General features: G+C 58.7%; 106 protein-coding genes, 2 pseudogenes and 1 riboswitch (1 of these 109 running past the window's edge). Of the genes and pseudogenes, 40 read left to right on the forward strand and 68 right to left on the reverse strand.

The window, feature by feature from the left end; all coding sequences use genetic code 11:
* Nucleotides 1-635 precede the first annotated feature (635 nt).
* Both F4X57_05650 and F4X57_05655 read left to right on the forward strand, forming a co-directional pair.
* Nucleotides 636-1,841 carry a PLP-dependent aminotransferase family protein gene (locus F4X57_05650; GenBank protein MYC06638.1) on the forward strand — a complete coding sequence of 402 codons (1,206 nt, stop codon included), beginning with the start codon at nucleotides 636-638 and terminating at the stop codon, nucleotides 1,839-1,841.
* Nucleotides 1,842-2,142: 301 nt separating this feature from the next.
* The gene (locus F4X57_05655; GenBank protein MYC06639.1) at nucleotides 2,143-3,054 is read left to right on the forward strand and encodes a cobalamin-binding protein; all 912 of its coding nucleotides are present in this window, start codon (nucleotides 2,143-2,145) and stop codon (nucleotides 3,052-3,054) included.
* Nucleotides 3,055-3,091: 37 nt separating this feature from the next.
* Here the strand turns inward: F4X57_05655 and gyrB are convergent, their stop codons facing one another.
* Complete coding sequence (gene gyrB / locus F4X57_05660; GenBank protein MYC06640.1) at nucleotides 3,092-5,038, reverse strand: DNA topoisomerase (ATP-hydrolyzing) subunit B; 1,947 nt, start codon at nucleotides 5,036-5,038, stop codon at nucleotides 3,092-3,094.
* Between the two features lie 390 nt (nucleotides 5,039-5,428).
* Nucleotides 5,429-6,418 (reverse strand): agmatinase, encoded by a 990-nt coding sequence (gene speB / locus F4X57_05665; protein ID MYC06641.1) that lies wholly within the window; start codon nucleotides 6,416-6,418, stop codon nucleotides 5,429-5,431.
* 458 nt (nucleotides 6,419-6,876) lie between these two features.
* Here speB and F4X57_05670 point away from each other — a divergent pair, with 458 nt between their 5' ends.
* The 3 genes from F4X57_05670 to F4X57_05680 all read left to right on the forward strand — a co-directional run bounded on the left by F4X57_05670 (nucleotide 6,877) and on the right by F4X57_05680 (nucleotide 9,012).
* Nucleotides 6,877-7,407, forward strand: coding sequence for a flavin reductase family protein (locus F4X57_05670; GenBank protein ID MYC06642.1), 531 nt, complete (start codon nucleotides 6,877-6,879; stop codon nucleotides 7,405-7,407).
* Between the two features lie 2 nt (nucleotides 7,408-7,409).
* Nucleotides 7,410-7,922 carry a RidA family protein gene (locus tag F4X57_05675; protein MYC06643.1) on the forward strand — a complete coding sequence of 171 codons (513 nt, stop codon included), beginning with the start codon at nucleotides 7,410-7,412 and terminating at the stop codon, nucleotides 7,920-7,922.
* A 274-nt stretch (nucleotides 7,923-8,196) separates the two neighbouring features.
* Entirely contained in the window at nucleotides 8,197-9,012 is an 816-nt protein-coding gene (locus F4X57_05680; GenBank protein ID MYC06644.1) for a sugar phosphate isomerase/epimerase, read from the forward strand.
* Nucleotides 9,013-9,066: 54 nt separating this feature from the next.
* Here F4X57_05680 and F4X57_05685 read toward each other — a convergent pair whose 3' ends face one another.
* The 10 genes from F4X57_05685 to F4X57_05730 form a co-directional block, all read right to left on the reverse strand.
* Nucleotides 9,067-10,386, reverse strand: a complete 1,320-nt coding sequence (locus tag F4X57_05685; GenBank protein MYC06645.1) for an MFS transporter — start codon at nucleotides 10,384-10,386, stop codon at nucleotides 9,067-9,069.
* Nucleotides 10,387-10,704: 318 nt separating this feature from the next.
* Entirely contained in the window at nucleotides 10,705-12,027 is a 1,323-nt protein-coding gene (locus tag F4X57_05690; GenBank protein MYC06646.1) for an MFS transporter, read from the reverse strand.
* A 134-nt stretch (nucleotides 12,028-12,161) separates the two neighbouring features.
* Nucleotides 12,162-13,802 (reverse strand): rhodanese-related sulfurtransferase, encoded by a 1,641-nt coding sequence (locus F4X57_05695; GenBank protein ID MYC06647.1) that lies wholly within the window; start codon nucleotides 13,800-13,802, stop codon nucleotides 12,162-12,164.
* An 18-nt stretch (nucleotides 13,803-13,820) separates the two neighbouring features.
* Nucleotides 13,821-14,114 (reverse strand): hypothetical protein, encoded by a 294-nt coding sequence (locus F4X57_05700; GenBank protein MYC06648.1) that lies wholly within the window; start codon nucleotides 14,112-14,114, stop codon nucleotides 13,821-13,823.
* 85 nt (nucleotides 14,115-14,199) lie between these two features.
* The gene (locus tag F4X57_05705; protein ID MYC06649.1) at nucleotides 14,200-14,421 is read right to left on the reverse strand and encodes a DUF433 domain-containing protein; all 222 of its coding nucleotides are present in this window, start codon (nucleotides 14,419-14,421) and stop codon (nucleotides 14,200-14,202) included.
* 24 nt (nucleotides 14,422-14,445) lie between these two features.
* On the reverse strand, nucleotides 14,446-15,024 hold the full coding sequence (locus F4X57_05710; GenBank protein ID MYC06650.1) for a hypothetical protein: 579 nt from the start codon (nucleotides 15,022-15,024) through the stop codon (nucleotides 14,446-14,448).
* A 108-nt stretch (nucleotides 15,025-15,132) separates the two neighbouring features.
* Complete coding sequence (locus tag F4X57_05715) at nucleotides 15,133-19,716, reverse strand: hypothetical protein (GenBank protein ID MYC06651.1); 4,584 nt, start codon at nucleotides 19,714-19,716, stop codon at nucleotides 15,133-15,135.
* Between the two features lie 435 nt (nucleotides 19,717-20,151).
* Nucleotides 20,152-20,739 carry an RDD family protein gene (locus F4X57_05720; GenBank protein ID MYC06652.1) on the reverse strand — a complete coding sequence of 196 codons (588 nt, stop codon included), beginning with the start codon at nucleotides 20,737-20,739 and terminating at the stop codon, nucleotides 20,152-20,154.
* A 57-nt stretch (nucleotides 20,740-20,796) separates the two neighbouring features.
* Nucleotides 20,797-21,396: an RDD family protein gene (locus tag F4X57_05725; GenBank protein MYC06653.1), complete on the reverse strand. Its 600-nt coding sequence runs from the start codon at nucleotides 21,394-21,396 to the stop codon at nucleotides 20,797-20,799.
* A 153-nt stretch (nucleotides 21,397-21,549) separates the two neighbouring features.
* On the reverse strand, nucleotides 21,550-22,557 hold the full coding sequence (locus tag F4X57_05730) for a DUF3500 domain-containing protein (protein ID MYC06654.1): 1,008 nt from the start codon (nucleotides 22,555-22,557) through the stop codon (nucleotides 21,550-21,552).
* A 461-nt stretch (nucleotides 22,558-23,018) separates the two neighbouring features.
* On the opposite strand from F4X57_05730, the gene pheS reads away from it, so the two are divergent.
* From pheS to F4X57_05765, 7 genes are all read left to right on the forward strand, one after another.
* Complete coding sequence (gene pheS, locus F4X57_05735) at nucleotides 23,019-24,077, forward strand: phenylalanine--tRNA ligase subunit alpha (GenBank protein MYC06655.1); 1,059 nt, start codon at nucleotides 23,019-23,021, stop codon at nucleotides 24,075-24,077.
* 60 nt (nucleotides 24,078-24,137) lie between these two features.
* Nucleotides 24,138-24,914 (forward strand): Uma2 family endonuclease, encoded by a 777-nt coding sequence (locus tag F4X57_05740; protein ID MYC06656.1) that lies wholly within the window; start codon nucleotides 24,138-24,140, stop codon nucleotides 24,912-24,914.
* Nucleotides 24,915-24,963: 49 nt separating this feature from the next.
* Complete coding sequence (locus F4X57_05745) at nucleotides 24,964-27,465, forward strand: phenylalanine--tRNA ligase subunit beta (GenBank protein MYC06657.1); 2,502 nt, start codon at nucleotides 24,964-24,966, stop codon at nucleotides 27,463-27,465.
* Nucleotides 27,466-27,481: 16 nt separating this feature from the next.
* Entirely contained in the window at nucleotides 27,482-28,036 is a 555-nt protein-coding gene (locus tag F4X57_05750) for a Uma2 family endonuclease (protein MYC06658.1), read from the forward strand.
* Between the two features lie 118 nt (nucleotides 28,037-28,154).
* Nucleotides 28,155-29,381, forward strand: coding sequence for a CoA transferase (locus tag F4X57_05755; protein MYC06659.1), 1,227 nt, complete (start codon nucleotides 28,155-28,157; stop codon nucleotides 29,379-29,381).
* Between the two features lie 37 nt (nucleotides 29,382-29,418).
* Nucleotides 29,419-30,780 carry a CoA transferase gene (locus F4X57_05760; GenBank protein MYC06660.1) on the forward strand — a complete coding sequence of 454 codons (1,362 nt, stop codon included), beginning with the start codon at nucleotides 29,419-29,421 and terminating at the stop codon, nucleotides 30,778-30,780.
* Nucleotide 30,781: 1 nt separating this feature from the next.
* Nucleotides 30,782-31,687, forward strand: a complete 906-nt coding sequence (locus tag F4X57_05765) for an EamA family transporter (protein ID MYC06661.1) — start codon at nucleotides 30,782-30,784, stop codon at nucleotides 31,685-31,687.
* A 380-nt stretch (nucleotides 31,688-32,067) separates the two neighbouring features.
* Here the strand turns inward: F4X57_05765 and F4X57_05770 are convergent, their stop codons facing one another.
* From F4X57_05770 to F4X57_05850, 17 genes and pseudogenes are all read right to left on the reverse strand, one after another.
* Complete coding sequence (locus F4X57_05770; GenBank protein ID MYC06662.1) at nucleotides 32,068-33,867, reverse strand: hypothetical protein; 1,800 nt, start codon at nucleotides 33,865-33,867, stop codon at nucleotides 32,068-32,070.
* A gap of 188 nt (nucleotides 33,868-34,055) precedes the next feature.
* On the reverse strand, nucleotides 34,056-35,522 hold the full coding sequence (locus tag F4X57_05775; protein MYC06663.1) for a hypothetical protein: 1,467 nt from the start codon (nucleotides 35,520-35,522) through the stop codon (nucleotides 34,056-34,058).
* Nucleotides 35,523-35,680: 158 nt separating this feature from the next.
* Nucleotides 35,681-37,039 carry an MFS transporter gene (locus F4X57_05780; GenBank protein ID MYC06664.1) on the reverse strand — a complete coding sequence of 453 codons (1,359 nt, stop codon included), beginning with the start codon at nucleotides 37,037-37,039 and terminating at the stop codon, nucleotides 35,681-35,683.
* A 173-nt stretch (nucleotides 37,040-37,212) separates the two neighbouring features.
* Nucleotides 37,213-37,536 carry a Rieske 2Fe-2S domain-containing protein gene (locus tag F4X57_05785; protein ID MYC06665.1) on the reverse strand — a complete coding sequence of 108 codons (324 nt, stop codon included), beginning with the start codon at nucleotides 37,534-37,536 and terminating at the stop codon, nucleotides 37,213-37,215.
* Between the two features lie 57 nt (nucleotides 37,537-37,593).
* On the reverse strand, nucleotides 37,594-40,029 hold the full coding sequence (locus tag F4X57_05790; GenBank protein ID MYC06666.1) for an NAD(P)/FAD-dependent oxidoreductase: 2,436 nt from the start codon (nucleotides 40,027-40,029) through the stop codon (nucleotides 37,594-37,596).
* A 394-nt stretch (nucleotides 40,030-40,423) separates the two neighbouring features.
* On the reverse strand, nucleotides 40,424-42,451 hold the full coding sequence (locus tag F4X57_05795) for a molybdopterin oxidoreductase family protein (GenBank protein ID MYC06667.1): 2,028 nt from the start codon (nucleotides 42,449-42,451) through the stop codon (nucleotides 40,424-40,426).
* Between the two features lie 436 nt (nucleotides 42,452-42,887).
* Nucleotides 42,888-44,021, reverse strand: coding sequence for a hypothetical protein (locus F4X57_05800; protein MYC06668.1), 1,134 nt, complete (start codon nucleotides 44,019-44,021; stop codon nucleotides 42,888-42,890).
* A 68-nt stretch (nucleotides 44,022-44,089) separates the two neighbouring features.
* Entirely contained in the window at nucleotides 44,090-44,518 is a 429-nt protein-coding gene (gene rpsR, locus F4X57_05805) for a 30S ribosomal protein S18 (GenBank protein MYC06669.1), read from the reverse strand.
* A 72-nt stretch (nucleotides 44,519-44,590) separates the two neighbouring features.
* Nucleotides 44,591-45,073 (reverse strand): single-stranded DNA-binding protein, encoded by a 483-nt coding sequence (locus tag F4X57_05810; protein ID MYC06670.1) that lies wholly within the window; start codon nucleotides 45,071-45,073, stop codon nucleotides 44,591-44,593.
* A 171-nt stretch (nucleotides 45,074-45,244) separates the two neighbouring features.
* Nucleotides 45,245-45,553 (reverse strand): 30S ribosomal protein S6, encoded by a 309-nt coding sequence (rpsF, locus tag F4X57_05815; protein ID MYC06671.1) that lies wholly within the window; start codon nucleotides 45,551-45,553, stop codon nucleotides 45,245-45,247.
* A gap of 396 nt (nucleotides 45,554-45,949) precedes the next feature.
* Nucleotides 45,950-46,777 (reverse strand): methyltransferase domain-containing protein, encoded by an 828-nt coding sequence (locus F4X57_05820; GenBank protein ID MYC06672.1) that lies wholly within the window; start codon nucleotides 46,775-46,777, stop codon nucleotides 45,950-45,952.
* A gap of 54 nt (nucleotides 46,778-46,831) precedes the next feature.
* Nucleotides 46,832-47,908 carry a hypothetical protein gene (locus F4X57_05825; protein MYC06673.1) on the reverse strand — a complete coding sequence of 359 codons (1,077 nt, stop codon included), beginning with the start codon at nucleotides 47,906-47,908 and terminating at the stop codon, nucleotides 46,832-46,834.
* 157 nt (nucleotides 47,909-48,065) lie between these two features.
* On the reverse strand, nucleotides 48,066-48,920 hold the full coding sequence (locus F4X57_05830) for an SDR family NAD(P)-dependent oxidoreductase (protein ID MYC06674.1): 855 nt from the start codon (nucleotides 48,918-48,920) through the stop codon (nucleotides 48,066-48,068).
* A 51-nt stretch (nucleotides 48,921-48,971) separates the two neighbouring features.
* Nucleotides 48,972-49,234: pseudogene (locus F4X57_05835) on the reverse strand (DUF2283 domain-containing protein).
* Nucleotides 49,209-49,982: a TdeIII family type II restriction endonuclease gene (locus F4X57_05840; protein ID MYC06675.1), complete on the reverse strand. Its 774-nt coding sequence runs from the start codon at nucleotides 49,980-49,982 to the stop codon at nucleotides 49,209-49,211. The pseudogene F4X57_05835 and the gene F4X57_05840 overlap by 26 nt, the downstream one beginning before the upstream one ends.
* Before the next feature lie 3 nt (nucleotides 49,983-49,985).
* On the reverse strand, nucleotides 49,986-51,125 hold the full coding sequence (locus tag F4X57_05845) for a class I SAM-dependent methyltransferase (protein ID MYC06676.1): 1,140 nt from the start codon (nucleotides 51,123-51,125) through the stop codon (nucleotides 49,986-49,988).
* A gap of 118 nt (nucleotides 51,126-51,243) precedes the next feature.
* Nucleotides 51,244-51,951 (reverse strand): haloacid dehalogenase type II, encoded by a 708-nt coding sequence (locus F4X57_05850; GenBank protein MYC06677.1) that lies wholly within the window; start codon nucleotides 51,949-51,951, stop codon nucleotides 51,244-51,246.
* Nucleotides 51,952-52,198: 247 nt separating this feature from the next.
* On the opposite strand from F4X57_05850, the gene F4X57_05855 reads away from it, so the two are divergent.
* Complete coding sequence (locus tag F4X57_05855; protein MYC06678.1) at nucleotides 52,199-52,432, forward strand: hypothetical protein; 234 nt, start codon at nucleotides 52,199-52,201, stop codon at nucleotides 52,430-52,432.
* A 76-nt stretch (nucleotides 52,433-52,508) separates the two neighbouring features.
* A riboswitch (TPP riboswitch) is annotated at nucleotides 52,509-52,620 on the forward strand.
* A 19-nt stretch (nucleotides 52,621-52,639) separates the two neighbouring features.
* Nucleotides 52,640-54,199 (forward strand): hypothetical protein, encoded by a 1,560-nt coding sequence (locus F4X57_05860; protein MYC06679.1) that lies wholly within the window; start codon nucleotides 52,640-52,642, stop codon nucleotides 54,197-54,199.
* Between the two features lie 325 nt (nucleotides 54,200-54,524).
* On the opposite strand, the gene F4X57_05865 is transcribed toward F4X57_05860, so the two are convergent.
* Genes F4X57_05865 through F4X57_05875 form a run of 3 tightly spaced genes read right to left on the reverse strand, consistent with a single transcriptional unit; the run spans nucleotide 54,525 to nucleotide 56,520 of the window.
* Nucleotides 54,525-55,112 (reverse strand): phosphatase PAP2 family protein, encoded by a 588-nt coding sequence (locus F4X57_05865; GenBank protein MYC06680.1) that lies wholly within the window; start codon nucleotides 55,110-55,112, stop codon nucleotides 54,525-54,527.
* Nucleotides 55,073-55,618 carry a hypothetical protein gene (locus tag F4X57_05870; protein MYC06681.1) on the reverse strand — a complete coding sequence of 182 codons (546 nt, stop codon included), beginning with the start codon at nucleotides 55,616-55,618 and terminating at the stop codon, nucleotides 55,073-55,075. The genes F4X57_05865 and F4X57_05870 overlap by 40 nt, the downstream gene beginning before the upstream one ends.
* A complete protein-coding gene (locus F4X57_05875; protein ID MYC06682.1) occupies nucleotides 55,594-56,520 on the reverse strand; it encodes a branched-chain amino acid transaminase in 927 nt (308 codons plus the stop codon). The genes F4X57_05870 and F4X57_05875 overlap by 25 nt, the downstream gene beginning before the upstream one ends.
* 349 nt (nucleotides 56,521-56,869) lie before the next feature.
* On the opposite strand from F4X57_05875, the gene F4X57_05880 reads away from it, so the two are divergent.
* A complete protein-coding gene (locus F4X57_05880) occupies nucleotides 56,870-57,247 on the forward strand; it encodes a VOC family protein (protein MYC06683.1) in 378 nt (125 codons plus the stop codon).
* Between the two features lie 274 nt (nucleotides 57,248-57,521).
* Here the strand turns inward: F4X57_05880 and F4X57_05885 are convergent, their stop codons facing one another.
* Both F4X57_05885 and F4X57_05890 read right to left on the reverse strand, forming a co-directional pair.
* Nucleotides 57,522-57,872, reverse strand: a complete 351-nt coding sequence (locus tag F4X57_05885) for a hypothetical protein (GenBank protein MYC06684.1) — start codon at nucleotides 57,870-57,872, stop codon at nucleotides 57,522-57,524.
* Nucleotides 57,873-57,877: 5 nt separating this feature from the next.
* Nucleotides 57,878-58,648, reverse strand: coding sequence for a Uma2 family endonuclease (locus F4X57_05890; protein ID MYC06685.1), 771 nt, complete (start codon nucleotides 58,646-58,648; stop codon nucleotides 57,878-57,880).
* 364 nt (nucleotides 58,649-59,012) lie between these two features.
* Here F4X57_05890 and serS point away from each other — a divergent pair, with 364 nt between their 5' ends.
* Both serS and F4X57_05900 read left to right on the forward strand, forming a co-directional pair.
* The gene (gene serS, locus F4X57_05895) at nucleotides 59,013-60,275 is read left to right on the forward strand and encodes a serine--tRNA ligase (protein MYC06686.1); all 1,263 of its coding nucleotides are present in this window, start codon (nucleotides 59,013-59,015) and stop codon (nucleotides 60,273-60,275) included.
* A gap of 288 nt (nucleotides 60,276-60,563) precedes the next feature.
* Entirely contained in the window at nucleotides 60,564-62,870 is a 2,307-nt protein-coding gene (locus F4X57_05900) for a DUF2339 domain-containing protein (protein ID MYC06687.1), read from the forward strand.
* 13 nt (nucleotides 62,871-62,883) lie between these two features.
* Here the strand turns inward: F4X57_05900 and F4X57_05905 are convergent, their stop codons facing one another.
* On the reverse strand, nucleotides 62,884-64,449 hold the full coding sequence (locus F4X57_05905) for a long-chain-fatty-acid--CoA ligase (protein MYC06688.1): 1,566 nt from the start codon (nucleotides 64,447-64,449) through the stop codon (nucleotides 62,884-62,886).
* Between the two features lie 262 nt (nucleotides 64,450-64,711).
* On the opposite strand from F4X57_05905, the gene F4X57_05910 reads away from it, so the two are divergent.
* The 8 genes from F4X57_05910 to F4X57_05945 all read left to right on the forward strand — a co-directional run bounded on the left by F4X57_05910 (nucleotide 64,712) and on the right by F4X57_05945 (nucleotide 70,235).
* On the forward strand, nucleotides 64,712-64,975 hold the full coding sequence (locus F4X57_05910; protein MYC06689.1) for a DUF4258 domain-containing protein: 264 nt from the start codon (nucleotides 64,712-64,714) through the stop codon (nucleotides 64,973-64,975).
* Entirely contained in the window at nucleotides 64,972-65,169 is a 198-nt protein-coding gene (locus F4X57_05915; protein ID MYC06690.1) for a DUF2283 domain-containing protein, read from the forward strand. Before F4X57_05910 ends, F4X57_05915 begins: the two co-directional genes overlap by 4 nt.
* A 50-nt stretch (nucleotides 65,170-65,219) precedes the next feature.
* On the forward strand, nucleotides 65,220-65,768 hold the full coding sequence (locus F4X57_05920; GenBank protein MYC06691.1) for a 2'-5' RNA ligase family protein: 549 nt from the start codon (nucleotides 65,220-65,222) through the stop codon (nucleotides 65,766-65,768).
* Nucleotides 65,769-66,014: 246 nt separating this feature from the next.
* The gene (locus F4X57_05925) at nucleotides 66,015-66,890 is read left to right on the forward strand and encodes an MBL fold metallo-hydrolase (GenBank protein ID MYC06692.1); all 876 of its coding nucleotides are present in this window, start codon (nucleotides 66,015-66,017) and stop codon (nucleotides 66,888-66,890) included.
* Between the two features lie 186 nt (nucleotides 66,891-67,076).
* On the forward strand, nucleotides 67,077-67,373 hold the full coding sequence (locus F4X57_05930) for a nucleotidyltransferase (GenBank protein ID MYC06693.1): 297 nt from the start codon (nucleotides 67,077-67,079) through the stop codon (nucleotides 67,371-67,373).
* A complete protein-coding gene (locus F4X57_05935; protein MYC06694.1) occupies nucleotides 67,354-67,671 on the forward strand; it encodes a DUF86 domain-containing protein in 318 nt (105 codons plus the stop codon). The genes F4X57_05930 and F4X57_05935 overlap by 20 nt, the downstream gene beginning before the upstream one ends.
* A 62-nt stretch (nucleotides 67,672-67,733) precedes the next feature.
* A complete protein-coding gene (locus F4X57_05940; GenBank protein MYC06695.1) occupies nucleotides 67,734-69,077 on the forward strand; it encodes an MFS transporter in 1,344 nt (447 codons plus the stop codon).
* A 54-nt stretch (nucleotides 69,078-69,131) separates the two neighbouring features.
* A complete protein-coding gene (locus F4X57_05945) occupies nucleotides 69,132-70,235 on the forward strand; it encodes an FAD-dependent oxidoreductase (protein ID MYC06696.1) in 1,104 nt (367 codons plus the stop codon).
* A gap of 200 nt (nucleotides 70,236-70,435) precedes the next feature.
* Here the strand turns inward: F4X57_05945 and F4X57_05950 are convergent.
* The 11 genes and pseudogenes from F4X57_05950 to F4X57_06000 form a co-directional block, all read right to left on the reverse strand.
* A pseudogene (locus tag F4X57_05950) lies at nucleotides 70,436-70,605 on the reverse strand (DUF2283 domain-containing protein).
* Nucleotides 70,606-70,689: 84 nt separating this feature from the next.
* Nucleotides 70,690-73,812 (reverse strand): excinuclease ABC subunit A, encoded by a 3,123-nt coding sequence (gene uvrA / locus F4X57_05955; protein MYC06697.1) that lies wholly within the window; start codon nucleotides 73,810-73,812, stop codon nucleotides 70,690-70,692.
* A gap of 377 nt (nucleotides 73,813-74,189) precedes the next feature.
* The gene (locus F4X57_05960) at nucleotides 74,190-74,690 is read right to left on the reverse strand and encodes a hypothetical protein (GenBank protein ID MYC06698.1); all 501 of its coding nucleotides are present in this window, start codon (nucleotides 74,688-74,690) and stop codon (nucleotides 74,190-74,192) included.
* Nucleotides 74,687-75,373 (reverse strand): site-specific DNA-methyltransferase, encoded by a 687-nt coding sequence (locus F4X57_05965; GenBank protein ID MYC06699.1) that lies wholly within the window; start codon nucleotides 75,371-75,373, stop codon nucleotides 74,687-74,689. The genes F4X57_05960 and F4X57_05965 overlap by 4 nt, the downstream gene beginning before the upstream one ends.
* A 130-nt stretch (nucleotides 75,374-75,503) precedes the next feature.
* Complete coding sequence (locus tag F4X57_05970) at nucleotides 75,504-76,019, reverse strand: macro domain-containing protein (GenBank protein ID MYC06700.1); 516 nt, start codon at nucleotides 76,017-76,019, stop codon at nucleotides 75,504-75,506.
* Nucleotides 76,020-76,203: 184 nt separating this feature from the next.
* Entirely contained in the window at nucleotides 76,204-77,067 is an 864-nt protein-coding gene (locus tag F4X57_05975) for an SMP-30/gluconolactonase/LRE family protein (GenBank protein ID MYC06701.1), read from the reverse strand.
* 270 nt (nucleotides 77,068-77,337) lie between these two features.
* Nucleotides 77,338-78,249, reverse strand: a complete 912-nt coding sequence (locus F4X57_05980) for a hypothetical protein (protein ID MYC06702.1) — start codon at nucleotides 78,247-78,249, stop codon at nucleotides 77,338-77,340.
* A 185-nt stretch (nucleotides 78,250-78,434) separates the two neighbouring features.
* Nucleotides 78,435-79,049, reverse strand: coding sequence for an SDR family oxidoreductase (locus F4X57_05985; protein ID MYC06703.1), 615 nt, complete (start codon nucleotides 79,047-79,049; stop codon nucleotides 78,435-78,437).
* Between the two features lie 48 nt (nucleotides 79,050-79,097).
* Entirely contained in the window at nucleotides 79,098-80,138 is a 1,041-nt protein-coding gene (locus F4X57_05990; protein MYC06704.1) for an LLM class flavin-dependent oxidoreductase, read from the reverse strand.
* A 217-nt stretch (nucleotides 80,139-80,355) separates the two neighbouring features.
* Complete coding sequence (locus tag F4X57_05995; GenBank protein MYC06705.1) at nucleotides 80,356-80,787, reverse strand: dehydratase; 432 nt, start codon at nucleotides 80,785-80,787, stop codon at nucleotides 80,356-80,358.
* Between the two features lie 132 nt (nucleotides 80,788-80,919).
* A complete protein-coding gene (locus F4X57_06000) occupies nucleotides 80,920-81,375 on the reverse strand; it encodes a MaoC family dehydratase (GenBank protein MYC06706.1) in 456 nt (151 codons plus the stop codon).
* A 350-nt stretch (nucleotides 81,376-81,725) separates the two neighbouring features.
* Here F4X57_06000 and F4X57_06005 point away from each other — a divergent pair, with 350 nt between their 5' ends.
* Nucleotides 81,726-82,130: a hypothetical protein gene (locus tag F4X57_06005; protein ID MYC06707.1), complete on the forward strand. Its 405-nt coding sequence runs from the start codon at nucleotides 81,726-81,728 to the stop codon at nucleotides 82,128-82,130.
* 34 nt (nucleotides 82,131-82,164) lie between these two features.
* Nucleotides 82,165-82,923 carry an SDR family oxidoreductase gene (locus tag F4X57_06010; protein ID MYC06708.1) on the forward strand — a complete coding sequence of 253 codons (759 nt, stop codon included), beginning with the start codon at nucleotides 82,165-82,167 and terminating at the stop codon, nucleotides 82,921-82,923.
* A gap of 415 nt (nucleotides 82,924-83,338) precedes the next feature.
* Here F4X57_06010 and F4X57_06015 read toward each other — a convergent pair whose 3' ends face one another.
* Together F4X57_06015 and F4X57_06020 are read right to left on the reverse strand one after the other, a co-directional pair.
* A complete protein-coding gene (locus F4X57_06015) occupies nucleotides 83,339-84,208 on the reverse strand; it encodes a xanthine dehydrogenase family protein subunit M (protein MYC06709.1) in 870 nt (289 codons plus the stop codon).
* Nucleotides 84,209-84,328: 120 nt separating this feature from the next.
* Nucleotides 84,329-84,802 carry a (2Fe-2S)-binding protein gene (locus F4X57_06020; GenBank protein ID MYC06710.1) on the reverse strand — a complete coding sequence of 158 codons (474 nt, stop codon included), beginning with the start codon at nucleotides 84,800-84,802 and terminating at the stop codon, nucleotides 84,329-84,331.
* Between the two features lie 433 nt (nucleotides 84,803-85,235).
* Between F4X57_06020 and F4X57_06025 the strand changes: the two genes are divergently transcribed.
* The 3 genes from F4X57_06025 to F4X57_06035 all read left to right on the forward strand — a co-directional run bounded on the left by F4X57_06025 (nucleotide 85,236) and on the right by F4X57_06035 (nucleotide 86,924).
* Entirely contained in the window at nucleotides 85,236-85,694 is a 459-nt protein-coding gene (locus F4X57_06025) for a carbon monoxide dehydrogenase subunit G (GenBank protein MYC06711.1), read from the forward strand.
* Nucleotides 85,695-85,761: 67 nt separating this feature from the next.
* Nucleotides 85,762-86,613: an enoyl-CoA hydratase gene (locus F4X57_06030; GenBank protein ID MYC06712.1), complete on the forward strand. Its 852-nt coding sequence runs from the start codon at nucleotides 85,762-85,764 to the stop codon at nucleotides 86,611-86,613.
* Nucleotides 86,614-86,684: 71 nt separating this feature from the next.
* The gene (locus F4X57_06035) at nucleotides 86,685-86,924 is read left to right on the forward strand and encodes a DUF2007 domain-containing protein (protein MYC06713.1); all 240 of its coding nucleotides are present in this window, start codon (nucleotides 86,685-86,687) and stop codon (nucleotides 86,922-86,924) included.
* Between the two features lie 36 nt (nucleotides 86,925-86,960).
* Here the strand turns inward: F4X57_06035 and F4X57_06040 are convergent, their stop codons facing one another.
* The 8 genes from F4X57_06040 to F4X57_06075 form a co-directional block, all read right to left on the reverse strand.
* Complete coding sequence (locus F4X57_06040; protein MYC06714.1) at nucleotides 86,961-88,070, reverse strand: alpha/beta hydrolase; 1,110 nt, start codon at nucleotides 88,068-88,070, stop codon at nucleotides 86,961-86,963.
* 470 nt (nucleotides 88,071-88,540) lie between these two features.
* A complete protein-coding gene (locus F4X57_06045; GenBank protein MYC06715.1) occupies nucleotides 88,541-89,758 on the reverse strand; it encodes a CoA transferase in 1,218 nt (405 codons plus the stop codon).
* Between the two features lie 295 nt (nucleotides 89,759-90,053).
* Nucleotides 90,054-90,818 carry an enoyl-CoA hydratase/isomerase family protein gene (locus F4X57_06050; GenBank protein MYC06716.1) on the reverse strand — a complete coding sequence of 255 codons (765 nt, stop codon included), beginning with the start codon at nucleotides 90,816-90,818 and terminating at the stop codon, nucleotides 90,054-90,056.
* Nucleotides 90,819-90,930: 112 nt separating this feature from the next.
* Complete coding sequence (locus F4X57_06055; protein MYC06717.1) at nucleotides 90,931-91,248, reverse strand: hypothetical protein; 318 nt, start codon at nucleotides 91,246-91,248, stop codon at nucleotides 90,931-90,933.
* Nucleotides 91,249-91,314: 66 nt separating this feature from the next.
* Nucleotides 91,315-91,794 (reverse strand): type II toxin-antitoxin system VapC family toxin, encoded by a 480-nt coding sequence (locus F4X57_06060; GenBank protein ID MYC06718.1) that lies wholly within the window; start codon nucleotides 91,792-91,794, stop codon nucleotides 91,315-91,317.
* A complete protein-coding gene (locus F4X57_06065; protein MYC06719.1) occupies nucleotides 91,722-92,024 on the reverse strand; it encodes a prevent-host-death family protein in 303 nt (100 codons plus the stop codon). Before F4X57_06065 ends, F4X57_06060 begins: the two co-directional genes overlap by 73 nt.
* Nucleotides 92,014-92,826: an Mrp/NBP35 family ATP-binding protein gene (locus F4X57_06070; protein MYC06720.1), complete on the reverse strand. Its 813-nt coding sequence runs from the start codon at nucleotides 92,824-92,826 to the stop codon at nucleotides 92,014-92,016. Before F4X57_06070 ends, F4X57_06065 begins: the two co-directional genes overlap by 11 nt.
* 273 nt (nucleotides 92,827-93,099) lie before the next feature.
* Nucleotides 93,100-93,414: a metal-sulfur cluster assembly factor gene (locus F4X57_06075; protein MYC06721.1), complete on the reverse strand. Its 315-nt coding sequence runs from the start codon at nucleotides 93,412-93,414 to the stop codon at nucleotides 93,100-93,102.
* Between the two features lie 347 nt (nucleotides 93,415-93,761).
* On the opposite strand from F4X57_06075, the gene F4X57_06080 reads away from it, so the two are divergent.
* The 6 genes from F4X57_06080 (at nucleotide 93,762) to F4X57_06105 (ending at nucleotide 98,617) form a co-directional block, all read left to right on the forward strand.
* The gene (locus F4X57_06080) at nucleotides 93,762-94,196 is read left to right on the forward strand and encodes an OsmC family protein (GenBank protein ID MYC06722.1); all 435 of its coding nucleotides are present in this window, start codon (nucleotides 93,762-93,764) and stop codon (nucleotides 94,194-94,196) included.
* A 220-nt stretch (nucleotides 94,197-94,416) separates the two neighbouring features.
* Complete coding sequence (locus F4X57_06085; GenBank protein ID MYC06723.1) at nucleotides 94,417-95,109, forward strand: RraA family protein; 693 nt, start codon at nucleotides 94,417-94,419, stop codon at nucleotides 95,107-95,109.
* 62 nt (nucleotides 95,110-95,171) lie between these two features.
* Nucleotides 95,172-96,146, forward strand: a complete 975-nt coding sequence (locus F4X57_06090; GenBank protein MYC06724.1) for a lactate dehydrogenase — start codon at nucleotides 95,172-95,174, stop codon at nucleotides 96,144-96,146.
* A gap of 109 nt (nucleotides 96,147-96,255) precedes the next feature.
* The gene (locus tag F4X57_06095; GenBank protein MYC06725.1) at nucleotides 96,256-96,462 is read left to right on the forward strand and encodes a hypothetical protein; all 207 of its coding nucleotides are present in this window, start codon (nucleotides 96,256-96,258) and stop codon (nucleotides 96,460-96,462) included.
* 119 nt (nucleotides 96,463-96,581) lie between these two features.
* Nucleotides 96,582-96,893: a cupin domain-containing protein gene (locus tag F4X57_06100; GenBank protein ID MYC06726.1), complete on the forward strand. Its 312-nt coding sequence runs from the start codon at nucleotides 96,582-96,584 to the stop codon at nucleotides 96,891-96,893.
* 104 nt (nucleotides 96,894-96,997) lie between these two features.
* Nucleotides 96,998-98,617 (forward strand): thiamine pyrophosphate-binding protein, encoded by a 1,620-nt coding sequence (locus F4X57_06105; protein MYC06727.1) that lies wholly within the window; start codon nucleotides 96,998-97,000, stop codon nucleotides 98,615-98,617.
* Between the two features lie 25 nt (nucleotides 98,618-98,642).
* Here the strand turns inward: F4X57_06105 and F4X57_06110 are convergent, their stop codons facing one another.
* The 3 genes from F4X57_06110 to F4X57_06120 all read right to left on the reverse strand — a co-directional run bounded on the left by F4X57_06110 (nucleotide 98,643) and on the right by F4X57_06120 (nucleotide 102,679).
* Nucleotides 98,643-100,352 carry a hypothetical protein gene (locus F4X57_06110; GenBank protein MYC06728.1) on the reverse strand — a complete coding sequence of 570 codons (1,710 nt, stop codon included), beginning with the start codon at nucleotides 100,350-100,352 and terminating at the stop codon, nucleotides 98,643-98,645.
* An 803-nt stretch (nucleotides 100,353-101,155) separates the two neighbouring features.
* Nucleotides 101,156-101,650, reverse strand: a complete 495-nt coding sequence (locus F4X57_06115) for a hypothetical protein (GenBank protein MYC06729.1) — start codon at nucleotides 101,648-101,650, stop codon at nucleotides 101,156-101,158.
* Between the two features lie 87 nt (nucleotides 101,651-101,737).
* Nucleotides 101,738-102,679 (reverse strand): ADP-ribosylglycohydrolase family protein, encoded by a 942-nt coding sequence (locus F4X57_06120; protein MYC06730.1) that lies wholly within the window; start codon nucleotides 102,677-102,679, stop codon nucleotides 101,738-101,740.
* Nucleotides 102,680-102,857: 178 nt separating this feature from the next.
* On the opposite strand from F4X57_06120, the gene F4X57_06125 reads away from it, so the two are divergent.
* On the forward strand, nucleotides 102,858-104,165 hold the full coding sequence (locus F4X57_06125; GenBank protein ID MYC06731.1) for an MFS transporter: 1,308 nt from the start codon (nucleotides 102,858-102,860) through the stop codon (nucleotides 104,163-104,165).
* A 196-nt stretch (nucleotides 104,166-104,361) separates the two neighbouring features.
* Here F4X57_06125 and F4X57_06130 read toward each other — a convergent pair whose 3' ends face one another.
* Nucleotides 104,362-104,850, reverse strand: a complete 489-nt coding sequence (locus F4X57_06130; GenBank protein MYC06732.1) for a CinA family protein — start codon at nucleotides 104,848-104,850, stop codon at nucleotides 104,362-104,364.
* Between the two features lie 65 nt (nucleotides 104,851-104,915).
* On the reverse strand, nucleotides 104,916-105,959 hold the full coding sequence (locus tag F4X57_06135; protein MYC06733.1) for a C-terminal binding protein: 1,044 nt from the start codon (nucleotides 105,957-105,959) through the stop codon (nucleotides 104,916-104,918).
* Between the two features lie 220 nt (nucleotides 105,960-106,179).
* Here F4X57_06135 and F4X57_06140 point away from each other — a divergent pair, with 220 nt between their 5' ends.
* Nucleotides 106,180-107,643 carry an HTTM domain-containing protein gene (locus tag F4X57_06140; GenBank protein MYC06734.1) on the forward strand — a complete coding sequence of 488 codons (1,464 nt, stop codon included), beginning with the start codon at nucleotides 106,180-106,182 and terminating at the stop codon, nucleotides 107,641-107,643.
* 15 nt (nucleotides 107,644-107,658) lie between these two features.
* On the opposite strand, the gene F4X57_06145 is transcribed toward F4X57_06140, so the two are convergent.
* From F4X57_06145 to F4X57_06160, 4 genes are all read right to left on the reverse strand, one after another.
* Entirely contained in the window at nucleotides 107,659-108,900 is a 1,242-nt protein-coding gene (locus F4X57_06145) for an imelysin family protein (GenBank protein ID MYC06735.1), read from the reverse strand.
* Nucleotides 108,897-110,267, reverse strand: a complete 1,371-nt coding sequence (locus tag F4X57_06150) for a c-type cytochrome (GenBank protein MYC06736.1) — start codon at nucleotides 110,265-110,267, stop codon at nucleotides 108,897-108,899. Before F4X57_06150 ends, F4X57_06145 begins: the two co-directional genes overlap by 4 nt.
* A gap of 269 nt (nucleotides 110,268-110,536) precedes the next feature.
* Entirely contained in the window at nucleotides 110,537-111,712 is a 1,176-nt protein-coding gene (locus F4X57_06155; GenBank protein ID MYC06737.1) for an iron-regulated protein, read from the reverse strand.
* A gap of 221 nt (nucleotides 111,713-111,933) precedes the next feature.
* Nucleotides 111,934-112,464, reverse strand: coding sequence for a hypothetical protein (locus tag F4X57_06160; GenBank protein ID MYC06738.1), 531 nt, complete (start codon nucleotides 112,462-112,464; stop codon nucleotides 111,934-111,936).
* Between the two features lie 250 nt (nucleotides 112,465-112,714).
* Between F4X57_06160 and F4X57_06165 the strand changes: the two genes are divergently transcribed.
* Together F4X57_06165 and F4X57_06170 are read left to right on the forward strand one after the other, a co-directional pair.
* Complete coding sequence (locus tag F4X57_06165) at nucleotides 112,715-113,557, forward strand: MBL fold metallo-hydrolase (GenBank protein MYC06739.1); 843 nt, start codon at nucleotides 112,715-112,717, stop codon at nucleotides 113,555-113,557.
* Nucleotides 113,287-114,027 (forward strand): cupin domain-containing protein, encoded by a 741-nt coding sequence (locus tag F4X57_06170; protein MYC06740.1) that lies wholly within the window; start codon nucleotides 113,287-113,289, stop codon nucleotides 114,025-114,027. The genes F4X57_06165 and F4X57_06170 overlap by 271 nt, the downstream gene beginning before the upstream one ends.
* 10 nt (nucleotides 114,028-114,037) lie before the next feature.
* Here F4X57_06170 and F4X57_06175 read toward each other — a convergent pair whose 3' ends face one another.
* From F4X57_06175 to F4X57_06185, 3 genes are all read right to left on the reverse strand, one after another.
* Nucleotides 114,038-114,550: an SOS response-associated peptidase gene (locus tag F4X57_06175; GenBank protein MYC06741.1), complete on the reverse strand. Its 513-nt coding sequence runs from the start codon at nucleotides 114,548-114,550 to the stop codon at nucleotides 114,038-114,040.
* Nucleotides 114,399-114,803 carry an SOS response-associated peptidase gene (locus F4X57_06180; GenBank protein MYC06742.1) on the reverse strand — a complete coding sequence of 135 codons (405 nt, stop codon included), beginning with the start codon at nucleotides 114,801-114,803 and terminating at the stop codon, nucleotides 114,399-114,401. The genes F4X57_06175 and F4X57_06180 overlap by 152 nt, the downstream gene beginning before the upstream one ends.
* Before the next feature lie 176 nt (nucleotides 114,804-114,979).
* Nucleotides 114,980-115,343, reverse strand: the final stretch of a protein-coding gene (locus F4X57_06185) for an SCO1664 family protein (protein MYC06743.1). 425 nt of this gene lie beyond the right edge of the window; only the last 364 of its 789 coding nucleotides appear in the window; its start codon lies off the right edge, out of view — the gene reads right to left on this strand; the stop codon is at nucleotides 114,980-114,982.

The raw sequence follows: 115,343 nt of genomic DNA on the forward strand, positions 1-115,343 counted from the left end.
GTTATCAGTTTTCAGTTCCCCACATTGCTTACCGGGGGCTGACAGGGCTTGAGTGCGTGAAATCATATGTTCTGATTATAGGGGTGAGTGTTTGGGTTGTCAAGGGGAGGATGTGGATTCAAAGACGATTTCACAAATGCTCTTCGACTACTAGGTTCGCCTTTCCCACGAAAGCGGAAATCCAGAAATCTAGGAATTACAGGCGTCCTGATGCTTTTCACCCCCACCCTAACCCTCCCCCGTCAAGGGGGAGGGGATTTGTGAAATCGTCTTGTGGATTCAGGGTATTTCGGTTGTCACCTTGAACGAAGTGAAGGGTCTAAAATCGCTGTGTGGAAATAAGCCTGTCCGTAGTAAACGCGTTAAGATTTCTCGCTTCGCTCGAAATGACAAGAGTAAATTGCAAATGACAGGAATAAATGGTATTGCTAATAGGCGTTGGTGTCACATTCAACATTGCTTTTCATGTAGGCTTCACCCCCATCCTAACCTTCCCCCATCGAGGGGGAAGGGACAAAATGCCTCACTTCAACACGTGTAAGCAATACCGAATAAATTGCATTTGTGAAATCGTCTCAAAGATAATACACTTGTTTGAGTAGCCATATTTGGCGGATATTAAGGAGGACATACCAATGGCTGACGCCAAACCGTTTAGCTTCAAAAATCTCTTCGCGAAGAACGCGCCCGAAGGCAGGGACGCTCCCGTCGTTAAGCGCGGCAAGTATGACTTCGCGGTGGCGTATCCGGACCCGAAGTCGATGCCGCTCGACGGGCTGGTGGATGCGCTCAGGCAAGGGCTTTCCGAAGAGGGAGACGACCTCGCCATCTACGCGAACCAGAGCGGCTATGCGCCGCTTCGCCAGTTCGTTGCGGATAAGCTGGCGCGCGACAGGGGCATTAACATCGGGATTGACGACCTCATCATCGGGGACGGCTCCGGACAGCCCATCCACATGATATGCGAAGCGCTGTTGGATCCGGGCGATGTCGTGCTGGTGGAGAACTTCGTGTACTCCGGCACGCTGGGGCAGCTACGGCGCTTCCACACGGACATCCGCGGCGTCGAGTGCGACGACGAAGGCATGCTGCCGGACGCCCTGGAAAGCGCGATTGTCAAGGCGACAAGCGAGGGCAAGCGACCTAAGTTCATCTACACGATTCCCACATTCCAGAATCCGCAGGGCTGGACGATGACGCTTGAGCGGCGCAAAGAGATGGTGCGCTTGTCGCAGAAGCACGGCGTGCCTATCCTCGAAGACGACTGCTATGTTGACCTGCGCTACGAAGGCGAGGATGTTACATCCATCCACTCGCTAGACGACACGGGCAGCGTGATGTACGCGGCGTCGTTCTCCAAGATTATCGCGCCGGGCATGCGGCTGGGCTATCTGACTGCGCCGCGCGAGGTGCTGGATGTGGCGCGCGTGGTGAAGAGCGGTGGCGCGGCGAACCAGTTCGCGTCTTGGGCCGTGCACCGCTATTCGGCGGAAAATCTGGACGAGCACATCGTGGAGATTAACGACATACAGCGCGCGAAGCGGGACGCAATGCTGGCGGCGCTGGGCGAAAACTTCGGCGGCGCGGCGACTTGGAGCAAGCCCGAAGGCGGGTTGTTCATCTGGCTGCGTATGCCCGAAGAGGCGGACATCACCGCCATACGCGACAAGGTGCTGGATACGGCGGATGTGGGCTATCAGGCTGGACCCTTGTTTGCGCCGGATGGCGTATCGGGGCGCAACTACGCGCGCCTGTGCTTCGGCTACAATACGCCGGATGAAATCCATGAAGGCATAGCGCGGCTCGCCGAGGCGTTTGAACGCGAGGGCGTGATGGGGTAGGTAGGTTGTCAGTTTTCAGTTTGTCAATTGACAACTCTATATTAGGTTGTGTTGACTTTGCGCCTAGCGCTCTGTTTTCGCTCGTCATTTCGAGCGGAGCGAGAAACCTAAACTCGGAAACGGGCTTGCAAGCAACGACTTTAGATTGAGAGTGTTCGGAGCAACGGATTAAGGGCGTTATTCAAGGCAGGTGCGCTTGTTTTCAAATGTCCGCAGAACCCAGATTCGATACCATCCGTATGAATTGAGTAATCTATACCACCGACTGACAAACTGACAACTGACGGACTGAAAGACTCCTATGCGTATTTGTTCTTTCTTGCCAAGCGGGACGGAGATTGTGTTTGCGCTGGGGCTGGGCGACTCGCTTGGCGCGGTTAGCCACGAGTGCGACTATCCCGCGGCGGCGCTCGACAAGCCGAAGATTGTGCGCAGCAAGTTCGACGCGAATGCGCTGAGCAGCCAAGAGATCGACCGCATCGTAACGGAGATGTACAGGCGCGGCGAACGCATCTATGAAGTGGACGAAGATGTGCTGCGCGATGCTGCGCCGGACCTCGTCATCACGCAGGAGCTTTGCGATGTGTGCGCCGTGTCATATGAGGATGTGCGGCACGCGGCGTCTCGCCTGCCCTACCCGCCGAATGTGATTTCGCTCGACCCGGCGTCGCTGCCCGACATGCTTGACGACATACGGATGGTTGGCGACCTTTGCGGCGTGCCGGATGCGGCGGCTGCGTTTGTCGCAGAACTTCGCGGGCGTATGGATGCCGTGCAATCACGCGCGTCAGCGGCTGAAGATACGCCGCGCGTGGCGTGCATCGAATGGCTGGATCCGCCAATTGTGGCGGGGCATTGGATACCGCAGATGGTCGAGCTTGCCGGTGGCGTTGACGCGCTCGCCAAACCGGGCGCGCCGTCTCGCCGCATTACAATGGAGGAACTTGCCGAATCGCAGCCCGATGTGCTGGCGCTCATGCCCTGCGGTATGGACGCGGCGCGCGCACGCGAAGAATTTGAGCGCTTGGGCAATCTCGACGAATGGCGCAAACTGCCGGCGGTCGCCAACGGGCGCGCCTACTTCGTAGATTCCGGGTCGTACTTCAGCCGCAGCGGTCCGCGCCTAGTGGACGGGCTGGAGCAGATAGCGGAGATGCTGCGTCCGGGCGAGTTCCCTAGCGCGGCGGCTGAGATTGTGCGGGCTGACTACTAATTTACATCTATGTACACGATGATGGGCAGGATGGGGATTACACATCCAGGTTCTGCACCTCTAGCGCGTGGGCTTGGATGAAGTTGCGGCGCGGCTCTACTACATTGCCCATCAGGATGGAGAACATTTCGTCCGCGCTGCCAGCGTCCTCGATAGACACCTGCAATAGCGTGCGCTTTTCCGGGTCCATCGTAGTCTCCCAGAGCTGCTCGGCGTTCATCTCGCCCAAGCCCTTGTAGCGCTGTAGGTTGATGTTGCGCCTGCCTTTGAGCTGCGCCATTACGCCCTCGCGCTCGCCCTCGCTGTACACCCAGTACGACTGCCTGCCCGAGCTTATCTTGTACAGCGGCGGCTGCGCGATGTACAGGTGGCCGTGCTCGATGAGCTGGCGCATGTGGCGGAAGAAGAAGGTCAGCATCAGCGTGCGGATGTGCGAGCCGTCCACATCGGCATCTGTCATGATGATGACGCGGTGATAGCGCAGTTTGCTGAGGTCGATGTCGTCGTCTAAGCCTGCGCCGATGGCGGTAATCATGGAGCGGATGGCGTCGTGGGCGAGCATCTTGTCGGCGCGCGCCTTTTCCACATTCAGGATTTTGCCCCACAGCGGCAGAATCGCCTGATTGCGGCGGTCGCGTCCCATCTTCGCAGTGCCGCCTGCCGAATCTCCTTCCACGAGGTAAAGTTCACAGAACTCCGGGTTCTTCTCGGAGCAGTCCGCGAGCTTGCCGGGCAGCCCGCCGCCGTCCATCGCGTTCTTGCGGATGATTAGGTCTCGGGCTTTTCGCGCAGCGTCCCGAGCGCGCTGCGCCGTCAGGCACTTTTCGATAATGCGCTTGGCATCCTGCGGGTTGTCTTCTAGGTAGTACTGCAACGCCTCCGCGACCACGCCTTCGACCTGCGTTCTCACTTCCGGGTTGCCCAGCCGCGTTTTGGTCTGTCCTTCGAACTGCGGTTCAGTCAGCTTCACACTGATGACCGCCGCCAAGCCTTCGCGCACATCCTCGCCGGCGAGATTCGGCTCGTTTTCCTTGATGAGGCTCTGCTTGCGCCCGTAGTCGTTAATGATGCGGGTTAGCGCGCTGCGGAAGCCGGTGATGTGCGAGCCGCCGTCGATGGTGTTGATGCAGTTGGCGAAGGAATGCACGAACTCGGTGAAGCTGTCGTTGTACTGCATCGCCACTTCGACGATGGTGTTTTCGACCTGTTTTTCGGTGTAGATAGGGTCGGGATGTACGACCGATCGCTTCTGGTTCAGGCTGCGAACGAAGCTGGAGATACCGCCCTCGAAGTAGTAGGTTACCTCATTGTTGGGCCAAAGATTTTCGTGTCCGCGCCAGTCGCTGCGGAAGGTAATCTCCAAGCCTTTGTTCAGGTATGCCATTTCCTTGAAGCGCTGTCGCAGCGTGTCGAAGTCGTACGCGAAGTCCTCGAAAATCTCGTCGTCGGGCATGAACGACACTGCGGTGCCGGTCTTGCGGCGGCTGCCCTTTGGCAGCGACTCCGATGTGAGCGCGGACTGTCCCCTGCCGCGCGAGAATGACTGTGTGTACACCATTCCGTCGCGGCTGACTTCGACTTCTAGGCTTTCGGAGAGCGCGTTGACGACCGATGCGCCGACGCCGTGCAGCCCACCGCTTACCGCGTACGCCTTGCCGCCGAACTTGCCGCCTGCGTGCAGCGTGGTCATAACGGTCTCAACGGCTGTCATGCCTGTCGTGGGGTGAACATCGACGGGGATGCCGCGTCCGTCGTCTTCGATGCGAACCGTGCCGTCGCGCTGAATGTGAATGGAGACGCGAGTGGAGAATCCTGCCATAAACTCGTCCACGCCGTTGTCCACAATCTCGTAGATAAGGTGGTGCAAACCGCGCTGGTCGGTGCTGCCGATGTACATGCCTGGGCGCTTTCGCACGGCTTCCATGCCTTCGAGCACCTGAATGTCATCGGCAGTGTACAGGTCTGCTTCTCTTGTAGTCGCCATATTTTCGCTCCTGACGATTAGGCTCAAATCGAGCCTGCGGCTGGGCAATCTGCGCGCAGATTGCGCATAGATTGCCCTTGGATTTCAGGCAGATTAAGCACCGGCGCATCAAGGATGCGCAAGCTTGGGCGCAGGCGTGCATGCCGGGGACTTGGCGCCAAAACACAAGCAGGTGGAAGGCGAACACGCGATAAAGATGGGATAAACGCCCAGTTCAAGTGGACAACAAAATGCGGAAATCATCAAGGTTTTCTATGACCACATTTTATCATTTTCCAAGACATAGTTCAAGCGCGAGAAACACATGTGTTCGCGCAGGATTGACATGGATATAGAGGATATTCAGGATGGAACGGGCGCGCCAAATTCTGAATATCCTCGTCATCCTTGTCAGTTAGAACGGCGGCGGTTGGCTAACGCGCTGATGATTTCCAGACCGATGCGGCTGGCGACTTCTGCGGTGATTGCAGCCGGTCCTTCGTAGTGCGGCGCGACTTCCACGATGTCCGCGCCGACAAGTTCCACAGACGACACTATGGTTCGCACCGCCTTGAGCAGCTGCGCCGATGTCATGCCGCCGGGTTCGGGCGTGCCGGTCGCAGGCGCGAACGCCGGGTCGAGCACATCAATATCCACGGACAGGTATATCACCTCAGGTCCGTCGAGCGCCTCGCTGATGGCGTCTTCCAGCACTGCCTCGAATCCCCTATCTACGATTTCCGCCATCAGGTGCCAGCGCATGCCCTGCTGCTTCATCCACTCGAACAGCGGTCGGTCGGGCCAGTATCCGCGCAGTCCAATCTGTATGAAATTGCGACCGGGAATTGCGCCGCTTTCCAGCAGGCGGCGCATCGGGCTGCCGTGCGCGATAAGCACGCCGCCATAGCCGGATTCGCCGGTATCCGCGTGCGCATCGAAGTGGATCATTCCCACGCGACCGTATCCGTGATGCTGCGCGACCGCCGTCGCAGCGGGCAGCGTGATGGAATGGTCGCCGCCCAGCACGAGCGGTATCGCGCCCGTTTGCAATGCCTGCATCGTCTTCATTCGCACCGCTTCGTGGCTGAGTTCGAGCGAGCTTGGCGGGCAGTTCGCATCGCCGAAATCCACGACTTTCACTTCCTGCGTCGGGTAAAGCTCGTACTCCATGTGGTAGAAGGTGTCGTTGGGCGCGCCGGAGTATCCCGCCTGCCTGATGGCGCGCGGACCAAAGCGCGCACCGGGACGGTTGACCACGCCCATATCCACCGGCGCGCCAATAACGGCGACATCTGCTTGCATTTCGGCAAGCTCTTCCTGTGACAACGCAAGCGGCGAGTGGATGTAAGTAGGTATGCCAAGAAACGCCGGCTGGCGGTCGGGTCCACGAAGGTCAGGCATAGGAAAACCTCGCTTTGCTGATAGGTATTCTGCGGAGTGTCGCCCGAGTGTCGAATGTAGTTCTTACACCCATTCTACCTGATTGACATCATTGACATTGGGCATCCCACCATCTCCCAGCCTTCCCACATCAAGGGGCAGACAAGGGTAGGTAAATGGTGAATTCAATGCAAAAACTTACTCTTTCTGCCATTCTGAACGCAGCGGAGTGAGGAATCTAAAATAACTGCCATAAGACAACCCCTTTCGTAGTCAAGGATGTTAGATTCCTCACTCCGTTCGGAATGACAAGGAAAAACTGCCAAAGCTCCGTTAATCAAGTACCTACCCCTGTCAGCACATCAAGGGGGAAGGGACGCATCCTACCCATCCCGCACATCCTGTTGAATGACAGTGGGAACGGCGCAATCGCCAGGTCTTTCATTATTGCGGATGTCATTTTATAATCGCTCTAGCTTATGAATAATAGTGAAAGGAGTGAGGTGAGGTTTATGGGTGAACAAGAAGCGTCTCTGGAAGCATTTCTGCAAGCTTGGGGGAACTACCCTACCGGCGTATCCGTGGTTACTTCGATCGAGCCGGACGGCAGCGTGCACGGTATGGCGGCGAACGGCATAAACTCCGTATCGCTGGACCCGCTGCTCGTGCTGGTGTCCGTTGGGCACAACCGCAATTCGTATCCGCTTATTAAGGATGCGGGCAGATTCGCAATCAATATACTGAGCGGCGAGCAGCGCGCAATTGCGAGCCACTACGCGTCTCCCGCAGAGCGGCGCAGCGCGGACTTTGATGTGTCGTTCACCTTCACCGAGAGCGGCGCAGCGTTCATAGACGGTAGCATCGCGTCTATGGATTGCCGCACCGTGCACGAACATGTCGAAGGCGACCATACTATCTTTATCGGTGCAGTGGAACGCATCGACCTTAACGACGGCGAGGCGCTCGCCTACTGCCAAGGCAAGTTCGGCCGCGTCGTGCTGGACGGATAGCCATGACATACACACTAGCCGACCTGGACGCGATGAGCATCGACGAGGCGAACGCGCTGCCGTTCGACGCGCGGGACGGATTGCTGGATATGATTATCGCCGACGGACGCAAGCAGACGACAGCGCTTGATTCGTATCGCATCGGCTTGTACGGCGACTACTTTGAGGAAGACATGCTGCGGATGCTGAAGGTGCGCGCCGTCAAGGTGTTCGTACGCGGCACGACGCCATCGGGCTTCGACGGCGAGATTGTCGGCGATACGGACGAAGAGCAGTACCGCGCCGCATTCCGCCACACGCAGATGTCTCTCGAAGCGGCAGGCACGGACTTCAGCCGCGTGGTTACGCTCGTCATATTCCTGACCGACATGAGCAAGTGGCAGCTGCTGAACGAAGTGTATCGCGAGTTCATACCAAATCCGCCGTGCAGAGCGGTCATCGGCACGACGGGACTCGCGCAGCCGCCGTTGCGCATCGAGATAGTGAACTGCATCGCCTACCGTGTGGCAGCATAGAAACTTACATCGATGAGACGATTTCACAATCCTTAATGTTGTCATTCCGAACGCAGTGAGGAATCTGAAGCATGTCCCTGCCTTCGCAGGGACCGTCGCATGCAAACCTGTTTCCGACTTTAGATTTCTCGCTTCGCTCGAAATGACAGGTATAAGTCGCAAATGACGGGAATAAGTCGCGAATGATAGGTGTAAGTCGCAAATGACGGGAATAAATTGCATTTGTGAAATCGTCTTACATCGTTGGACAGCATAGGCAGGATAGGGGCAGAAGATGAAACTCGGAGCGATAACAAACTCTTGGCGTGAGCGGCTGGAGAACGAGAGCGTAGAATCGCTGGTGGGACAGGCGGCAGAGCGCGGTGCGGCTCACATCGAGCTGCGGCAAACTTGCCTTGCCGCATGCGAGAGCGGCGAGGGCGATGCTTGGCGCCCGAACATCGGCAATTTGAAGGCGCTGGTCGCGCGGTATCCCGACATGTCCTTCAACCTCGCGGTGGCGTATCCGTGCTTGTCGCAATCCGCGCAACCGCAGTCCGCATTGTGGGAATCGATGCTGGACGCCGCGATTGCCGTGTCGCCCGACGCGCCGCACTTGCGAATGGTTGATCCCTCGCGCTTCGATGCGCTATGGGAATCGCCGGACGACATACCGCAGACCGCGATGAGCATTGCGGCACTGGTACAATCGGCGGCTGAACGCGGCGTAACGCTGTCGATGGAAAACTCCGGTCAGCCGATACGCAGCCTGGCGATGCTGGTGCAGGCGGTCAGGGACGCGCTGCCCGCAGAACAAGGGATAATGCTCGGCCTTTGCCCCGATCCCACGAACCAACTCCGCATCGACGCGGACAGCGACCCGGTTGGCGAGATAGAGGCGCTGCCGGTTGACATGATAAAGATCGCGCACTTCAAGCAGACGCGCGGCGGCGATGCAATTCCCACCGTGGACAGCGGCGATGTGGACTGCCATCGCATGCTGCAAGCGCTGCAAGACAAGGGATACACCGGCGCCGCCATAATGGAAATCCCACCGCACGACGATGTGTTCGACAACCTGACCGCGAGCTTTGGCTATTTGCGGGGCTGACAGGACAGATAGGATGGATGGGATTAGGATGAGTGCCTTATCTTGTCCGTCCCGTTAGTCAACATCTTTAACATCGGCGGCCGGTGTTTGGTCTGGCAGCAGGTCTTCCATTAGGCGGATGCGGCGGGTTAGGGCGGATACGGCAACTAGCGTGATGAGCATGAGGCCGGCGACGATGTACATCAGCGCCATGCCGCGTCCCTCTCCCACGCCGATGAATGCGCCCACGCTTCCGGCGAGCGCGCCGCTTTCCGCCATCATAGGCTCGAACACATGCTGCGCCAGTGGCCCCGCCACAAGCACGCCAAGCGACTGCGCGCCGATGCCCAACGCCACACGCAGCGAGAATATACGACCGAGCACTTCCGGCGCTGCTTTTTCTTGCCATATAACTCTGTTCAGCCCGAACATGAACATGAATGTAACGCCGAGCAGGAACACGCCTGCCGCCATCAGCGGTATGCTCTCACGCACGCCTATCAGCATGCTCGCAAGTCCGGCAAGTGTCAGGCTGACAAGCATGCCGGTCATACGGCGCTTTGGCCCGCCCCACGCAGTCAGCAGGAAGCCCGAAACCATCGCGCCTGCGCCGAACGCGGAGAGTATCAGTCCCGCCGCGGTTTCGTCCGCCACGCTCAGCGCGATGGGTGTCGATAGCGCGTAGCCGATTCCGGGCATCAGGAACATGGTGATGGTGATGAAGACCATCAAATACACGAACGACGGTCGCTGTCCGATGTATCGCAGCCCGAACACGAAGCCGTCCAGCAGGTTCGCGCCACGGTCGGCACTGACCACCGGGCGCGGTATCACAGATACAGCGAGCGCTATGACGCTCACGCCGAATGTCACGAAGTCCACGATGAAGATGATGCCAAGCCCTGCGGACGCCACCAGCACGCCGGCGAGCGCAGGCGCGAGGATTATCTCCAGCGATACGGTCATCTGCGTGAGTCCCGCCGCTCTGCCGAGGTTCTCGCGCTTAACGAGCAGCGGTACGCTCGCCTCGAAGGACGGGATGACAAATGCGTTTGCAAGCCCGTTCACGGCGAGCGCGACATACAGGTGCCATATCGCCAGCGTGTCGGTGAAGAACAGGATTGCTACGACAAGCGTACTCAGGCTTGCGACAACATTGCCCAGCAGCATCACGATACGGCGATCCCAGATGTCGATGAGCGTGCCGGTGAATATGGACGCCAGCCCCAAAGGAAGCACGGCGAAGAAGAGCATCGCAGTGTACGCGGTGGCGTCGCCAATCTCCAGCAAGACCCAGATGCCCAGCCCGAACCGCGTCATGCCAGAGCCAACAAGCGATATAAGCTGCCCAAATGTGATGGCGTAAAACGCCTTTTGTCCGGAGAATCTCGACATGAAGAGGCTAATGTAGAAGATAAATGTATAAGGTGTGTATCAGTTAGTATAGCAAAAATTGCTATTGGACGCCTGAGATTCTTTGTCTCATATTATGTGTTGTGGCTAGGTGTTGTGGCTAGGTGCTGTGGACAATTGGAGCATTCCCGTGAAGCATGTCCTCGTGAAAACGGGAATCCGGAATCCCTGAATCTTAAAATATAGCAGTTTTTGTCATATTGGCGCCGCCTGAAGGCGCTGGATTCCCCTGTTTGCACAGGGGAACAGGCTCTGCTTCCCCAGGAATGCCTGGACGCAGTTGTGAATTGTCCACAGAACCTAATTGACATTCTTAACATTGACGGACGGTGTTTGGTCTGGCAGCAGGTCTTCCATTAGGCGGATGCGGCGGGTTAGGGCGGATACGGCAACTAGCGTGATGAGCATCAGTCCTTCGATGATATATATCAGTGCCATGCCACGTCCATCGCCCACGCCGATAATTGGACCGAAGCTTCCGGCAAGCGCACCCCCTTCCGCCATCATAGGCTCGAATACATGCTGTGCCAGCGGGCCTGCGACGAGCACTCCGATAGATGAGGCGCCGCTCCCTAGCGCCATGCGAAGGGAGGATATCCGACCGAGCACTTCGGGCGCTGCCTTGACCTGCCAGATAACCCTGTTCATCCCGAACATGAACATGAAGGTTACGCCAATGCAGAACGTGCCCGCCGCCATCAGCGGTATGCTCTCACGCGCGCCAATCAGAATGCTCGCCAGCCCCGCGATCGCTAAGCTTGCCAACACGCCGTACATTCGGCGCTTGGGACCGCCCCACGCCGTTAGTAGTATTCCTGAAATCATCGCTCCGGCACCGAAGCTCGACCGTATCAGTCCAGCAGCTCTTTCATCGGCGACGCTTAGCGCCAGAGGCGTGGAGAGCGCGTATCCGATGCCTGGCATGAGGAAAAATGCCAAAGTGACTAAGGTCATTAGGTACACGAAAGGTGGCCGCTCCGCAATGTAGCGAAAGCCGAAGATGAACTCGCCCAGCAGACTGGTGCGCTCATGGTCGGGGTCGGAGGCAGGCTGCGGGATCGCGGATAGGGCAAGCGCAATTACGCACGCACCGAAGGTTACGAAGTCCACGATGAAAATGAAGCCTAATCCGGATGAGACAAGAAGTATGCCTGCCAGAGCCGGAGACACGATAAGCTCCAGGGAAGTGGTCAGCTGCGTCAGACCTACTGCCCGTCCAAGATTTTCCTTCTTGACAAGCATCGGCACGCTGGCTTCCATCGAAGGAATCACGAATGCGTTCGCAATGCCATTGACGGTTAGTACAATGTACAGGTGCCATATCTCCAGCGCGCCGCCAAAGAACAGCAGCGCTGCGACCAGCGTGCTCAGGCTGGCGACGGTATTGCCGGCGAGCATGACTACGCGGCGGTTCCACCTGTCCACCAGTGTGCCGGTGAATATCGAACCAAGTCCCACGGGAAGCACGGCGAAAAACAGCAGCGCGCTGTATGCGGTAGTGTCTCCGGTTTCGCGCAGAACCCAGATGCCCAGCCCGAACCGCGTCATCCCAGAGCCAAGAAGCGATATAAACTGTCCAAATGTGACGGCGTAAAACGCCCTTTGCCCAAAGAATCTCGACATTGAGTGGTTATTGTGTAAAGTAAATGTGGAAAGTGTATTAGTATAGCGGAAATCGCTATTGGACACTTGAGGTTCTTTGCCTCATACTAACCTTCCCGCACAAAAGGAAGGTAGCAGGGTGCATTGCCGCGCGACTAGGATTCGTACTTCCTGCCCAGCTCTTCCTCCCAGCGCAGGTAGTTCATCATGTCAGCGAAGCCGCGGTCGGTGCCTGCCGGCACCACATCGGCGGGTGTGGACATTACGCCTGATAAGCCTTGCTCTACGCCTCTGCCGGCTTGACGCCATGCGCTCATGCCGCCTTGCAGCACGGCGACTTCGGAGTAGCCTTCGTCGGCAAGCGTGGCGGCGGCGAAGGTGGACGCAATGCCGTCCGCGCAGGTTGCGACTACGGGCGCAGACTTGTCCGGCGCGAAGTCGGCTATTTGCGCCTCAAGCCAGCCGCGAGGCACCCAGCGTGCGCCGGGAATATGCCCTTCGGCGAACTGCTGGCTCGTGCCGACGAAGATGATGGTCGCGTCAGTTTTTTCTTGGATGTACGCTGCTGTTCCACCACTTGTATCCACAAGCGTTGTGGATGTGTCGGACGCTGACGGCACATCGGAGGGCGCGAGCATTCGAACCTTGTTTTGCGCATCGTCCCAGCCGAGTGGCTTTGCTTGCGAATGTCCTCGCTCTAGCGAATGTCCGGCGCGCTGCCATTCGCCCGTGCCGCCATGCACGGCGTACACATGCTCATGCCCCATCTGCCTGTACCACGACGCGGTGATTGCCGCGCGCGCCCGTCCGTCGCAGCAGAACACGATGGGACAGTTCTTCACGACGGCGACTTCATCGGAACGCTGCACAGCCTGCCCGCCTGCGAACCAGCGGAAGCCGGGGATATGCCCATCCGCATACTCGCCTTCGGTTCGCACATCCACAAGATACACGGTCTCGTCATCGTGCCGCGCCATAAGCGCCTGTAATTCACCCGCGTCGATGTACTGCACGCCGTCTTCTTCGGCTATGCGGTCTGCGTATGCCTCGGCGGCGGCGATGCCTTCTTCGGACAGGTCGGGCAGTTCAAGACGGTCTGCACCTGATTCGAGCGAGTATCCGGCGAGCGACCAGCCCGCCGTACCGTTCTTCAGCCCCACCACGTTCGGCATGCCCATGCGCTGCAAGACGCGCGTGCCGATGATGCTGCGTGTGCGCCCCGCGCAGTTGATGACGACCGTTGCGTCGTCGCTGAGGTCTTTGGTGATGTCGGTGATTCGGAGCGCAAGCTCCGCGCCCGGCACGCTTCTGCCGCCGGGGATGCAGAGGCGCTGATACTCTTCGGGCGTGCGCGTGTCGAGTATGACCAGATCGTCGCCGCGCTCGATGCGCTCGCGCAGTTCCACTGCGTCTATTTCGGGGACATGATGCACGACCTCAACCTTTTCGCCGAAGTCTTTGCTCGGCACATTCACGCCCCACTCGGTCAAGTATTCCTGTGTAACCCAGCGGTTGATGCCACCGTCCAGCACGGACACATCGGAGTAGCCGAGCCGTCTCAGCGTGTCGGCGGACAGCGCAGCGCGGCGCGAGTCGTCGTCACAAAGCACGACCGGCGTTGCGGTATGCGGCACGGCGTCGGCAATCTGCGCCTCGAGATCACGGCGCGGGATCAGGCTCGCGCCAGGGATGTGGGCGTTGTTATACTCGCCCGTCTCGCGCACATCTATCAGCGCGAACGGCGAGCCACCCTTCAGCAGCGCGTCAAGGTCTTGCGGGGAGATTGTTGCGGACACTACTTCACCTTTTCGATTTCATTCTATGTTCCAACTTGCATGAATTGGCAGCGCGCGCGTCCGAACGCGAAACTCTTCCACAATAGCTATGACACCTGACACAACGGCGTCTTCTAATGTCGGTAGTGCAAGTTCCAACATTCGGTTGACATTGTCCACTCTAGAATCAGTTAAGCGAATCTGAACAATCGACGGTTCCATCCTGCCAGACAGCGCGACTAACTCCGAGAAGTCCAGATCTTGCGTAAGCACTACCCGTTGCAACTCGATTGCCTTCGGCACAATCTCTTCATCCGCAGAAGTAGCTGCCATTACGGAGACAACCGGAATGCGTCATGCCCAATCTCGTTAAGAAACTGCACAGTGCGCGGCGAGATATGAATGTCGGTCAGTAATCTCACCCGATGCTCACTGTCTTCTGGCTAGCGAGCCACGCGCCATACGCAGTGCACTGATGAACATCCTCTAGTTCAAGGATGGGATATTCCCGCAGGATGTCGTTTGCCGTATAGCCATTGCCAATAAGCTTGAGCACGAATTCAACCGTGATCCGCATGCCTCTAACCGTGGCCTTGCCCTGACACACGCTTGGATTAATCGTTATGCGATCGAATGTCATCGTTCTGACCCTGCGCGATGCTTGTTAGCAGTTGCTGAACTTCGTCGTCGCGAAGTGCTTTATCTCGCCGGTTTCTAGGTTGAAGGCGCTGCGCTCCAAGCCGCGCAGGTCGTTGCCATAGACGTGGATCTCGACAGTCGGGCGGGCGGTGTGGTTGTCCATCTGGTGGATTTCGTCCACATTGGGTATGAGAAGCGACACATCGCCCGGCTTGACGAGCGTCTCGCGGTCGCGCTCGAGCACAGCGTAGTCGTCGCGGTCGCGGTCATCGACGCGTCGGAATCGCGTCTCTGTGATGCCGTTGCCGACGACACCAATCATGCCCCAAGTGCAGTGGTCGTGCGGTCCGATGTGGTCGCCCGGTCCCCAGACGACCGAAGTTACCAGCAAGCCGTTGTCGCCGTCGTAGTGCAGCAGATATGTGCCGTGGTTCTTGCCGGGCATCGGCATGCTGTATTCTTCGGGAATGGCGGCGGGGTTGTTTATTAGCCGCTCCAGATACACCGAGCCGCGGTCGAACAGCGTCTCTTGATCAGGCTTCTCATCGACTAGAGCGGACATTTCGTGAACGAACTCTTCCAGTGCGTAAGTAGCGATAGTCATAGTGTCCAAATACCTCCAATAGAATTAAGAGTAGCATAGCGAAGGAAAGCGGATTAGACAAGCACAGCCATAACCTAATCATCAGCCTATCCAGCCTGTATATCGATGTTAAACTCCATCCCGCACGCGATATATCGCCGTCTCGCCGTTATCGAATACTTTGTCTAACGCGCCGCCTAGGTTGTCTGCGAACTTTGCCATGCCTTCGGGGAAGTATATGCGCTCTAGGCGACCCAGATATACATACTTGACGTTGTAGGTTCGCATTAGCGCCAGGGCTTGCGCGGCGTCCTGCGTTGAGTAGATTGTGCGCACGGCTTCGGTGCGGCGGCCGACTTCGTAGGCGTAGCCGGCGCGCTGCTGCTCTTGATGCCACTGCCAGCCGATGACGCTCGGCAAGCCGGTGTACATCGACACGCGCCCAGCCCAGCGATACGACGGCGTTACCGCTTCCAAGACGATGGGCGATCCTTGCACATTTCGCTGCAACCAGCGGATGCCTTCGGAGTCTGTCGCGAGGTCTATCAACTCACCGTTGTGCTCTCGGAACGACGAGCCTTCCATGAAGGCGATGCCGTTCAGCGTCAGCGGCGTAACATAGCCCTCGAACCTGTCGCGCAGCCTGTCCTGTGTGCCCAGCGCCGGGTATATCGCCGCGCTCAGCACCAGCACGGCAAGCGCAAACTTCCACGCCTGCCTCACGGACGGCATGCGGGCAAGGAAACTGCGCTGCGCGCGGAACAGCCGCCACAGCAGATACGCGGACGCGATGCCAAGCATCACCCACACTTGCAGGTAGAACTTGAAGATGCTGTTCAGCCGGTCGATGTCGCCTTCCACGCGCAGGAAGTCCAGCCCGACCACGAGCGACAGCGACACCAGTGCCAGCATCAGCACGAACCCCAGCTGCGCCCCATCCGGCCTGTCCTTCAGCAGCACGCCCACGCCAACAGCGGCAAGCAGCACTGCCAGCGCGAAGACGAACGGCACGGTGCTGCCGACGACCCCGGTGAACGCCGCCGTCAGCGCAAGCCCAACCAGCAGCGCGCCGCTAATCACGGCGATGAGCCAGCCAACGCTGACAGGTGCGGCCTCCTCGCCGTCCAGCACGTCATAAAGGCGTCCGAACTTGCGCCGGAGCGCAGCGAATTGCCCGCGCACGCCCTCCGCAAGCTCATCCACGGCGAACGCGCCGATGATGAACACGAACAACCCAGAAATCGCGAGGAACTGCCACAGCACGGTCGTATTCGTCGTGGACTCCACGCTGTTGTAGAACGTCTCCCCCGCAAGGTGATACGGCAGGAACGCCGCGAATCCCACTACGACCACGAGTGCCGTCTTGACGCCCGCACGCAGCAACACGAGCAGCGTTAAGCCGCCGTGTGACAGGAACTCCGCGAAGGTTATTGCGGCAGCGGCGATGATGAGGTATGTGGGCAGGTCCCATGTGTTCAGCGGGGCAAGAGAGCCGACGGCGATGCCGAGAATTGCAAGGCGCAGTGTTCCGACGGATACTATTGCGCTGGCAATGCGAGACACCCCCATCCTAACCTTCCCCCATCGAGGGGGAAGGAACTTTGATGATTCGGATGCAGAGAGCACAACCGCAAGCGACAGTCCCAACACCAGCACCGTGAACGGTATCGCCATCAAGTGCGCGTGCAGGTCCGCGAACAAAAATGTGAAGAACGGGAACTCCGTAATCTCATGACCGGGCGGGTCGGGCGGCATCATGCGGCTGCTGCGCCAGAAATCGAACTCGCCGAAAGGCTGACCGGACAGCACATTGCCAGCGCCATGCCATACCTGTATTGCGCCGTCCAAATTGCCCAGCACGACCACGAACGCCACACCGACAAGCCCCATTAACACAGGGGACCACCTCGGCGCGCTGCTCAGAATACCCATGCTCTCGTCCAAGCGGCGCGACGCGGACCGCACTAAGTTGTACACGATGGTGTACACGCCGCCCACCGTCAGCGCGAAGAATGTCGGCACTGCGAGGTTGAAAGCGACCACCGGCTCGATGGCGGTCGCGCGGACGAGCAGCGCCGTCAGGAACTGCCCCCAATAGTAGTAGTTCAGGTAGCCGCCGCCGAACCACGGGTCATACGGCGGCATGATTGTCGAGCGCAGCACCGCGTTGAGATACGCGAAGTCCATCGGCTTCTCACCGCCGCGGAACGGATGCCACAGGTCCGGGTTCGCCATTCGTACCAGCACGAACACCAGGAACGCCGCGATGAACACGACCTCCGCCACCACCAGCGCGCGCCAACGCATCCGCACAAAGTCGATTATCTCGTTCCCACGCACCGCGAATACGCCAAGCGACGCCATGCCCAGTAGCAACATCGCCAGCACAATGGACTGCCGCGAGAACGCCGCCAGTTGCGTGCTTGCCAGCAGCCAGACGATTAGCCCGACCAGCAGCAGCCCCAGCGCCTTGCCGAACAGGTAGCCCCTGTCCGACAGAGGCCGAAATACGACGAATGTCAGCGGCAGCGTGACCAGCGCGATGAGTTCCAGCACGCCAAGCCATGCCAGCACGGGCAAGCGATTCGTCCAGCTGTCCGTGTGGATGATGCTCGTCCATGTGCCGCCGCTCTGCTGTATCGCCAAGTCCTCCGGCGAGTACACGAGACCCAGCGAGGACTGCCGTTCCCTTGCCGGCACGTCGTAAGCGTCGGACGGCGCGCTCTGCTCTATCAGCCGCTGTATCTCCTCCGCGCCGAGTCGCCCCGTATTGCGGAATATCAGCACCTTGGGATGGTCGTACACCGAGAAACTCTCGTCCGCCCAGCCCAGATTCAGGGCGATCGGCGCGGTTGTGTGTCTCTGCAATGCGGCAGGCGCAGGCAGGCTTGGGCGATCGAGCGTGTCGTCCACGAATGCGATGCCGAACATCTCAGGATACGATGTCTGCACATTTTCCAGCGTGTATCCGAGCCGTTCCGCGAATAGCAGATTGTAATACGCGGTCGATATGGGATAGCGCTCCGGCAAGCGCGGTATCGTACCGTACAGACGGTTGCTGAATAACACCAGATAGTCCGCGTCCGCGAGCGATTCGGCTATGAGCGCGGTCTTGGCGTATCGGTCGTTCTCGTACATCGGCAGCTCGCCGAACCGGAAATCTCGCCGCTGATTGGGCAGCGACTCCTCCCAATGTTCCTTGAGCACGGTCGCTCCTTGGGGCGCGCTGCGGTTCAGCCATTCGCTCGCTCGCACCGCCGTGTGAGTTTGCCCGTACACGCCGTTGAGATACGCCAGCGCGTAGAACGCCGTGCCGGCGAGTATCAGCGCAATCAGCGCGCCTATTAGGAAGCGTTGTAGTCTGACCTTCACCCCCATCCTAACCTTCCCCCATCGAGGGAGAAGGGACTTATCATTTGCGGCATCCCACAGTGTCCACAGCAAGCGCGCGCCGAACAGCGTCAGAAGCGGCGCGATGGGCAGCATGTAGCGCATGAACTTCACATGGAAGCCGCCGGTTACTATCAAGTACGGCACGACCCAGCAGAGCAACAGCACTTCGATCTGCGTGTGCTTGGAGCGCACGGGCAGCGTGGCGAGCAGCGCAAGCAGCGATATGCCTGCCGCCGCCGCGACCGCGACCGCGCCGTGCGACACGAATAGGATGCCCGCCGGCAGCACCCAGCCGACAAGCAGGTATGCGACGCCAATCTTTAACGGCATGCCGCGCAACGATATGTACAGAAGCCCAGCCCACGCAGCCACGCCCAGCGGCAAGCCATACCCCCACACGGCGAGCTGGCGGATGTGATACAGATACGGCAGCGTATCCGAGTATTGCCGCGTGTACGGGTAGTCGCGGATGCCGCGTATCATCTCGGACTGCTCGCTGACATGGGTGAAGAAGGTGCTCCAGTCCAACAGCGTGTACGGCTGCGCGATTAGCAATGCGACGACCGCCATCGCGCCGCCGCCTACGACGCCTCGCAATGCCGTCCGCAAGCGCGTCTCGAAATTATCCGTGTGCGTGCTGCCGTTCAGCGTGCTGCCGTTCAGCGCGAGCGCGAACATGAGATGCGCGATGACGAACGGCGCGATGATGGGCAGTTGGCTCGCTTTCGTCGCAAGCCCAAGTCCGATGAGCGCGCCCGCAAGCAGCGAGTCGCGCAGCCTGCCTTCCCGCGCAACCCTGACCATGAAGTACAGCGCGGCTATGGCGAGCATCGCCTGCAGCGTGTCCACCGCGAAGTAGTGGCTGAGCTGGATGTGTATGACGGCGAGCGCGGTCAGAGCGGCGGCGAGCAAGCCCGTCCTGCGGTCGAACACCAGCGTGGCGATACCATAGACGGCGAGTATCGTCAGGATGTCCGCAAGCCCGGATACGGCACGACCGAGCACGCGAATATCATTGGCATCATCGAGGAACGGCGCATCGGCAATCTGCACCGCCTTCAGCACATAGAGCGGGAAGCTGCCGTAGTTGAACCAGCGCGGGTTCCAAGGGCTTTGCTCCGCGTCAAACAGCAGGCGAATATCGCCAAGCGCCGGCGGCGAAACGCCGATAACTCTGTCCAGAATGGCGCGCTCGTCCGGATGCGGGGTATAAGAGAAGCCCGCATCCCATGCCAGCCCGTAAAAGCGCAATGCGAGGGCAACCGCGAGTATGGCGATGAGCAGGACGCGGTGAGTCAGCAGGCGGCGGAGACTGGACATAAAGGAGTTCGTGGGATACTTGATGTTCAACCTGATGTGTAAAGCCTGATGTGTAGAGAAAGATGTCAGGCAGTTACAACCCTTGACACTAAATTACAACATTAGGTAATCTGCGTTCAAGAAATACTGCCCGGCATTACTTCTATGCCACTATGGCAATCTATGCGTATCCCGATTGGGCGAATTTTATAGGCTGCATTATTCTTTTAGTAGGCGCATGCCAATGGCAACAATCGAAGAGCGCACAACGCGCAATGAGGCGCAAATCGAAGAGATACGGACGCATTTTGCTACTAAGGCCGACTTGTACAAGGTTGCCCTCTGGCAAGCAGGGTTCACGGCTGTCGCCATCAGCATTGCAGTAGGCATTATTTTACGATTCGGCTAGGCGCTATCGACCGCTAACGCTCGGACAATGGCATTTGCCCGCCTCCCCTACCGATTGCGGACGACAAGCGTGCCGAGCAGCTTATCATGCAGCGTCTGCATTTTCTCCGCCCTATCCCACAGGGGCCACAGGTTGTCCACCAGCCAGACGATACCGGAAGTGGCGCCGGACAGAGTTCTTACCAGCAGTCCCTTAATGACGAACTCGCGTAGGAAAGTGTAGCCCCAGCCGGAAGGTTCACCGTCGTCTTTTATGACGCGGATGCCGACAATCCGCTTGCCCGGCGTCTGCCCCCGCCTCAGCGCGAACAGCCACCACACGATATAGCCGACGAAGATTATCGCAGAGGCAATCATCACGCCGATAAATAACTTATCTATCGCGTGCAGTTCGGGTTCCTCAATGATTTCCTCTGTAACCACTGTGCCAGACGGTGTATATACAGTTGTCGTGACGCTTGTTGTACCGAGGACTCCGGAAGAAAAGACAAAAATCCCAAAAATTAGTAATATCACCGGCAAGGTGAAGCCCACAAAGTCCAGCGCCCATGCGCCCATTCTTCGCACGTAGGTCGCCAGTTCCCAATCGAGTTTTTGCTGCTGATCGCCATCAGAAGGGTTTAGGTCTTGCTGCATCAATATTCCCTAATATCACTCCCTATATCAGTCGGCTCAATCTCCTGCGGCTTCTGATTATCTTGCCCTAATCACCAGTGTGCCAAGCAACTTATCATGCAGCGTTTGCATTTTCTTCGCTCTGTCCCACAGTGGCCATAGATAGTCCACCAACCGCGCTATGCCCAGAGTGGGTTCGGACACAAGTCCCAGCAGCAGGAACTTGATGACGAACTCGCGCAGGAATGTGTAGCCCCAGCCAGAAGGTTCACCGTTGTCCTTTATGACGCGGATGCCGACAATCTGCTTGCCCGGTGTCTGCCCTCGCCCCAGCGCGAACAGCCACCACACGATATAGCCTACTAGGACTATAAGCGCCGCGAGAATTATGACAGCGCCTATGCCGCTAAAGATCGATCCGAGCAACCAGGATTCCAATATCGTTTCTTCGGTGACAATCGTTCCGAACGATGTAGTTATAGAATCCTCGGCGACTGTCGTGGAAAAGACAAGCCCGAGAATCACGAGCACAATCGCGATAATCAGAAGAAGCAGAGGCAAGGTAAATCCGACGCAGTCCAACGCCCAAGCGCCCATACGCCGTCCATAGGACGCCAGCTCCCAATCAGGTTCTTGCTGTTCGCCGTTATTTGTCGGGGTTGTATCTTGCTGCTGCATCCGACCACCTTCTTGGCAAGCCAAAACGGGGCAGTCAATTGACCGCCCCGTGCCTCCTAGGTCGTATTCACATTTCCGTCATTCCCGAGGAGGCAAGAATCCGGAAGTTATCAATGTAAATCCGCTCCAAACTGACCGAAAGATATGGAACGACTATAGTACGTGGTAGAGCAACAGGTGTTCGCGCAGCACGTCGTTGGCGAAGTCGTTTTCTTCGTCGCGCAGGACGGAGTGGATGTGGTTCGCGTCGTTCTGGCGGTTGTCGTACTCGACGACGAAGTTGCCGCCGTGGATGCGATAGTAGTGCTTGCTGAAGCGCTCTTTACCACCGCCCCAAGCGAAGTAGAAGTCGTCCAAGCCTTGCTCGCGTATCGCGGACATCTTGTCCTGCGCCACATCGTCTCGCACGGTGGACACATACTCGCTGATGATGGACATCATCATCTCGCGCTGTGAGCCGTTCATCTGCGAGCCGGGCAAGCCTTCTTGCTGCGGGAACAAGGCGCGGGACGAGTTGTATGTCAGGATGTCATACGGCGCTTCGGCGTAGATGACCGCGCGGCGTTCCTGCTCGGAGCTCAGCCCGTTGATAAGCTCCAATGCGAGGTCTTCCCTATCGCCCAGGATACGCTTGCCCTGATCGGGGCCAGCCAGCACCTCTGCCGGATTTGATCCGAAGAAGAACGGCGTGGTAGAGATGACCTTGTCGCCCCAGATGCTGTAGTGCAGCGATACATGGTGTCCTTCGACACGCCATGCCCACGGGTTCTCGGAATCGCGCGGGTCGCCGAACACGGTGAAGTAGTAGAGTTCCGGGTCGCGCCGGAAGCTGACGATGCCGGCGTCCTTCTCGACCTTGCCGAGCGTGGTTTCGAGGTCGATAATCTGCGCCGCCTGCTTATACGCGCGCTCGGTCAAGCCGCTCTCCATGATGGAGTACGCGAGCTTGCGCTGGTTGTCGTCCATGTCGCGCAGTGGCAAGCCGTGCCTGTTCAGTGGCGGGTAGTACCAGAAGACGCGCTCGCCGTCCATATACTCGTAAGTAGCCTTGTCCCGCTGCTCCGCCGAGAGGCTGTCGAGCCAGTTCGCCGCCGCGTCCGCCATCTGCCCCGTCGCGTGAGAGTGGGTATGTCCGTTGGAGTGGGTATGTTCCGTTGCCATCTGCGCTCCTTTCCGATTGTCGCATTGTCCCGTGTGTCCTTGCCATTACGGATCACTGTCTAGTGTACATCAATTCGTCAAATCGCACATTATAGGGAAAGACGATTTCATAAATCCCCAATGTTGTCATTCCGAACGCAGTTAGGAATCTGAAGCTTGTCCCTGCGAAGGCAGGGATCGTTGCATTCAAACCTGTTTCCGACTTTAGATTTCTCGCTTCGCTCGAAATGACAGGTATAAATTGCAAATGACAGGTATGTATTGCATTTGTGAAATCGTCTATCCATCCAAGTAAGCAAGCAATCGCATGAATCCTGTCCATCCTGTCTATACATGTCCCAATGTCAGCCACTCCCCACGCCTTTCTTCCTTGACCGCTTTCAGAACACATACCTATAATTGACGCCATCACATTTCGCAATCACTATCCCCCACCACACCACTCATTGAAAGGTAGCAGCATGCCCGAAAATGCCAGCGTTAGTCAGGTTGAATCATCACGAGATGCGGCTCTTGCGGAGCTTGCCGCTGCTCAGACGGACGAGCAGATTGAGGCGTGGCGCATCGCTTGGCTCGGACGGCGCGGGCAGCTGACGCAAGTGCTGCGCGGCATTCGCGATCTGTCACCGGACGAACGCCGCAGCGTTGGCGCCGCCGCCAATCGCGCCAAGTCCATGCTCGAACAGCATCTCGCGCAGCGCCAAGACGACCTCGCGCGCGCCAAGTCCGAAGCCGAAGACCGCGCAGACGCCATCGATGTTACGCTGCCCGGCTGGCATACGCCCGTCGGCGGCTTGCACCCGACCACGCAGATGATCCGCGAGATTTGCGACGCATTCGGCTCTATGGGCTTCGATGTCGTCGAAGGTCCCGAAGTCGAGTGGGACCTGTACAACTTCGAGATGCTCAACATCCCCAGAGGACACGCGGCGCGCGATATGTGGGCGACCCTGTGGGTGGACGAGCCTGACGAAGACGGCGACTACCCGATGCTTATGCGCACCCAGACCTCTCCGATGCAGATTCGCACGATGCAGCAGCGCAAGCCACCCATCCGTGTCGTTGTGCCGGGCAAGTGCTACCGCTACGAAGCCACCGATGCAACCCATGAGTGGCACTTCTACCAGGTCGAGGGCCTGGCGGTGGACAAGGGCATCACCTTCGCCGACCTCAAGGGTACGCTGTACGAATTCGCGCGCCGCATATTCGGCGAAGAACGGCAGGTGCGCTTCCGTTGCGACTACTTCCCGTTCGTCGAGCCGGGCGTGGACATGTCCATTTCCAACTTCAAAGACCCGCAGACCGGCAAGCGTCCCATCAACCGCGACGAAGACTGGATCGAAATCCTCGGCGCGGGCATGGTGCATCCCAAAGTGCTTGAAGGCGTGGGGCTGGACCCGCAGATATACACCGGCTTCGCATTCGGCATGGGGCCCGAGCGCATCTCAATGCTCAAGTACGGCATCGAAGACATCCGCCTGTTCTACTCCAACGACCTGCGCTTTCTAAGCCAGTTCTAGTGTGAATGCTATACTAACGACAGATTTACTCGGCGCTGTCCACGCGCCCGGAGGTGCCCAATGGTTGTACAGCCTTCAGGCAAAAATATCGTTAAGCTGCAGGCAGAGTACGACGATCCCACAATTGAATACCCATACGAGGACGATGAACTCTTGGCAGAAACTGAGTATCAGTATGAGCCGCTTACCTACGCCGTCGCCGCGCTGAAGGCTCATTTCAGCAGCCGGGATGATGTTTATGCCCAAGGCGACATGTTCGTGTACTACAGGATGAACGACCCGCACTCCGTCGTCGCTCCGGATGTGTTCGTGGTAATCGGTGCATTGGGCAATCACAAGCGCAATTCGTGGTTCACTTGGCGCGAGGGCGACAGACAGCCAAACTTCGTCTTGGAGATAGCGTCCGAAAGCACCTGGCGGTGGGACGCGAGCGGAAAGCGCGACATATACGCGCGCATAGGCGTGGATGAGTACTGGCGCTTCGACCCCACCGGCGAATGCTTCAATCCCGTGCTCATAGGCGAGCGTCTGGTGAACGGGGAGTACCGCCCTATCGACGTTACCGACGACGACGGGATATTGCGCGGACGCAGCGATGTGCTGAATCTCGACATCTGCGTGCGCGATGAGCTGGAGCTGAGGCTGTACGATCCTGTGCGCGGCGAGTGGTTGATGTACTATCAGGAAGCGCAAGACGCGCTGCAAGCCAAAGGCGAAGCACTGCAGGCCGAACGCCAAGCGCTACAAGCCGAAAGAGCGGCACGCGAAGCCGCAGAGAGTCGCATACGCGAACTCGAAGCCCAACTTACCCGACAGCAGAACAACGATTCATCCTGACCCTTCCCACCGCTGACCGACATACAGACTAAACTAAGGAACTACCCAAATGCGCGTACCTCTTTCATGGCTCAAGAATTATGTCCCTTGCGATATTTCGGCACACGAATTGGCGCACCGCCTTACGATGGCGGGCAATGAAGTTGGCGATGTGGAGATTGTCGGCGCGGCGCTCGACCCCGAGCGCCTCGTTATAGGCCATGTGCTCAGCGTGGACCCGCATCCCAATGCCGACCGCCTGCGCCTGCCCACCGTGGACATCGGCGGCGGCGAGACCGCCACGGTCGTCTGCGGCGCGCCGAATGTCGCCGCAGGGCAGAAAATCGCGTTCGCCAAGGAAGGCGCGATGCTCTTCAGCCCGCGGTCCGGTAAGACAGAGGCGCTGCGGGCTGCCACCATTCGCGGCGTGCGCTCGTCCGGCATGGTCTGCTCCGTGCTAGAACTAGGGCTTGGCGACGACCACGAAGGCATACTCGTGCTCGACGACGACGCTCCCGTTGGCACGCCGCTCGTCGAGTACATCGGCGATGCCGTGTTGGACATCGAAGTTACGCCTAACCGTCCTGACTGCCTTTCCATTCTCGGCATCGCGCACGAAGTCGCGGCGCTCACCGGCGCGTCCGTAACGCATCCGGACCTGTCGTATCCCGAAGACGACACGCCCATCGAATCGCTGGCGAAGGTCGAAATTGCCGATCCCGACTTGTGCTTCCGCTACACCGCGACGCTGATTCACGACATTCAGATAGCCGAATCGCCGCAGTGGATGCAGGACGCGCTGACTAAGGCGGGCTTGCGCCCGATCAACAACATCGTGGACATTACGAACTATGTGATGCTTGAGTACGGTCAGCCGCTACACGCGTTCGACTTCGGCAAGGTGCGCGACGACACCATCATCGTGCGCTCTGCCCGTCCCGACGAGACGCTGGAGACACTGGACGGCGCGACCCGCACACTGCGACCGCCAATGCTCGTAATCGCGGACACGCAGGACGCCATCGGGCTTGCAGGCGTGATGGGCGGCGCGAACACCGAGATCGACGAGTCCACAACCACCGTGCTGCTGGAATCTGCGAACTTCCACGCCATCAACACGCGCCGCACACGGCTCGCAGCGCGCATGGACAGCGAGGCGTCGTATCGCTTCGAACGCGGAATTCGCCCTGAACTTGCGCCTCTTGCGCTGCGCCGCGCAACGCAGCTGATGATTCAACTCGCAGGCGGCACCGCGTCCAAGGGCATCCTGGACATCTACCCGGACGGCGAGCCGATGCCGTCCGTGCAAATCAGCCGGCAGCGCATCCGCCAAGTGCTCGGCGTGGACTACACGATGGAGCGCATCGAACGCACGCTTGAGGCGCTAGGCTTCCGGCGCGACCGCGACCCGGAGAGCATCATGCCCACGATGGATGCATTCTCCGTCGGCGGCGCGCCGGAGAACGACAACATGGTGTTTATGAAGCCACCGTACTGGCGCTCGGACATCACCATCGAAGACGACATCGTGGAAGAATTGGCACGCATCATCGGTTACGAAAGCATCCCGACGACGATGATTTCCACGCCCATACCGCACGGACAGCCGCAAGCGCAGCGCGTCTTTCGAGAGCGCGTCAAGGACATCCTGACCGCGACGGGCATGCGCGAGACCATATCGTACTCACTCGTCAGCGAGAACATGCTTGAGCGCGTCGGAGTCGCAACCGGCGAGACGGATGCGATGCGCATCGCCAACCCGATGAGAAGCGAGTTCACTTTGCTGCGCACCAGCCTGCGCGCCAGCGTGCTGAACACGCTCGCCAACAATCGCCGCGTGTCACAAGTCGAAGGCATCCGCATCTACGAAATCGGCAGCGTCTATCTGCCCAAAGAGGAAGCCCGCGAGCGCGACCTGCCGGACGAGCGCGAGATGCTTGTCGGCGTGCTGTGCGGTCCGCGCTTCCCGTTGTCATGGAACGCGCCGTCCGGCGATATGGGCTTCTACGACGGCAAAGGCGTGCTAGAGTCGCTCTTCGCCGAACTTCGCGCGGAAGTCCGTTACGAAGCATACGACGACGACCCGATCCTGCGGCGTGGCAGGACGGCGCGCATAATCTGTCACCACCCGGGCGGGGGCGGCGACACGCCCATCGGCGTCATCGGCGAAGTGGGGCGTCCCACGCTAGAGCGCTTCGACATAGACGGCGCGACCACAGCCATGTTCGAGATAGACTTAGCGTCACTGAGAGCGGCGCTTCCTGAAGAGACACGCCAGCACATTCCGGCGAACCCGTACCCGCAGTCGTACCGCGACCTCGCGCTCATCGTCGATGCCGAAGTAACATCGGCGCGCATACAGGCGATAATGGAACGCCACCGGATGGTCGCGCGCAGCATCCCGTTCGACATATACGAAGGCGAAGGCGTCCCGGATGGCAAGCGTTCGCTCGCCTACCGCATCGTATTCCAGTCGCCGCGCGGCACGCTCACATCGGAGCAAGTGGACGGTTATCAGTCTAACATCTTGCAGCAGTTGCAGCGGGAGTTGGGCGTGGAGCTGCGGGACTAACCACAAGGAGGCACACATGACCACAGCCACGAAAATCATGACCGCGGACGAACTGCTGGCGATGCCCGACGACCGCTCACACCTCTACGAACTTGTAAAGGGAGAACTCATAACCATGCCACCTGCCGGCGGAGAACATGGCGCAATCGGAATTAGGGCGGCAGTAAGAATTGGCGTCTTCGTCGAACGGAACGACTTGGGTGTAATCTTCAATTCTGATACGGGCTTCATAGTCGAAACGGACCCTGACACCGTTCGCGCACCCGACGTCTCTTTCGTGCGAAAGGAACGCATCCTTGCAGAAGGCATCCCCAAAGGCTTTATCCCCGGCGCGCCCGACCTTGCCGTAGAGGTCATATCGCCCTCCGACTCATACACAGAAGTCGCCGAAAAAGTTGTCCAGCTTCTCGAAGCGGGAACGCTGCTGGTTGTGCTGATAGACCCGCGCACGCGAACAATCACGCTGCGCCACCGGAGCGGAGAGACGACTACGCTGACCGAAGCTGATACGCTGACACTGGGGGATGTGCTGCCGGGGTTTGAGTGCGCGGTGGGGGAGTTGTTTGTGTGACTTAAATCGACAGCATAGTAGAAGGCACTGAATTTGTGATTGTTTGGCGAAAGCCTAGAACATGGTACTGGAAGAAACTAAAAAGCTAACGCGTCTGACCGCAGACACCTAACCCACCATGCCCTACCAAACACTTACCAACATTCGAGTTATTGACGCCTCTACCGGCATCGCGGGACCGTATTGCGGCAAGATGCTGGCGGATTATGGCGCCGAGGTTATTAAGCTTGAACTGCCTGATTCGCCGGATATGTCGCGCGATGTGGGCGCGTTCCCGGACGGCGTGCGCCATCCGGAAAAGAGTGCGCTATTTTTGCACCTGAACGCGGGCAAGAAGGGTATCACGCTCGATCCGTCAACTCCGGACGGCAGGCGCATTTTCATGCAGATAGCGGCGCAGGCTGATGTCGTTATCGAGAGCTATCGCCCCGGACAAATGGCGGATTGGCGCATCGGCTACCACGACCTGCGCGGCGTGCGGGACGACATCGTTATGACCTCGGTTACCCCATACGGGCAGTCCGGCCCGCACAAGGACTATGAATATACCGAACTGACGATATTCGCGGCGGGCGGCGGCATGCACCGCGAAGGCTTACCCGAACGTGAGCCGCTGCGATACGGCGCGGAAATAGCGCAGTACTTCAGCGGCACGACGGCGGCGGCGGCAACAATGATCGCCCTGTTCGGTGTCGCGATGAACGGCGAAGGTGAATGGCTGGACATATCCATCCAAGAGTGCATGGCAGGGCATCCGCACCAGATTGGACGCCGCACGCCTTGGATATACGGCGGTGAACCGGATCCGCGCAAGCCACCGCGTCTCGCAGCCGCCGGCATGCGCGAACCCTACGCAGTCGGCACATTCCGCTGCAAGGACGGCTATGTCAGCTTCCTGCCGCTCGGTTCGCGCATGTGGCCGCAGCTCGCGCGGATGATAGACCGCGCCGACCTCATCGGTGACGCGCGTTTCGCAACGCCGGACGACCGCACGAAGAGGCGCGAGGAGCTGGAAGCGATATTTCAGGCGTGGTTCAACGAGCATACACGCATGGAGATATTCGCCGCCGGACAGAGGGAGATGCTGCCTTGCGCGCCGATTATGGAGACGCATGAGGCGTTCGATAATCCACAATTCCGTGAGCGCGACTACTTCGTGGATTTGATGCACCCGGACGCCGGCGAACTCACCTACACGGGGCTGCCGTTCCGCCTGTCCGACACGCCGGTATCCACGAACACGCCCGCGCCGCGTCTGGGACAGCACAACGCCGAAATCTACGACGACTTGCTAGACATAGACGCGCCGCTACTTGCCGAACTACGCGCAAAGGGTGTAGTTTAGTTCCCACGAAAGTTGCCGGCCCTAGTGGGAGAAAAGATTGGGTATGAAAAATCCGCCGCTGCGTGGCATACGCGCGCTTGAACTTGCAGAGATTTGGGCGGGACCCTTCTGCGGCGTGATGCTCGGAGACATGGGCGCGGAGATTATCAAGGTCGAGGCGTTGCAGCGTATCGCGCGCGGTCCATTACGACCCGAACCGAATACGCCCGGCTATCCTGACTACGACCCCGGCGAACGCCCGTGGAACCGGCAGGGCAACTTCAACGCCACCAATCGCAACAAACTCGGCTTGACGCTCGACCTCACCAGCGAACAGGGCGTTGACGCCTTCAAGGAACTTGTCGCTATCAGCGATGTGGTGTTCACCAACTACGCATTCGGCGTTATGGACAGGCTTGGCATCGGGCAGGACGTGCTGCGCGCAATCAAGCCGGACCTCATCGTGCTGTTCACGCCGGGGTACGGCAACACGGGCCCCTATCGGGGGCACCGCAGCATGGGCATGGCGATAGACGCGATGACGGGGCATTCGGCGCTGCGCGGCTACCCGGACCTCGATCTGTCGCACAACTCGCTGGTGCATCATCCGGACGCGGTGGGCGCCGCAACCGCCGCATTCGCGATATGCACTGCACTGCACTATCGCGCACGCACCGGCAAGGGGCAGTTCATCGATCTGTCGCAGGCGGAAGCGTTTATGCCGCACATGGGCGAGACATTCTTGGAAAACCAGATGAGCGGCGAGTCGCGGGAACGGCGCGGCAACAGCCATCCGCGAATGTCGCCGCACGGCTGTTATCGCTGCCTTGGCGACGACGCATGGGTTGCCATCGCCGTCCGCAACGACGACGAATGGCGGCGCTTCTGCGATGTCATCGGGCAGCCGAACCTTGCCGCAGACGCGCGTTTCACATCGCCGGACGGTCGCGTCGCCAACCGCGCGGCGCTCGACGATATTGTCAGCGAGTGGACGGCGCAGAGCACGCGCCAAGACATCGCCACGCAGTTGCAGGAGCAATCCATACCAGCCGCGCCGGTGCTGGACTGCGGCCCTGACACTTACGACGATCCGCACTTGCAAGCGCGCCAGTATTTCCAGCTAGTAACACACGCCGACGCCGGCACATTCCCTATGAGCGGTCCCGTGTGGAGCACGCTGTCGCACACATCGCCGGACTTGGCGCCCGAAGACGCGCCGCGCCTGCCCGACCGTCATAGGCCCGCGCCCGGTCTAGGCGAGCACAACGAATACCTGCTGCGCGACATGCTGGGCTACTCGGTCGATATGCTGCACGACTTGGAGCGCGCGAAAGTTATCGGCACGGTGCCGCTCGAAGGCGCGGATATGGGCGGTGTTCGCCGCTTCGCCCGCGAGCGCCGGAACACGGCAGCGTCCTAGTATGCACTGGATAGTCCTGTCACTCGGCAGCGCGTTCGGCTTCGCCATCGTATCCGCACTGGACAAGATTCTCATACAGCGATACATGCCCACGCCCTTGGTGTTCATCGTCATCGTGGGTCTGTGCCAACTGGGACTCGCCGCCGTGACCGTGCCATTTGCCACATTCAGCGGCTATGGCGTGGATACGCTGCTCATCGCTATCGGCGGTGGCTTGCTGTCGGGCATCTATCTGGCGATGATGTTCTGGGTGATGCGAACGCAAGATGTGTCGCGCGTAGTGCCGGTAACGACCACGCATACGATATTCGTCGCCATTCTCGCGATGGTCTTCCTGGCGGAGTTCATATCGCTAATCGCGTGGATTGGCATTCTCGCCACAGTGGTCGGTGCGGCGCTGATGTCGCTGGGACCAACGATGCGCGAATCCGAGCGCGATCAGAACCGCATCATACCGTTCATGCTGCTACTGGTCGCCAGTTTAGCCTTCGGAATCAACCAATTTCTGACCAAGCTCATATCGGTCGATATGGATGTGTGGACGCTGTTTATGTGGCGCGCGCTGGGTATGGGAATAGCCTGCACCGCGTTCATAGTTACGCCGAGGATAATACCCGATCTGATAAACACGCTCCGCTCGCCAATCTCAATGGGGCTGACTATCCTAGTCGAAGGTGTGCTAGTGCTGGGCACGGTGTACATCACGCTAGAGGCAATCTACGCGGGCCCGGTATCGCTGGTAACCGCAGTAATGGCAACGCGCCCAATGTTTGTATTCATGCTAGGCATAGTCCTGAGCCTAGGCATCTCCCGCGTCCTAGACGAACCTCTAGGCGGTAAAATCCTCGCAGTCAAACTAGCCGCGATTGTGCTGACAGTGGGCGGCGTGATAGCGGTGTCGGTGTGATGGACAGGCGATGCGGCGTAGCGATTGTATGGCGATGACATGGTGACTATTTCGCGCATCTCAAGTCTTCCCGCCATCCTACCAGCGCATTTCGGTTGTCACTCTGAACGAAGTGAAGGGTCTAAAATCGCTGTGTGGAAACAAGCCCGCCCGTGAGACGATTTCACAAATCCCTAGTGTTGTCATCTCACGCTGTCTTTGTCATTCGGCGCTCTTTTTTGTCATTCCGAACGCAGTGAGGAATCTGAAGCATGTCCTTGCGAAGGCAGGGATCGTTGCATGCAAACCTGTTTCCGACTTTAGATTTCTCGCTTCGCTCGAAATGACATGAGCAATCGAAAGACCCTAACCCTGTCCATCGATGTCAATTACTCGCCTCTTTACCCGTTTGGCGGCGCAACGCGCACCGTTATCAGGTCGGCGCCGCTGAACTGTTGGTGGCGGACGGATGAGGCGTAGGCGCGCAGCAGTTGCAGCGATAGTTCGTTTTCCACTACATAGTCGATGTCGTGCTGCTGCAATTGGCGAGCGCGGTCTTCGATGTTCATCTCGTCGCTGCTGCCGCCTATGAACTCCAGCTCCGCTATCTGCCCTTCGCTCGCCGCGACTACCACCAACTGCCCCGTTTCCTTGTCGCCGCCGCTGCCATCCAAGTCGTCCAAGTCTAGCGGCGCGAGCGTCAGCAGCGTCTCTTCTGCGACCGCCGTCAGCCGGTTCTTCATCGCGTCGTCCCAGCCACGACGCTCTGCGAAGCGTGCCATGAATTCGTTCAGGTCCGGCAACGCGTCTATGTGCAGCGCCGATTCGAAGCGCATTCGACGCGGATTCGTCAGCTCCAAATACAGTATCATCGCTATCGCCGCGAAGCCGCCGGTCGTTATGCCGCTCTTCATAAGCGCGTTCACCACGGGACCCAAGTCCGGCAGGTTGAACAGCCCAAATTGGAACGATGCGCCAATCCAGAAGCACACGCCCGCGACTGCGACTTTGTTTCCATTCGTCTCACTCTGGATGACCGTGCGCGCGCCATCTACGAACAGGCTGCCCGTAACCATCACGAGATAGCCTGTCATCACTGGTCCCGGTATCGTGCTGAGCAAGCCGGACACCTTAGGCACGAACGCCAGTGCGATGAATATCAGCCCGATGCAGTAACCCATGCCGCGCGCCGCAACGCCTGTTGTCTGCACGAACGACAGTGTGCCGGGGTTGATGACATTCGGCACCGCGCCGAACACGCTGGCAATCACATTCGTTACGCCGCCGCCCGCCAGTGTCGCCTGCACCTGTCGGAAGTCTATCGCCTTGTCTTCGCGCCAAGACGCGCGCTGCAGCGCGACGGACGCGCCGTTCGCCTGTATGGATATTACGATGCCTAAAAACACGAACGACGGCAAGAGCGTCCAGAACGGTATGCCTAAGTTGAAGCCCAATTCAGGCAGCTCGGCAGGCACGCCAACCCACGCCGATTGCGTAACCCTGTCGAAGTCGTATATGCCGACTGCAAATGCGACCAAACCGCCTATCACGATGCCGATGAGCGGTCCCCATAGGCGCAGTATCGCAGACCCCCGCAGGCTCAGCGCGGCGATGACGACAAGCGTTACTAACGCAGTGAGTGTCGCGGGGATAGGCTCGACGATCGATGCACTGTCGAGCAGGTCGAAAACGACCGACGCCAGCGTGATGGACAGTATCATGATGATTGTGCCGCCGACGATTGGCGTAACGAGCCGCCTCAGTAGGAACAGCCACCGCGATATGGCGAGCTGCGTAATGGCGGAAATCAACACGAGCGCGCCGAGCGTGCCGGGTCCGCCGTCCACCACTGCCGCGATGCAGAACGGTATGGAAAACGCCGCCGTGAACATCGGCAGCACCATTCCGCCGCCGACCGGTCCAAATCGCCGCACCTGAATCAGCGTGGACACGCCAACCACCAGCAGCGACGCGAACACCATCCATGTGAGATATGAGTCGTCCAGCCCGGACGCATTGGCGACCACAACCGGAGTAACCAGCAGAGTCGCAGATGCAATCAAGCTAAACTGTGCGCCATTCCCCAGCGTCGAAAGCAGTGGCGGCCGCTCGTCCACCTCAAACCGTGGGCTGTCACTGCTCTGTGAGCCTGACGTAGCCAGAATCGCCTCCCATCTAATTCCCGCCGCAAGTTGCAGCATGCAAAGTGTCGTTCCAGTACGATAAATAATAGCATATATATAAGGGATGGCAATGCGCGCATCCTATTGCCAATCTGGAACATGCACAGGATAGGGAAGAGCGGCTTAGCGTTGCGGATCCGGCGTGCGCATTCTTGCCCCCAACCTGTCTATCCACGTTAATTTCCGTGGAAGAGGGGCTTGCGTCATCAGCGAGGCGAATCCGCTATCATCCTGTTCAGCACATTGGCGGTGATCGCCCGCGTCATAGGGTTTACACCGAATGTGCCGGGGCTGCTGCCTACGCTTACGGAGTTGATTGCGAGGCGCGCCGGGATGTGGCCGGGCGGGTTGGACAAGCCTTCGGGCCACCAAATCGTGCCGGCGTTGAACACCCAGTTGCCGCGCTCGCACGGGTACACGACCGCCGCGTGCGCCGGTTCTCGCGGTTCTTTATAGCCCTGAAACAACTCGCTGCTCGCCACCACTTCCAGCCCGTCTATATCCGCCGGCGTGCCGTGGTATTCCCAGCCCACAATCGCAGGGATGGTATCGCCCGCGCTCACGCCCATGCCGTCGAATATCCAGTGCGACGGGTTCGTAATCGTCCAGTCGCCGTAGCCGGGACCGTAGCTTTTCACGCCCATCAGCGAGGCTTCCTCGCCGCCGAACAGCCGCTTGCGCGAGAACACCCGGCAAGGCGCGTCCGTAACCTCACTTTCGTGGAACTCTATCTCCCAATAGACCGAGTTGCCGGAGAAGAAGCCGATGCTCATGCCCGCGTCCCGCGCCGACATCATGTTGTCGAACATCTCGCGCGACCAGTATTCGTCGTGTCCGACGGACAGGAACGCCTTGCACTTGTCCAACACTTGCGGGTCGAGATGCAAGTCCATATTCGAGCAGTACGCGACATCGTAGCCCTGCTCTTCAAGCCAGAACGCCATCGGATGCTCCCACAGCAGAAACTCGCCCGACCCAAGCGACAGCGGCGCGTCCAAAATCTGGCAATACTTCGTGTATGGACGGTCGAAGCTCGCGCGCGTCTCGGTGCCTTGATACCACACATTCGGCGTGCCATCGGTGTATATTGAGTCGTTACCGGGCCACTTGTTGTACGCCTGCCATGTGATGTCGCTCACCTGAAATAGCAGGTCGCACTCGCGGCGCGACTTCACTACGAAGGTGATGTAGCTCTGCACGCCGTAGTCCGGAGCGTCCGGCGCAGCGCCCGGCTCCACGCGAGACAGCTTCGCCAGATACACGCCGCTCTGCCAATCGTCCGGAATCGTCAGGCGCGCGCTGGCTTCCCACACGCACTCACGCAGCCGCTGCACGGACATCATAGGCACGGGCTGCGTCCTGCCGCGGTACGGCCCCATCCTGCCCATGAGCCTGCCGCCTAGCCCGCCGTACCAGCCGAGCCGATAGATGCTGATGCTGAACTCGCCTTCCGGTTCCATGCTGACCATAAGGTCTATGGATTCGCCCGGGTACACGCTCGTCTTCGATGCGTAGCCCTGTATCGCGGACGAAGTCAGATTGCGCACCAGCGGAAACGCCGCCAGCGTAGCCGGGCTATCGAACCGCACGTTCCGCAGTTGCCACTCCGGCGTCCCCTGCTTGCGATTTTCCTCAACCGTCGGGTTGTCCTGTGCCGTGCCGCCTGTAGTCATGACGCCTCCCTTTCGCGTGCGAGCGCGGATGTGTAGTCGTAAGTCTCGCTTAATCTATCACATCCGCTATATGGCGCGCGTCAACTAACGGAATGCACAGGAAAGGCAGGATGAGGACTAATCCCCTATCCTGCCTTAGTTATAGTCTAGTTATAGTCCTAATCCGCCGCCACGACCGCACCCTGCCTAGCTGCCAGCGCGGCTTCCATTGTGCGCTTTTCCTCGGCTTCGGTTTCGGGGGAGAAGCGGACTAGGAAGACTAGCGCGGACGCCAATATCACGGCTACGCCTGCGAACAGCAGCCCTTCCTGATACGATATGCTCTCCGCGCGGAATAGGAAGCCGAACAGCACCGCGCCTGCGTTTCCGCCCGCGCCGACGATGCCCGCCACCGATCCGAGCGCCCTGCGGTTTATGAACGGCACCACCGAGTATGACGCGCCCTCGGACATCTGCACGAACAGGCTGAACACTATCATCGCGCCCACCGCGAGCACCAGCGTCGCCATCTGCGAGAAGACTATCAGCGCGATACCCTCCGCCAGCAGCACCGCGCCGAGGAACATCACGCGCCCCTTCAGCCCGAACTTGATGCCGAACTTGTCGCCGAAGATGCCGCCAAGCGTCCGCGCGAACAGGTTCATCGCGCCGAATAGTCCGGCTATCAGCCCCGCCGTCCGCAAGTCCAAGTCGAAGCGGTCGAAGTAGTACAGCGCCGCGATGTTGTTGATGGTCAGTTCCACACCGAAGCACGCACCGTATATGACGAACAACGCCCACACGCGGTAGTCTCTAGCCGCCGCCATGAAGCCGCCGCGCGCCTGCGAATCCTGCGGCATCATCCCCTTTGCACGCAAGTCCTTGTAGTTGCCAAGCGGCGCGTCCTGCGTGAAGAAATAGTACGCGATGCCCACGATGAACAGCGCAACGCCCGGCACGACCATCGCCAGCCGCCAGCCCAGCGTCTCGCCCACTCCGAACATCAGCACGCCGGCGAGCACCAGCGGCATTACCATCTGCGTTACGCCGCCGCCCAGGTTGCCCCAGCCCGCAGTAGTCGCGTTCGCCGTGCCCACGACGTTCGAGGAGAACATCACGGATGTGTGATACTGCGTGATGACGAAAGATGCGCCGATGACGCCGATTGCGAGACGGAAAAGCAGGAACGATTCGTAGGTCTGCGCGAACCCGATGCACATCACCGGGATGGAGCCGATGACCAGCAAGCCCGAGTATGCGAGGCGAGGTCCGATCTTGTCGCACAGCCAGCCGATGGCAAGCCGCGCCACGATGGTGATGGCGACGGACGCGATTATGGTGTTGCCAATCTGCGCCTTCGTCAGCAGCAGGTCTTCACGCACCAGCGCCATCAGCGGCGCAATGCCAAACCAGCCGAAGAATGCCAAGAAGAATGCGAACCATGTTAGGTGGAATGTCCGCATATGCGGCGACCGCAAGCTAAATAAGTTGATGCGGGTCGCTTTGCTGCTCTCCCAAACGCTATTTCCTGCGTTCATATCATCGTCTCCCAATGTAAGTCCCGACAGCCGCTCTTTACGACTCGAGAACAATGTTAGGGAGCAACCTTTACAGCGCAGTTACACCAGCGTTAAAGAAATATGACAATCATGTTAAGTTTATGTAACAACAGAACAGTATTACAAATGCGAATAAAAGGTATAAGGGAAGGTTAAGACGCGGGCGACATAGAAATCACCACATCGCCATTATCATCAAGCGCGGCGGCGTATGTTTGCAGCGCGGGGCAGTCGTTGCCGGTGGGCTTGCCGGTTGCCAGATCGAACTTGTAGGCGTGCAGCGGGCATACTATTTGTCCGCCGGCGATGATGCCGTCCGCGAGCGGTCCGCGCTTGTGTGGACATGCCGACTGCGTGGCGAACACATCGCCCTGCCGCGAGCGGAACACCGCTACCGGCGTGCCTTCCACATAAAACACGCGCCCTTCGCCCAGGGGTATCCGCTCCGCCGGCGCCAGCCTGTACGCTTGTCCCATCTTTGCCGTCATCGCTGTTGTTCCTGACTTGTCCATCCTGTACATCCTGTTAGCGAATTACCCCGCGACGCTGACGAACTGGTTCGGGTGAACGGGAATCTCGGCTTCTTGCCACGGGTCTTTGTAATCGTCCACCGCCGCCTGTATATCCGCGTCCAGCCGGTCGCAGATGCCTTCGCTGTCGTCCAGTAATACCGATTTTATGTGGTCGATGCCCACACGCTCTACGAAGCCGTAAGTGCGCTCGAGATATTTGGCGTTCTCGCGGTAGTACTGCATAAAGCGCCCCATAAACTTCAGCACATCGTCGTGGCTGTCCACGACGCACAGCACATCGCCCTTTCGCACCTGCGAGCCTGCCGCGCCGCCGATATATATTTCCCACTTGCCGCCTTCGATGGCGACTACACCCAAGTCTTTCGTCGTAGATTCGGCGCAGTTGCGCGGGCAGCCGGATGCCGCCAGCTTCATCTTGTGCGGCGACTCTACGCCCTGGAAGCGCTTCTCGATTTCGATGCCCAGCTTCACGCTGTCGCCCACACCGTAGCGGCAGAACTCCGTGCCGACGCATGTCTTGCAAGTGCGGAACGCCTTCGTGTAGGCGTGACCGGACGGCATCTTCAGCTCGCGCCAGACATCGGGCAGGTGCGTCTTCGGTATGCCCAGCAGGTCGATGCGCTGCCCGCCGGTAACCTTGACCATCTTCGCTTCGTACTTCTCGGCGACATCCGCGAGCCGCCGCAGTTCGTCCGGCGATGTTACGCCGCCGAATATGCGCGGCACGACGCTGAAAGTGCCGTCGCGCTGTATGTTCGCGTGCACGCGGTCGTTGATGAAGCGCGCGTCCCGTTCGTCCTCGTACTCGTCCGCCCATATCGTCTTCAGCAGCGACGCCAAGCCCATCTTGCTCGGCGCGTCCTCTTTGCCGCCCGCGAACTCGCTCAGCACGGCAGACACGCTGCGCAGCCCATGCGCTTTGATAGCCGCCACAAGCTCCGGCTTGGTCATCGGTATCGCGGGTACATAGTAGTGCTCGGAGGGGTCTTCCGCCACCAGCCCGTCCGCCGCGAGTTCTAGAATCGCCTGTACTTGCGGGATGCACGAGCCGCAGCCGGTGCCTGCCCTTGTCGCGTCGCAGACCGCCTTCATGCTGCGGCAGCCCGCGCCAACTGCGGCGACGATGTTGCCCTTGGACACGCCGTTGCAGTTGCACACTTGCGCGTCGTCCGGCATGTCCGATATGTCCAATGACTCGGCTTCGCCCGACAGCGGGAATAGCAGTTCGGCGCGATTCTGCGGCAATGCTTCGCCGCGGTCGAACGCTTGCAGCAGGCGCGGCGCGGCTGCGCCGTCTCCCAGCAATATCGCGCCGGCGACCTTGCCTTGCCGCACGATGAGCTTCTTATAGACCCCGCGGTTCGGCTCTACATAAGACACCACTTCGTCGTCATCGCCGACGGGGTCTTTGTCGCCTGCGACGGCGAGTTCCACACCCATGACCTTGAGTTTCGTGGATACTTTAGAGCCGGTGTATGTCGCGTTGGATTCTTCGCTTGTCAGCCGCTCGGCGAGTGTGCGCGCCTGATCCCACAGCGGCGCGACTAATCCGTATGTTCGCCCGCGGTGCTCGGCGCACTCGCCTATCGCGTAGATGTCGCGGTCGTTGCGGCAGGACAAGTCGTCGTTCACCAGAATGCCGCGCCGTATGTTTAGCCCAGACATCCGCGCGAGGTCGATGTTCGGGCGAATACCGGCGGATATGACAAGCATCTCGCAGTCCAGCGAATCGCCGTCGCGGAATCCTACGCCGGTGACCTTGCCGTTGCCGTGCACGGTCGTGGTGAGCTTTTCGAGGTGGAAGCGCACGCCCATGTCTTCAAGCAAGTCCTTGAGCATGTCGCCGGATGATGCGTCCAATTGCTGGTCCATAATGTACGGCGTCAGATGTACCACATCCACATCGACTCCGCGGTTCATCAGCCCGCGCGCCGCCTCAAGACCGAGCAAGCCGCCGCCTATCACGGTCGCCCTGCGCGCGTCTTCGGAATACTCGACCATCTCGTTGCAGTCGTCGAGTGTGCGGAATGGGAAGATGCCGTTGCGCAGGCTGCCGTCGTCGCTGTGAAGCCCGTCCATCGGCGGGATAAACGGCGAGCTGCCAGTAGCGACTACAAGCTTGTCATACGGCACGAGCAGCCCGCCCGCGCCGTAAGCCGTCTTCGACTTGCGGTCGATGCCGATGACGCGGACGCCCGCGTGCAGCGTGATGCCGTTCTTCTCGTACCATGACAGCGGGTTGATGAAGATGTCCTTCTCGTCGTGTGTACCCGCGAGCACGCCCGACAGCAGGATGCGGTTGTAATTGCCATAAGGCTCTTCGCCGAACACAGTGATGTCGTACTGCTCCTGGCCGCCGAGCGCCAGCACCTCTTCCACAAAGCGCGCGCCCGCCATCCCATTGCCAACCACAACAAGCTTCTTCTTCGTAGCCATCATCGCTCCCTTATTGGTATATCAGTCGGTCAGTTAGTCAGTCGGTTGGTGATTTAGCTCGTAAGCGGCGATTGCGCCACAGCATTCGAGCATTTCCTCTGTCATTCCGCGCAGCCATCCCCATCTGTCATTCCGAAACGCAGTGAGGAATCTAAATTCGTTGCATTTTCAGCCTGTTTCAGACTTTAGATTTCTCGCTTCGCTCGAAATGACAAGGATGAATTGCCGAAATGACAGGTATAAATTGCATTTGTGAAATCGTTTTTTTGATTAGGTTCTGTTGACATTCCTGCATCACATCCCATCATTCTTGCGAAAGCAGGAATCCAGTGCTTGCAAACGGTGTTAATGAGACAAGAATGGCTACGTTCATCTACTCGCGCAAATCACGCTATCAGTTCACCGGCTCTATCTTCGCGCCGCACACTTTGAACTCCGGCATTCTGCTTATCGGGTCCAGGGCGGCGCTGGTAAGCTTATTCGCGGCACGGATGCCGCCCCAGTGGAATGGGACGAACAGCGTGTCTTCGCGGATGCTTGCCGTGATGCGCACCTTGAACTCTGCGTTGCCGCGCCTGCTGCATATCATCGCCTTGCCGCCGTTCAGCAAGCCGTACTGCCGCGCCGTTGTGGGATGCACTTCGACCGCTGGCTCCGGCGCGATGCCTGCCAGCTCTTCCACGCGCCGCGTCTGATTGCCCGACTGGTATTGCGCCAATAGCCTGCCCGTCGTCAGGTACAGCGGGAATGCGGCGTCCGGCGGCTCTGCGGGCTGACGGTGCCGCACCGCGTGGAACTTTGCCTTGCCGTCGGGCGTGGCGAATCGCTGCGTGAACATGCGCGGCGTGCCGGGATGTTCCTCGCCCGGGCAGGGCCAGAACACGCCGTCGTTCGCCGCTATCTTGTCGTATGTGATGCCGGAGTAGTCTGCCGGACCGCCCGCGCTCGCACGCCGCAGCTCGCCGAACACATCCTCCGCGCCGTCGTACTCGAAGTATTGCCCTTTGCCCAGCCGCTCCGCGAGATCGCAGATGACGCGCATATCGTCGCGGACGCCGGCCGGCGGGTCGTATGCGCGATTTCGCATAATGACGCGGCCCTCGAGGTTCGTCATAGTGCCTTTTTCTTCCGCCCACTGCGCCGCGGGCAGCACGACATCCGCGAGCATCGCCGTCTCCGACAGGAAGAAGTCGGACACGACCAGAAAGTCCAGCGAGCGCAACCTATCTTCCACATGTGACGCATTCGGAGCAGAGACGACCGGGTTCGACCCCAGCACCAGCAGCGACCGCACGCCGCCGTCGCGTCCCAGGGAATCCAGCAGTTCGTATGCGGACTTGCCCGGCGCGGGCAGCGCATCCGGGTCGATGCCCCATACACCGGCGACATGCTCTCGCGCGGCAGGGTCGGCAAGCAGGCGATAGCCCGGCAGCTGGTCAGCCTTCTGCCCGTGCTCTCTTCCTCCTTGTCCATTGCCCTGCCCGGTCAGGCAGCCGTAGCCGCTGTTCGGCTTGCCCACTAGACCGAGCGCCAGCGCGATGTTGATGAACGACAGCGTGTTGTTCACACCTTGCGCCTGCTGCTCCGCGCCGCGCGCCGTCAGCACCATCGCCGTGTGCGCCTCGCCAAGCATGCGCGCCGCCTTCACGATGTCCGACTCCGACACGCCGGTGATACGCTCCACACGCTCGGGCCAGTATGTGGAAACGCTACCGCGCACCGCGCCAAAGTCGTCCGTGCGCGTGTTGATGTAGTCAGTGTCTATCAGCCCGTCGCGCACCAGAATGTGCAGGATGCCGTTGGCGAGCGCGGCGTCCGTGCCGGGAGTCAGGCGCAAATGCAGGTCTGCGCGCTGCGCCGTCGGAGTCAGGCGCGGGTCTGCGACGATGAGCCTACCGCCGCTGTTGCGCTGCGCCTCGAAGTACTGCATTATGGGCGGCATAGTCTCCGATGCGTTGCTGCCCACGAGCAATATCGTCTCCGCGTTCGCTATGTCCGCGACGGGAAACGGCAGCCCGCGGTCGATGCCGAACGACCTGATGCTCGCAGCCGCAGCGGACGACATGCAGAATCGCCCGTTGTAGTCGATGTTGGATGTGCCGAGCGCGACCCGTGCGAATTTGCCCAGCAGGTATGACTTTTCATTTGTCAGCGAGCCGCCGCCGAACACGCCCACCGCATCCGCCCCATACAAGTCCTGCGAGCTGCGGAACTCGCTGGCTATCCGCCCCATAACCGCATCCCAACTCGCCGGTGCGAGCGTGCCGTCGTCGCCGCGCATCAGCGGAGACAGCAGCCTATCCGGATGCTTCAGCGTTGATGCCGCCGTCCAGCCCTTGATGCACAGCGCGCCCTTGTTCACGGGGAATGCGTCGTCGCCGGCAATCGCCGCGTTGTCCGCGCGCGCGCCATCGATCACCATCCCGCACTGAAAGGCGCAGTACGGGCAGTGAGTCCGCGTGCCGGCGCGAGAGCCGGTACTTGGCGCATCAAGCGCGATTTCCGTAGCCAGAGCAATTCCTCCCCAAAGTGGGCCCGCTTCGTCGTGAACTTACACTAACGCCCAACCGTTGCCGTTGTGTTGCAAGCGTGTTAAAAGTCTGTGACATTGCGGGGAGGAGGAATTGACATCAATGGACAGGGCGGGGCGGACGGGCAGGATGTTGTCTTTCCCCGGTCAAGAGACTGACAGGGGTATGGTATAGTCCCTTCCCCCCTGAGGGGGAAGGTTGGGATGGGGGCGAAAATCGTTGCCCGCCAACCATTATCGCTTCCCGCAAGTGCTTGAAATCCTAGCACATACCCCTGTCAGCCCATTGATTGGGAAAAGGGGGACTTGCGCAACCGCGATGTTCTCGCTAACTGCCGCCTAGGAACTGCTGGAAGGGGCTGGCGGGTTGGGGGGATGGCGTTATGGCGGTGGAAATGCCAAGCTGCTGGATCATCCACGCGTAGATGTCGGAGTTGAACACGGCGTAAACGTCGTGCTCGCGGCGCTGCTCGTTTATCCAACGCTCTAAGGCGCGCGTCTTCAGCGCTTCGTGGTTTACCGGGTCAAGCTCGCGCAGTTCGTCGATTTCAGACACCATGAAGATGAACGCCTGCTGACGCTGGTCGCGGTTGGGAATGGGCGTGCTTAGCTCGCCTACCTCTACGGTGGCGATGACATCGTCGTAGTCTTCCAGCACGCCTAGCGGCACCCAGCCGATCTCGCCGCCGCGCCGCACAAGCTCCGGAGCCTCTCGCGAGAACTCGCGCGTTATCGCTTTGAACGCCTCATGCAATATCACAGGGTCGGCGCTGTTCTTCACATAGTCGTCGTACTTCGTAAACAGGATGTCTATCTCGTCTTCCTGCCCTACGGCGAGCCGATAGACGTGGTACTGCTTGGCGACATTCGGCACGGATTCGCCGACATACTGCCGCACCTTCGAGCGCAGCAACGTGCGGCGCACGATGTCGCGGTGTTCGTCCTCGCTTATCTGCGAAGCGTTCAGGAAGTTCGAGTAGAGTTCCTTGAATTCGCGGTCGAGCTGATCTTCCGATTTGCCCGCTAATTGCCCGCCGGCCTGGAAGATGATGGTCGCCTGAATCTGCGTATCAACCTCTTCGTCCGAAACGGTGATGCCGAGGCTCGGCGCGGACTGGGCGATGATTTCGTTCTCGACGATGAGTTGCAGCGCCTGGAATATGTCGCTGCTGGTGTCGAGTCGCTGCCCTTGGTCTTCTTGCAGGCGCTGGCGTATGCGGAGCATTTTCACCATATCGCCGCGCGTGTATGTAACCTCGTTGACGCTGACTACGCGCTCTTGCGGCGGGCGCACGAAGATGAACACATAACCGGCGAAGAGTATGCCGAGCACGAGCAGCAGCATGACGCCGATAGCGCCGAACGCGACACGACGCCTGCGCTGAATCTGCCGTATGCGGCGGCTTTCGCGGCGGCGGTCGGTCGGGCCGGCGTGGTCCTGTTCTTGAGACGGGTCGTTCACCACTTGCGTAATCTCTCGTACTACTGGAAGTTTACGGACAGCAGAAGGCTACGGTCGGGTAAGCGACGCTACGCTGCGTAGCCGCCGCCGGGCATCTTGTGGTCGGGGCTGAACGGGATGAGCGCGAGAACGCGGGCGCGCTTGACGGCACGCGACAGCGCGCGCTGGTGCTTCGCGCAGACGCCGGTCTTGCGCCGGGCTTCCATCTTGTAGCGGTCGGATAGGAAGCGCCGCAGCCTTGGCACATCCTTGTAGTCGATGTACTTCACTTTGTCCACGCAGAAGGTGCAGATTTTTCGCCGCGCGTAATAGCGAGGCCTGCCGCGCCGTCGCTGAAAGCCGCCCTGTCCGCCTCCGCCGCCTCTGAATGGTGGTCTGCCGCCTCCGCCTGGTCGCGGTGCGCCGCCGGGTCCCCCCGTTCGTGGCGCGCCGGGAGCGGCAGGGCGAGCAGCCGGTGCCGCTGCGGGTGCTGGGCTTGAGGATGTTTCCGTGGTCATGTTTCTCCCTCTTTTAGTTAATCGGTTTTTCTCCGCTTTGGTTAGTTAGTCAGAAGGCACGCGCTATCATCACTACCAAGGCAGGTCGTCCGCGTCAGACGGCTCGCCCGGAGCCCCGCCGTACTCGCCATCCGCGCCGTAGCCACCACCGCCGCCGCCATATCCGGCGCCGCCGCCGTAGCCGCCCGGCTCGCCACCGGGAGGAGGTCCGCCGTAGCCGCCGCCAGCACCGCGCGGTGTTAGGAAAGTGACTGTGCTTGCGACAATCTCGTTTCGGAAGCGTGTCTGACCGTCTTGGCCGACCCACGAACGACTTCGCAGCCTGCCTTCAACATACACCTTCATGCCTCGCGTGACATAGTTGTTGCAGGTCTCTGCCAGGCGGTTCCAAGCTGTCACATCGAACCACTCGGTTTCCTCCTGCATTTCACCACCTTGCGGCGTGTAGCGTCGATTCACGGCGAGACTGAAGGAAGTTACAGCGCTGCCGCTCGGCGTATAGCGCATCTCAGGGTCTCTGCCCACGTTGCCAATCAATAGCATTTTGTTCAGCATAGACTCTTCTCTCTCGCTTCCTCTTGGCGGTGTGCGCCATTCGTGGTGGGCATGATTTACGATTGTCACGCAACTCCAAATGTCCCGTTATTCGAGAGAATGCGGGGGACGGCTAGAATTAACGCGGGCATAACGCCTTGCCGCGCCAATTCGATGGGCGCGCCGGTGGTTCTAATCTACGACTACGGCTTTGGTGATGAGATGCCTGATGACATCCTCGGAAGTCGTCAGAGTGCGGTCTAGTTCGAGCACATCGGTGGCGTCTAGGCTGAAGTGCGCGAGCACATATATGCCTTCCATGAACTTGTTGATGGGGTATGCGAGACGCCGCAAGCCCCAGATGTCATGGTCGGTAAAGTCGCCGCCGCGCTCCGTAACGAAGTCGTTGAGTCGCTGTATCGCATCAGCGACCTCGCCTTCGTTCGCCTCGGGCGTCATTATGAATACAATCTCGTAGTCCCGTAGTCGCTGAGCTACCACTCTATGCTCCTGTGAATCGTCTGTGCCTGCGAAAAATCACGCATTTGTCATTATATCACGATTGCTTGAAACGGGCATGAATTGCAGATTGCAAGACGATTTCACAAATGCAATTTATACCTGTCATTTGCGGTCTATACCTGTCATTTCGGGTGAAGCGAGAAATCTGGAGTCGGAAACAGGTTTGCATGCGACGAATTTCAGATTCCTCACTGCGTTCGGAATGACAACAATGGGGTTTCGGAATGACAGGGAAACTGCGTTCGGAATGACATTATAAGCGTATCTGGTGAAATGTCCACAGAACCTAGGCTATGGCGGTGGTAAGCCCGCATAAGCCCTCCACGGTAGTTGCCGTGGAGGGCTTTTCCGTTTTGCGTCGCTCCGTCCGGTGGCTCACCCCTTCCGCGCCACAGCCCTGCACCCGCCGGTCGCCGCCAGCGTTCCCGGCTGCGCCGCCCACTCCCGCATCTCTACGCACATCGCGTCCAGCTCGTCACGCGTGGTCAGCCCTTCTTCGATCACCCTGTCGAACAGCGGCAGGTTTTCTATCCACTCCGCCCAGCCGCCTACCATCGCATTTCCGGGGGCAGGAGTGTACGCGCCGCTCATCGCCACCAGAACGTCGTCGCCAACGGTCAGCCCCGCTTCCTGCAGCATCCTGGGCAGGTTCTTGCCACCGAACATCGTAGCGCCCTGCGTCGAGAAACCACGCTCGAACAACTCTATGAACCGTTCCGCGGCAGGACACGGCGGCGCGAACAGGCTCGCGCTCCAGTCCGTCCGCGTTATGCCCACTACGCCGCCCTGCTTTGCCACGCGCCCCAGCTCGCTCATAGCCTTCACCGGCTCGCTCAGGTGCTCCGTAACGGCGCACGACAGCACAACGTCGAATGTGTTGTCCTCGAAGGGCAGGTCGAGGATGTTGCCTACCTGAAAACTCAGGTTGTCGAGTCCCTTGCCCTCTGCGAGTGCTGAAGCCCGCGCCACCATGCCCGGCTCCAGGTCGCAGCCGATTACCTTGCCCGGCGCCGCGATTTCCGCAAGCCCCTGCGTTATCGTCCCGGGGCCGCATCCGACGTCCAGCACGCTCATGCCCGGCTTGACATGTGGAAGCAGGAAGTCCACAACTCCCACAGCCCCACGCCCCGCGTACTGGTTCTGTATCGCAGCCACGTTATACCCGTAAAACGGGCTGTCGTTGTGCATTGGCATTTCGGTCATAAATCTCTCCTTCAGTTTAATGTTTGGCAGCTTAATGTTTGGCTAGTCTGCCCGTTAGTTGCTCAGATTCTCCAACAATCCTACTGCGGACATCGCTTCCGCGCATCCCTCATCCGTGACCCACTCCCGCAACTCCGCGATTTCGTCGTCCGTATAGACGCGTCCATAATGAAGCATATCCCAGTCCGCTACCCGCTTCTCGTAGTACATCCACGATAGGCAGTATTCGTAGTTTGGATTATCTGCCCCGCTATCGAGAAGTGCGTATATCTCCGCTATCGATTCTCGCACATTCGACAGTGCGAATATGGACTGCCACGGTCGCCCTGCATACGGACCGGTCGTAAAGTGCCACTCGTCGGAGAGAGCATCATCCTCACTGACGAAAGCGACCGACGGCATCCACGCAGCCTGATAGGGCGAACCCTGCCGCCCCTCACCTATAAATGCGTACTCGCTGCGCTGCGCTGCGCCCGTTGCCGGCACTACGGACGGATACGGTTTATCCTGCACAAGGAATATCAGCCATTCCTCTCCGTAAATGATGTTATCTCCAATTTCCCACAAATGAAGGCACCGCCCGCTCCTTCTTATACCCTCGACCGAAGGCTCATCACAATCCGGATCGTTCACGATGTCCTTGCTCATGTGGTTGGTCATCCTTTCGGCTGTGGAGAGCGCGAGATTCAGCATGGACTGCTGGCTCACGCTGGTAGGATTACCGAAAAAACTCGTCGCAACAGCTATTTCGTCGCTGCCGCTCCCCTTCAGATACTCCGAAACCTCATAAACGAACTCAACCACCGGGCGATAATGCCGCTCACCCTCTTGCTCGTGCGAATACGCCGCACCGACATACGCAGACCGCAGCCGCGCCCTGGCAATAGTGTCCGATTCGATGATTCTCTCCTCAGGTGACCAGGGCCCGTGGTATCGGGACACGAAAGCCGGCTTCGTTTCTTGGGCACGGACGCCATCTTCGGCTTTGGTAGTCTGCGCCAAGGCGGGTACGATTGCATCGCCGCCGCCCATTGACGGCGGCGGCGTGAACCCGGATACCTCACCAAAAAACAACTCCTCCGTTCCGACAGGAGTAGCCGTTTCGCGATCAGCCGTTTCGCTATCAGACATCTCGGGCGCCTGACTATCCGCGGCCTGCATCTCCGCCTGAAACAAATCGCATGCCACCAAAAGCATCGAGCAGACCACCAGCGCCGTTATGGTGACGCAAGCCCATATTAATCTGGTCTCTACCACTGACACACTGACCGACTGACATACTGATGAACTATATCAAACTATACCCGCTGCCTTCGCGGCCATTGGGCGTGCCTGTGCCGCGCGCTTCGTCAATCCAGCCGTATTCCTTGAGGATTTGCTGGCTGTAGGTAACGCGCCCGGTAACATCGTCAAGCGGCTCGGTCGCCAGCAGCAGCGACGCCTTTGCCATAAGCTCGGGATGTTCGCCGCGCGGGTCGTCGATGCCGGTTACGAGGTTATGGAACACCGTGCCGGGTGTAGGCACGACCTGCGACGGCGACACGGCGGTTACGGATATGCCGTACTGATAGACTTCCTGCGCGAGTCCTTGCGTGAAGCGTTCGAGCGCCGCCTTTTCCGCGCCGTAGCATGTGCCGCCGCTGTTTGGCGGGACATCCTGATACGGTCCACGCCCGGGACCGATAGCCGCGCCGGACGAAATGTTGACGATGCTGCCGCTGCCTCTGGGAATCATGTCTTCGAGGACATGCTGGCTGAGGATGAAGGGCGCGTGGAAATTGACCGCCCACGAGCGCATCCAGCGGTTGAGCGCGTAGTCTTTGACAGGGATGAAGTATGTGAGAGCGGCGTTGTTCACCAGCACATCGACGGGACCGTATGTGTCGCGCGCAGTCTGCACTAGCGCTTCGCAGTCTTCCGGAAGCGATATGTTCGCGGCGGCAGCGGTCGCCTCGCCGCCTGCGTCGCGGATTTCCTGCACAGTCGTGTTCAGCGAGCCTTCGAGCGGATGCGAGCCTTCTTCGACGGTGCGCGCCGCGCAGATGACCTTGCCGCCCTCCGCGGCGAACAGCACGGCGATGTCCTTGCCGATGCCCCTGCTCGCGCCCGTAACGATAACTACTTTGTCGTCAAGTCTGCCCATGTAAAGCCTCCGGTATCCGGTGTTGAGTTGTCAGTAATCAGTTTTCTGCCGTCAGTGGGATGGTTGCTTCAACAAAGCGGTAGCCAACCCCTGTATTTCCAATCGAGAAAGGTCTGCGAGCTTGCTGCCGTCGGTTATCTCTCTATTCCGACTATGCCATTGTCCTTGTCATAATCCAGAACGATGCAGGGCGCAACTTCTTCAGACACCACGCTTGTGCGCGAGTGCAATCCGATGTAAAGCATATCGCTTGCGGTGTCGTATTGTATTTCCAAATCATGCCCTCGTTCATTCGATTGCGAGAAGGCGCGCATGCACATCCTCAATAATCTCTAATAGCTCTGTGTATGTTCCTGCACCGCCAATCATGTCCCAAAGTTCGCTGCCCATCAGCACCTGCCGCTCCATGTCCATAATCTGCTTGGTGAAGCTATGGGCGTAATCTTCGCGTCTGATGTAGGGATTATATGTCAGTCCGAGATGCGCTTGCGCGCCAGCGACACCCTTCCTGCCCATAATCAGCAGGTAGTACAGAATCTTCCTTTTCGACTCTGCCGCTATATCAAGGTTGGGCAGTGGACTTTTCAATTCTACAAACAGAGGTCCGCCGTGAAAGTCCTCGATGTACAAGTCCGCCGTTACTGCTCTATTCGTCCGTCCGCCGCCGCGTGAATTGAGAATATCCGATAATTCATCGTCATGGTTTGGTTCGCGTGGAGTTTCACGCCGCCTTCTTGGGGTGCGAAGTTCCGTTACGATTTGCTCAATCATATTGCAAGCAGCGTCGTTCACCTCACCTTCAATCGTGTATTCCGTGAATACTTGCCCAAACCTATCCTCGGCTATCGTTCTTGCGATTGACGGGTAGAGTGTATTCCCCATAGATGTAACGACGCTTCTTTCAACTCGCGCTCCTAGAATCGCTTCCTCCGAGAAGAGAAGCCTGTGAAAGGGATAAGCAAGCCTGATGTCTTCAGGAGTCCATCTACTCCTCTTCGGCAGCTGCTCCATGGCAAAGTCATACAGCACATGCCACAGGCGTTCTCGGGTTTCCCGCCGCATCAATCAGCAATCCTTCCATATAAGCACGCTCTCGAAGAACGCGCCCGCGCGCCTACCCGTCCGTCGGTTCACATGCCGCTCAACGCGAGCCTCAAGCCGCATCCCGACGCGCTCGCGGATTTCGTCATACAGGTCGCGCTTGTCATTCACAATCACCACCATCCGCCCGCCCGGATTCAGACTCTTGCGAACATTCAGGAATGTCTCGGAAATGCCCTCAACATATTCTGCCTGTGCTCTCTTTGAGCTACCCTTCGACGCGCGCCCAATCTCGGATTTTTCCCGCCACGGCAGTTCCAGCAGTTCGTAAGCGTAGCGATGCTGCTCGTGATAGTCGATTAACCCAACATACGGAGGCGAGGTTATAACTAAGTCATGAGCGGGGAACTCGACAGCGCGGCTGTCTCCCGTAATAACGGATATGTCCGCTTCTCGGCGAATGGATGCGAACTCGCGAATGCGCTTGAAAGTATCGGCGCTGTACCGTTTGAGAAACTTCGCCGAGTCCTCCGTAGGTCTGCATGTACGCCCGTGCTTGTAGCACCAGTAGGGCCCGATCTGCGGCTTCTTCGGAAAATCCAGGTCGTAATGAGTCGTCAAGCGGGCAGACCGCGCCGACCGCGACAGTATCAGCCGCAGCACGTCTTGGTAAGTGTACTCCGAGATGAGCGCCCTGTAAGCAAGCAGCGACTCCAACGCCGGCGGCGCGAACCACGAAATCAGATACTCGCTTGCGCCATAGGGAACTGCGCGCTCCAGTAAAAGCAATTGCGACTCGGCCGTCGCCTTGTGAACTATGTCCTTGATTTCGCGTTCTAGCAAGTCTATGTCGTAAGTCCCCGTCTTCACGCGCGCAATCAGGGAGTTGAATTCCGATATATCGCAGCCGACGGCGTTGATGCCCTGCGCCCCCGCCTCCACAAGCGTCGTCCCCGAACCAGAAAAAGGATCGCACACCGCGGCAGGCTGAAACTTCCGCAAGAATATCTCTACCAACTGCGGGATGAATTTGCCAAGATACGGATGCAGCCGATGAACATGCTTCGTCCTGACGCGCTCAGGCAAGTCCTGCTCCCGCCAATTGAGATTAAGTTCTTCCAGCGGCGTGTCAGGGTTAACCGCGCTCGCGTCCGTCAAAGGCATGTCCGGATACTGCGGAGAGTAGCCACCGGATTGCTCCAAAGTGGCTACTGTTGCCTTATTCCCCGTGTCAACGGCATTCATACTCGTGTACCTGTTAGGACTCTCAGATTTATCCTACCTACACCCCCAACTTCACCGCAAGGTCATTGAAGTCCGTAGCGTACACATCCAGCCAGTCTTCGTTGGTGGTGTCCACCTCGACATCGGGACCATGCTCGCCCGGGCGGGGGACGAACGCGGTTCTGAGACCGGCTTCCTTAGCGGACTTCAGGTCGAACTTGTGCGCTGCGACCATCATCACTTGATTGAAGGGCAAGCCGAGCAGGTTCGCCGCGCCCTGATAGACCTTCGGGTCGCGCTTGTACGCCTTGAACAGCTCGGCGGACAGGATGCAGTCCCACGGCAGCCCACCCCACTTCGCCATGTTCGTCAGCAGCGCGACATTGCCGTTGGAAAGCGTGGATATGACATAGCCCTTCTTAAGGCGCGTGAGGCCCGGCGCGGAGTCTGGCCATGGGTCGAGACGATGCCATGCCTTATTGAAGTCCTGCTTTTCGTCCTCGGACAGCCCGGTGATGTTGAACTCTTCGAGCAGGTCGTCGAGAATCATGCGGTGCAGGGTGTCTATATTCGTCCACGGCAGCTCGCCGGTGCGGACGCGCTCCATAGACGGCCCGTATCCGCCACGCCACCTGTCCGCGAACGCCGCCCAATCGACATCCACGCCCTTCGCCTTCGACAGTTTCACTCCCTCTCGGATAATACTGCTGCGCCAGTCCACCACCGTGCCGAACACGTCGAATGTAAGCGCCTTCACCTGTGTGATGTCAAAGTCAGTCATCGGGGAAATTGAGCCTCCTGCTTGTTTGTTGTAGGTGCTAATTCTATACCACCAGAATGTTACGGGGATGCGTGTAGGCTGTCAAACAGCATTTGCGCGCATCCGCGCCGAATTCGTTTCGGCAATAGGCAGAGCGCAGCCGCAGCCGTTCAGGTTTGGCTGAAGGACTGTTATCGCTATGGTATAATTCAGCCACACCGAACTTATCAAGCCAAATCAACAAGGCAGGAATATGGTAACCAGCGAAGAAGCCAGAGATCTCAACGACAAAATCCAAGGTATAGATACCCGCGTAAGCCGCTTGGAAGGCGGCTACCAGCATCTTGCCACGAAAGCCGACTTGCAAGAAGTAAAAGGCGAATTGAAAGCCGACATGAAAGACCTCGAAAATCGGCTGTTCGTGCGCCTTGGACTGCTGATTATCGTAGTGGGAGCGGCCGTCGCTGTTTTACAGCGCCTATGGTGAACGGCGCAACACATCAATCATCATATCCACGCTAGACACAACCCGATCCCAAATGATATAATTTCGCCAACAATCGAATATGCGCGGGGGGAGCTTGGTTTGCCAGGCTGAGAGGCTCCGATTTTTTGGAGCGACCCCAATAACCTGATCTGGGTAATTCCAGCGTAGGGATGTTGGTTCTCTTATTATTTTGCAAGGCTGCCCCAGATGTTGAGGGGCGGCTATTCTTTTTGCCCTTCGCATCTTCTTCCTTCCGCATGCGCCTCACACGCATGTAAGGAGGACATTACCATGCTGGGCACAACCGTCGGGCTGGCGACGCTGATTATCGTTGGCGTGGCATTTCTAATCTTGGGCATCGCGCGTATCGGACGCCGCAGGCAGAGCGTCGAGGACTATACTATTTCGCGCAATCACGCGCCGACGAATGTGGGCATCGCGACTCTCGTCGCGTCCATGTTTGGCACTTGGGTGCTGATGAGCCCGGGCGAGACCGGCGCGAACTTCGGCATCGTCTCGCTGATAGGCTACGCGCTCGGCATGGCGGGCATCCCCGTGATGTTCATGTTCGTGGGTCCGCGCATTCGCCAACTTATGCCCAACGGACACTCGGTTACCGAATACGTCAGACACCGCTTTGGCGCCGTCCCCTTCGTCTCCATCGCCATCGTCATCATCTTCGTGATGGGCATCTTCATCGCGGCGGAGATGACCGCGATAACCAACGCAGTGTCCATACTCACGGGCATTCCCAAGTGGACTACCGCATTGGGCGTGGGCATCGTCGTGGTCATATACACCGCTTACGGCGGGTTGCGCGCGTCCATCTTCACCGACACCATCCAGTTCTGGGTGCTTATGCCCGCGCTGCTGCTTATTGTGGTAGTCGCCGCCGTGCTGATTGGCGATAGCGGCGCATGGGGCAAGGCGGGCGAAACGGGTTTGCTCTCATTTGGCAGCAGCGGCAGCTACTACTTCGCCATCGTGTTAATCATAGGCATTGTGGCGTCCAACGCCTTCCATCCCGGTATGTGGCAGCGCGTTTACACCGTGAAAGACCAGCAGGCGCTCAATCGCAGCCTCTGGACGGCAGCCGCCATATCCATTCCCATCACCTTCCTGATGGGTTTGGCAGGAATTGCGGCGGTGTCAAACGGCTCTGTGGGGCCGTTCCAGTATCCCGAAGTTGCCGCGGCATTGTTCGCGCTTGGCAGCGACATATTCCCAATCTGGATGCACTTCCTAATGCTGATATGCGCCCTCTTGCTTGCCATGAGTACGCTGGACACGCTGATGAACGGACTGGCAAGCAATGTGGCGACCGACCTCGCAGACACGCACATCAGCACAGAAGGCAACGCATTGATGTGGATTGCGCGTTCCATCACAGTGATAGTGGCGATACCCTCGATATTCATCGCGTCACAGTTCAGCAGTGTGTTGTATGTGTTTCTCGTTGCGGACTTGCTGGGGGCGGCAATCGCGGTACCGATGCTCATAGGATTGTACTCGCGGCGCATGTCCGGCTGGGGCGTCATCGTCGCCGGCGGCGTGGGTATTGTCGTGGGCGCGCTATACTACCCGATGCCCGACTTGGTGTCGCCGATGATTCTTGCCGCGCCGTTCGGCACGCAGATGTTCTTCGCCTTCGCATCCGCGCTGGTTGTGTCAGCGGTGATAAGCGTAGTGGTGATATTGCTGCGCCAACCCGCGCAAGACTACAATTTCGCAAGGCTGAGCGAAGAAGTGGAGTTGATTGAAGGGTAGGTAATTAGACAGAATGGGGCGGACGGGTAGGATGGATTACTGCTAGACTCACATTGATGGCGGGATGGGGGTTATTTTACCCCCATCCTAACCTTCCCACTCAGGAGAACGGGGCATCTGGGGCTAGGCAAGCGTTTGGGTCATCATGAGAGTTACGCCGCGCTCGGCAGCTTCCCGCTCTAGTGAGGCGTTCGGCGTAATATAGTACAGTAATGGATGCGCATCGCTGTCCGGAAATAACCTGCGGATGTAGTTGTCCATCTATATCCTATCTATCCTATCTATCCTGTCTATCCTGTTAATTCCCGGCGAGGCGGTGCCCCGTTCACGCGATGGCGAAGAGGCGGGCTGCCTTGATTACGGCTACTAGCAGGGGCATTAGCAGGTCGCGGAGGCGAAGGGTGAGCGCGGTTACGATGACGGCGATGACAGCACCGCCTAGGATGTCTGCCGGGTAGTGGACGCCGACGTAGATTCGTGAAAAGCCGTACACCGCCGCCGCGACGAATAACACAACGCCCAAGCGCCGGTTGATGCACCAGACGCCGGCGGCTATGGCAAACGCGACTGCGGCGCTGTTCGATGGGAACGACGAGTCGGTGGGCATGTAGAACAGCAGGCTGACATCGTCCAAGCCGTCGAATGGGCGCGGGCGGAAGAACAGCGCGTTGCAGATGAATACGACCAGGCTGGACAATGCCATCGCCGTCAGCGCGGTGAACATGCCAATCTGATAGCGCATCCGCTCGCGATCGTCGCTGCCCACGAACCAGAGCGCGACCAGCGTCAAGCCCATGCCCACAGGCACGAGGTAGTCGCTGGCGAGACGGCTCATCATCGCGTCAATGACGGGCGCATGCCCTACCAGCGCGTTTATCCAGAGAAATAGCGCTTTATCTGCGTCCGCCAGCATTTCGCGTCCCTGTACCAGTAGCGGTAATTTTGTGTCATCGCCTGCCACCAGCTGCTATATCGCAGCGCTCCAAGGCCGGGGAGTGGCGCGTGTGTCGCATCGTGCCGAGCATCGTCTGCGTTCTGCGCATCGCCCGATTGTCGCGCATCACGGTTGCGGCGCAGGCGCTTGTTTAGGGGGGATGTTAGAGCGCAGGTCAGTATGCCGGCGGCGGCTACGGCTAGGAAGAAGAAGATGCCTTGCTGATTGGAGTCTAGCCCGCCTTCGTAGTCGTTGATGTTGCGCTCGGCTACGGCGAAGAACCATACGATTGCGCCTATCGCGAGGGCGATGCCAAGCGTGCGGGCAATTCGAGGATGCTTGAAGACCAGCAGCCCGCGCAAACCGCCGATTGACGCGGCAGCCTGTATCACGCCCAGGCTCGCGACGAACACCATTATGAAGTAATCGGCGGCGAATGAGATCATCGACGACTTGGCGGCTACTCCAGCGGCACCGCGGCGCACCAGTCCGCATACTTCGGATTATTGCCCGCGATGATGTCCACATACATATCGTTAATCTTCTGCGTAATGGGACCTACACCGCCCTCGCCTATAGGACGCATGTCCAGCTCGCCCACCGGCGTAACATGCGCTGCCGTGCCGGTCAGGAATATCTCGTCCGCGAGGTAGAGTTCGCTGCGTCTTATCCGCCGCTCCACGATGTCCAAGCCAAGCTCGTCGGTGGCGATTTTCATTGCGGAGTCTCGCGTGATGCCGGTCAGGTTATTGTCCGCGACCAAGGGCGTATGGATAACCCCCTTAGACACGAGGAACAGGTTCTCGCCGCTGCCCTCGGACACATCGCCATCCTGCGTCAGCATAATCGCCTCGTCGAAACCGGACAGCGTCGCCTCTGTCTTGGCGAGGATGCTGTTCACATAGTGGCCCGAAATCTTCACGCGCGGCGGGATGATGGTGTCGTCCACGCGCCGCCAAGACGAAGTGCAGCAGCGTATCGCGCCTTCTGCCTCTATGTAGCTACCGAAAGGCACGACTATCAAGGTGAAGTCGCTGTCGAGTTCTTGCAGCTTCAGGTTGGCAACCAGTTCCTGGCTCTTGTAGGCGAGCGGTCGAATGTACAGGTCTTGCTTGTAGCCGCAGCGCTGCAGCAAGTCGAGCGTGATGTTGCACAGGTCGTCCACATCATACGGAATATCCATCATCATGATGCGGCAGCCTTGTATCAGCCGCTCGTAATGCTCGCGCATCCGGAAGACATAAAGCTTGTCGTGGTCGGCGTTCCAGTTGCCCCGTATGCCCTCGAAGACGGCGGTGCCGTAATGTAGGGCGTGGGTCGTAACGCTCACCTTCGCCTCGGATAGAGGAACGACTTGTCCGCGGAAGAAGGCAAGGGCTTCAGGCATTTGAGCAAACTCCTTAACATTATTTAATCAAGCACATATTATAATCCCAACGCGAGAAGAATGCACATAGTTTTGAAATAATCTTGGGATCTTTCGGTTGTCCCCCTGAACGAAGTGAAGGGTCTAAAATCGTGTGGAAACAAGCCTGTCCATAGTCAACGCGTTTAGATTTCTCGCTTCGCTCGAAATGACAAGGATGAATTGCCGAAATGACAGGTATAGATCGCATCTGTGAAATCGTCTCGGAATAATCTAACATGGATGGACAGGAAAGGCGGGACGCAGCGCGGGAACTCTCGTCTTGTCCATCCTGTATAGCCTGTCAGAATCTGTGATTAGGAGGGATGCTATGCCATTGCAGTTAGACCACACTATCGTACCGGCGTATGACAAGGAGAAGTCCGCGAAGTTTTTTGCGCGCATATTCGGGTTGGAGTACAACGGCACTTGGGGGCATTTCGCGCCCGTCAAGGTCAACGATACGCTGACGCTCGACTTTGACAACTCCGATAATCCGCGCTCCAACCACTACGCCTTTCTCGCATCGGACGAGGAGTTCGACGCCGTGCTGCAGCGCGTCAAGGACGAGGGCATCGCGTTCGGCAGCGGGCCCGGCTCTCGCACCGACGGCGAGATTAACCACAAGCACAACGGACGCGGTTTCTACTTCGACTGCGAGGATGGGCATGTGTGGGAAGTCATAACCCACACTTACATCACGGACTAAACTGACATGTACGGACAGGATGAGCAGGATGGGACCCGATCATCCCATCTCGTCTATCCTATATATCGATTGTAAGACGATACCCGATCGCAGTCGGGCACATGCTTCACAAATGCAATTTATACTTGTCGTTTCGCCTTTCATCTGTCATTTCGAGCGAAGCGAGAAATCTAAAGTCGTAAACAAGTTTGCATGCAACGATTTCAGATTCCTCACTGCGTCCGGAATGACAACATTAGGGAATTGTGAAATCGTCTTATCGATGTAAGACAGCCTACCCGCCGCGTTGCATTTTGGCTTCTTCTAGCAGGCGCTCTAGTAGGTCGAAGGATGCTTCGTTGGTGTAGTCTAGTTCGGCTATGCTCAGGGCGCGGAATAGTACGGCGGTGGTTACCAGCGCCTCTACGCTTTCGCCGAGCGGTGGGATTTGCACACCCAGCGCCTGCGCCATGAAGCCGCTCGCTGCCATGCCCTCGCGCGTCAGCGGGCATCGTACTAGCGCCTTGTCGTCGTGCGACAGCGTCACGCCCGCGTCCACCTGCGCCAATTCGAGACGCAGACGCGCGCGCGGCACACTAATTAGCTCGTCCGCGTACTCCGTAACTTCTACACTCTTCTCGCTCACCGGCGCTATTCCTCACCTCGTCGCAGCCGCTCCAGTTCTGCCTGAAGCTCACGATTTCGCGCCTCTGCGTCCTGCGCCCTTGCCTCTGCCGCCCGGCGCGCGGCTTCAGTTTGCGCGTGCGCTGCGACTTCTTCGCCCAAGTCGCCCAGCCATTCGCCGGTAACGCTGTCCCGCAGCTTGAAGGTGCTTAAATTGCCCTCCGACCTTTGGTAAAAATCCACGCCCAGAACTTCGCTGCGCGACCATGTATCTCCGTTAGGCTCCGTATGCAACTCGAACCGCACGTACTCGCCGTTCACCAATCGCTCGCCCACCAGCGGCTCACCATAGTAGCCGTGCTTGTCCAGCCGCCAGTATTCCTGCGCCCCCATTCGCGCGTATATCTCACGCTTCTCCGTCAAGTCCCTGCGCGCCGTGCTCTCGGACGCAACCTCCAGCACAAAATCCGGCGGCTTGCCCCATTCATCTATGCGGTAGCTGCGTCGCTCAGTCTCGATAAATCTTGCCGGCACGCCGAATACAAAGTAGCCGTCAGGCTCGACGACTGAGCCAGGCGTCTCGGAGTCATAGATAACATTGGACTGACTCGACCAGAGTACAGTGGGATCGTTCTCATAGCGCGCCTTGAGTATTGCCATCACATACAGAATTGTATCGGCTTGCTGCATTGCGTCCTCAGGCGGCTTCGGCACGTCGCTTATAAGCTCATACCAGGGCATTTCTGCGGCATCTGTAGCAGATGCCGCAGACGGCGCATCGATTCTGCGTGTCGTCATGCTCAAGCCTCCGGTGCGGCATGTTCATACTTGGGCCGTTCGGGCTATTCTAGCATAGATTTACAGGTGGACCAGGCAGTAAGAAAAATAGGATGAGGTGTATAAGTTGGAAACGGCGTGTATGCAAGAATGGGGATAGGTGTGTCAGCAAGAAGCGGTGCATTAGGCGGCTAGGACTAGGCGGAACAGGATTGGATGTAGCCGTTACTGCAATGATTTCAGGTTCAGGCGAATAACACGCAAAGATAAGAACGATAAGACAATGGCAAAACGCATAAAGATGTCCCTTCGTGTACGGGATGGGTAGGATAAATGCGCTCCGCTTCGTTATACTTGTCTGCAATACGATACGCAGAGGTTGACATTGATAAACATCCAGCTTATACGAAACCGGCAGGACGAAGTGCGCGATGCTATGCGACGGCGCAGCGAGGACGCGCCGCTAGACCGCATCGCCGAACTTGACGCGATGCGGCGCAGTACCATCGTGGAGGCGGACGAACTCCGCGCGCGCCGCAACGAAGTCAGCCGTGAGATTGGACGCACTCGCGAACGCCCACAAGAACTTATCGACGAGATGCGCCAAGTCAGCGCGCGTATCCGCGAACTCGAAGAGAGCATCCGCGCGACCGAAGGTGAGGTGAACACGCTGCTGCTCGGCATCCCGAACATGCCGCTTGCGGATGTGCCGGACGGCGCGGACGAATCCGCGAACGTCGTCGTGCGCACCGAGGGCGAGCCGCGCAAGTTCGACTTCGAGCCGCTGCCGCACTGGGAATTGGGCGAACGGCTGGGTATTATCGACTTCCAGCGCGGCGCGAAGATGGCAGGTTCGCGGTTTTTCGTGCTGAAGGGCAAGGGCGCCCGTCTGCAGCGCGCGCTGATAGACTGGATGCTGGACACGCACACGCGCGAGCACGGCTACACCGAGCTGTACCTGCCGAATATCGTTACAACCGAATCCGCGACCGCGAACAGCAACCTGCCGAAGTTTTCGGACACGATGTACCGCGACGACGAAGACGACCTCTGGCTGCTGCCCACCGCGGAAATGGCGATAACGAATATGCACCGCGACGAGATACTGCCTCCGGATTCGCTGCCGCTGCGGTATGTGGCGCACACGCCTTGCTTCCGCCGCGAGAAGGCAGCCGCCGGACGCGACACGCGCGGCATCAAGCGCGTCCACCAGTTCGAGAAGGTGGAGATGTACCGCTTCGTGGAGCCGCAAGATTCCGACGACGCGCTGGCGAGCCTGCTGAATGAGGCGGAGACGATATGCGCTCGCTTGGGCATACAATACCGCCTGCTGCAGTTATGCACGGGCGACTTGGGCTTCCAGTCCGCGAAGACATACGACATTGAGATGTGGGCGCCCGGCTGCGACGAGTGGCTGGAAGTGAGCTCATGCTCCACATGCACGGACTTCCAAGCACGCCGCGCCTCGATACGCTACCGCCCGGCGCAAGGCGCCAGACCGCGCTTCGTGCACACGCTCAACGGCTCGGGCCTCGCGCTGCCCCGCGTAATCATCGCAATCTTGGAGAATTATCAGCAGGCGGACGGGTCGGTGGTCATCCCCGATGTTCTCCGGCCCTATACCGGCTTCGACGCTATTGAATGCTAGGCTCTGTGGACATTTCGAAGATAGCTCTAATTTCCTTGTCATTTCGAGCGAAAGCGAGAAATCTAAAGTCTAAAATAGGCCTATATGCAACTATTTTAGATTCCTCACTGCGTTCGGAATGACATAATAAGCGTATCTGGTGAAATGTCCACATATGCTAGTCAGTCCAGTACCCTCTCCCTTTGGAAGAGGGTTAGGGTGAGGGTAAAACCCCTTCCCTCCTTGATGGGATAAGGTTAGGATGGGGATGAAGTGTTCGATGCCCAGCCCCCACAATAGGAGTCACCATTGGCAGAAGGTCAGGACGACGACAGGCAGGACATCCCGGAGGAGCTCGCGTCTCTCCGTAGGCAGGTTACTGAAGCCACCACCAATCTCGCCAATCTCAGCCTGCGCCTGACTCAGCTGGAAGACCGCGTGCGGGAAGACTCCGGCGCTCCACAGCCTGACTCGACACCCGAAGCCGCCATAGCCGAGACGCAGGAAGCGGTCCCCGCCGCCGTTATTCCCGAAATAACCATTGAAGAGCCGGCACCTGTCGTACAGCCCACCGCATCGTCAGGCCCCGACTGGGAGTTCCTGCTTGGAAGAAACTGGTTCGCCATCATCGGCGGCATCGCCATCGTGCTCGGCATCGGATTCTTCCTCAAACTCGCCTTCGACAACAACTGGATAAGCGACACGGGCCGCGTCATTCTCGGTATCGTCGTGGGACTGGCTTTCCTCGGCGGCGGCGAATACGCGCAGCGCAGGGTGCCTCGTTGGGCGCAGGCAGTAACCGCAAGCGGCGCGGCTATCCTCTACCTCTCCATCTACGCCGCATTCGGACTCTACCGGCTCATCCCGGCCGAACTCTCTTTCATCCTGCTGGCGGTCGTAGTAACAGCAGCAGTCCTTCTCGCCCTCCGCTACGAGTCCATAGTCATCGCCCTTCTCGGAGTCGTCGGCGCATTCATCTCTCCAGTGCTTCTGGGCACCGACCTGCCGGACGTGCGGTTCGTGCTGGCTTACATCCTGCTCGTTGACATCGGTATTCTGGCAATCTCCGCGTTCCGCAACTGGAGATGGCTCACACTCGTCGGATGGGTCGGATCCTACGGCATTTTCAGCTACTGGCTCATCGACCTCCCCGGCTACGACCCTGTCTTCGCGCATCTCGCCCTAACAGGCATATTCCTATCATTCGCCGCCGCCATGCCGCTGTACCATATCCTCTGGCGGCGAACGCCCGGAGCCGCCGACCTCACGCTCATGACCATCAACGCCGCCGGGTACTCCCTGCTGACGCCCGCTGTTCTCTGGGCAGACTACGAGGGTTGGTTCGGACTCATCGCCGTGAGCCTCGCGCTGCTCTACGGCATATTCGCCCTCGCCGCCCACCTGAGGAAAGGCGTGCCCTTCACGGTCACGGTATTTTCGCTGGCATTCGCCTCCGTGTTCCTTGCGCTGGCATTCCCGCTGCAATTCAGCGGGCACTCGGTCGCGCTCGGCTGGGCAGCGCAGGGCGCAGCTACGGTCTGGCTCGGTTTTTACATCCGGCGCTGGCAGACTCGCGCCTTTGGTATCGCCGCGCTCCTTCTCGCTGCCCTGCACCTGCTCATCTTCGACTTATGGGTTGACCCGGACGCATACATCGCCATCATCAACCTGCGCTTCGTCACGATGGCATTCGTCATAGCCGCTTTCAGCGTCACCGCGCTAATCTACCACCGCTACCGGGAATCCGAAGGTAGGCTCAAGATCGAAGTCGGCGCTATGCCCGCCATGCTGGGCATGGCGAATCTCGTTGCCATCGGACTTCTCAGCCTCGAAGCCGTCAACATTCTGGACGCGGACAGCCGCAGGTGGGATTCGCTCCTCGACCTGATAGAGCGGCTCGACCGCCTCGGAAACGGAGCGACCGTGGCGATTACGGCGCTGTGGGCGATATACGGCGCTGCAGTGGCGGGCGTCGGCTTACTCAGGCGTTACGAGCCTGCGCGCTGGGCGGGCGTCGCCCTGCTCGCTCTGGCAGTCTGGAAGCTCATCACCTACGACTCGGTCAACGTCTATATCGACCCGCAGGACTTCACGCCCGTACTCAACATCCGCTTCCTCTGCTTCGCGCTCGTACTCGGTCTGCTCTCCGCGCTCGCCGTCCGGTTCGGGCGCAGCAGGTCCGACCTAGGCGAAAACGAGAATATCCTCTTTCTGGGCGTACTGATAGCCGCCAACGCCGTCGCCCTTTGGATGCTCAGCCAAGAGGTCTATTACTACTTCGACAGCCTGGGCATCCGCAACGGCGCAGACTACGAGGACGCGATGCACCTCACTCTGACCGTACTCTGGGCGCTTTACGCGATGGCAGTAATCGGCGCGGGCATTGCCAGCGGACATAGCCGCGTAAGGCTTGCGGGGATAGCCCTGCTTGCAGTCCCGGTCGCCAAGCTCTTCGTCTTCGACGTCTTCCTGCTGGAAATGGCATTCAGGGTCGTCGCATTCATCACGCTCGGCTGCCTGCTGCTCGGCATGGGCCTGGTGTACCAGCGATACAGCCTCGTCGTGCGAGGCTTCCTGTTCGGCTCACGCTCCGAAGCCATCGCGCAGGACGACTAGCATTCTCCTGTTCCTACTCCACCACTACGGGATAGCTATACTCTTCCTTCAGGATCCGCTTCAGCACCTTCCCCATCTGGTTGCGCGGCAGTTCTTGGCAGAACACCACTGACTCCGGCTTCTTGAAACTGGCTAGGCGCTGCCGGCAGTATTCGGAAATATCATCCTCGCTTGCCTGCTCGCCGTCCTTTAGCACGACCAGCGCGCGCACCCGCTCGCCCCAGTCTAGGTCGGGGACGCCGATTATCGCCGCCTCTTCTACCGCTTCGTGAGACAGTATTACCTGCTCTACCTCTTCGGGCGATACCATCTCGCCGCCGCGCTTGATGAAGTCCTTCGCGCGTCCCGCCAAGTAGATGTAGCCGTCTTCGTCCTGATAGCCCAAGTCACCCGTGAACAGCCATCCGCCGCGTATCGTCTCCGCAGTCGCGTCTTCCTGATTCCAGTATCCCTTCATCAGCCGCGCGCCGCGCGCCGCAATCTCGCCCGTCTCGCCCAGAGCGGCAGGTTCGCCGTCCTCGTCGAAAATCCGCACATCCACATCTTCCAGCGGCTTGCCGATAGAACCCAGATGCTTCAGCTTCCGCTCAATCTCCTCTTCGTCGCCTTCCAGCACATGGTCGTCAGGTGGCAGCATTGTGATAGTCGCCGCCGTCTCCGTCTGCCCGAATGCGTTGATGAACGAAGTCCCGGGGAACTCCTTGATCGCCTGCCGTATCACAGGCACGGGCATCGGGGCTGCGCCGTAAGTTATCACCTCGAGGCTGCTCAGGTCGTGCGCGTGAAACTCCGGATGATCCATCAGCATCTTCAGCATCGTGGGCACCATCATCGCGCGGTTGACGCTCTCTCGCTCCACCAGTTCCATCCACTGCTTCGCCTCGAACTGCCTCTGTATAATCAGCGTGCGCCCCGCGAATATAGCCGCCATCACCGACTGCACCCCAGCGATATGATACAGCGGCACAGTCAGGATATTGCTCGTCTCTTCAACAGGGTCAGCCGGCGTTACGGTAGCCAGGATGTACGATGCAAAACTGTCGTGTGATAGCATCACGCCCTTTGGGAAACTCGTCGTCCCCGATGTGAACAGAATCATCGTCAGGTCGTCGTCGTCGTCTTCCGGCACACGCTCGTACTCGTCCCCATTCTCTATCAGAGAATCGTAGCTGTGCCAGCCCTCTACATCATCCTCCAGCGTAACGAAATGATCCAGCGACTCCACATTGTCGGCGCACTCTTTGACCAGCCTCACATAACGCCCTCCGACGAATATCACCTTCGGCGCGGCGTCGTTCAGCATGTGCGTTAGCTCGTCCGCCCGGGTGCGGTAGTTGATTGGCACGAACACCGCATCCAGCCTCGCCGTGGCGAAATACGCTTCGATATATTGGTTGCAGTTCACCTGTAGCATCGCCACACGGTCGCCAGCGCCCACTCCCAGCTCCGCCAGCGAGTTCGACAGACGATTTACCCGAATCTCCAGTTCCGCGTAGCTGATACGCCTGCCCTCGAATATCATCGCCGGTCTGTCAGGCACGATAGCCGTCGCAATTGTCAGAAACCCCGTGGTATTCATTATTCCCCCGTACCTTCATTCTTCGTCATTCCTGTCTTCGCAGGAATACGCGCGCAGCGGCAAGCGCCGACTACACTTTTGACTGTAACGATAATGTAAATTGCGCCAAGAAATGTTATCACATTGGCGCGTATTTAGTCAGGGCGATGCCCTATCGCAACTGTTTCTTCGTCAGCGCAGAGCCCTCTCTCCCGAGTATAGGCTAAGGAGGAAGTGAAGCGGCGAATTGGTATGATAATTGTTGACCTGCTAGTATTGGCATGTGGAATTTGAAATAACGGAACACGCCAGAGACGAATTAGCGCGCAGGTCGATTCCCATCGCGTTGCTTAGCGAAGTCCTACATTCCCCGCAACAGGTTGTTCCTACCTACGGAGACAGGGTAGTGTATCAATCTCAAGTGGTCTTCGGGAACGGCAAAACATACTTGCTGAGGCTCATTGTAGATGACAACGCTCAACCGGCAAGGATTGTAACGGTCTATAAGACGAGTAAGATAGGCAAGTATTGGAGTCACTCAGTATGAAAGTAACCTATGATACCTATACGGATACGCTTCGCATAGTTCTCACCGACTCTGCCATCGACGAGAGTGACGAGGACAAGCCGGGCGTCATATTAGACTACGACGCGGCTGGCAATGTGGTGGGTATGGAGATACTCGACGCTTCCATGCGGATGGAGATTCCTGATGCGGTGGAGTATGCGGTGGTTGGATAATACAAAGCGGTTTAATGATTTGACTTGACGCTAAGCCTCGGAGGAGAGACATGGCACAGGAAATTGGCGACGGTAGAGTCAAGGCTTCCCTGGTGGTGCCTGTGCCCGAGTCCGAGGCACTTGTGGGACGCTTTCGATCAGAATATGATCCGGGAGCCAGAAGAGGCATGCCCGCACACATCGCAATCAACTATCCTTTCATTCCTGGTGTTACACCTTCTGCCGACACTCTCGACCGCCTGACGAAGGTGTTTGCCTCCACGCAGCCATTATCATTTACCCTCAACCATATCGCAAGATTTCCCAACGTCATATATCTGGCTCCTTCTCCCTCTACACCGTTTGAGCGATTGACCGCCCGGATTGCTCACGAGTTTCCCGAATCGCCACCTTATGGAGGGCAATACGACAGCGTGACTCCCCATCTCACAGTTGCGGATTCAAAGGATGGAGACCTGCCCGGGTCCGTCGAACGGGAGTTTTCGGAAGTGGCAGCAAAGTATCTCCCTCTGGAGGCGTTCGCAGACAGTGTGTGGCTGATGGACGATAGCACTGGGCGATGGGAGAAGCGCCTATCTTTCTCATTAGGAGGCATGTAACCACCGCACGCAAGTATCGGGCAGAACTTTATTCCGAGAAACCATCGCCGCAGAGCGTCTCACTTTTCACCAAAGGTATCCTCTAATACCTTCATTTGCCGGAATCGAAACACTGCAAGCGCCAGCGTGAGCCGTCGCCTGTCCATCACACAGAAGAGCAACGCCGAAGTGTCCAGCACAGGCATTACACATCCGTCTATTCGTCAATAGTCGGAGCATCAGGTTAACACCGCAAAGGACAAAACCATGACCACCAAATCCACCACCATCCACGTCCTCGGCGCAGGCACTCCTACCCCAACGCCCACCCGCTTCGGCTCCGCGTTTGCGATGCAGATTGGCGACGAGCAACTCATGGTGGACTGCGGTCCCGCCGCTACGCACAAGCTCGTCAAGGCGGGGCTTTGGCCTACGGACATCGACTACCTCTTCTTCACGCATCATCACTTCGACCACGACATCGACTATCCGTGCTTCTTGCTGTGTCGCTGGGACCAGAGCAACGGCACGGAGAACGACTTGCAAGTGTTTGGGCCGACGCTGACAGAGCGCGTCACGCGCGGCATTCTCGACGAGAACGAGGGCGTATTCGCGCACGACTGGAAGGCGCGCGTCGGGCATCCGCTGAGCCAGCGCATTCACCAAAATCGCGGTGGCACGCTGCCGCGCAGACCGCCGCATGTTAGTGCCACGGACATCGGGCCGGGCAAGGTATTCTCCGGCAGCGACTGGGAAGTTAGCGCCGCTCCCGCAGTGCATGTGCAGCCGTTCTTAGACTCGCTGGCGTACCGCATCGACACGCCGGCGGGCAGCGTGGTCTTCACCGGCGACACGGAGCCATGCGACACCGTTACCGAGCTGTCGAAGGACGCGGACCTGATGCTGTGCATGTGCTGGGACAACCAAGAAGTCATGGATGCGGACGGTGAGGCATTTGGTCAGACTGGCACGCTCGGCGCGGCGCGGATGGCGCAGGCGGCGGGCGTAAAGCAGCTGGCGCTCGTGCATATCGGACCCCATCTGTCGCAGCACGGGCCCATGGAAAAGGGCATCGGCGATGTGCGCCGAATATACGACGGAGGCATCCTTTTCACCGACGAACTGCAATCGATTAGCCTGTGATATGCTCGGTTGCGCTATCCCCTATAATGGGATGTCCAGTTATATGGCAATAACGCAGTTTGCGATGTACGACATAGGAAGGCGCGGCGATGGATACGAATAAGGCGCTGAAGATACTGTCGGCACACCGGCAGGCGCTTGCAGATGAGTACGGATTAGACAGATACTTAGAAAGGATATATTCCCATGCGCCGTGACGAAATCTTGAGTATTCTGTCCCTCCATCGTAAAGAGCTGCGAAAGTTCGGCGTTACATCGATAGGCGTCATCGGTTCTGCCGCCAGGGACGAACTTGAACCGTATGAAGATTTGGAACTCATCGTCGATTTTGATCCCGATGAGCATGTTGGGCTATCCGGCTTCGTGCGTCTGGAGAGACACTTGTGTCAACTGTTCGACAGGACTGTTGTCTTGGGAATGCCCGACGCTCTGAAAAAATGGAACCGGCAGAGTTGGCTAGAGGATGCGGTGTATGCCGAGTGACAGAACATGGCGACAGCGATTTCAGGATATGCTTGACGCGGCCTATCGGATCCTAGCTTACACTGAAGGCATGACCTTTGAGCAGTTTGTTTCGGACAGACGAACGTTCGACGCAACGCTATACAATATTGCAGTCATAGGCGACGCAGCAAACAATGTGCCAGACGAGATACAGTCTTCGTTGCCGGAAGTTCCTTGGAGCGACCTTGTGGGCATCAGAATTGTGATTGTCCACCGATACTTTCATATCAGCGGTCCGCTAATATGGGATGCCGCCACTCTCATACATCGCCGCTAATTCGCCGACTCCAAGATTACCTCCAATCCAACTAACCCCATAACCACCGCCCATCACGCACATTGACCATCCTCAAAACCATCGCCGAGTGGCGACCGCGTGTACCGTTTTACTACGGCTGGCTTATCCTAGCCATGTCTGCTGTTGGCACTTATGCGGCGACGGGCGCTACGCAGCTTGTCATTGGCGGTGTACAGAACTTTATCTTTGAGGATATGGGCTGGGAGCGCAGCACGATAGCCTATGCCGTTACTGCGGGCACCTGGGTGTCGGGCTTGCTTACGCCGTTCGTGGGCAGGCTCGCGGATAGATACGGGCCGCGCGGGCTAATGCCACTCGCGGCGTTCATCGCGGGCGGCTGCTTCTTCGCGCTTGCGGGCATACAAGCGGTCTGGCAGTTCTATATCGCGTACATCATCGCGCGCGCCATCGCTAACCCGATGCTCGTAGGCGTAGTGCCTCGCACGACGGCGGTGAACTTCTTCAGCCGACGTCGCAATCTCGCGCTCGGCATATCCGCGATGGCGCGTCCGTTCGGCGGCGCGATAAACATCCAGATATTCTCGCTCATCGCCATCGCAACGAGCTGGCGCACAGCGTTCCAGGTGCACGGCGCAATATCGCTGCTCATCGTCATCCCGCTGCTGCTCATAATGCGCCGCCGCCCGTCCGACATCGGCCTGCGACCCGACGGCGCGCCCGTAACACCGGCGCGGCGCAGAACCGGCGGCAATCAAAGCGCGAGTGAACCGAGCACGGCACGCAGTGAACCGGCACGCCGAGAATCCGATAGGCTTGACAACGATCCGCCCGAAGCGAACTGGCGCGCCGGGGAGGCGGCGCGAACTTCGGCGTTTTGGCTTATTGTGGCGGCGGAAGCGTTGGTCATCCTGATTTCGGGGACGATAAACTACCAGATAGTGCCGTACTTGCGCGATGTAGGTATTTCGCCGGCGGTGGCTGCGGGCGCGCTTAGCGTCAGTTCGCTGATAGGGTCGTTGGGCAACCCGTTCTGGGGCTGGCTTGCGGACATATTCTCGCCGCGCAGACTGGCGCTGCTCACGCTCTCAATATCCGGCGCGGCAGTCGCGCTGTTCGTCGTCGTACCAGAGGGCAGGCTCAGCGTCGGTGTCGTCGTGCTGTACGGCACGCTCGCCGGCGGGCTGAACATACTGGGGCACATGATGATAGCGCAGTACTTCGGCAGGTCGTCATTCGGCGCCATCACGGGCTTGATGGGACCATTCCAAACGGGCGCGCTCGGGCTTGGCCCCACGCTCGGCGCGCTGCTCTACCGCATCACCGGCGGATACCGCTCCATATACCTGTTCGGCGTGCTATCCTACATACTGGCGCTCGGCTGCATTCTAGCGGCGCGCCAACCCAATAAAAAAATCCTAGAATAAATCACCATCCTACCCATCCCGACTATCGATGTAAGTTAATTCGGAGAAAGCAAAATGACACATGTGGCGATAATCGGCGGCGGCGCGATGGGCTGCTCGGCGGCGTACTATCTGGCAAAGGCGGGCGTCCGCTCGACCATCATCGAAAGCGAGGGCATTGGCAGCCAAGCGTCCGGCTACAACGCGGGCGGGCTGAATCCGCTGACCGGCGAGGGCATCCCCGGACCGCTTGGCGAGATTGCCGCGACTTCGTTCGCCATGCACGCCGAACTTGCACAGACGCTTGAAGAAGAGTCTGGCGTCGAGTATCACCACAAGTCCATCGCGTTCATAACCGTCGCGTTCGACGACTCGGACATACCGGGGATGCAGATGACGCACGACATATTCGAAGGCGCGGACGGCTTTAACGCGCACTGGATAGATGCGGCAGAATTGCGGCAACTCGAACCGCGCCTGAACCCGGATGCGAAGCGCGGGCTGTATGCTTATGGCAACGCAATCGTCAGCGGCTACGAGTTCACGAACGCACTGGCGCGCGCCGCAGAGCGCATGGGCGCTACGATACGGCAAGCTACCGCGGTATCGCTGCGAACCGACGGCGAGCGCGTAACGGGCGTGGCGCTGGAAGACGGCGCGATTGACTGCGATGCGGTGCTGATAGCGTCGGGACCGTGGAGCGGCAAGGCGGAAGAATGGCTAGGCATCGACATTCCGATTGAGCCGTACAAGGGCGAGATTCTGCGCCTTCGCATAGACGGCGATATGCCGCCGTACGATTTCAGCGGCGGCGGCGCGAACCTGCACCTCCGCGCGGACGGGCTGCTGTGGGTAGGCGCGACCGAAGAGCGCAAGGGCTTCGACCGCGAGCCGAGCGAGTACGCGCGCAGCACGCTAATGCGCGGAGCGACGACGCTTATGCCATGTTTGGAGTCTGCGGAGATAGCGCGGCACACGGCTTGCCTGCGTCCGCTGACACCGGACTGGCTACCGATAGTGGGCGCCGCGCCGGGCTGGGACAACGCCTACCTCGCAACCGGCGCCGGCAAAAAAGGCATCCTGCTAGCGCCTGCGATAGGCAAAGCAACCGCCGACATAATCACCACCGTCGCGACGGATATGCCGGTGGGTGGGTTCGGGATAGAGCGCTTTGCGTAGAGGGGGACTTGCACGAATTTACAGGTATTCTCACTATGCAGTAATTTCGATTCGTCATTCCTGAGAAGCATGCCCCTACGAAGGCAGGGAGCAGGAATTCACACGATTGAGACCCTTATGCGTCACAATATCTCCCTATGGTGAGAATACCGATTTACAGGATGGACAGGGTGCGAATGGCAATATGCGATGGAGGATGGTCATCTCCTAATCGCATATTCGACAGTTTCCGGAATTTCCATGCCCACGACATTGTCGCTGCCGTCGTAGTCCACCACCACGCCGGGCTTATCTTCATCGCTCTCGTTGACAGGGCATCGGTGAGGATTATTTGCATCGTATCTATGCGGGTGTCATAGGTTATTTTCAGGGCTGGGCACTCCAATACTTGCTTATTTTGCTGGTCTTGTAGGCTGTTACGACCATCACGGGGTACAGGTCAAATGCGAACATGTCAGTCCGCGGCGCTCACAGTCGCAGCTGCTTCCCGCGTTATGCCCAGCAATGGGGCTAGGTAGCGAGCGGTTTGGGAGTGGTCGAGTTGTGCTATGGTCTCGGGCGTGCCTTCGGCGATTAGCTCGCCACCTTTGTCGCCGGCGCCGGGTCCTAGGTCTATCAGCCAATCGGCGCTCTTTATCAGGTCTAGGTGGTGTTCTATCAGCACTACGGTGTTGCCCGTGTCCACTAGGCGCTGCAAGACTCGCAGCAGGTGCGCGCAGTCTTCGAACGACAACCCGGTGGTCGGCTCATCCAGGATGTACAGCGTCTTGCCGGTGGCGCGCTTGGATAGCTCCTTCGCCAGTTTTACGCGCTGCGCCTCGCCGCCGCTGAGCTGCGTTGCGGGCTGACCGAGCCGTATGTAACCCAAGCCGACATCCTGCAATGTCTGCAAGCGCCGCCGCACGCGCGGGATGTTCTCGAACGCTTCGAGCGCCTCGGATACCGTCATCGCCAGCACATCGGCGATATTCGCGTCCTTCCAGTAGATTTCCAGCGCCTCGCGGTTGTAGCGCTTGCCCTCGCAGACCTCGCACGGCACGGTAACATCGGGCAGGAACTGCATCTCGATGTTGATGTAGCCGTCGCCGGTGCACGCCTCGCAGCGGCCGCCCTTGACATTGAACGAAAATCTGCCGGGCTTGTATCCGCGCATACGCGCCTCCGGCACGGTGGCGAACAGCTCGCGGATGGGCGTGAAGGTGTCTGTGTATGTCGCCGGATTGCTGCGCGGCGTCCTGCCGATGGGCGACTGGTCGATGTCCACCACCTTGTCGATGTGCTCCACGCCTTCTATGTCGCGCACCGCGCCTGCCCTGTCTCGCGCGCGGTAGAACTGCTGCGCCAGTTTCTTGTACAGGATTTCGTTGATGAGCGTGCTCTTGCCGCTACCGGACACGCCAGTTACGCAGACGAGCTTGCCGAGCGGGATTTCCACATCGATGTCTTTCAGGTTGTTCTGGCGCGCGCCGCGAATGACGAGTCGCTCGCCATTTCCCTCGCGCCGCCGTTCGGGCAGCGGAATCTGCCGCGTGCCGCCGAGATACTGCCCTGTCAGCGAGCGCGGCTCTGCGATTATGTCTTCAACGGGACCGGTCGCGACTATGTGTCCGCCGCGTTCGCCCGCGCCGGGTCCGAGGTCCACGATGTAGTCTGCGGCGCGCATTATCGCCTCGTCGTGCTCCACGATTAGCACGGTGTTGCCCAGATCGCGCAGGCGCTTGAGCGTCTGTATCAGGCGGTAGTCGTCCGCCGGATGCAGACCGATGGACGGCTCGTCGCACACATACAGAACACCCATCAGCCCGGAGCCTATCTGCGTGGCGAGCCGGATGCGCTGCGCTTCGCCGCCGCTGAGCGTGGACGCGGTGCGCGAGAGCGTGAGATAGTCCAGCCCAATGTTCAGCAGAAAGTTCAGCCGCGCCGAGATTTCTTTGAGTATCTGCTCGGCGATAGCCATCTCTCGGTCGGTCAGCGTCTGCGGATGCTCGATGTTCACACGCCCGTTGCTCTTCGATTTGCCGTTGCGCCCCGGCTTGCCTTCGCGCTTGGACTGCCCGTTGCGGCTTGCCTTTGCCGCCTTCGCCGCGGGCAGAACGTCCAGCCCATGCCCGTCCGAGCTATACCCGTCCGGGCTATGTCCGTTCTTCCCATTCTGTCCATTCGGCGCATACTGCCCGTTCTGCGCGCCGACGCCTGCCGCTTGCAGGTCGATGCTTGCCGAGTCGCCGCCTATCTGGGCAACCCACGCGCTCGCCTGCGCGATGGACTTGTTCGTAACATCCATGATGTTAAGCCCGCAGACGGTGACGGCGCGCGCTTCGGGACGCAGCCGTTCACCTTTGCAGGCGTTGCACGGCCGCGACGACATGTATCGCTCTATCTCGGCGCGCACATGGTCGGATTCGGTTTCTTTGTGTCGCCGCTCGAGATTGTTGATGACGCCCTCGAACGCGGAGCGCCAACGGTATGTCTTGCCGCGCTGCGTGTGGTGCTGCACGTTGATCGCCTTGCGCTTCGTGCCGTACAGCACGCGGTCGAGGTCGCGCTTTTTCATATCCTTGACCGGCACATCGAGCGAGAACTCGAATGCGCGCGCCAGCGATTCCAGTTGGCTGTAGTACCACGGGCTCATCGCGCCGGAACGCGCCCACGGTTGCACCGCGCCTTCCGCGATGGATAAGTTTTTGTTGGGCAACACGAGGTCGGGATCGATTTCCAGCTTGTAGCCCAAGCCGGTGCAGGTGGAGCACGCGCCGTGCGGATTGTTGAAGCTGAAGGTACGAGGTTCAAGTTCGCCCATGCTGATGTTGCAGTGAACGCACGCGAACTGCTCGGAGAACAGCAGCTCATCGCCGCCGACGACATCGACAAGCACCGTCCCGCTCGCCATCTTCAGCGCCGTCTCCACCGAGTCCGCAACCCGCGTCTGCTCCGCGCTCGCCCCGATTACTAGCCTGTCCACAACGACTTCGATGTCGTGCCACTTCTGCTTGTCCAAGTCGAACGACTCGGACAGGTCGTGTACCTCGCCGTTGACGCGCACGCGCACGAAACCGGATTTGCGAGCGTCCTCGAATATCTCCTTGTGTTCGCCCTTGCGCCGCCGCACGATGGGCGCCATTATCTGGATGCGGCTGTCTTCGGGCAACGACAGCACGGCATCGACGATTTGCTGCACGGTCTGGCGCTCGACAGGTCTGCCGCACTTGTAGCAGTGCGGATGCCCGGCGCGCGCGAACAGCAGGCGCAGATAGTCGTAAATCTCGGTAACCGTGCCGACGGTGGAGCGCGGGTTGTGCGAGACGCCCTTTTGGTCGATAGAAATCGCAGGCGACAAGCCTTCGATGTAGTCCACTTCGGGCTTATCCATGCGCCCCAGGAACTGCCGCGCGTAGGACGACAGCGATTCGACATAGCGGCGCTGCCCTTCCGCATAGATAGTATCGAACGCCAGAGAACTCTTGCCGGACCCGGAGACGCCGGTCATCACGACGAGTTTGTTGCGCGGAATCGTAACGCTGACATCCTTCAGATTATGCTCGCGCGCGCCCTGAACGACAATGTTGTCTAGCGGCATGGGTTAGTCCTTTGTTGCAATGCGTATTTTCGATGGTTATGGACGGGACGAAGGCAGCAAGTCGGCGTAAGTGGCAAGATGCCGCAACACGCGGAACAGAGCCGCAAGCCGTCGCGCCCTGCGCATCATTTTAGCATTGAGCGGGGAATTGGGACAGGTGTTTTAGGCTGTTGTTGGGTTGGGGAGCAAGAAAATCCCCGTCCATAAAATCCCTTCCCCCATCTAAGGGAGAAAGCTAGGCTAGGGGTGAAGCCTGCATCAAAAGCAATGTCGAAAATGACACCGACACCAATGAGCGATACCTAAATATGGGGAAAGCTCGATTCAAAAGCCGACTACGTTCATGTCGCCGGCGCTGTCAAGGACGCCCTCTGCCTTCAGCCCGTTTCGCCGATGGCATCTCGGATGCGCTCAGGCAAACCTTCAATATCGACCATATCGCCAACTTTCTTAGTGAGCTTATACGTCACCGCCTGCCCTTCTGCCATTCGTACCAACGCGCCCGCCTTATTCTCTGCCACATCACCTTTGCGCCACATATTGAAAACCAAACGGTCCGGGCAGATTCCCAAGCACAGCAGGTACGAATAATTCCGATCTAATCGAACATGATTGAACTGAAATGTCCCGTTTGCGCCAAGCGACGCGGTTTTGACCTCAAATGGAACAGATTCGATACGTAAATCCGTTCGCGAGGTTCTACTCCCGCTGCTAGTCTTGATCCCATGTTGCTCAAGGTATCGGCGGATGAATTCCTCGCCGATCGCGCCACGATTTGTATTGCCGAGCAATCGATAGCCGATTAACGGCGAGTCTCGCCAAATATCTGTCGGCGTGTGCTCTTCGATAACTGCTAGTAGCAGTTCTACGGCGTTCATTTCGACGGCGGTTCCCAGACCCTAGAGCCTTCTCTCTTCCAGAAGACTAGAAAATACGAATGATTCTTCCTGGCATGCACCTGCTTGATTACACGGCTAACTCCGGGGCGGTTCCGGCGCATCACTACGAACAAGTCCTCCGCAACGAAGCCGATTCGTTCATACGCCTGCATAATTTCGACGTGTGTGAATCTCTGGCGATTTGAACACACTTCATCTTGGCATTTCACGATCAAAACGCCCTTGTCTCGCAGAACCCTATGTGCCTCCGCGCCGGCGTCTTCGTACAGCGCCAGCACTGCCTCGTGATATTTCCTGATAGTTTTGTTTCCGGTTCCATTGTTCCTGTAGTGGCGTTCAAAGGCGCCATGAGCCGTGTGCGCTGTCCCTCCGGGAGAATGCATATACGGCGGATCCAATACAACGCAGTCTATCTCGCCATCTCCATACGGTAAATCGCGGCAGTCAACACCGTCCTGAATATCGCTCGCAAGCAACCTGTAAGCGTCTTCAGGGACATTTCGCCAAAAGACGCCTCTTCCATAAGTCACATCAGCAACCGTACTTTTAGGAGCGACGTACAGGCTCAGGATGCGAGGGAAAACATCCTCGTTGCCCGCCAGGTAAGCGCTGTGGACAAGATCATTTGTCGGCTTTCCGTTTCGGACGCGGCGACTGAGCATGGGTAATAACCTGTTGGGATGTCCGTTCAAACGACCACCGGATACGGTAAATTGAGCATACCTTATTGGCAAATATGGGCATTGTCAATTCAAAGTAGCAGCCATCTTGCAATCTATATGAATGGCTTCATTATGAATTCACAATCTGCTCCAGACTTAATTGTGTAGCCTTCGGAACTCTGTGCTCAGGCTTGAAGCCGGCGGAAGCGGAATATACATGCACGAATATCTCAATTGGAAGCCCCTTCAGGTACTTCTCCATCAGTGGCCTTGACTCAGTCTTCCAGTCCAGTTCGCCATTTCCGCAGCCGAGTTGCGGGAAAGAAATAGATGTAATCCTAGCCTCTTGATATACTTGCGCGAACTTCTTCAGCCCTGCTTCCAGATACTCCGGTTTTGAGCGACTCCTCCAGTGCTTTTTCGTGGGGAAGTTTAGCACCCTTTTGTGAGGTGTCTTATAGACCCACAGGTCGCCTACATTGAGCATGCCCCTCTCGCACAACTGCTGGTACTCAGTGAACATCTCCGGGTAGATGCTCTTGAACTCTTTAGCGATGCCCTTCCCCATCACTCCGACGGTGTTGACCGTATTCACCAGCACCTTAGCGGGGCTGTCGAATAGGCTGAAATCGACATAGGTAATCATCGGTCAACCTCTCTTAAGCAGAACATGTGTATGCATGATAAAGCATTGCCCGAAAGCGTGCAAATGTTCTGCCAATCTTCAGCGGAAACAAACGGCGCCTTGGCTAACCACAAGCGAGTGTCAAGGTAACGAATACCCGATGAGTATTTCAAGGCTTGCGAAACCCCGTTTAACTCGCAGCGCCCTACGCCACCGGAATCCGCGTCCCCGCTGTTTTCATGCGCAGGCTGTACACGGATGAGTTGGATGTGAAGTACATGGTGCGGTTGTCTTCGCCGCCCCAGCCGCAGTTGGCAGGGTATTCCGGCAGCTCGATTATGCCGATTAGCGTGCCGTCCGGCTCGAAGACCCAGCAGCCGTTCGGTCCGGTGCAGTACACTCGCCCTTCGACATCGACTTTCATGCCGTCCGGGACGCCGTTGTTCGCGTGCTCGGAGGGCATGTCCGCGAAATGCCGCACGCCAACGACATCGCCGTCCGCGTTGAGGTCGTATGCCACGATGTATTGCCCGGGCCTTGTGTTCGCCACATACAGCACGCTTTCGTCCGGCGAGAATGCGATGCCGTTAGGGTATTCGAACGGCGCGATGAGTTCGACTTCGCCGCTAGGTCGTATGCGATGCACGCTGTTGTACTGTAAGTCCACATCCGCCGGGTCTAGGCGGTCGCGTCCCGGGTTCGTGAAGTACAGACTGCCGTCCGACTTCAGCACGACATCGTTCGGACGGTTTATCCGCTTGCCCTCGGATGTTTCGGCTATCGGCGTGTACGAGCCGTCCGACTCCATGCGCGTAACGCGGCGGTTGACCATCTCGCAGATGACAACTCGCCCTTGCGCGTCGAATGTCATGCCGTTGGACTCGCCGCTGTTCTCACGGATGATTGTCGGCTCTTCGCCGGGCACTAATCGGAAAATCTGCGAGCGGCGAATGTCCACGAACAGCAGGTAACCGTCAGGATGCCAAAGCGGTCCTTCGGTGAAGACGAACCCTGTCGCAAGCCGCTCCGCTTCCCCGGATTCAACGATATTGGATAGTCCGTTTGCCATAGTTTGCGTCCTTTCAAGTTCCTTTCCCTGAGGGGCTGACAGGGGTATGTAAAGTTCCTTTTCCCTGAGGGGGAAGGTTAGGATGCGGGTGAAATTCTCCCCATCTTGTCCATCCTGTTAAGTTAAACGCCAGGGTCTTTCGGTTGTCACCCCGAACGAAGTGCAGGGTCTAAAATCGCTGTGTAGAAACAAGCCTGTCCGTAGTCAACGCGTTTAGATTTCTCGCTTCGCTCGAAATGACAGGAATAAATTGCATTTGTGAAATCGTCTCTAAACCCGCGTGTACTTGACGATGCGCCGTCCCGTGCTGCCTTCGCCCGATGTGGGCTGTATGAAGTAGATGCCGCCGTTGGAGTCGCCCGCCGCGCCGTGGCAGCTGCGATACGGCTCGCCGCCCCAGCGTGCCAGCAGCTCGCCGGCGGCGTTGACCACGCTGAAATGCCCGCTGTTGTGCTCGGCGATGTAGCAGTCGCCGGCGGTGTCTTCCCAGACCACGGCAGGCCCGATGAACTTCGTCTGCCACTGCGAGACAAACTCGCCGTCCTGCGTGAAGACTTGCACGCGGTCGTTCTCCCTGTCCGCGATGAGCAGTCGCCCGTCCGCCGTAACGCAAGCGCCGTGCGGCAGCATGAACTCGCCCGGTCCGTCGCCCGGTTCGCCCCAAGACTGCTTGAGCGCGCCGTCTGCGGAGAATCGATGCACGCGCGCGTTGGCGTATCCGTCGGCGATGAATATGTCGCCGGATGGCGCGACCGCAATGCCGGCGGGCATGTTGAACGGCTCGCCGCCATGCGTAACCTGCGTGTAGCCGTTCGAGCCGAAGTCGGTCGGGGCTGCCCCGGTGTCGGAGCGGAAGCCCTTCTCGCCGATGGTCATCAGCAGTTCGCCCTGCGGCGTGTACTTCAGGACTTGCTGGTCGTTGCGATCTACAATCCAGATGTTGTCGTGGGCGTCCGCGTAAATCGCGTGCGGGAACGAAAAAGTCGTCTCGCCCCAGTCATACAGGTAGTTGCCCTCCGTGTCGAACACGATGACGCCGTGCGCGCCGCGATTGAATCCGTACACGCGGTCATGAGAATCGACCGTAACCGCCGCCATAGGCGCATCCCAGCCGTCGGGCACCTGCGCCCAGCTCTCGTTGACTTCGTAAGTGTGCCTGCTGCTGCCGACTGTGGATGTCATTGTGGTTCTCCTTTATTCCTTGCCCGCCGCGACAACTTCGCTCACAGGTCGTTGCTGCCCAGAATCTTGGCTATGATAAGAATGTCGCAGCCTGGCGCCCGCCTCACTGAAGAAAGGCTGTTGCTCGTTCTTGTGATATTTGAGAAACGGGGCGGAAACCAAACGCCATAAGTAATGACATAAGCTCATGAAGTAATAGATATAGCCTGTTCCCGGTAGGCAGAGTCGTTAACTTGTTTTACCAGAAAATCTGCGAGGTCTGCGCGACTGATGTTTTTCACTTTACCAGTGTTGCTGGCAGTATAGTTCCCTGATTCAGGGTCATCTTTGAGAATAGCGGCTCGGACTATCGTCCAGTCCAGCGAACTCTGCTCGACCAGCGCCTCTTGCGCTTGGTGGTCCGAGTATATGTTACGCAGCATTGTCTTGAACATTATCCGAGCCAACAATGGAGTTTGCCGCCAGCTTTCTCCCACTCCGGCGGCGGACAATACTACGATGCGTCGCACATTGTGCCTCGTCATGCCTTCAACCACATTTCTTGTGCCGGCAGTGAGCGTAGTCTTGTCGCCCAGCCCATTGCTGCCCAGAGCTACTATTGCCGCGTCCTGATTGGCGATGGCAGCAGCCACCGCCTCCGGGTCGTTGACATCGCCTTGGGCGGCGCGTAGATTTGGGCTGCCGCCATCAATTTTACTGGCTGATCGAGTAAATGCCGTGACACTGTGTCCCTCTGCCAGCGCTTTTTGGCACACATGCTGTCCCGTTTTTCCTGTTGCGCCGAAGACGACAACTTTCATTAGAGGTATATCCTTTTCCAACTGCGATACTCTGTTGTTTAGTGACGCTCAGCTCGGGCGGCAAGCCTCCATCACCGCACGCACCGAATCGATGCCCGGACGCGCGGCTACTACTCGAACCATAGCGATGTCTAAGCCTTCGGATAGGCGCCTGAACTCGGCTGCTGCGCCGGATGCGTTGCCGTAGTAGCCTACGGTGCGCAGCAACTCCGGTGAGAATGCGTCTGCGACTTCGTCCGCGCTTGCGCCCTTGCGCCGCATATCGTCCAAACCGGCGAGTTCGTCGGTGAAGCCCATGCGCTCAAAGTGCGCTCGGTAGCCTAGCTGCCGCTCGCGCTCCGTCGGCACGGATGCGCCCAGCGCGTAGTTCATCGTCGCCTTGGCGAACGCGCGCCGCGCCACATCTTCGTCGTCATCCACGCATACTCGGATGTATTCGGCGAGCTTGACCTCGGACGGGTCGCGCCCTGCCTTTGCCGCGCCGGCGTTCACGCGCTCGCGGCTCCACGCTATCTGCTCCGGGCTGCACCAGTTAAGGCACGCGCCGTCCGCAAGCTCGCCCGCAAGTTCCAACATTCGCGGGCCGAGCGCGCCGAGATACACGGGCGTCTTCGGCGGCGGGTTGATGGCGAGACTCGCGCCTCGCAGGGTGATCACATCGCCTTCGTAGTCCACGCGCTCGCCGGCGACGAGAGGGCGTATCGTGGAGAGATAGTCGCGCATCAACGCGAGCGTGGACAGATTCGGCAGTCCCAAGCCTTGCCGCGCGCGCGGTCGATACGACGCGCCGGAGCCGATGCCCATAATGAACTTGCCGCCGCTGATGTCGCTCACCGTGCCGCCGGTCATGGCGAACGCCATCGGCGTGCGATACATCACGGGTGACACCGATATGCCGGTAGTAACGCCGCCGTCCACCACATCACAACTCGCCTGCCATCGGCGCAGACAGAGCTGATATGAGTCGTGCCCCGTGCCTTCGGGCGTCCAGATGCTGGTGTATCCCTGAGCCGCCGCCTCGCGAGCGAGCGTGGCTTGGTCGTCCCAAGTCAGGTTAAGCGTCGCGTCCAATCCAACGCCGATTTGCATTCTCGTACTCCCTGTGTTCTATCCGCCGCATCTAATAGCGGAGCTTTGGGTGTGGTCAATCGGGCTATCTATGTCAAGCATTTGCGCGCAAAATAGACGACAGGACGGACCGGACGCGGCGATCTCAGCGAACCGCATCCTGCCCATCCTGTCTATTCAGGCAATTGCGATAAGTCCGGCGACGGCGCGGCACAGGAACGCCGCAGACGCCGTGAAATTATTCGCGAGAAGGCAGCGCCACCGTCGCCGCGCCAGGCGTGGTCTTCTTGCCTTCGTGGTCTTCCAACCAGATGTCGCAGTCAACGAGATTTTCGCCGTTCTCGGTGTACTTCTTCGTGATCACGCCCTTGCCGAACATCGGCGTGCCGGGCACATCCATGCCACGATACTGCGTGGTTAGCGACTTCAGCATGCCTTGTTCGCCAATCCAGTCGGTCATCAGCTGCCCCAGGAACGCTCCCTTAAGCGCGCCGTGCAGGATGACATCGGGCAGGCCGTTGCCCTTCGCATAGTTCTGATCGTAGTGAATCTGGTAATAGTCGCCGGACGCGCCCGCGTACTTCACGAGCTGCTGCGTCGTCGGGTCCTTGCGCAGCGTGGGGACTTCCCCGCCTTCCTGCACATCTTCAAAATATAGCTGGCTACCCATCAGAGAGACCTCCTGTTAGTTTGCCGGTATGTTGATTTGTCAGTGTGTCAGTTTCTGTTGTCCCTTCCCCCTATGGGGGAAGGTTAAGATGGGGGCAATATGAAGCGTATGCCCTATGCCGCATTCCGCGCCTTATGGCTCGTAGCTGATGCCGGTGGTTCGCTGTAGGGCGACCGTCTGCCCGAACTGGTTGACGTACTTCGTCTCGCGTACGCTGAAGAGCATGTTGCCCAGCCTGCCGGGACGCTCGAACAGGTCCGCGAGCATGGTCGTAACCGTGATGCGGTCGCCGGGACGAACGGGATGGAAGTATTCCCACTGGCTACCGCCGTCTAGGTTGGCGGAATACGGACTCTTGAAGTCGGGCGCGGGGTTGGATATAAGCGAGCGCATGAACGTGGGCGGCGCGATGATGCCGCCGTAGCGCGTCTGCCGCGCGGCTGCCTCGTCGTTGAACAGCGGGTTCGTATCGCCGATAGCCTGCGCGAACTTGACGATTGCGCCCTTTTCGACATCGTGCGTTATTGGCTCAGATTCCACGCCGACGGCATCGCGCATCTGCTGGGTTATGACCGACTCCTGTGTCATACGAATTACTCCTCTGGAATTGCGACATTCCCGATTTGCGCGGGAATCCGCTCGCTAAACTACAATTTTGGCAAAAGTTTAAGTCGCACCCGCCAATGTGTCAAGAAACAGGCACGGTTGACATTCTCAACATCTGCGGATTATCAAAGCAGTAACTTCTCCAACAGGAAGGCGTGCGGCGTCTTGATTCAATTGCGGCATCATCCACCCGTGTTGATAGCGCCGCGTGATTGACAACGCGTGCGCGGTTTGACAGACTTTCAGCGAGGTATAGACTATTGGCAACTCTGAATGATGCATGGCAAGAGCGGCAACGTTGGACCATCGGAAGCATTAGAGGCCGATGGCGATTGCTTTTCTCCATACTCTATGTCGTCCAGACGCTGCCGGGCATGGCTTTTATCGTTTGGTTGGAGCTTGCCCACACGACTACGGATTCCGCAATCGACACCGTTAAGGCTATAATTTGGGGCATAGCCGTTGTCGGCGGAGCGGCATTAGCGACAACGGTATCATTAGTGGAGGTGCAAGAACTCATGCTGGGAACGCGGGACATCATAAACGACTGGCTTCAGAAGCGAAACGAAGCTGCGGAGGCAAAAGGACACGCAGAAGGACATGAAGAAGGCCGTGTAGAAGGACGCACTGAGATGCGCGAAGAATTCCTTTCTTGGGTCGGCCGCCGCGATACCGCGCGTGAGAATGACGAGCCGTTCGACGAGCCGCCACCCGGCTCCGACAAACCAATAGACTGATTACCGTAAACTGACCACTTAAAGGAGACAAATTATGACTGCAAACGGCAAAGTTGCCATCGTTACCGGCGGAGGTTCCGGCATCGGCAGGCACAGCGCGCTCGCGTTGGTGAACGACGGCTATTCCGTCGCTATCGGTGGCAGGCGGCTTTCTGCGCTCGAAGAGACTATCGCGGAGGCGGGAGACGCCGGTGAGCGCATGCTCGCCGTCTCTACCGATGTAACGGATGTCGATTCGATTCGCAACCTGTTCGCGCAGACGAAGGAAAAGTTCGGCAGGCTCGATGTGCTGTTCAACAACGCGGGCATCGGCTCGCCGCGAATGCCGATGGAAGACATCCCGGTGGATGCGTGGAAGGCGGTCGTCGATACCAACCTGACCGGCTCGTTCATCTGCACTCAGGAAGCCATCAAGATTATGAAGAACCAAGACCCGATGGGCGGGCGCATAATCAATAACGGCTCTATATCGGCGCACACGCCGCGCCCCGATTCCGTCGCCTACACCGCGACCAAGCACTCCATCACGGGCTTGACGAAATCCACATCGCTGGACGGGCGCAGGTACAACATCGCTTGCGGGCAGATAGACATCGGCAACGCGGCGACGCCTATGACCCAACGCATGGGCGGCGGGGTCCCGCAGGCAAGCGGCGAGACGATAGTCGAGCCTACCTACGATGTCAACCACGCTGCCGAAGCCGTACTGTTCATGTCGAACCTGCCGCTAGACACCAATGTGCAGTTCATCACCATAATGGCGACGAAGATGCCTTATGTCGGCAGGGGGTAGGCGTTCGCGCTTGTCGCTCTGACTGCCGCGCATTTTCCGGGCATGTAGTTCGGATACGCGCGGCATTTCTCTGGGTCTTGTGGACATTTGCCCAGATACGCTTATAGTGTCATTCCGAACGCAGTGAGGAATCTAAAATCGTCGCACTTGCATTCCGCGATTTTGGATTCCTCGCTTCGTTGTGCTGCGTGCGGAATGGCAGGATGAAGTGGGCGAAATGATAGCGGATGAGTGCTTTTCTTTGGGCGCTTTGCCTCCATCCTAACATTCTCCCCCTATGGCGCTGACAGGGAGAAGGGGCTTATTCCCATTCGGAGATTTTGCCTTGAAGTAATACCGCCCCTTGCCCTGTGGACAATGTGTTTAGGGCAAGGGGCGGTATTATCGCTTGTTATATGGTGTTGCGTAGTCGTGCTTAGCCGGCGTTGGCGATAGCAGCGCGGATAGCGCGTGTCGCATACACCGAAGTAAGGTGCGCGCGGTACTCGGCGGACGCGTGCACGTCTTCGTTGAACTCGATGCCGTTGCCGGCTGCGCTTGCAGCTGCGGCGATTGCGGCATCGTCTAGGCTGCTGCCTACTAGCGCCGCTTCAGCATCGCTCGCTCGCACGGCGGTCGGACCGGCGCCCGTGATGCCGATGCTCGCGCCGGAGCAATTGCCGCTGCCGTCCACCGTTACCACCGCCGCCACGCCTACGATGGCGTAGTGCGATGCCTTGTTGCCAAACTTGGCGTATGCCGAGCCGCTGCCTGCCGCGAGCGTGGGGATGCGAATCTCGTTCAGGATTTCTTCGGGTCCGAGCGCGGTGGTGAGCAGGTCCACGAAGAAGTCGTCGATGCCGATGGTGCGATGCCCGCTAGTCGAGCTTGTCACCAGCTCGGCGTTGAGAGCGACGGCTACCGCCGGCAGGTCGCCCGCCGGGTCGGCGTGCGCCAGCGAGCCGCCGATGGTGCCCATGTTACGCACTTGCTGGTCAGCGACCTGTCCCGCCGCGTCTGCCAGCAGAGGCGCACCGCTCTGCACAAGGTCGGACGCCTGCAAGTCGGCGTAGGTCGTCATCGCGCCTATCGACAGACCGCCGCCATCCGCCTCGCGTACGTAGGACATGCCCTCTATCTTGCCGAGGTCGATGAGCACGCTGGGCTCGGAAAGCCGCAGCTTCATCAGGGGAATAAGGCTATGGCCGCCTGCCAGCAGCTTCGCCTCGTCGCCGTGTTCCGCCAAGAGCCGCGCTGCCTCTGAGACGCTCGTTGGCGCGTGATATGCGAATGCACTTGTAACCATGTTTCAGCCTCCTAGTATTTCAGTCTGTCAGTGCGTCAGCCTTTCAGTTAGTTGCTATCATTCCAGCCATTCTACTTTAGAGGAACCGATAGACTGAATAACTGATGGACTGACGGACTCTTATGACGACATCTTCTCGGCGGCGTACTGCACCGCGTTGACGATGTTGTGGTAGCCCGTGCAGCGGCACAGGTTGCCCGCAAGCCCGTCGCGAATCTCCGCTTCCGATGGGCTGGGGTTCTTCGACAGCAGGTCGTAGGACATCATAATCATGCCCGGCGTGCAGAAGCCGCACTGCAGACCGTGCTCCTCCCAGAAGCCTTCCTGAACAGCGTGAAGGTCGCCGTTTGCCGCGGCAAGCCCTTCGACGGTCGTAACCTTGCCGCCGTCCGCCTGCACAGCGAACACGGTGCAAGACTTCACGGCGTTTCCATTTAGGATGACCGTGCATGCGCCGCAATTGCTCGTGTCGCAGCCCACATGCGTGCCCGTCATATTGAGCGTTTCACGCAGATACTGCACCAGCAGCAGGCGCGGCTCTACCTCGCTGGTATGTGATGTGCCGTTGACCACTACAGTGATTGACTGACCCATACGAATCCTCCCAAAGAATATGATCAGTGCTATAAACCGGCATTAGAGATTGTTGTAAAAGCAGTCTCAAATGCAATCGGGGAGCGTCGCGCACCCCTGCGGATTTTGGGCGATTATAACAGGATAAAGTACAATGGGCTATACCCGTGAAAACTGACATCGATGGACAAGATGTGCCAGATAGGTAGGATGCGCATGATGGAGACGACTTCACAAATACAATTCATTCGTGTCATTTCGAGCGAAGCGAGAAATCTAAAGTCGGAAACAGGTTTGCATGCGACGATTTCAGATTCCTCACTGCGTTCGGAATGACAACGGTAGGGATTTGTGAAATCGTCTCATGATGGGATAGTTGACTGTCATAGCAGCCGCATGTGCTAGAATCTGTGGTGGATGGGCCTGATTGGGTCTGATTTGGGACTGATTCAAGATAATCGAGAGGAGTTTTGGCTTGAAGGTAGAAGGCGCTTTCACCATTGACGCCGAGCGCGAGCGCGTTTGGGACATGCTGATGACTCCGGAGACGCTCGCCGGCTGCATACCCGGTTGCGAGAGCTTCGAGCCGGTGGACGAGGACACATACAACATCGCGATGCGCGTGGGCGTGGCGGCGGTGCGCGGCAATTACACTGGCAGCGTTACCATTGCCGATAAGCAACACCGCGAATCGTACAGGATGGTCGTGCAGGGCAGAGGCAGAGGCGGCAGCGTGCGCGGCGAAGGCGTGCTGACGCTCTCGGACATCAATGGCGGCACGCAGGTAAGCGTCGTAGGAGACGCGCAGGTTACCGGCGTGGTCGCCCGCGTGGGACAGCGCCTTATGGGCAACGCATCGCGCATGCTGATGAACCAATTCTTCAACTGCCTGAAATCCAAGATAGAAGGATAACAGGGTAAGAAGGATAATGTTCCTTTCCCCCGTGTGGGAAGGTTAGGATGGGAGCGAATAACAGGAAATGTCATATCAATACATCGAAACGCAAGAGATCGGCGGCGTGCTGGTCATCACGATGGACGACGCGCGCACTCGCAACGCCATTGGCGACGAGATGGCGGCGGAGATTAACGCCGAGATAGACCGCTTGGAGGCGTCTTCTACTCTGCGCGCGCTGGTGTTGACCGGACGCGATCCGTCGTTCTGCTCCGGCGCGAATGTGAAGCGCATGAACGAAGCCAACGAAGAGCGCGATGAAGCACCCATCCCGGACGACCGGACGCCCTGGCAACACCTCGAGGAGCAGTGGGAAGCCGCCGCGTCGGGCGAGAGCTACATGGACGGCGTGCGCTTTATGCCGCTGACGCTGCACAACATGCAAAAGCCCACAATCGCCGCTGTGAACGGCTACGCGATGGGGCTTGGAATGGGCATCGCGCTGTCTTGCGACATCCGCATCGCGTCCGAAAACGCGCGTTTCTCGGAAACATTCATCCGGCGCGGTCTCATCCCTGCGGACGGGTCGTGCTGGCAGCTGCCGCGCATGATAGGCATCAGCAACACTTTCATCTTGCAATACACAGGCGACATCGTGGACGCGGACGAGGCGTATCGGCTGGGCATGGTCAGCAAGGTTACGCCGCACGACAGGCTGATGGATGCGACGCTTGAGTTGGCGCAGCGCATCGCGGACGGTCCGACATACTCCATGGCGATGATAAAGCGGCTCGTGCAAAAATCGCTGCATACCGATTTGGAAGAAAGCCTGCGTCTCGCCGGACCCGCGCAGAACATCGCGCGCCGTACCGCCGACCACAAAGAAGGCGTGCGGGCATTCGTGGAAAAGCGCCAACCTCGCTACATCGGCAGGTAGTTTCTACCGCCACAAGCAATTGCCCACAAGCGCCCGCAATCAGACACAATCGCCCACCGTTCGAGACGACTATGCCTGCTGATAACACAACGGTCGAGTTTGCCACCTATCCCAACGAGATGGAGGCGCAGATGGTGGCTCAGCTTCTTCGGGAAAACGGAATCGGCGCATTTGTCCAGCCACTGGGTTTCGGGTATGGCGGCGTAGGCACGTTCCAGTTCATTCCCCACCGCGTACTGGTGTACGAGCACAACCTGGAACGCGCTCAAGGGATTCTTGACGCGGATGCCGATTGGGAAGACGAGGAATAGCGAATAGGCGAAGAATCCTACTACTCTATCTTTGCGCTATTTGGACGCATCCTTGACGGCGCGCATGAACCAGCGGACTGTGGCTTCGAAGGCGCCGGGGAACTCTTGGTAGAACCAGTGCCCACCGCCTTCGAGTTCGGCAAGACGCACTAAAGGCGCGGTGTTCGCAATCGCCTCGCGCATCCGCACGGCGACTTCGTGCGTCAGCAGGTTGCTCTGCCGGCCGCGCACAATCAGCGTGGGCACGGCGACTTTGCCCCATATGTCCCACACGTCGGGGCGCTCGTAGGCGGCGAGCAGTTTGCGGTCGCGCTTCCAGACTCGCCTGCCGCCCGCGGTTTCGCGCGTCATGCATAATGCCTGTTGCAGCAGCATATCGTCCGTGGACTGCGGCTGCCGCAAGCGCAAGCGTTCCACCACCGCGTCGAGCGAGTCCCACTCGTCGGACTCGCTGTTGTAGCGCACAAACATGCTCTGAGAATCCGCATTCACCGCGTCCGGATCGATGTCCACGATGAGCAGCGCGCGGACCAGTTCGGGATGTTCCGCCGCGAATGTAAAGGCATATCGCCCGCCCGCCGAGTGCCCAACTAGCACGAAGTCGCGCAAGCCGAGATGCGCCACCAGCGATTCGAGATCGGAGACATAGTCGCGGTAGCCGTATGCGTCCGGCGTCGTATGCGCGCTGTCGCCGTGTCCGCGATGGTCCAGCGATACAACATGATATTCCGAGCGCATCGCGGCGGCGAATGTATCCCAGCTATGCGCGCAATCCTGCAAGCCATGCAGCAGCACGACTGTTGGGGGATCGGGCGGCGCGTCATCGTTCGGCGCGCCCCAGTCGGCATAGTGCAGGCGCACGCCGTCAGCGGCATTGAAGAACCTGTCGGTGGGCTGCGTGTTCGTGTTAGTCATTGGCAATGCTTTGCTCAGTGGTGAGCTTTTCGATGTTTCAGTCAGCTTGTTAATGTTCTCAGTCGGCTTCTGCCGCTTCCATTCCGATATTAACTTTCGCCTGCTTGTGGAATTGCAAGGTATCAAGCGATACGCCATACTTTGCCAGAATTGCGTCCACGAACGGCTTGAGCACATATTCCGCAAGGTCAAGTCGTACGGCGGCGACTTCGTTCTCGTTTTCCCGATCATAAAACACAGTTATGAATTGGGCGATTTCCTCGCCGTCTCCCAGTGCCTTGCCGTTGTGTATTTCCAGTACTTGGTCGTCTGCCCAATACTTGACAGTAGCCTCTGGCAGCGCGTCAATTTCTTGGGGAACACTTATAGGCTCTGCCATGGTCTCACTACGTATCTCTTTGATAGCCTTCTGTCAGGATAAGCAGTGAGCAACTCGCGAGTATTGCACTCCGATAAACACTACCTTAATCCATTGGTCGAATGTGGGACTCTGCCAACAATGATTATCCTGCGTTGCTCGCTTCTTTCGTGGGTTTCAATCTATTCGTCGTAAGGCTCTTAGATATTATCCACTCCGGCATCACATCAGGGTGGCGTGATGTTACAGCGCTTCCATGACTGCCGCTCTTAGGCAGACGGTCAAACGCTCGCCGTAGCCTGGCATTTTCTCCGTTGTCAGCCATTGACGGAGACCCTGACCGCTAACTCACCCCCACCACTTCCTCATCCACCAGCGACTGCACTTGGTCGTCGGAATAGCCTAGAATGTCGCTTAGCAACTCGCGGGTGTGCTGCCCTACTGTCGGCGCAGAACCCACTACCATCGGCGTGCGGCTGAACTTGATGGACTTGCCGCTGACCCACATCGTGCCTGCGACGGGATCGGGCACTTCCATCAGGATCTCGCGCTCGTGCAGCTGCGGCTCGTTCGCCGCCTGCTCGGTGGTGTTCACCGGCGCGACGGGTATGCTGTGCGCCGAAAGTTCGTCCACCGCCTGCTTCGTGCTGCGCTGCTTGAGCCAATTGCCGATTTCACCTTCGAGCACATCCACATGCTCGGTGCGAGAATCGCGAGTCTCGAAGCGCGGGTCTTCCAGCCATTCGGGATGCCCTAGCGCCTCGCAGGTGCGCGGCCACATGTTGTCGTTGCCGGCGGCAAGTATGACATAGCCGTCGGAAGTTTCGTACATGCCGCCGAATGGCGTACCGCCGCCGCCGACCGCTTCGTCCGGGCGCGTGGTCTCTACGCCGCCGCCGAGATACGCGGAGATGGGGATTTCGTTGACCGTGAAGCCGGTGTCCGCAAGGCAGACTTCGAGCGCTTGTCCTTCCCCTGAAATTTCGCGCTCTCGCAATGCCGCCAGCGCGCCGATGCATGCGTGCAGCGCGGTGATACGGTCGATAAGCGGGAAGTATGTCTTGATTGGCGGAAGGTCGCCGTACCCGGTGAGCGTCATCAAGCCGCCCATCGCCTGCCCGATGGGGTCGAAGCCGACTTTGTCGCGGTTGGGCCCGTATTGCCCATAAGCCGACACGTTAATCATGATGATTTTCGGGTTCAGCTCTTTAATCTTGTCGTAGCCGAAGCCCATGATGTCTATGGTGCCGGGCCGGAAGTTTTGCAAGAGTATGTCGGACACCTTCACGAGGTCGCGCAGTACTTCCTTGCCCTTTTCGGTGCGCAGGTTGATGGCGAGGCTCTTCTTGCCGCTGTTGTACTGCACCCAGTAGGCGGACTGCCCGCGCACGCGGGGCCCGTTCGCACGGCTTTCGTCGCCGCGCACCGACTCCACCTTGATTACCTCGGCACCCATGCGCGCGAACATCAACGCGCAGCGCGGCCCGGCCTGATAGCGTCCCAGATCCAACACTCGTATGCCTTCAAGCGGTGTCTTCAACTTGCCATTTGCAGATGTCATCGGCGTGTCCTTTTCAATTATCAATGGGCTTTGTTTATCAATAGGCTTTGCTGTTGTATGATGCGATTTGGGATAGATAGCCCGTTACGACATGAACTGCCCAACGACGCTCGCAATCACGACTGCCAATATCGCCAAAGCAAGCCAGCGTTGCAAACGTATCTCTGCCTCTAACTTGGCAATATCAGCCTTTGTCGCCAAGTGTTCATAAGCGCCTTCAGGACGGCTGATTCTGTCAGAATCGGTGGTCATCATCGTCCGTCCATTTGCTTCAGGCGCTATTGCGTTGGATTGCCTAGGCGTCTTTGCGGCCCTTACGCGCTATGAAATCCGCGAAGCCTTCTTCGACCGGGGTGGGCGCGAGATATGTCTTCTGAGCTTGCGATTCGTTGTCGTGCATCCAACGCCAGCCCTCGCCGACATCCTCGGTCATCAGCTGCTTGATGCCCTGCACCATGCGGGCGTCGTTGGCGGCGATTAGCTTGGCGATTTCCATCGCCTTAGGCATAAGCTCGTCCACTTCGACGAGATGATTCAGCAAGCCAATCTGATACGCCTCTTCAGGCTCCACCACTTTGGCGCTGAACAGCAGCTCTTTAGCTTTGGGCCAGCCGACCTGCATCGGCAATGTCCAGGTGGAGTTCACGCGGCCGTATGACGCGGCGAGGAAGCGGAATCGCGAGCGATCGCAGCCCACGCGGATGTCGAAGCTGGACGCCATGACCGCGCCGCCGCCGTATGACAGGCCGTTGAGAGCGCCGATGGTAGGCTTCGTGCAGGTGGCGACATGCCAGGAATACTCGGCACGGTTGGGGTCGGGCGGAGGCGGGTTTTCGGCGTCTCGCACCTGTTCGTGGATGTCCGCGCCGGCGGAGAACGCGCGATCGCCCGTGCCGGTGAATATCACCGCCTTGATGTCCGCGTCGGCTTCCATGTCGCCAATGGCGGTGTCAACCTCGCGGTACAGTCGCTTGCTGAGCGCGTTCAGCACTTTCGGCCTGTTCAGCCTTATGACGCCCACGCCCTCCTCTTTGGTAACAACAATGTCTTCGTAGCTCATAGTCAATCCTTCGGCATGTCGATACTGCGGTTTGGCTGTAAGTATAATCTGGCATGCACAAGGGCGTCAAAGCGGTGGGCAATTAATGACAGCCGTTAAATTAGTACGCGGTCTAGTCGAGGGTGATGGCTACGGAGACGCGAGTTTCGTCGCCCACTGCCTTTGTGGTGTGCCCCTGTCCGGTAATGTCTTCGGCGAGCATCATATCGCCGGGTCCCAGCGTATAGACGGTGCCGTCGCCAAGCCCAATCTCCACATTGCCGCGCAGGGTGATGATGTACTGGCGGCGCGGCGCGGGATGCCAGTCGATGAAGTAGCCGACTTCCTGCTTGCGCACCACGATGCTAGTAGCGCCCTGCACCTCAGGCGGGTCGTGGCTCTCGTCCATGTGCGACTGTCCGTCGTCGCCGGTATATAGCCTGTAGAACATGGTTCTTTCCTCCGGTGGTTTCATATCTTTCTATTATCAACGATGCCTCAGCGCGACCAGCACAGGTCAAGATTGCGGCAGTGGGGGTAAGCCTTCAGCGATGGCGGCACGGTTGAGGGCGGAGTCTAGGGTTGCGAGGGGCGCTCGGCGTCTCTTCGCGAGTTCTAAGTAGGTGGCGTCGTAGAATGAGAGACCGTGAGTTCTTGCGAGCGCAAAAGCGGTATCCAAGTCTGATAATTCATCATTTCTGATGGGTAATGTAGTCAAATCACGTAAGAGTTCATCAAGGCGATCCGCAGCGAGGCGCCCACGTCGTTCAGACGAAAGGAGGACATTCCTTACTTCCAAGTGCCATATCGGTGGAACGAAGGGTTCATATTGAGCCATCTGAGTCCATACCGAACTGGTTATGGGATCGACAACTTCGTCTAGAAACCAGTTAAGCGTCAGTGAAGCGTCGATAACTATATCACCTAGAAACGATGTCCCTCGTGGCGCAGGTCCAGAATCTCCTGAGTCGTCATAGTCTTCCCTGTCTTCTGCCAAGTGGCCCGCCTTCGCTCAATTTCGTCCCAAGCTTCTTTTCGCAGCTTGCGCTCTAGTTCGTCGTTCGGCGGCGTCAGGTGTGCGACCTTCTTGCCCTGTCGAGTGATGATTATAGTCTCGCCATTCTCAACACACTTCAGGAGTTCCAGCAACTTGTCATCAGCTTCTGCCGCATGCACGTAGCGTATTAACCTATCCTTTTTTTCATTCTCACTCATATCATCCCCCATCCAGGGCGGCGCGGGCTTTATCGGCGATGGCGGCGTATTCGCCTAACACTTCGTTGCTGAGCAGCACGGTCGGCTTAGATGTATCACGGTAGTCGGGACGCAGTTCCAGGCTGCCTAGGAAGTCCAGCCCTAGTTCGCCCGCAAGCTCCTCACCTGCGCCTCTGCCGAAGATGTCGCCGGAGAAGTTTTCCACGACGCCCAGCACATTCACTTGCAACTTGCGAATCATGTTGATGGAGCGCTTGGCGTCTATCTTGGCGAGTTCCTGCGGCGTGGTAACCACGATGAAACCGTCGAGGTCGAGGTTCTGCATCACGGTAAGCGGCGCGTCCGATGTGCCCGGCGGCAAGTCCACGACTAGGTAGTCCAGCTCACCCCAGTCGGTCGTCTGCAAGAGCTGGTTGATGGCGTTGTGCACCATAGGTCCACGCCAGATGATTGCCTCTTCTTCGTTCTGCTGGAAAAAGCCCATAGACATAATCTTCACGCCGAAACGCTCGGAAGGCAGCATCTTGTTGCCCTCTCCGACTTGCGGACGCTCGGCGACCTTCATCGCGCGCACCACATTAGGGCAGTCAATGTCCACATCCAAGATGCCCACGCTGTACCCCTGGTGCGCGAGAGTGGACGCGAGGTTCACGGCGACGGTCGTCTTGCCCACGCCGCCCTTGCCGGAGTACACGCCAATCTTGCGCCCTATCTGCGCCAGCGCGTCCGCGAGCTGACGCTTCTGCTCGAACTGGCGTTGCATCGCCTGTATGCGCTGGCGTGCCTGAGCCGCCTGCTGCGGGTTCATAGTCATGAGAGTGCCTCAGTCTTTCAGTATCTCGGTATGTCAGTATGTCGGTTCGTCAGTCCGTTAGTGCATCGGGATATTCTCACTGTGCAGTGATTTTCAATTCGTCATTCCTGCTTTCGCAGGAATCGACGATATTGAGACCCTTACGCGCCGCAATATCCCTCTATGGTGTATGGTGAGAATACCGTGCATTGAGCATCTATTGCGTAACCGCCAACAGACTGCGCGAAAGACACTTACGGACTGATTGATAAACTGACTAACTGACAGACTCCCTTAGTCCAACCCCAGCAGCTTCCTGCCCTCGTCGGTAATCTCGTCCGGCGTCCAAGGCGGGTCGAAAACGAGGTCCACGTTGATGTCCTCCAAGCCCTCGATTTCGGCGAGACGCCACTCCGCCTGCTGCGCGATATAGGGACCCATGCCGCAGCCGGCGAAGGTCAGGGTCATCTTCACATCGACATTCTTCTCGACCAGCGCGACATCGCGCACCAGCCCGAGATCGACGATATTCACCGGGATTTCGGGGTCGTACACATCTCGCAGTGCCTCGTACAAATCGTCCAGGGTAACGTCAGTCTTATTCGTCATGGTGCTCCTCCATACTTATGCCATATCAGACAGGCATCCTAGGACGCTATTGTATCACGCCGCCCGTAACCATGTGTTTGCCTGACGGCGCTTTGGACAATTTCCCCTGAGCGGCGTTCATGTGATACCAAAATCCCAATAAATCACCATTTACATACCCCTGTCAGCCCCTCCGAGGAAGGTTAGAATAGTTAGAATAGAAGGAAGGCTAGGATAGGATAGGAGCAAGATACCGCTACTGACACACCACACTTGCACGACCATATCAATTATCCGAACCCCAAACCTGTGAATTCGTCTCACGAGCAAACCGCCCCGGCGCATACGCATACACAAAGGACACGACCATGACAGACAGACCCACAAGCAGCGTCAACCTAGGCTGGCAGGGGGATTTCCAATTCTCATCGCAGGATACACACGGGCACACGGTAACCGTTGACGCGCCGCAAAGCGAAGGCGACGCATTCGACGGCATGATGCCCGGCGACCTGCTGCTGACGAGTCTCGGCAGTTGCAGCGGCATCGATGTGGTGAACATACTGCGAAGGCAGCGCCAAGATGTGACCGGGCTGGAGATAAGCGTCACCGGCGAGCAGCTGCCGGACGCGCCGTGGACATGGGTTGCCATTGAGTTGCAATACACGGTGCGAGGGCGAGGACTGCGCGAATCCGCCGTCCGCCGCGCGATCGAATTATCGGAAGAACGCTATTGTTCGATAGGCGCGACGATAGGAGGACGCGCTGAGATTACGAGCACTTTTACGATTGTGGAAGAGTAGGGACGCGGAGAGTGCCATCCGCCATAAGTGTTTAGATGATTTGTGGTTACTCTTGCCGTCATCCTTAACCTGCCTAACCTGCCCCCGGAGCGGAAATGGGACTTGTGGTGGCATCTGTGCGGCAGTTCGGCGCTGTGTGGTATGATTTGAATCGTTCAAGCAGGCTTTGCCATGCGATTTTTCGACGATTCTGACACTTGCACATATCAGGAGGTTGCCAGTGCCTAATTTGACCGCCGAGCAGTTGGAAGAACTGCGACAGATTCCGACTTGCTCCGTCGCCAACGCCATCGAAACATTCGACGTAATGCCGCGCACGGAAGGCTTTATGCTCCCCGCCGTCAAGTCCATCTTCCCGGAAATGGGACACATGATTGGCTACGCGGTTACTGCCGTTATCACAGCGAATATGCCGCCGAGCGGACACATGAATGTCTCGCGCCTCGATTGGGTCGATGCGATTTTGAGCGTGCCGGAGCCGCGCGTGCTAGTGCTGCAAGACCTCGACTATCCCAATGTCATCGGCTCGTTCTGGGGCGAAGTGCAGGCGAACATCCACGGCGCGCTGGGCTGCGTGGGCACCGTAACCGACGGCGGCGTGCGCGACCTCGACGAAATGCGCGAGCTGGGCTTCAACGCCTTCGCCACCGATGTCCTCGTCTCACACGCGTATGTGCACCTCATCGATGTTGCCGTGCCGGTTACCGTCGGCGGCTTGAAGGTAAACATGGGCGACATTATTCTGGGCGACCAGCACGGCGTGATGAGCATTCCGCACGACATCGCCGCGGATGTGCCGGCTGCCGTCAAGCGCGTGGAAGACCGCGAGCGCGAGATGATTAGCCTGTGCCAGTCCGAAGACTTCAGCGTAGAAAAGCTGAAGGACCAACTCCGCAAAATGTACGGCGGATAAGCGAATGTCTCGCGCCGCCGACGGTTCGACGACAGCAGTGTTCAAGTAGTCTGGAGTACGATATGCAGGGCGCAAAGGTAGTCTTTCTTCACGGGCTGCGGCCGGAGATTGTGGATGTCATAACGCAGTACACGCCTGACGGCTGGACGACCGAGCTCGCGACCGCCGCCACTCCCATCGACGAGCAGAAGGCGATGGTCGAAGACGCCGATTTTCTGCTGGTCTATGGCGCGCGCCTTCACGACGATGTGCTGCGCGCCGCCGAGAATGCGCGGCTGGTGCAGCTGCTCGCGGCAGGCTATGACAGCATGAATCTGCCACTCATGGCAGCGCTCGAAGTGCCGTGCGCGAACAACGGCGGCGCAAATTCGTGGGCTGTAGCCGACCACGCTCTCTTGCTGATGTTGGCGCTGTACAAGCAGCTGATGCCCGTCGAACCCGCCACGCGCGAAGGTCGTTGGAACGCGCCGATTACCGGCAGCAACACCTTCGAGATGGCAGACAAGCTCGTGGGCGTGCTGGGCATCGGCAACATCGGGCGGCAGGTCGCGCGGCGCGTGCAGGGCTTCGACGCGCAGGTGCAGTACTACGACCCGTACCCTCTGGACGAAGAGCGCGAGCGCGAACTCGATGTGCGCCGTGTCTCGCTCGACGAACTGTTCCGCACATCGGACATCGTAACCTGCCACGCGCCGCTCACGCCGCAGACGCACCACATCGTCAACCGCGAGCGCCTCGCCATGATGAAGCCCACAGCCGTGCTAATCAACACCGCGCGCGGTCCCGTAGTGGACGAATCCGCGCTGATAGATGCACTCCAAAATGGCGTCATCGCCGGCGCAGGCTTGGATGTGTTCGAGCAAGAGCCGGTCGATCCCGACAACCCGCTGCTGCGAATGGACAATGTCGTGGTAACGCCGCACATGGCAGGCACCACTTGGAACACTTGGTTCCGCCGCGCCCAATTCGGCTACGAAAACATGCAGCGAGTCTGGAACGGCGAAGCCCCACAGTCCATAGCCCGCGACTTCGACTAGTTGTCAGGTGTCAGTAGTCAGGGGTTGCAAATTGTACCCAAACTGACAACTGATAACTACGCTTATCAAGCATTTAAGCTAGCAAGGCATTAGCGGGAAGGGCAACGATATGACACTGATTGCAGAGCGAACGGCTCGGCTGAAAGCGGAACGCGAGAACGAACAGGAGTGGCGGCGCGAGATGCTGGAACGGCTAGGGCAACTGGAAGCGCGGCAGGATGCAGGGCTTGACCGCGTGGAAGGCAATCAACGCTGGATTATCGGGCTGCACAGCGTCACGATTGGCGCGATTTTCGCAGCAGCGGTGTTGTTCTAAATCATCGCTCACCAGCCCTAGCAAAACCCTATGCTTACGCAAGGTCAAAATTGCCCCGCTAAACGCCTTATAATTCCAAAGCTACAACCAACAATGCAACCACCCGAAGGGAGCAAATCGTGGAACCAGTCATAAAGAACTACGAAGGCTTGGAAAACCCAATCTTGGGTCCCGAAGACGGTGTGCCCAACTATGTGATGCTGTATGTGCAGCACCCGCCGGGAGGCACCAGCCCCGGGCACATCCACGAGTGGGAGCACCAGGCGTTCATCACCGAAGGCGAGGGCGTGCTGTGGGTAGAGGGCACTGAATACCCTATCAAGAAGGGCGACGCAGTGCTCGTGCCGCCCAATGTGAACCACCAGTTCCGAAACACGGGGGACAGTACGCTGAGCAGGGTTACGGTCAATCCGCTGAACTCAGTGGAATAGCCCTTCACGCGATGCCGGCGGCGATGTCGAACGCTGTGTTACGACATTACCGCCGGCTTTCGTTTTAACCAGATTTCGTTTTCAGGCTGACGGGAGGACGAATTATGCCACGAATGAGCGGCGCGCAGGCTCTTGCGCGGCAACTGCGATCCGAAGGCGTCGATGCCATATTCACCTTGCCGGGCGTGCAGATAATGGCGGCGTTCGACGCCCTATACGACCTGCGCGACGACATCCAACTCGTGCATACGCGCCACGAGCAGGCGACCACATACATGGCTGACGGCTACTCCAAGGCAACGGGCAAAGTGGGCGTGGCGATGGTCGTGCCCGGTCCCGGCGCGCTCAACGCCACCGCCGGTCTTGGCACGGCGTTCGCAAGCTCCTCGCCCGTGCTGCTCGTATCAGGACAGATTGCCAGTAACACACTCGGCAAGCGGCAGGGGCAGCTCCACGAAGTCGAAGACCAGCTCGATGTGTTCAAGCCCATCACCAAGTGGAATCACCGCGTAACCGAAGTCGGCGAGATACCGGAGGCTGTGCACGAGGCGTTCCGCCAGCTGACGACAGGACGCCCGCGACCTGTCGAACTAGAGGTGCCGCCGGACACTCTCGCCGCTATGGGCGACGCGGACATCATCGAACCGGAAGTCTATCCGTCCGACGCCGCCGACGCGGACGCCATACGGCGCGCAGCCGAAGTCTTGGCGCGCGCGGAACGACCGGCGATAATCGCCGGTGGCGGCACAATCATATCCGGCGCGGCAGATGAACTCCGCGAGGTCGCAGAGTTTCTGCAAGCGTCCGTAATGACCACGCAGCAAGGCAAAGGCGCGCTGCCGAACGACCACGACCTGATGGTTGGCGTGAACTACGCGCTCGTCGAGCCTGTGAAGCATGTGCTGCCGGACTGCGACGCGCTGCTCGCGGTAGGCACGCGCCTGCTATTCAGGGCATTCGAGCCAGACAGCATCCCGCCCATCGTCCACATAGACGCGGACGCCACCGAAATCGGCAAGAACCTGCCGACCGAAGTGGGCATAGTGGGTGACGCCAAGCAGGCATTGCGCCAACTGCTAGAAAGCCTGCGAGCAATCAGCGCGCCAAAGGAATCGCGCAGCCAAGAGATTGCAGGATACAGGCAGTCCGCAGACAACGACCTAGACGAACTCGCTTCCGACCAGTTGCAGATAATCCAAGACATACGCGGTGCGCTTGACGACGACGACATTCTGGTAAGCGGCATGACGAACATCGGCTACTGGAGCCATGTCGCCTATCCGGTGAACACGCCGCGCACCTACCTAACATCGTCATACTTCGGCACACTCGGCTATGCCTATCCGACCGCGCTCGGCGCGAAAGTAGGCATGCCCGACAAGCGCGTAGTCGCGCTGTGCGGAGACGGCGGCTTCATGTACAACATACAGGAGCTTTCCACAGCCGCGCGATACGGCATCAACGCCGTGGCAGTCGTCTTCAACAACCACGCATACGGCGCATCCATGTGGGACCAAACGCACCAGTACGGAGAACGCTTCATCGGCACAGACCTAAACAACCCGGATTTTCTGAAAGTAGCCGAAGCGTTCGGCGTAACCGGCATGAAAGCCGACCCCGCCAACATAGGCGAAGCCCTACACCAAGCCCTACAAGCCAACGCGCCCGTCCTGCTCGAAGTCGAACTGCCCAACATGATGCCGCCCTTCCAGATAGTGCGGTAGGGCAGGACTGCCGCGCCATTAGCGCCTAAAACGCGTCGTCCTCCGCCGCTATCCGCTCGAAGTCCGCATGCGTATAAGTCCCCAGGCTGCGGAAGTTTAGCTCGGTGTAATTCTTGATCCAGCGCAATGACACCTTGAACGCCTTGTTGTAGCGATCTTCTTGTTCTTGGTAGGCGGCATGCGCGGCTTCGTCGCCTGCCGGTATGACCGCTTCGCGGCGCTTTAGGATGTCCGCGAGTTCGTCCTGCATGAACTTCTTGGCTAGGACGAGGTCGTGCGCCTGCTCGGTGTCTTCGCATACCGCGCCGTGGATGATGCGCTGCCCCATCTGCGCCACTGAGATGCGCCCCGTGGCTAAGTCCTCCATCAGCGCCGGATGCGCGCCGGGCTTGCCTTCTAGGCTGTCGATGCCCTTTGCGCCGCGTCCCTGCAGCCAACCCTCGACATACTCAATTATCATCCGCGCGTTTCGCCGCGAACCTTCGGCGGTGATGGGACCTTCCGGCCGTTCGATGCTCACCGGGTAGTTGTCCGGGTCAAGCATATCTTCGCTGGGCTGCCAGTCGTCGGTGATATACTCCTTGAACGGGTCGCTCGCCGTCTTCATGTGGAAAATGTGTGCCACCCAGCCGCGCAGGAAGCCTTGCTGTGCCTCCCACACCTTGTCGGCGCGAATCGATGCGGCGGCGATTTCATTCACCTCGTTGTCGCGGCTCGGCAGCGCCGTCGCCATGCCTCCGATGGGCACCGCGCCGCGCCTGAGACACACCGCCACCAGACGACGGAATATGTTCGCCATGAAGTCGGTCGTCTTGATGTCCACGCCGAACCTGTCAGGCCAAACCATATCAGGGTCGTTCATGATGTATTCTAGTATGCTCGCCTTCAAGTCCCAGCGCGCCGCATTCAGACCTGCCGCGTATGGACCGAGTTCGTGCATCAGGTCGTCCATGATATACACTGCCGGCAGCGATTCCACGAGGAAAATCCCGCGTATCACGGCATCGTCCGGGTATCCCAGATGCTCGCTGCTGAACGCGAAGAAGTCGCGGTAGAGCGCCGCCTCTTCGACCAGTTCAGTCTTCGGCAGGTAGAAATACAAGCCCTGTCCGCGCTCGACCTGCGCCTTGCCGCCGTAAGCGAATGTGAGCGCCATACCCAATAGAGTCGCGGGTATCGGCTTACCGTCCACGGTGAAATCGGCTTCGTCGAGATGCCAGCCGCGCTCGCGGTGCATGAAGAATGGCGTGTCGCCGTCCGCGATGGTATATGTGCGGTCACGCACCGGGTTGTGGAACGACAGCGTGCGCTCCGTGATGCCGAGCCGGTTGCGCGCCGCGCTCAGCGTGTCCACAAGGCGATGTCCGCCGGAGTCCTCGTCATCGTCTAGGTAGCCAACCGCGCGCTCGCCTTCCGGACCGGGGTTGACCGCGTTTATCGCCATGTTCGTGATGGAAACAGGCCCCGAAATCTCGATGCCGGGCACACGCAGGTCGTCCGGAACTTCCGGCACTTGCCAGTCGCCGCCCGCCGCGGAATCGGGCAGGAATGTGGGCATAATGCCCTCGTCGAGCGCCTTGCGAAGCAGTGCCTCTCGCTTGTCGCGCACTTCCTGCACACGGTCGGCGAACCTGTCATACGCAGCCACGACATAATCGAGAAATGCGGGTGTCAGCAGGTCTTCCGCGCCTTCGACGCCGGCGTAACTAACCCTGCTGCTTGCTGTGCTTACCATTGGATTCTCCTATTGATGGACCGGATTCTGTGATGGGAATATCTGCCCGGACTAGCGCGGCAGACCATTGTTGGCTATCCATTTCGTTCCGAGATTTCGTCCTGCCGTGCGTCGCTCACCGCTTTGGCGACGGGCAGGCACAATGTTAGTGTTCAGTGCTTATTGGATGATTTCGTCCGGCGTCGGTTCCAGAATAAGATCCGAGATTGCGAAGCCGGCGGCGACTTTCATGTGTGTGGTGATGCGGTCGGCATCGCACCTTCCATGCCGAGCTTACCCAGATTGCGGGCGTGCAAATCCAGCGCCATTCCGTCGTAATCCATACACACTCCTTTGCCGCGTTTGCCGTCGCGCGGACTCGGCGCGTTAAGTTTATTCCCGCGCACAAGGTTAGTCAAATATATGCACGAGGCAACAGGAGTGGTGGCGCAGACAGCTCCCCACCTCACGGCTGACAGGGGTATGTAAAGTTCCTTCCCCATGAGGGGGAAGGTTAGGATGGGGGCGAAAATCGTTGCCCACCAACCATATCGCTTCCTGCAAGTGCTTGAAATCCTAGGTTATGTGGACATTTGCCCAGATACGCTTATTATGTCATTCCGAATGTAGTTTTCTCTGTCATTCCGAACGCAGTGAGGAATCTAAACTCCCTGACTACAAATAGCCCTGTCTTGCAAATAGCCCTGTCTTGCAAATAGCCCTGTCTTGCCACGAGAATTTCAGATTCTTCACTTCGCTGCGCTGCGTTCAGAATGACGGAATGAGTAGGTCTTGTAAGGAAACAAATCAACCGCAAATGCCCCCTACATCGAAAGTCCATCAATGAACTGCGCGCCGGGAATCTTAGCAATATCTTGTGGCGCAATCTGTATTTTGGATGAGCGGCTGCCGGAGCCTAGGATGATGGACTCCTGAGACAGCAACTTCTCATCCGCGTAAACAGGCAAATCGTCGGGCAGCGCAAACGCGGTTACGCCGCCAATCATCATGCCGGTCAGTTCCTTCGTCTCGTCTGCCGACGCGAAAGACGCGCGCGATACGCCCATCAGCCGCTTGACCGTCTTGTTCACATCCAGCCGCGCCGACCCCTGTACGATGCAGGCGCAGAACTTCTTCGCGCCGCGCTTGGACGCCACGATGATAGTATTGCCGCTGCCTTTGAGCGTGTAGCCATACTTCTCGCAAAACTCGGCAGTATCCGCAAAATCCGGATCAATGCGAATAACCTCATGCTCAATGCCAAGCCGCTCAAGCGTGGCAACCACGCGGGATTCTATGTCGGTGTCGGTCATAGTCATAATCTGCGTTGAACCTCCATAAGATTGCAAGATTGCGTGAATAATATAGCGTCTTGCGGATGCTGGGGCAAACTGAAAGCAAGCGGCTTACGCTGAAACCAGCCGTTCCGCTAGTGCGAGCGCGTCGATGGGCCAGAAAACATCGGGACGCGGCTTGAACACATGCGGCTGCTCGGCGTGCGGCCGGCAGTTCAGCACGGCGTCGCTCCATTGCGCGGGAACGGCTTCGCGTCCATATACCGCGCCCATCAGCGCGCCGCATATCGCCGCTGTGGTATCGGTGTCGTCACCGAGCATCACGGTATCCACTACGCCCGCTTCCAAACTGTCCACATTGAGCAGCTGCCAAAATGCGTTGTGCAGCGCGACAAGCACCCACAGCCGCAATGGGATGTTGAACGGTTTATCGGACGCGCCTATATCGGTGGGATAGAACGGTTTGCGGTCCCTCGCATGCCGGAGAGCGTCAATCACGCTGTCGGCAATCCCGCTTTCCGCCGCCCAGTCGATAATCCAGCGATGAAGCGCCGCGCCGTCGCAGCCCGTGCGGATGGCGTGCGCTATGGATACGGTGAACACCGCTACGGAGTCCTGGCAAACGGGATGAATATGCGTGAGCCTCGAATCTTGCCTCGCCCAGTCCGCGACTTGCGTCGGGTCGTGGTTGACGCCGAATATACCCAAGGGGCTAATCCGCATAAGCCCGCCGTTGGATTGGCTGTCGGGGTCTAGGTATCCGCGCTCCAACGCCTTCTGCGCGGTTGGTCCGTAGCCGAATGCGGGCGAGTTCCACCAGAACTTGTAGGCGTCCAGCACGGCGTCCGCGTCGAACTTGCCCTGTTCCGCAAGCGTGCGCGCCAGCATTATCGCCATCTCGCCGTCGTCGGTCAGCTGAGCGAGCGCAGGCTGTGCATCGTTCATGCCAAGCGGCAACAAAGCCGTCTTGCCGTCGGATATGATCGTAAGTCCGTCGGGATACAGTTGCCTGAGGTCGTCCGACTGCATGCCCTCAACCGGCATGCCGAGCATTTCGCCCTCGAACTGTCCGAGTAAGCATCCTTGCGCGCGGGCAAGGATTTCGGGAGCGGCGGTTGTTTCTGTTGCTTGCGTCAATGGGATACCTCTTGTTGAAGTTATGGATGGTAAATGCTTGCGCGTTAGGTGAGCGTCATATAGGTTGCATTGTAGTGTACAGACATTTTAGTGGATGGCAATCGACTTGGAAGTGAGAAACATCGGTGCCAATATCCTAGACTGGCACCCAAAGCCGCGCTTTTACTACGGCTGGCTCGTGCTTGGCACGGCTGCGCTCGGCGCGTTCATCGCTACGGGCGTAGCCCAGACCGTGCTCGGCGGCATACAAGACCTGATTGCGAACGACATGGGCTGGGATCGCACGACCATCGCTTTCGCCGCGACCATCGCAACTTGGGTGTCGGGCATGACGATGCCCTTCGTAGGCAAGCTGGTTGACCGCTATGGCCCGCGCTACATGATGCTCGCCGCCGCGCTAATCGTGAGCGCGTGCTCGTTCACGCTGAGTGGCGTCAACTCCGTCTGGCAGTTCTACGTCGCGTACATCATATCGCGCTCGTTCGCCGGTCCCAACCTGCAAAACCTTGTGCCGCGCACCGTCGCCGTGAACTTCTTCCGGCGCAAGCGCAATCTCGCGCTGGGCATCACCGCGCTCAACCGCATCGGCGGCGAGGCTCTCAACCTGCTGATAATCACGCTTGTGGCAAGCGCATTCAGCTGGCGCGCGGCGTATCGGACACTGGGCATCATCGCGCTGCCGCTGTGCATACCGCTGTTCCTGATAATGCGCCGCAGACCGGAGGACATCGGACTGCGCCCGGACGGCGACACCGCGCCGAGCATGCCGCGAGCGCGTGCGGGTGCAGCGTTCGCGCCGCCCGCCGAGTACGCCTGGGGACTGCGAGAAGTGATACACAAGCCGCCGTTCTGGTTCATCGTCTGGGCAGAGTTCTTGTCGGTAACAACCACGGCGGCGGTAGCGTTCCAACTCGTCCCGTTCCTGACGGACAACGGCATGCCATATCGCACGGCGGCGTTCGCGCTGATGATAAGCGTGCTGCTGGGCGGGCTGAGCGTGCCGCTGTGGGGACACCTGTCGGACAAGTTCACCATCCGCCGTCTGACGATGACCGTGATGCTTGCGACAAGCGTGCCAACGGCAGCCTTCGCCTTCATCGACCCGCAAAGCGTCGGGTTCTACGCGTCGATAATTTGGGGAATAGCGTCCGGCGGCATCCCAATAGTGGGCAGCATGATGATAGGCGAGTACTTCGGCCGCCGTTCGTTCGGCGCTGTGTCAGGCTTGACCGGCCCATTCCGCACAGCCGCAATGGGACTAGGACCCGCGCTCGGTGCCCTGATAGTCAACGCCACCGACGCATACACCGCGATCTTCGCGCTGGCAGTCGCATCATACATCGTATCCGCGACGCTAACCTACGCCGTGCGGTATCCTAGTGTTCCTAATAGAGTTTCATGAGCAGAAACTATGGAGGTTTAGCCGTGGATCGCATTTTTGACGGGTTCAAGTTCGGTCTGGGGTTTGGTTGCGCAATGCTTGCCTTTTACGCAATCGCGCTTATCATAATATTGATAGTCGGTGGACTAGCGGGGCTGTTTAGTCTGTTTAGCCTGTTCTAGGCTGAGTCTATGTAGTTTCCACTCAGCCCGTCATCTCATTTGGTTTCTTGAAGGCAATCTTCCAGCAACGCAAACGCCGCCTCTGCGAACGCCCACATATTGCCTTCGCGGTCGCTGTCCCCCGTCTCGATGGTGATGGCTCGTTCGACGGGGCCCGATACGGCTATGCAGGCGTGCCCTGCGTCGTCGCCGTAGCGGTTGCCCGTAGGTCCGCTCGCGCCCGTCTCGCTTAGCGCCCATGTCGTGCCGTGTATCTCGCGTATTGTGCGGGCGTTCAGGGTGGCGTAGTATTCGGTGCTGGCACGCTGCCCCTCCATTGCCTCATCAGGCACGCGCAGCAAACCGGCCTGCGCCACGCGCGTGTAAATTATCGCGCCGCCGACGTAGTATGCCGATGCGCCAGGAATCGCTACGAGAGCTGCGGACAGCAACCCACCGCACGACGATTCGGACACGGCTATGGTGTCGCCGCGTTCTTTCAGTAACTCGCTGACATTCGCCGCCAATGCGCTCAATTCGGTCATAGTGGTACTCCGTGCAGAGTTAGTGTGTCGCGCCAATCGCTAATCAATCGTCAGTCGCGCACGCGCTAGACCAGATGCAGATGCTCCAGCACCTGCGGGTTGACCAGATTGCGCGGCTTCTTGCCGTCCAGCACCGTGGCGACTTCTTCGCCGTAGCGCCCTGTGCGAATTCGCAGCGACAAGACAGAAGTGTGCCCGGAGTGCGGCGACAGAATCACATTGTCCATTGACAGCAGCGGGTTGTCCTGGTCCGGTGGCTCTTTCTCCAGCACATCCAAGCCCGCGCCGGCGATCCAGCCCTCTTGCAGCGCCTTGATTAACGCCGCCTCGTCCACGACCGGACCGCGCGATGTGTTGATGAGATACGCGTTGGGCTTCATAAGCCGCAGCGCGTTCTCGTCGATGATGTGCCGCGTCTCGTCGGTCAGCGGCGTGTGCAGCGATATGTAGTCCGAGTGCGACATCATGTCCTCGAACGACACGCGCGTTACGCCACACTCCCCGAACACTTCGTCGCCGATGTACGGGTCGTGCGCGATAACATCCAGCTCAAAGCCCTTGGCGCGCTGAGCCATCGCGCTTCCGATCCGTCCAAGCCCAAGTATGCCGATGGTCTCGCCGTGCAGCGAGCCGACTTCGTATGGCGGTCTCGGCGTCCACGAGTTCGCGCGGATGTCGTCGTGCAAATTCACCACGCGCCGATTCAGCCCAAGCAGCAGCGACATCGCCTGATTCGCCACTTCGCGCGTCCACATGTCCGGGATGTTGACAACCGCGATGCCATTCTCGGTCGCCGCTTCCACATCGATCACATCGAAGCCCACGCCGGTTCGCAGCACGACCTTGCACTGCGTCAACGACTCCAGCACCTTGCGCGTGATAGGCGACTCGGATGTGATGATGCCGTCCGCGTCCCGCACCTTTTCGATGATTGCGTCCTCATCGTGCATAGAGTCCAGCAATTCGAGATTCGCGCCAACTTGCTCAAGCGCCGTGCGCGTGTCGCTCAAGTCCTCGCTCTGCCAGCGTCCCATATAATAGACCGTGAATTTATGCTCGCTCAATTTGTGCCTCCGTAAACCAGTGCGTGCCGATGCGTATCGGCGCATAGTATATCAGGTTGGCATATCGCTTTGTCAGATTACCGCTATTTCGACCATCCGAATGGAAACGCTATCCGTCGCCGTTCCCAACTTGAAGATAATCTGCCACCATGATACCTGATTTACCCAAATACACGCCCCTGTCAGCCCTTTGATGGGAAAAGCGACAAAGCGACACCTGCGTGGCGAATCATGGCGTTGAGCATCAGTTGAACATCAATGGACTATGACTCGGACTATGACTATCGGCGGAGCCATACGGAACAGAATCACAAGCGCGGCATCCCGCCCCACCTCCGGCGCGTCCGTTGCGGCATTTCGGGTTGCGTTCGGGGTTCTGGCGCTGGTGGCGATTGGGCGGCTGTTTGCCAATGGGTGGATCGATGACTTGTACATCGAGCCGGTGCATCGCTTTGCGTATCCGGGTTTTGGGTGGGTGATGCCGCTGCCCGGCTGGGGGATGTATCTGCACTTTGCCGCGCTTGGCGTGCTTGCAATGTGCATTGCCGCCGGGTATCGATACCGGCTGTGCGTCGCGCTGTTCTTCGTGGGTTTCACATACTCGGAACTAATCGACCGCACGATATACCTGAACCACCACTATTGGATGATCCTCGCCGCCTTCTTGATGATATTCCTGCCGCTCGACCGCGTGTATTCCGTGGACGCATGGCGCAACAGGTCAATGCAGGATGCCGCGATACGCCGCGGTACGGTGCAGGCGTGGGTGTTGTGGGCGCTGAGAGCGCAGGTCGGCGTGGTGTATGTGTTCGCGGGCATCGCCAAGCTCAACCCGGATTGGCTGATGCACGCGCAGCCGCTGCGAATATGGCTGTACCAGCACGGCGATATGCCGATCGTAGGGGCGTTGCCGCAAGAACTCTGGCTCGCCTACGCGATGAGCTGGGCAGGCGCAGCGTTCGACCTGACTATAGTGGGCTGGCTGCTGTGGCATCGCACGCGCCTGTGGGCATACATAACGCTGGTCGTGTTCCATCTGGCGACATGGCTGCTGTTTCCCAAGCTCGGCATATTCCCGTGGCTGATGATAGCCGGAGCGACCGTGTTCCTGCGCCCGGATTGGCCCCTGTTGTTCCTGCGTAGTCTGCCCTTGCGCCGGGTGCCCTTGCGATGGACAAAAGAGCGCATGGTTTCACGCGGTGCAGACACCAGCGCCTGCACGCTCGCAACGGCGCACGCCAATGGACAAGAACACGGGCAGGTTCGCCTATCCTGGACGGCGCGGGCGACAATCGTCGTGCTGGCGATATTCTCGGTCGCGCAGGTGGCGCTGCCGCTGCGACACTTCGCGTATCCGGGCAATGTGCGCTGGACAGAGGCAGGCTATCTATTCGCGTGGCGAGTAATGCTGACCGAGAAGACGGGGCTGGTGCACTACCATGTGCGCGATTTGGACGGCGGCAAGGCTTGGCTTATCACGCCGGACGACTACCTGACGCCGTTGCAGGTCGAGCGCATGGCGTTCCAACCGGACCTGATACTACAGACCGCGCAATTCATCGCAGACGACTTCGCAATGCGCGGCTACAACGGCGTCACCGTGAACGCAGAAGCGTTCGTAGCGTGGAACGGCAGACCTCACGGCAGGCTAATCAACCCCGAAGCAGATTTGGCAAGCGTCAAGTCCGGCAGCATGCCAAACAAGTGGATACTGCCATACGAGAATTAACCCCGTCGGTTGAGTTCACCCCCCGTCGCCGTCGGTGTCGGCGAAGCCCACGGTGATGTCTAGCAAGCTTACGATGTCGGTGCTGAGCGTGAGCTGCATTTGCTTGAGCGCGGCGTGCGCGTCTAGGGCGGCAGCAGGGTTGCTTTGCAGCGTCTCCGGCAGAGGCTCTTCCAGCGCGTCTATAGCGGTCAGCGCGTTTGTGAAGGCAGTTCGCATCGCGGTGTCGGTCTCTTCGGACAATCCGCGCACTAGGGCGCTCACTCCCATATCGGTGTTGCCCAAGCCGCCTTCCGCACCGCCGAGATACACATCCTGCATACCCAACACCTGATTGCGCATGTCCGCGATGGCGTTGTTTCCGCTGCTGGCGAGTATCGCGGACGGGTCGGCGTTCACGCCATCGATTCCTAGCGCCTTGCCGAGACGCATATCGGTGATAGTGCGACTCATAAACACCGAAGTGCGCACCAGTTCGTTGAGCGCGGTTTTGCCCAGCAGCGAGTCGTTCGCCGTGCCGTTGAAGAAAGTCGCGAATGCCACGCCTTCGGCATTGTTTCCGGTCCAATCCCCCAGTGCGCCGTTCGTCTCAGCAACCGCAAGTTCGCCCAGCGCCATCAGATATTGGCAGCGGATAGAGCCGGGCTGTCCCAGAGCATCGAGCACAGCGGCGTCATCGTCGAATATCACATATTCCACCGCGCCAAGTCCGCGCTGCGTTGATGCTAGGTAGTCTTTCAAGTACAAGGCATCGACAGAATCGCGATCGGCGAGCATATTTTCGATACGCTCGGGTTCGACGGGTGCCCAATCGACATACGACCGCGTGCGGCGGTCCATCACCGGCCCGAACCACATCGCCTGCGAGCGCATCCACGGCACGCGCGCGCTGCGCCAAGCGTCCCGCGCATCGTCAAGCCGCTGCTGCGTCGGGTCGTCGCAAAGCGCGTCTAGGGCAGCCTGCAGCGCGTTCATCTCTTGCGCCACCTCCTTGAATCGCGGCACTATCAGGTCGTCCGTCGCGCTGACCAGCACTTCCGCGCGTGTCGCCGGCGGCTCTTGCGCCGTACAGCCAAGCGCCACGAACAATGCCGGCAGCAATGCGCCTACAATGGCAAGCTTGATAGCGGTGTGTCCGTTTGAATTAAGTCTAATGGATGTGGTAATAGTGGGCATAATTCGGTTCATTCCCTCCCTAGCCTTCCCCCGGATAGGAAAGGGACAATTGGAAAATCTGGGAAGTATCGATGTTCGCATCATAGTGAGTTCAGAAACCTCAGCAGGGCTTCGCGTTCTTCGCGCGAATAGTTTCGGAAAGCCTCTTTCGCCGCCGCGCCTTCGCCGTCGTGCCACAGTATCGCCTCGGCGAGATTGCGCGCGCGGCCGTCGTGCATAAATCGCGTATGTCCGTTCACATTGTCCACAAGCCCGATGCCCCACAGCGGCGGTGTGCGCCACTCGTTGCCGTCCGCCAGAAAGTCGGGACGACCGTCCGCCAAGCCGTCGCCCATGTCGTGCAGCAGCAAGTCCGTGTAGGGGAATATCACTTGTTCGCTGAGCGCGTCGATGTCGGTCGTGCCGGTTGTGTAGCTAGGCGTATGGCAGACATTGCAGCCCGCGTTCAGGAACAGCGCCGCGCCGTCGCGTACCTGCGGGTCGTCGATGTCTCGCATTGCGGGAACTGCCAGCGTGCGATTGTAGAATGTGACCAAGTCCAGCCGCGAGTCCGGCACTTCGGGCGAGCCGCCGTTTGGCGCGGCGGCGCATTCGTCCTGACCTGCCGGGCAGTTTTCGTCCGGGAACAGCGATGATGTTATGCCGATGTCGCCATTGAACGCGCCGGCGACCTGCTGCTCCACGCTTGGCACATTCGCCTTCCAGCCGAACCTTCCGAGCCGCGTAGTTTGCCGGCGCACATCCCAGACGATGTTGGCGCGGCCCGATATGCCGTCGCCGTCCGCGTCGTCCGGATCGGCTTGCGCGAGAATGTCCGCTTCAGGTATCGCCTCGAGCAGCCCCATGCCGAACACCACGGGCGCGATGCGCGGCGAAATCATGACCTGCGGATGCATCTGGCCGAATGCCAGCTCATCGAAAGAATACTCCGGCTTCATCAGCGTGTACCGATCACCGTCCGCGTATGTGCCGGGAATCTCTGTCCAAGTCGTCAGGAATCTGCCTTCCGGCTGCACTTTCAGGATCGCCCTATCCTGCAATTGCCCGCCGTAGTTGGGGTCGGCGACGGGCCCGCCGGTGGAGTCCGTTCCCGGAATGCTCAGCCTGAAAAGCAGCCCACGCTCCGGGTCGTCGTTGCTCAGCGGCGGCGATGCTCGCCCGTCAAGCGTGTGGCAGGACGAGCAGGACTGCGCGTTGAATGTGGGCCCTAGCCCATCGCGCGCATCCGTCGATGCCGGCGCGGTAACCCAATTCTGGTTGAAGAAACTGTCGCCCACCTCGAACTGTCGCCGTTCGAGGTTCGTCAGATTGCGGGCGGACAGGCTGAACGCGTTGCGGTTGGACGTGAACGCGGTCGTATCGCCGCCAAGCGCGGCAGTCAGCAGCGTGTCTATCTCTGCTTGGCGCGCCGCTTGTTCGCGCTGCGACGCGATAGCCGACACAGCGATAATGGCGAACGCGCCAATCGCCAAGACTGCGCAAGCAGAAATCAAGCAGTATCGCAGGGGGTGAGCCTTAAACGCCCCTGCGATACCGTGAAAGATGTTATTCGAAGTCAACTTCTGACTCGTCCATAAAGGTGGGCATAACGCAGGGGGGCACCCCCATCCCCTTCGCAGGGGCAGACCCTAGCCTTCCTCCATCAGGCTCCCCATCAAGGGGGAAGGAACTAGACTACTCGACTATGGGAATGGCAGGGATGGCAATTATCCCCTGACCGTTAGCTCACGCTAATCGTAATGCCAACGGCGGTTGCGGCTGAGACTATCGTATCGGTCTGCTTTTCCAGCGATTCGATTACGCGCAGCGTCTGCATGCGGCCAGCCGCGCTGTCGGGAACGCCCTCGGCGAGGTGCTGGTCGAAGGGCGACGGAATCTGCCGCGCCTGCGCGATGCTCAACTCCACTTCACCGGCGAGCTGTTCGGCGAGTTCGGGATTCTCAACCGCTATCAAGTCGAGGATACCGGGCCCCATCACAGTGCCGAAGTTGCCTTCCAGCACCATCTGGATGCCAATGGCGTTGCCCACGATGTCGGCGACGGTGTTATCGGAGAAACAGGAATGCTCGTCTTCCTGCGAGCGCGCTTCGTATGCGACAGTCATGCGCTCGCCGGCGAGTTCGCCGCGGCTAAGTTCGCCGATGCCGGTGATGATGTTCGTGATGGCTTCGTCGCTGGACAACGCGACGAAATCGGCGCGGTAATTGCCGCCACCGGGCGCCCAGGCGTTAACCATGTCGCCCAAATGAACCAGCAGCAGGTCGGACGCGACGGCGAGATACTGCGCGCGGCGGTCTGCGTTGTCGTTGGTCGTGTAGTCTTCGACGGGTCGCGCGCCGGGTCCTATGTCGTTAAGGTCCTGTCCCCAGAGCAGGAACTCGATGGCGTGCCAGCCCGTGGACACATTCTCCTCGCCGCCCTCTTCATTGAGGGACACGAGCAGGTCGGCGTCGATGGTAGGATATTCATCCGGCATGTTGATGATGCCCGCGCTCGCATCGCCTTCCACATAGTCGATGTACGACTCGTCCATCGGCCAGGCGTTGAGCAGACCTTCAGGTCCATCCTCTTCGTTGTCGATGGGCCCGCTGTAGAAGCGGAACGCCTCGGTTGGGCCGTAGTCATCCCTTGCGACCAGCCAAGCGCGCTTCGCCGCTTCGAGCGTGGCGGGCGTGGGATTGGCTAGGAACGAGTCTATCGCCACATCCATAGCGCGCGCCGAATTCAAGCTCTGCGAGTAGCTCGCATGGACGCCATTAGCGTAGTTGGCGACGATTGCGGTTTTCAGTGCATCGACATCGACTTCCGGCTCGGACGGACCCGCCAGTTGTTGGCAACCTATCGCAAGTAGTAGGCTCATAGCCAGAACTAGAGACAAGACGACTGTGTGTTTCATTCCTATACCCCCATCTGCGTTGTGCTTAGTATATCTAAGTGCTTTAGTACGCACTAATAATGCATTATGTACATATGCTTTTATCTTGTCAATATATTATTATCACTTTCAGATTATGGTATTTCTCATATTCCCCAATGAATATGAAATTTAATGCGACCTATTGAGTACGCACTGACTTATGTGTGCATTTGACACGTCGCTTAATTGCGTCTGATTTGTTATCCGGCGTGTCCGCTGTGCGAGGCGTCGTCGCTGTCCATTGCCATGCCGTGTTGGCTGCGAAGAATGTCCGACAGAGCGTCCTCGAAGACGCCAGGGACGGGCGTGTCGCGGGATTGCGAGCGCGAGTGGTTGGCCGCGTGGTTGGCATTTTTCGCAGCGATGTCGTGTACATATATCGGCAGCCACACATGCAGCGCGAATGCGACCAGATCGACTATACTGCCGTTTATCCACGACAGTATGTGATTGTCCCGCGCGATAGCCATTGATGCTCCGACTGCGTTTCCGCCGTTGAAGGTTATGACCACCGAGCCGAACGCGCCACCGAGCGCCGAGACGCAGTCCGCGAAGATGCTGTATGTCCCGCACCTGTCGTTCAGTCCATGCCCTTCGAGCGCGATGATGTTCGCATTCGCCACCGGTATGTGCACCCTGTATTCCTCCTTGCTGTTATTCGCCTCCAGCATCATCACCGCATGCTCCGACGACCGCCCCCTGAATATCCGTGTTACCGATGCACGCTGCATATCCGCTCCTCTCGACGCTTACTGAATAGCACTTGTTACACAATAGAAATGTACATTATTCGTCTATATTAAGTCTTATTATGTTTATACTAAGCGTTGCAGGAAAAACATGCAAATCATGGCGGGCACTTACATGGATGAGCAGCATGGGCAAGATATAAATGCCGCGTAGGATGGCAACCACTCCCTTCACGATGTAAACTAGGGGCATCTATCAACGGCGATTGCCCGCACGAGAAGGAGCGCAGCAATGAGCACTACACCGGGAACGGAAATCATCGAACTGGAGACGGGCGTATTCGCGCGGCTGCAGGAAGGCTTGACCAATGGCGGCATCATCATCGGCGACGCCAGCGTGCTGGTGATAGACTCGCTGCGCGTGCCGTCGTTCGCCCGCGACCTGATTCACGATGTGCGCCACATCACCGACAAGCCGATTCAGTATCTGGTGGATACGCACTCGCACTGGGACCACGCCTGGGGCAACGAAGAGTTTCCGGACGCGACGATAATCGGGCACGAAAACTGCTACAACGAGATGGTGGATGTGGAGTGGAATGAGCAGTGGCGCGAGAGTGTGATGAACTCAGGAGACGCGTGGTCCGAAGAGGCGGGCATAGTTAAGATTACGCCGCCCAACCTGACATTCGAGACGAGCATGCGGCTGTATTTCGGAGGCCGCGAGCTGCACCTGCGATACTTGGGCAAGGCGCACACCGCCGGCGACACGCACATCCACCTGCCGGACGACGGCATCGTATTCTGTGGCGATGTCGCGCAGGACGGCGGCGTGCCATATTTGGGCGATTCCTATCCCGACGAATGGCCCGACACGGACGACCGCCTAGTCGGGCTGCCAATCGACCGCTTCGTATCCGGGCATGGTCCCGTCGGCGAGCCTGCCGCCCTAGCGGAAGCGCGAGACTTCATCCACGAGATATTCGCCATGCTCAAAGCCGCTCACCGCGATGGAAGAGGCGCCGAAGATGCGGCATCATCCACAGTCGCCGCGCTGACCCCGCGCTACGGCGCATGGCGCAGCTTCGACCGCCTAGAAGAATCCCTGCCCGCGGTGTACGCGAAACTGGGGTAGGGCTTATGATGGGGGCAAGGGGCAGCGTCGGTGCATCTACTGATGTAGAATCCGCGCAACCACGCCGGCCCCATGCAGGCAAGGAGGCGAATATGCCGATTATTGACCATAACAACGCAAAGGAAGTGCCTTGGCGGCCGAACTATCGCAAGTGGCTTATTACGGAAGAGGGCGACGGCACGACTTCGACGGAAGCCGCCATCAGCGAGGTCGGCATCGGCATGGGCGCGCCGCTGCACACGCACGAGGACGACGAGCTTATCGTCATTCTGAGCGGCGCTCTGAGCGTCCGCTACGGCGATGAGACGCACGAAGTCGGCGCTGATCACACCGTCGTCGTGCCGCCCAACGTGCCGCACGGCTTCACCGCAATCGGCGACGCGCCCGCCAAGATTATCGGCATGTTCCCCGCCAAAGACCCGTTCCTGCGAACAAAGTACCTCGAAGGCGAACCGCCGGCGTCGCATTAACTAGGCGAAGTTAGATGCCCGCAAAGCCAATCTGCGCTTCTTGCACGGCGCGGGCTGTCAGTGCGGGGTAGTTGTTGGCGGCGCGGTTGACTTCGCTCGATACGGTGTGATACGCCATCTCTCGCCATTCATACGGCTGCAACAGCGCCAACAGATCGGACGGCTCCGAGTCCGCGCTTATCCATTCTTCGTAGTCCGCCGGCGGCAGAATGACGGGCATCCTGTGGTGGATCGGCGCGGCTAGGTCGTTCGCCGCACAGGTGATAATGGCGCACGCATGTATGTCGCCGTCTGCCATGCGCTCGCTCCGCCAAATGCCCGCGAATGCTAACGGCGCGTCGTCCTCGCGGTGAAACCAGACCGGCGTCCGATTACCGGACGCGTCTTTGCGCCACTCGTAGAATCCGTTGGCAGGTATGAGACCAGCGCCGCTCCCCGAATGACCGTCGGAACGAAGGCAACTCGTGCACCGTCTCCGCGCGCGCGTTGAACAATGGACGCCCGCTGCCCTTGCTCTTCGGATTGCGCGCGCCGGTCATGCCCCATCGCAGCAGGCTGGCGGTGTTCGGGCGGCAAATGCCTTCCGTATTCGCGCCGGCAGATTGCACGGTCAGCACCGGCGCAGTCGGTGGGATGTTCCAGCGCGGGGTATAGACATCTTCCATCATCGACGAATCGAAGTCGAACTGCTCTGCCAGGGGGTCTAATTCCGCGAATAAGCCGTATCGTCCGCACATATCGTTGTCCTTGTTTAGGTTGTGTGGACATTTGTCCATATACGCTTATCATGTCATTCCGAACGCAGTGAGGAACTGAAATCGTCGCATGCAAGCCTGTTTCCGACTTTAGATTTCTCGCTTCGCTCGAAATGACAGAGAAAAATTGCATTTGTGAAATCGTCTCTCACGCTGCCCGATCCTACCCATCCTGTCCATCGACGTTAATTGTCCGATTACACCCACGGCCAGGGCACATTGCGGTAGGGGTCTAGCATGGGCAGTGCGCCTTGCTCTAGGACGATTTCTAGGCGTTTGATCAAGGCGCGCATTTCGACGGTGTCAATCAGATCGCCTAGGATGTAGGGCAGGTTCTCAGTGGGCGATTGCAAGGTGGCGTGCAGCTCTTGCAGGTCGTCCGCGAGGTTGTCCGGCACCGGCTTGCCCCAGAACTCCACCATCACCGTGCGCAGCTTGAACAGCGGATGGAAAGTCAGCCCGTGGTCGATGCTCCAGATGTCGCCGTCCTCGTCTTGCAGGCAGTGTCCCGCCTTCCTGTCGCCGTTGTTTACTATCAGGTCGAACACGGCGAACTTGGCG

The sequence above is a fragment of the Chloroflexota bacterium genome (genome assembly GCA_009840355.1).
Classification (GTDB): domain Bacteria; phylum Chloroflexota; class Dehalococcoidia; order Lucifugimonadales; family JADFKI01; genus Bin90.

What these genes read in the sequence shown, in the direction of transcription:
- F4X57_06065 (MYC06719.1), bottom strand. Translation starts at nt 92,024, where the DNA reads ATGGGGGATGATATGAGTGAGAATGAAAAAAAGGATAGGTTAATACGC.
- F4X57_05930 (MYC06693.1), top strand. Translation starts at nt 67,077, where the DNA reads ATGCGCCGTGACGAAATCTTGAGTATTCTGTCCCTCCATCGTAAAGAG.
- F4X57_05740 (MYC06656.1), top strand. Translation starts at nt 24,138, where the DNA reads ATGGTTGTACAGCCTTCAGGCAAAAATATCGTTAAGCTGCAGGCAGAG.
- F4X57_06140 (MYC06734.1), top strand. Translation starts at nt 106,180, where the DNA reads ATGACTCGGACTATGACTATCGGCGGAGCCATACGGAACAGAATCACA.
- F4X57_05795 (MYC06667.1), bottom strand. Translation starts at nt 42,451, where the DNA reads ATGGTGATCGATGGCGCGCGCGCGGACAACGCGGCGATTGCCGGCGAC.
- F4X57_06110 (MYC06728.1), bottom strand. Translation starts at nt 100,352, where the DNA reads ATGGTAAGCACAGCAAGCAGCAGGGTTAGTTACGCCGGCGTCGAAGGC.
- F4X57_06095 (MYC06725.1), top strand. Translation starts at nt 96,256, where the DNA reads ATGACACTGATTGCAGAGCGAACGGCTCGGCTGAAAGCGGAACGCGAG.
- F4X57_05730 (MYC06654.1), bottom strand. Translation starts at nt 22,557, where the DNA reads ATGGCAACGGAACATACCCACTCCAACGGACATACCCACTCTCACGCG.
- F4X57_05655 (MYC06639.1), top strand. Translation starts at nt 2,143, where the DNA reads ATGCGTATTTGTTCTTTCTTGCCAAGCGGGACGGAGATTGTGTTTGCG.
- gyrB (MYC06640.1), bottom strand. Translation starts at nt 5,038, where the DNA reads ATGGCGACTACAAGAGAAGCAGACCTGTACACTGCCGATGACATTCAG.
- F4X57_05995 (MYC06705.1), bottom strand. Translation starts at nt 80,787, where the DNA reads ATGGGTAGCCAGCTATATTTTGAAGATGTGCAGGAAGGCGGGGAAGTC.
- F4X57_05770 (MYC06662.1), bottom strand. Translation starts at nt 33,867, where the DNA reads ATGCTGCAACTTGCGGCGGGAATTAGATGGGAGGCGATTCTGGCTACG.
- F4X57_05915 (MYC06690.1), top strand. Translation starts at nt 64,972, where the DNA reads ATGAAAGTAACCTATGATACCTATACGGATACGCTTCGCATAGTTCTC.
- F4X57_05685 (MYC06645.1), bottom strand. Translation starts at nt 10,386, where the DNA reads ATGTCGAGATTCTCCGGACAAAAGGCGTTTTACGCCATCACATTTGGG.
- F4X57_05980 (MYC06702.1), bottom strand. Translation starts at nt 78,249, where the DNA reads ATGACATCCACAGTCGGCAGCAGCAGGCACACTTACGAAGTCAACGAG.
- F4X57_05705 (MYC06649.1), bottom strand. Translation starts at nt 14,421, where the DNA reads ATGACATTCGATCGCATAACGATTAATCCAAGCGTGTGTCAGGGCAAG.
- F4X57_05810 (MYC06670.1), bottom strand. Translation starts at nt 45,073, where the DNA reads ATGCTGAACAAAATGCTATTGATTGGCAACGTGGGCAGAGACCCTGAG.
- F4X57_05830 (MYC06674.1), bottom strand. Translation starts at nt 48,920, where the DNA reads ATGGGCAGACTTGACGACAAAGTAGTTATCGTTACGGGCGCGAGCAGG.
- F4X57_05990 (MYC06704.1), bottom strand. Translation starts at nt 80,138, where the DNA reads ATGCAAATCGGCGTTGGATTGGACGCGACGCTTAACCTGACTTGGGAC.
- F4X57_05985 (MYC06703.1), bottom strand. Translation starts at nt 79,049, where the DNA reads ATGAAAGTTGTCGTCTTCGGCGCAACAGGAAAAACGGGACAGCATGTG.
- F4X57_05970 (MYC06700.1), bottom strand. Translation starts at nt 76,019, where the DNA reads ATGATTACCTATGTCGATTTCAGCCTATTCGACAGCCCCGCTAAGGTG.
- rpsR (MYC06669.1), bottom strand. Translation starts at nt 44,518, where the DNA reads ATGACCACGGAAACATCCTCAAGCCCAGCACCCGCAGCGGCACCGGCT.
- F4X57_05890 (MYC06685.1), bottom strand. Translation starts at nt 58,648, where the DNA reads ATGACGACACGCAGAATCGATGCGCCGTCTGCGGCATCTGCTACAGAT.
- F4X57_06045 (MYC06715.1), bottom strand. Translation starts at nt 89,758, where the DNA reads ATGACATCTGCAAATGGCAAGTTGAAGACACCGCTTGAAGGCATACGA.
- F4X57_06105 (MYC06727.1), top strand. Translation starts at nt 96,998, where the DNA reads ATGCCACGAATGAGCGGCGCGCAGGCTCTTGCGCGGCAACTGCGATCC.
- uvrA (MYC06697.1), bottom strand. Translation starts at nt 73,812, where the DNA reads ATGCCGCTAGACAACATTGTCGTTCAGGGCGCGCGCGAGCATAATCTG.
- pheS (MYC06655.1), top strand. Translation starts at nt 23,019, where the DNA reads ATGCCCGAAAATGCCAGCGTTAGTCAGGTTGAATCATCACGAGATGCG.
- F4X57_05690 (MYC06646.1), bottom strand. Translation starts at nt 12,027, where the DNA reads ATGTCGAGATTCTTTGGGCAAAGGGCGTTTTACGCCGTCACATTTGGA.
- F4X57_06135 (MYC06733.1), bottom strand. Translation starts at nt 105,959, where the DNA reads ATGCGCCGATACGCATCGGCACGCACTGGTTTACGGAGGCACAAATTG.
- F4X57_05725 (MYC06653.1), bottom strand. Translation starts at nt 21,396, where the DNA reads ATGCAGCAGCAAGATACAACCCCGACAAATAACGGCGAACAGCAAGAA.
- F4X57_05905 (MYC06688.1), bottom strand. Translation starts at nt 64,449, where the DNA reads ATGAATACCACGGGGTTTCTGACAATTGCGACGGCTATCGTGCCTGAC.
- F4X57_05745 (MYC06657.1), top strand. Translation starts at nt 24,964, where the DNA reads ATGCGCGTACCTCTTTCATGGCTCAAGAATTATGTCCCTTGCGATATT.
- F4X57_06030 (MYC06712.1), top strand. Translation starts at nt 85,762, where the DNA reads ATGTCATATCAATACATCGAAACGCAAGAGATCGGCGGCGTGCTGGTC.
- F4X57_05880 (MYC06683.1), top strand. Translation starts at nt 56,870, where the DNA reads ATGCCATTGCAGTTAGACCACACTATCGTACCGGCGTATGACAAGGAG.
- F4X57_06180 (MYC06742.1), bottom strand. Translation starts at nt 114,803, where the DNA reads ATGGACAAATGTCCACACAACCTAAACAAGGACAACGATATGTGCGGA.
- F4X57_05775 (MYC06663.1), bottom strand. Translation starts at nt 35,522, where the DNA reads ATGACTACAGGCGGCACGGCACAGGACAACCCGACGGTTGAGGAAAAT.
- F4X57_06145 (MYC06735.1), bottom strand. Translation starts at nt 108,900, where the DNA reads ATGATGCGAACATCGATACTTCCCAGATTTTCCAATTGTCCCTTTCCT.
- F4X57_06125 (MYC06731.1), top strand. Translation starts at nt 102,858, where the DNA reads ATGGCAATCGACTTGGAAGTGAGAAACATCGGTGCCAATATCCTAGAC.
- F4X57_06010 (MYC06708.1), top strand. Translation starts at nt 82,165, where the DNA reads ATGACTGCAAACGGCAAAGTTGCCATCGTTACCGGCGGAGGTTCCGGC.
- F4X57_06020 (MYC06710.1), bottom strand. Translation starts at nt 84,802, where the DNA reads ATGGGTCAGTCAATCACTGTAGTGGTCAACGGCACATCACATACCAGC.
- F4X57_05860 (MYC06679.1), top strand. Translation starts at nt 52,640, where the DNA reads ATGTTGAGGGGCGGCTATTCTTTTTGCCCTTCGCATCTTCTTCCTTCC.
- F4X57_05780 (MYC06664.1), bottom strand. Translation starts at nt 37,039, where the DNA reads ATGAACGCAGGAAATAGCGTTTGGGAGAGCAGCAAAGCGACCCGCATC.
- F4X57_05975 (MYC06701.1), bottom strand. Translation starts at nt 77,067, where the DNA reads ATGGCAAACGGACTATCCAATATCGTTGAATCCGGGGAAGCGGAGCGG.
- F4X57_05865 (MYC06680.1), bottom strand. Translation starts at nt 55,112, where the DNA reads ATGCTGGCGGACGCAGATAAAGCGCTATTTCTCTGGATAAACGCGCTG.
- F4X57_05960 (MYC06698.1), bottom strand. Translation starts at nt 74,690, where the DNA reads ATGAACGCCGTAGAACTGCTACTAGCAGTTATCGAAGAGCACACGCCG.
- F4X57_05710 (MYC06650.1), bottom strand. Translation starts at nt 15,024, where the DNA reads ATGACTATCGCTACTTACGCACTGGAAGAGTTCGTTCACGAAATGTCC.
- F4X57_05965 (MYC06699.1), bottom strand. Translation starts at nt 75,373, where the DNA reads ATGCTCAGTCGCCGCGTCCGAAACGGAAAGCCGACAAATGATCTTGTC.
- speB (MYC06641.1), bottom strand. Translation starts at nt 6,418, where the DNA reads ATGCCTGACCTTCGTGGACCCGACCGCCAGCCGGCGTTTCTTGGCATA.
- F4X57_05670 (MYC06642.1), top strand. Translation starts at nt 6,877, where the DNA reads ATGAATAATAGTGAAAGGAGTGAGGTGAGGTTTATGGGTGAACAAGAA.
- F4X57_05755 (MYC06659.1), top strand. Translation starts at nt 28,155, where the DNA reads ATGCCCTACCAAACACTTACCAACATTCGAGTTATTGACGCCTCTACC.
- F4X57_05925 (MYC06692.1), top strand. Translation starts at nt 66,015, where the DNA reads ATGACCACCAAATCCACCACCATCCACGTCCTCGGCGCAGGCACTCCT.
- F4X57_05945 (MYC06696.1), top strand. Translation starts at nt 69,132, where the DNA reads ATGACACATGTGGCGATAATCGGCGGCGGCGCGATGGGCTGCTCGGCG.
- F4X57_05715 (MYC06651.1), bottom strand. Translation starts at nt 19,716, where the DNA reads ATGTCCAGTCTCCGCCGCCTGCTGACTCACCGCGTCCTGCTCATCGCC.
- F4X57_06160 (MYC06738.1), bottom strand. Translation starts at nt 112,464, where the DNA reads ATGCAGCGTGCATCGGTAACACGGATATTCAGGGGGCGGTCGTCGGAG.
- F4X57_06115 (MYC06729.1), bottom strand. Translation starts at nt 101,650, where the DNA reads ATGACTATGACCGACACCGACATAGAATCCCGCGTGGTTGCCACGCTT.
- F4X57_05720 (MYC06652.1), bottom strand. Translation starts at nt 20,739, where the DNA reads ATGCAGCAAGACCTAAACCCTTCTGATGGCGATCAGCAGCAAAAACTC.
- F4X57_05820 (MYC06672.1), bottom strand. Translation starts at nt 46,777, where the DNA reads ATGACCGAAATGCCAATGCACAACGACAGCCCGTTTTACGGGTATAAC.
- F4X57_05785 (MYC06665.1), bottom strand. Translation starts at nt 37,536, where the DNA reads ATGGGACAAGCGTACAGGCTGGCGCCGGCGGAGCGGATACCCCTGGGC.
- F4X57_05845 (MYC06676.1), bottom strand. Translation starts at nt 51,125, where the DNA reads ATGCCTTTGACGGACGCGAGCGCGGTTAACCCTGACACGCCGCTGGAA.
- F4X57_05675 (MYC06643.1), top strand. Translation starts at nt 7,410, where the DNA reads ATGACATACACACTAGCCGACCTGGACGCGATGAGCATCGACGAGGCG.
- F4X57_06015 (MYC06709.1), bottom strand. Translation starts at nt 84,208, where the DNA reads ATGGTTACAAGTGCATTCGCATATCACGCGCCAACGAGCGTCTCAGAG.
- F4X57_06155 (MYC06737.1), bottom strand. Translation starts at nt 111,712, where the DNA reads ATGAAACACACAGTCGTCTTGTCTCTAGTTCTGGCTATGAGCCTACTA.
- F4X57_06055 (MYC06717.1), bottom strand. Translation starts at nt 91,248, where the DNA reads ATGTTCTACAGGCTATATACCGGCGACGACGGACAGTCGCACATGGAC.
- F4X57_05750 (MYC06658.1), top strand. Translation starts at nt 27,482, where the DNA reads ATGACCACAGCCACGAAAATCATGACCGCGGACGAACTGCTGGCGATG.
- F4X57_06090 (MYC06724.1), top strand. Translation starts at nt 95,172, where the DNA reads ATGCAGGGCGCAAAGGTAGTCTTTCTTCACGGGCTGCGGCCGGAGATT.
- F4X57_06170 (MYC06740.1), top strand. Translation starts at nt 113,287, where the DNA reads ATGGCCCGACACGGACGACCGCCTAGTCGGGCTGCCAATCGACCGCTT.
- F4X57_05680 (MYC06644.1), top strand. Translation starts at nt 8,197, where the DNA reads ATGAAACTCGGAGCGATAACAAACTCTTGGCGTGAGCGGCTGGAGAAC.
- F4X57_05700 (MYC06648.1), bottom strand. Translation starts at nt 14,114, where the DNA reads ATGGCAGCTACTTCTGCGGATGAAGAGATTGTGCCGAAGGCAATCGAG.
- F4X57_05825 (MYC06673.1), bottom strand. Translation starts at nt 47,908, where the DNA reads ATGTCTGATAGCGAAACGGCTGATCGCGAAACGGCTACTCCTGTCGGA.
- F4X57_06000 (MYC06706.1), bottom strand. Translation starts at nt 81,375, where the DNA reads ATGACACAGGAGTCGGTCATAACCCAGCAGATGCGCGATGCCGTCGGC.
- F4X57_05840 (MYC06675.1), bottom strand. Translation starts at nt 49,982, where the DNA reads ATGCGGCGGGAAACCCGAGAACGCCTGTGGCATGTGCTGTATGACTTT.
- F4X57_05790 (MYC06666.1), bottom strand. Translation starts at nt 40,029, where the DNA reads ATGGCTACGAAGAAGAAGCTTGTTGTGGTTGGCAATGGGATGGCGGGC.
- F4X57_06130 (MYC06732.1), bottom strand. Translation starts at nt 104,850, where the DNA reads ATGACCGAATTGAGCGCATTGGCGGCGAATGTCAGCGAGTTACTGAAA.
- F4X57_06165 (MYC06739.1), top strand. Translation starts at nt 112,715, where the DNA reads ATGAGCACTACACCGGGAACGGAAATCATCGAACTGGAGACGGGCGTA.
- F4X57_05920 (MYC06691.1), top strand. Translation starts at nt 65,220, where the DNA reads ATGGCACAGGAAATTGGCGACGGTAGAGTCAAGGCTTCCCTGGTGGTG.
- F4X57_06070 (MYC06720.1), bottom strand. Translation starts at nt 92,826, where the DNA reads ATGACTATGAACCCGCAGCAGGCGGCTCAGGCACGCCAGCGCATACAG.
- F4X57_05650 (MYC06638.1), top strand. Translation starts at nt 636, where the DNA reads ATGGCTGACGCCAAACCGTTTAGCTTCAAAAATCTCTTCGCGAAGAAC.
- F4X57_05875 (MYC06682.1), bottom strand. Translation starts at nt 56,520, where the DNA reads ATGCCTGAAGCCCTTGCCTTCTTCCGCGGACAAGTCGTTCCTCTATCC.
- F4X57_05935 (MYC06694.1), top strand. Translation starts at nt 67,354, where the DNA reads ATGCGGTGTATGCCGAGTGACAGAACATGGCGACAGCGATTTCAGGAT.
- F4X57_05765 (MYC06661.1), top strand. Translation starts at nt 30,782, where the DNA reads ATGCACTGGATAGTCCTGTCACTCGGCAGCGCGTTCGGCTTCGCCATC.
- F4X57_06035 (MYC06713.1), top strand. Translation starts at nt 86,685, where the DNA reads ATGCCTGCTGATAACACAACGGTCGAGTTTGCCACCTATCCCAACGAG.
- F4X57_06040 (MYC06714.1), bottom strand. Translation starts at nt 88,070, where the DNA reads ATGATCGGGAAAACGAGAACGAAGTCGCCGCCGTACGACTTGACCTTG.
- F4X57_06075 (MYC06721.1), bottom strand. Translation starts at nt 93,414, where the DNA reads ATGACGAATAAGACTGACGTTACCCTGGACGATTTGTACGAGGCACTG.
- F4X57_05855 (MYC06678.1), top strand. Translation starts at nt 52,199, where the DNA reads ATGGTAACCAGCGAAGAAGCCAGAGATCTCAACGACAAAATCCAAGGT.
- F4X57_06080 (MYC06722.1), top strand. Translation starts at nt 93,762, where the DNA reads ATGACAGACAGACCCACAAGCAGCGTCAACCTAGGCTGGCAGGGGGAT.
- F4X57_06120 (MYC06730.1), bottom strand. Translation starts at nt 102,679, where the DNA reads ATGCTCGGCATGCCGGTTGAGGGCATGCAGTCGGACGACCTCAGGCAA.
- F4X57_06050 (MYC06716.1), bottom strand. Translation starts at nt 90,818, where the DNA reads ATGAGCTACGAAGACATTGTTGTTACCAAAGAGGAGGGCGTGGGCGTC.